General features: G+C 53.7%; 115 protein-coding genes, 2 tRNA genes and 1 pseudogene (2 of these 118 only partly in view). 37 read left to right on the plus strand and 81 right to left on the minus strand.

Features of this window, described 5'->3' with window-relative positions; genetic code table 11:
* From F3J38_RS08185 to aroL, 5 genes are all read right to left on the minus strand, one after another.
* Positions 1-453: the 5' end (the start) of a DUF1177 domain-containing protein gene (locus tag F3J38_RS08185; protein ID WP_167136711.1), read on the minus strand. It extends 480 nt beyond the left edge of the window; only the first 453 of its 933 coding nucleotides appear in the window; the start codon lies at positions 451-453; the stop codon falls past the left edge of the window.
* Positions 454-468: 15 nt separating this feature from the next.
* Positions 469-2028: an OPT/YSL family transporter gene (locus F3J38_RS08190; RefSeq protein WP_167136714.1), complete on the minus strand. Its 1560-nt coding sequence runs from the start codon at positions 2026-2028 to the stop codon at positions 469-471.
* 169 nt (positions 2029-2197) lie between these two features.
* Positions 2198-2950, minus strand: a complete 753-nt coding sequence (locus tag F3J38_RS08195; RefSeq protein WP_167136717.1) for an IclR family transcriptional regulator — start codon at positions 2948-2950, stop codon at positions 2198-2200.
* A gap of 286 nt (positions 2951-3236) precedes the next feature.
* Positions 3237-3428 (minus strand): YaiA family protein, encoded by a 192-nt coding sequence (locus F3J38_RS08200; RefSeq protein WP_167136719.1) that lies wholly within the window; start codon positions 3426-3428, stop codon positions 3237-3239.
* A gap of 111 nt (positions 3429-3539) precedes the next feature.
* Entirely contained in the window at positions 3540-4064 is a 525-nt protein-coding gene (gene aroL / locus F3J38_RS08205; protein WP_167136722.1) for a shikimate kinase AroL, read from the minus strand.
* A 286-nt stretch (positions 4065-4350) separates the two neighbouring features.
* Between aroL and F3J38_RS08210 the strand changes: the two genes are divergently transcribed.
* Positions 4351-5052 carry a DUF2076 domain-containing protein gene (locus F3J38_RS08210; RefSeq protein ID WP_167136725.1) on the plus strand — a complete coding sequence of 234 codons (702 nt, stop codon included), beginning with the start codon at positions 4351-4353 and terminating at the stop codon, positions 5050-5052.
* On the opposite strand, the gene F3J38_RS08215 is transcribed toward F3J38_RS08210, so the two are convergent.
* The gene (locus F3J38_RS08215) at positions 5053-5496 is read right to left on the minus strand and encodes a YaiI/YqxD family protein (RefSeq protein ID WP_167136728.1); all 444 of its coding nucleotides are present in this window, start codon (positions 5494-5496) and stop codon (positions 5053-5055) included.
* A gap of 143 nt (positions 5497-5639) precedes the next feature.
* Here F3J38_RS08215 and proC point away from each other — a divergent pair, with 143 nt between their 5' ends.
* Positions 5640-6452 carry a pyrroline-5-carboxylate reductase gene (gene proC, locus F3J38_RS08220; protein WP_167136731.1) on the plus strand — a complete coding sequence of 271 codons (813 nt, stop codon included), beginning with the start codon at positions 5640-5642 and terminating at the stop codon, positions 6450-6452.
* 123 nt (positions 6453-6575) lie between these two features.
* On the opposite strand, the gene F3J38_RS08225 is transcribed toward proC, so the two are convergent.
* The 4 genes from F3J38_RS08225 to F3J38_RS08240 form a co-directional block, all read right to left on the minus strand.
* Positions 6576-8102, minus strand: coding sequence for an FAD-dependent oxidoreductase (locus F3J38_RS08225; protein ID WP_167136734.1), 1527 nt, complete (start codon positions 8100-8102; stop codon positions 6576-6578).
* A 1013-nt stretch (positions 8103-9115) separates the two neighbouring features.
* The gene (locus F3J38_RS08230) at positions 9116-9418 is read right to left on the minus strand and encodes a PsiF family protein (RefSeq protein ID WP_167137137.1); all 303 of its coding nucleotides are present in this window, start codon (positions 9416-9418) and stop codon (positions 9116-9118) included.
* Between the two features lie 140 nt (positions 9419-9558).
* On the minus strand, positions 9559-9813 hold the full coding sequence (gene iraP / locus F3J38_RS08235) for an anti-adapter protein IraP (protein ID WP_167136736.1): 255 nt from the start codon (positions 9811-9813) through the stop codon (positions 9559-9561).
* Between the two features lie 212 nt (positions 9814-10025).
* Positions 10026-10166, minus strand: coding sequence for a hypothetical protein (locus F3J38_RS08240; protein ID WP_167136740.1), 141 nt, complete (start codon positions 10164-10166; stop codon positions 10026-10028).
* 253 nt (positions 10167-10419) lie between these two features.
* On the opposite strand from F3J38_RS08240, the gene F3J38_RS08245 reads away from it, so the two are divergent.
* Positions 10420-13500, plus strand: coding sequence for a beta-galactosidase (locus tag F3J38_RS08245; RefSeq protein ID WP_167136743.1), 3081 nt, complete (start codon positions 10420-10422; stop codon positions 13498-13500).
* On the opposite strand, the gene F3J38_RS08250 is transcribed toward F3J38_RS08245, so the two are convergent.
* Positions 13439-14746 carry a multidrug efflux MFS transporter gene (locus tag F3J38_RS08250; protein WP_167136746.1) on the minus strand — a complete coding sequence of 436 codons (1308 nt, stop codon included), beginning with the start codon at positions 14744-14746 and terminating at the stop codon, positions 13439-13441. The two genes, F3J38_RS08245 and F3J38_RS08250, sit on opposite strands and share 62 nt — an antisense overlap.
* A 390-nt stretch (positions 14747-15136) precedes the next feature.
* Between F3J38_RS08250 and F3J38_RS08255 the strand changes: the two genes are divergently transcribed.
* Entirely contained in the window at positions 15137-15388 is a 252-nt protein-coding gene (locus F3J38_RS08255; protein WP_167136749.1) for a biofilm development regulator YmgB/AriR family protein, read from the plus strand.
* Between the two features lie 9 nt (positions 15389-15397).
* On the opposite strand, the gene F3J38_RS08260 is transcribed toward F3J38_RS08255, so the two are convergent.
* The 3 genes from F3J38_RS08260 to F3J38_RS08270 form a co-directional block, all read right to left on the minus strand.
* On the minus strand, positions 15398-15715 hold the full coding sequence (locus tag F3J38_RS08260; protein WP_167136752.1) for a hypothetical protein: 318 nt from the start codon (positions 15713-15715) through the stop codon (positions 15398-15400).
* A 173-nt stretch (positions 15716-15888) separates the two neighbouring features.
* Complete coding sequence (locus tag F3J38_RS08265) at positions 15889-16188, minus strand: I78 family peptidase inhibitor (RefSeq protein ID WP_167136755.1); 300 nt, start codon at positions 16186-16188, stop codon at positions 15889-15891.
* A 296-nt stretch (positions 16189-16484) separates the two neighbouring features.
* On the minus strand, positions 16485-19082 hold the full coding sequence (locus tag F3J38_RS08270) for a bifunctional diguanylate cyclase/phosphodiesterase (RefSeq protein WP_167136758.1): 2598 nt from the start codon (positions 19080-19082) through the stop codon (positions 16485-16487).
* 216 nt (positions 19083-19298) lie between these two features.
* Between F3J38_RS08270 and F3J38_RS08275 the strand changes: the two genes are divergently transcribed.
* Positions 19299-19946, plus strand: a complete 648-nt coding sequence (locus F3J38_RS08275) for a CPBP family intramembrane glutamic endopeptidase (RefSeq protein ID WP_167136761.1) — start codon at positions 19299-19301, stop codon at positions 19944-19946.
* 96 nt (positions 19947-20042) lie between these two features.
* A complete protein-coding gene (locus F3J38_RS08280) occupies positions 20043-21059 on the plus strand; it encodes a LacI family DNA-binding transcriptional regulator (protein ID WP_167136764.1) in 1017 nt (338 codons plus the stop codon).
* A 74-nt stretch (positions 21060-21133) separates the two neighbouring features.
* Here F3J38_RS08280 and F3J38_RS08285 read toward each other — a convergent pair whose 3' ends face one another.
* The 4 genes from F3J38_RS08285 to F3J38_RS08300 all read right to left on the minus strand — a co-directional run bounded on the left by F3J38_RS08285 (position 21134) and on the right by F3J38_RS08300 (position 24614).
* Positions 21134-22573, minus strand: coding sequence for a glycoside hydrolase family 1 protein (locus tag F3J38_RS08285; protein ID WP_167136767.1), 1440 nt, complete (start codon positions 22571-22573; stop codon positions 21134-21136).
* 12 nt (positions 22574-22585) lie between these two features.
* Entirely contained in the window at positions 22586-22900 is a 315-nt protein-coding gene (locus F3J38_RS08290) for a PTS lactose/cellobiose transporter subunit IIA (RefSeq protein WP_167136770.1), read from the minus strand.
* A 3-nt stretch (positions 22901-22903) separates the two neighbouring features.
* Entirely contained in the window at positions 22904-24217 is a 1314-nt protein-coding gene (locus F3J38_RS08295) for a PTS sugar transporter subunit IIC (protein ID WP_167136773.1), read from the minus strand.
* Positions 24218-24305: 88 nt separating this feature from the next.
* A complete protein-coding gene (locus tag F3J38_RS08300; protein WP_167136776.1) occupies positions 24306-24614 on the minus strand; it encodes a PTS sugar transporter subunit IIB in 309 nt (102 codons plus the stop codon).
* A 250-nt stretch (positions 24615-24864) separates the two neighbouring features.
* On the opposite strand from F3J38_RS08300, the gene F3J38_RS08305 reads away from it, so the two are divergent.
* Positions 24865-25236 (plus strand): hypothetical protein, encoded by a 372-nt coding sequence (locus F3J38_RS08305; RefSeq protein ID WP_167136778.1) that lies wholly within the window; start codon positions 24865-24867, stop codon positions 25234-25236.
* 396 nt (positions 25237-25632) lie between these two features.
* Here F3J38_RS08305 and F3J38_RS08310 read toward each other — a convergent pair whose 3' ends face one another.
* A complete protein-coding gene (locus F3J38_RS08310; RefSeq protein WP_167136781.1) occupies positions 25633-25800 on the minus strand; it encodes a hypothetical protein in 168 nt (55 codons plus the stop codon).
* A gap of 213 nt (positions 25801-26013) precedes the next feature.
* Here F3J38_RS08310 and F3J38_RS08315 point away from each other — a divergent pair, with 213 nt between their 5' ends.
* A complete protein-coding gene (locus F3J38_RS08315) occupies positions 26014-26184 on the plus strand; it encodes a hypothetical protein (RefSeq protein ID WP_007887091.1) in 171 nt (56 codons plus the stop codon).
* 111 nt (positions 26185-26295) lie between these two features.
* Positions 26296-26529, plus strand: a complete 234-nt coding sequence (locus F3J38_RS08320; protein ID WP_167136784.1) for a hypothetical protein — start codon at positions 26296-26298, stop codon at positions 26527-26529.
* Between the two features lie 114 nt (positions 26530-26643).
* Here the strand turns inward: F3J38_RS08320 and yniD are convergent, their stop codons facing one another.
* From yniD to F3J38_RS08345, 6 genes are all read right to left on the minus strand, one after another.
* Positions 26644-26751, minus strand: a complete 108-nt coding sequence (gene yniD / locus F3J38_RS28085) for a small membrane protein YniD (RefSeq protein WP_021507251.1) — start codon at positions 26749-26751, stop codon at positions 26644-26646.
* Between the two features lie 78 nt (positions 26752-26829).
* Positions 26830-27258, minus strand: coding sequence for an OsmC family protein (locus tag F3J38_RS08325; RefSeq protein WP_038648715.1), 429 nt, complete (start codon positions 27256-27258; stop codon positions 26830-26832).
* A gap of 67 nt (positions 27259-27325) precedes the next feature.
* Entirely contained in the window at positions 27326-28516 is a 1191-nt protein-coding gene (gene lldD, locus F3J38_RS08330; protein WP_167136787.1) for an FMN-dependent L-lactate dehydrogenase LldD, read from the minus strand.
* Positions 28516-29301 (minus strand): transcriptional regulator LldR, encoded by a 786-nt coding sequence (lldR, locus tag F3J38_RS08335; RefSeq protein WP_167136790.1) that lies wholly within the window; start codon positions 29299-29301, stop codon positions 28516-28518. Before lldR ends, lldD begins: the two co-directional genes overlap by 1 nt.
* Positions 29298-30947, minus strand: coding sequence for an L-lactate permease (gene lldP, locus F3J38_RS08340; protein WP_167136793.1), 1650 nt, complete (start codon positions 30945-30947; stop codon positions 29298-29300). The genes lldR and lldP overlap by 4 nt, the downstream gene beginning before the upstream one ends.
* 225 nt (positions 30948-31172) lie before the next feature.
* Positions 31173-32345 carry a cyanate transporter gene (locus F3J38_RS08345; RefSeq protein ID WP_167136796.1) on the minus strand — a complete coding sequence of 391 codons (1173 nt, stop codon included), beginning with the start codon at positions 32343-32345 and terminating at the stop codon, positions 31173-31175.
* Between the two features lie 87 nt (positions 32346-32432).
* On the opposite strand from F3J38_RS08345, the gene F3J38_RS08350 reads away from it, so the two are divergent.
* Both F3J38_RS08350 and F3J38_RS08355 read left to right on the plus strand, forming a co-directional pair.
* Positions 32433-33293, plus strand: a complete 861-nt coding sequence (locus F3J38_RS08350; RefSeq protein WP_167136799.1) for a LysR family transcriptional regulator — start codon at positions 32433-32435, stop codon at positions 33291-33293.
* An 89-nt stretch (positions 33294-33382) separates the two neighbouring features.
* Positions 33383-34750: an amidohydrolase family protein gene (locus F3J38_RS08355; protein ID WP_167136802.1), complete on the plus strand. Its 1368-nt coding sequence runs from the start codon at positions 33383-33385 to the stop codon at positions 34748-34750.
* 76 nt (positions 34751-34826) lie between these two features.
* On the opposite strand, the gene F3J38_RS08360 is transcribed toward F3J38_RS08355, so the two are convergent.
* Complete coding sequence (locus F3J38_RS08360; RefSeq protein ID WP_038648725.1) at positions 34827-35024, minus strand: hypothetical protein; 198 nt, start codon at positions 35022-35024, stop codon at positions 34827-34829.
* A 388-nt stretch (positions 35025-35412) separates the two neighbouring features.
* Between F3J38_RS08360 and dbpA the strand changes: the two genes are divergently transcribed.
* From dbpA to F3J38_RS08375, 3 genes are all read left to right on the plus strand, one after another.
* Positions 35413-36792, plus strand: a complete 1380-nt coding sequence (gene dbpA / locus F3J38_RS08365; protein ID WP_167136804.1) for an ATP-dependent RNA helicase DbpA — start codon at positions 35413-35415, stop codon at positions 36790-36792.
* A 126-nt stretch (positions 36793-36918) separates the two neighbouring features.
* Positions 36919-37881, plus strand: a complete 963-nt coding sequence (locus tag F3J38_RS08370; RefSeq protein ID WP_167137141.1) for a chemotaxis protein — start codon at positions 36919-36921, stop codon at positions 37879-37881.
* 307 nt (positions 37882-38188) lie between these two features.
* On the plus strand, positions 38189-39745 hold the full coding sequence (locus F3J38_RS08375) for a methyl-accepting chemotaxis protein (protein ID WP_167136807.1): 1557 nt from the start codon (positions 38189-38191) through the stop codon (positions 39743-39745).
* Between the two features lie 104 nt (positions 39746-39849).
* Here F3J38_RS08375 and F3J38_RS08380 read toward each other — a convergent pair whose 3' ends face one another.
* The gene (locus F3J38_RS08380) at positions 39850-41139 is read right to left on the minus strand and encodes an HAAAP family serine/threonine permease (protein WP_167136810.1); all 1290 of its coding nucleotides are present in this window, start codon (positions 41137-41139) and stop codon (positions 39850-39852) included.
* 498 nt (positions 41140-41637) lie between these two features.
* A complete protein-coding gene (locus F3J38_RS08385; protein WP_240155918.1) occupies positions 41638-42438 on the minus strand; it encodes a glycosyltransferase family 2 protein in 801 nt (266 codons plus the stop codon).
* Positions 42439-43561: 1123 nt separating this feature from the next.
* Between F3J38_RS08385 and F3J38_RS28315 the strand changes: the two genes are divergently transcribed.
* On the plus strand, positions 43562-45463 hold the full coding sequence (locus tag F3J38_RS28315) for a flagellin N-terminal helical domain-containing protein (protein WP_167136813.1): 1902 nt from the start codon (positions 43562-43564) through the stop codon (positions 45461-45463).
* A 1-nt stretch (position 45464) separates the two neighbouring features.
* On the opposite strand, the gene F3J38_RS08395 is transcribed toward F3J38_RS28315, so the two are convergent.
* The gene (locus F3J38_RS08395; RefSeq protein ID WP_167136816.1) at positions 45465-46355 is read right to left on the minus strand and encodes a LysR family transcriptional regulator; all 891 of its coding nucleotides are present in this window, start codon (positions 46353-46355) and stop codon (positions 45465-45467) included.
* A gap of 102 nt (positions 46356-46457) precedes the next feature.
* Between F3J38_RS08395 and F3J38_RS08400 the strand changes: the two genes are divergently transcribed.
* Complete coding sequence (locus F3J38_RS08400; protein ID WP_167136818.1) at positions 46458-47876, plus strand: aldehyde dehydrogenase family protein; 1419 nt, start codon at positions 46458-46460, stop codon at positions 47874-47876.
* A gap of 765 nt (positions 47877-48641) precedes the next feature.
* Here F3J38_RS08400 and F3J38_RS08405 read toward each other — a convergent pair.
* The 15 genes from F3J38_RS08405 to F3J38_RS08475 form a co-directional block, all read right to left on the minus strand.
* A complete protein-coding gene (locus F3J38_RS08405) occupies positions 48642-49832 on the minus strand; it encodes a cytochrome c biogenesis protein/redoxin (RefSeq protein WP_167136821.1) in 1191 nt (396 codons plus the stop codon).
* 9 nt (positions 49833-49841) lie between these two features.
* Positions 49842-50594 (minus strand): alpha/beta fold hydrolase, encoded by a 753-nt coding sequence (locus tag F3J38_RS08410; RefSeq protein WP_167136824.1) that lies wholly within the window; start codon positions 50592-50594, stop codon positions 49842-49844.
* 137 nt (positions 50595-50731) lie between these two features.
* Positions 50732-52042 (minus strand): ATP-binding protein, encoded by a 1311-nt coding sequence (locus F3J38_RS08415; protein WP_167136826.1) that lies wholly within the window; start codon positions 52040-52042, stop codon positions 50732-50734.
* Positions 52039-52779 (minus strand): response regulator, encoded by a 741-nt coding sequence (locus F3J38_RS08420; protein ID WP_167136829.1) that lies wholly within the window; start codon positions 52777-52779, stop codon positions 52039-52041. The genes F3J38_RS08415 and F3J38_RS08420 overlap by 4 nt, the downstream gene beginning before the upstream one ends.
* Positions 52780-52847: 68 nt before the next feature.
* Positions 52848-53843 carry an alpha/beta fold hydrolase gene (locus tag F3J38_RS08425; protein ID WP_167136832.1) on the minus strand — a complete coding sequence of 332 codons (996 nt, stop codon included), beginning with the start codon at positions 53841-53843 and terminating at the stop codon, positions 52848-52850.
* 18 nt (positions 53844-53861) lie between these two features.
* The gene (locus F3J38_RS08430; RefSeq protein ID WP_167136835.1) at positions 53862-54323 is read right to left on the minus strand and encodes a DUF6130 family protein; all 462 of its coding nucleotides are present in this window, start codon (positions 54321-54323) and stop codon (positions 53862-53864) included.
* Between the two features lie 177 nt (positions 54324-54500).
* Positions 54501-54905 carry a type II toxin-antitoxin system YafO family toxin gene (locus F3J38_RS08435; RefSeq protein ID WP_167136838.1) on the minus strand — a complete coding sequence of 135 codons (405 nt, stop codon included), beginning with the start codon at positions 54903-54905 and terminating at the stop codon, positions 54501-54503.
* Positions 54902-55195, minus strand: coding sequence for a type I toxin-antitoxin system antitoxin YafN (yafN, locus tag F3J38_RS08440; RefSeq protein WP_167136841.1), 294 nt, complete (start codon positions 55193-55195; stop codon positions 54902-54904). The genes F3J38_RS08435 and yafN overlap by 4 nt, the downstream gene beginning before the upstream one ends.
* A gap of 126 nt (positions 55196-55321) precedes the next feature.
* The gene (gene fucP / locus F3J38_RS08445; RefSeq protein WP_167136844.1) at positions 55322-56548 is read right to left on the minus strand and encodes an L-fucose:H+ symporter permease; all 1227 of its coding nucleotides are present in this window, start codon (positions 56546-56548) and stop codon (positions 55322-55324) included.
* A gap of 40 nt (positions 56549-56588) precedes the next feature.
* Entirely contained in the window at positions 56589-56939 is a 351-nt protein-coding gene (locus tag F3J38_RS08450) for an L-rhamnose mutarotase (protein WP_167136846.1), read from the minus strand.
* Positions 56936-57712 (minus strand): L-fucose dehydrogenase, encoded by a 777-nt coding sequence (locus tag F3J38_RS08455; protein WP_167136849.1) that lies wholly within the window; start codon positions 57710-57712, stop codon positions 56936-56938. Before F3J38_RS08455 ends, F3J38_RS08450 begins: the two co-directional genes overlap by 4 nt.
* On the minus strand, positions 57690-58547 hold the full coding sequence (locus F3J38_RS08460) for an amidohydrolase family protein (protein ID WP_167136852.1): 858 nt from the start codon (positions 58545-58547) through the stop codon (positions 57690-57692). Before F3J38_RS08460 ends, F3J38_RS08455 begins: the two co-directional genes overlap by 23 nt.
* Positions 58548-58549: 2 nt before the next feature.
* A complete protein-coding gene (locus F3J38_RS08465) occupies positions 58550-59836 on the minus strand; it encodes an L-fuconate dehydratase (protein ID WP_167136855.1) in 1287 nt (428 codons plus the stop codon).
* Positions 59833-60681 (minus strand): fumarylacetoacetate hydrolase family protein, encoded by an 849-nt coding sequence (locus F3J38_RS08470; RefSeq protein WP_167136858.1) that lies wholly within the window; start codon positions 60679-60681, stop codon positions 59833-59835. The genes F3J38_RS08465 and F3J38_RS08470 overlap by 4 nt, the downstream gene beginning before the upstream one ends.
* 14 nt (positions 60682-60695) lie before the next feature.
* Positions 60696-61436, minus strand: coding sequence for an SDR family oxidoreductase (locus F3J38_RS08475; RefSeq protein ID WP_167136861.1), 741 nt, complete (start codon positions 61434-61436; stop codon positions 60696-60698).
* Positions 61437-61631: 195 nt separating this feature from the next.
* Between F3J38_RS08475 and F3J38_RS08480 the strand changes: the two genes are divergently transcribed.
* Positions 61632-62384, plus strand: coding sequence for a FadR/GntR family transcriptional regulator (locus tag F3J38_RS08480; RefSeq protein ID WP_167136864.1), 753 nt, complete (start codon positions 61632-61634; stop codon positions 62382-62384).
* A gap of 114 nt (positions 62385-62498) precedes the next feature.
* Here F3J38_RS08480 and F3J38_RS08485 read toward each other — a convergent pair whose 3' ends face one another.
* From F3J38_RS08485 to proB, 11 genes and pseudogenes are all read right to left on the minus strand, one after another.
* Positions 62499-62855, minus strand: a complete 357-nt coding sequence (locus F3J38_RS08485) for a putative T6SS immunity periplasmic lipoprotein (RefSeq protein ID WP_167136866.1) — start codon at positions 62853-62855, stop codon at positions 62499-62501.
* A 2-nt stretch (positions 62856-62857) separates the two neighbouring features.
* A pseudogene (locus F3J38_RS28355) lies at positions 62858-63400 on the minus strand (type IV secretion protein Rhs).
* Positions 63401-63900: 500 nt separating this feature from the next.
* Positions 63901-63976, minus strand: a tRNA-Thr gene (locus tag F3J38_RS08495).
* Between the two features lie 217 nt (positions 63977-64193).
* A complete protein-coding gene (locus tag F3J38_RS08500) occupies positions 64194-65939 on the minus strand; it encodes a putative phage tail protein (protein ID WP_167137144.1) in 1746 nt (581 codons plus the stop codon).
* 201 nt (positions 65940-66140) lie between these two features.
* Positions 66141-66434, minus strand: coding sequence for a hypothetical protein (locus F3J38_RS08505; protein WP_167136869.1), 294 nt, complete (start codon positions 66432-66434; stop codon positions 66141-66143).
* Positions 66431-66775: a DUF7940 domain-containing protein gene (locus F3J38_RS08510; RefSeq protein WP_205298193.1), complete on the minus strand. Its 345-nt coding sequence runs from the start codon at positions 66773-66775 to the stop codon at positions 66431-66433. Before F3J38_RS08510 ends, F3J38_RS08505 begins: the two co-directional genes overlap by 4 nt.
* Before the next feature lie 2 nt (positions 66776-66777).
* Positions 66778-67245, minus strand: coding sequence for a glycoside hydrolase family protein (locus F3J38_RS08515; protein ID WP_084936970.1), 468 nt, complete (start codon positions 67243-67245; stop codon positions 66778-66780).
* Between the two features lie 174 nt (positions 67246-67419).
* Positions 67420-67698 carry a transcriptional antitermination N peptide gene (locus F3J38_RS08520; RefSeq protein ID WP_167136875.1) on the minus strand — a complete coding sequence of 93 codons (279 nt, stop codon included), beginning with the start codon at positions 67696-67698 and terminating at the stop codon, positions 67420-67422.
* A gap of 413 nt (positions 67699-68111) precedes the next feature.
* Positions 68112-68843 (minus strand): S24 family peptidase, encoded by a 732-nt coding sequence (locus tag F3J38_RS08525; protein ID WP_167136877.1) that lies wholly within the window; start codon positions 68841-68843, stop codon positions 68112-68114.
* A 353-nt stretch (positions 68844-69196) separates the two neighbouring features.
* The gene (gene proA / locus F3J38_RS08530) at positions 69197-70450 is read right to left on the minus strand and encodes a glutamate-5-semialdehyde dehydrogenase (protein WP_167136880.1); all 1254 of its coding nucleotides are present in this window, start codon (positions 70448-70450) and stop codon (positions 69197-69199) included.
* Positions 70451-70460: 10 nt separating this feature from the next.
* Positions 70461-71564 carry a glutamate 5-kinase gene (gene proB / locus F3J38_RS08535; protein ID WP_167136883.1) on the minus strand — a complete coding sequence of 368 codons (1104 nt, stop codon included), beginning with the start codon at positions 71562-71564 and terminating at the stop codon, positions 70461-70463.
* Positions 71565-71811: 247 nt separating this feature from the next.
* Here proB and ompC point away from each other — a divergent pair, with 247 nt between their 5' ends.
* Positions 71812-72927: a porin OmpC gene (gene ompC, locus F3J38_RS08540; protein WP_167136886.1), complete on the plus strand. Its 1116-nt coding sequence runs from the start codon at positions 71812-71814 to the stop codon at positions 72925-72927.
* A 111-nt stretch (positions 72928-73038) separates the two neighbouring features.
* Here the strand turns inward: ompC and crl are convergent, their stop codons facing one another.
* From crl to gpt, 3 genes are all read right to left on the minus strand, one after another.
* Positions 73039-73440: a sigma factor-binding protein Crl gene (crl, locus tag F3J38_RS08545; protein ID WP_167136889.1), complete on the minus strand. Its 402-nt coding sequence runs from the start codon at positions 73438-73440 to the stop codon at positions 73039-73041.
* Between the two features lie 109 nt (positions 73441-73549).
* Complete coding sequence (gene frsA, locus F3J38_RS08550; RefSeq protein ID WP_167136892.1) at positions 73550-74797, minus strand: esterase FrsA; 1248 nt, start codon at positions 74795-74797, stop codon at positions 73550-73552.
* 121 nt (positions 74798-74918) lie between these two features.
* A complete protein-coding gene (gene gpt / locus F3J38_RS08555; protein ID WP_007887137.1) occupies positions 74919-75377 on the minus strand; it encodes a xanthine phosphoribosyltransferase in 459 nt (152 codons plus the stop codon).
* A 254-nt stretch (positions 75378-75631) separates the two neighbouring features.
* Here gpt and pepD point away from each other — a divergent pair, with 254 nt between their 5' ends.
* The 4 genes from pepD (at position 75632) to F3J38_RS08575 (ending at position 80983) form a co-directional block, all read left to right on the plus strand.
* Complete coding sequence (gene pepD, locus F3J38_RS08560) at positions 75632-77092, plus strand: beta-Ala-His dipeptidase (protein WP_167136895.1); 1461 nt, start codon at positions 75632-75634, stop codon at positions 77090-77092.
* 292 nt (positions 77093-77384) lie between these two features.
* Positions 77385-78890: a sugar ABC transporter ATP-binding protein gene (locus F3J38_RS08565; RefSeq protein ID WP_167136898.1), complete on the plus strand. Its 1506-nt coding sequence runs from the start codon at positions 77385-77387 to the stop codon at positions 78888-78890.
* Positions 78887-79885: an ABC transporter permease gene (locus tag F3J38_RS08570; protein WP_038648770.1), complete on the plus strand. Its 999-nt coding sequence runs from the start codon at positions 78887-78889 to the stop codon at positions 79883-79885. Before F3J38_RS08565 ends, F3J38_RS08570 begins: the two co-directional genes overlap by 4 nt.
* A 27-nt stretch (positions 79886-79912) precedes the next feature.
* The gene (locus tag F3J38_RS08575) at positions 79913-80983 is read left to right on the plus strand and encodes a sugar ABC transporter substrate-binding protein (RefSeq protein ID WP_167136901.1); all 1071 of its coding nucleotides are present in this window, start codon (positions 79913-79915) and stop codon (positions 80981-80983) included.
* 49 nt (positions 80984-81032) lie between these two features.
* Here F3J38_RS08575 and dinB read toward each other — a convergent pair whose 3' ends face one another.
* Positions 81033-82088: a DNA polymerase IV gene (dinB, locus tag F3J38_RS08580; RefSeq protein WP_167136904.1), complete on the minus strand. Its 1056-nt coding sequence runs from the start codon at positions 82086-82088 to the stop codon at positions 81033-81035.
* Between the two features lie 243 nt (positions 82089-82331).
* On the opposite strand from dinB, the gene dpaA reads away from it, so the two are divergent.
* On the plus strand, positions 82332-83075 hold the full coding sequence (gene dpaA, locus F3J38_RS08585; protein ID WP_167136907.1) for a peptidoglycan meso-diaminopimelic acid protein amidase: 744 nt from the start codon (positions 82332-82334) through the stop codon (positions 83073-83075).
* Here the strand turns inward: dpaA and F3J38_RS08590 are convergent.
* Complete coding sequence (locus tag F3J38_RS08590) at positions 83046-83813, minus strand: class II glutamine amidotransferase (protein WP_167136910.1); 768 nt, start codon at positions 83811-83813, stop codon at positions 83046-83048. The two genes, dpaA and F3J38_RS08590, sit on opposite strands and share 30 nt — an antisense overlap.
* A gap of 50 nt (positions 83814-83863) precedes the next feature.
* Positions 83864-84442, minus strand: coding sequence for a D-sedoheptulose 7-phosphate isomerase (gene lpcA, locus F3J38_RS08595; RefSeq protein ID WP_167136913.1), 579 nt, complete (start codon positions 84440-84442; stop codon positions 83864-83866).
* Positions 84443-84685: 243 nt separating this feature from the next.
* On the opposite strand from lpcA, the gene fadE reads away from it, so the two are divergent.
* Positions 84686-87130, plus strand: a complete 2445-nt coding sequence (fadE, locus tag F3J38_RS08600) for an acyl-CoA dehydrogenase FadE (protein ID WP_167136916.1) — start codon at positions 84686-84688, stop codon at positions 87128-87130.
* A 124-nt stretch (positions 87131-87254) separates the two neighbouring features.
* Here the strand turns inward: fadE and mtnK are convergent, their stop codons facing one another.
* On the minus strand, positions 87255-88454 hold the full coding sequence (gene mtnK, locus F3J38_RS08605) for an S-methyl-5-thioribose kinase (protein ID WP_167136919.1): 1200 nt from the start codon (positions 88452-88454) through the stop codon (positions 87255-87257).
* Positions 88455-88559: 105 nt separating this feature from the next.
* On the opposite strand from mtnK, the gene mtnA reads away from it, so the two are divergent.
* Positions 88560-89579 carry an S-methyl-5-thioribose-1-phosphate isomerase gene (mtnA, locus tag F3J38_RS08610; RefSeq protein WP_167136922.1) on the plus strand — a complete coding sequence of 340 codons (1020 nt, stop codon included), beginning with the start codon at positions 88560-88562 and terminating at the stop codon, positions 89577-89579.
* A 91-nt stretch (positions 89580-89670) separates the two neighbouring features.
* Here the strand turns inward: mtnA and F3J38_RS08615 are convergent, their stop codons facing one another.
* Genes F3J38_RS08615 through F3J38_RS08625 form a run of 3 tightly spaced genes read right to left on the minus strand, consistent with a single transcriptional unit; the run spans position 89671 to position 91509 of the window.
* Positions 89671-90213 (minus strand): 1,2-dihydroxy-3-keto-5-methylthiopentene dioxygenase, encoded by a 543-nt coding sequence (locus tag F3J38_RS08615; RefSeq protein ID WP_167136925.1) that lies wholly within the window; start codon positions 90211-90213, stop codon positions 89671-89673.
* Between the two features lies 1 nt (position 90214).
* Positions 90215-90898, minus strand: coding sequence for an acireductone synthase (mtnC, locus tag F3J38_RS08620; protein WP_167136928.1), 684 nt, complete (start codon positions 90896-90898; stop codon positions 90215-90217).
* Entirely contained in the window at positions 90895-91509 is a 615-nt protein-coding gene (locus F3J38_RS08625) for a methylthioribulose 1-phosphate dehydratase (RefSeq protein WP_167136930.1), read from the minus strand. Before F3J38_RS08625 ends, mtnC begins: the two co-directional genes overlap by 4 nt.
* Positions 91510-91640: 131 nt before the next feature.
* On the opposite strand from F3J38_RS08625, the gene F3J38_RS08630 reads away from it, so the two are divergent.
* From F3J38_RS08630 to F3J38_RS08645, 4 genes are all read left to right on the plus strand, one after another.
* Positions 91641-92801, plus strand: a complete 1161-nt coding sequence (locus F3J38_RS08630; RefSeq protein ID WP_167136934.1) for a pyridoxal phosphate-dependent aminotransferase — start codon at positions 91641-91643, stop codon at positions 92799-92801.
* Positions 92789-93559, plus strand: coding sequence for an amidohydrolase (locus F3J38_RS08635; protein WP_167136937.1), 771 nt, complete (start codon positions 92789-92791; stop codon positions 93557-93559). Before F3J38_RS08630 ends, F3J38_RS08635 begins: the two co-directional genes overlap by 13 nt.
* 116 nt (positions 93560-93675) lie before the next feature.
* Positions 93676-93987 (plus strand): type II toxin-antitoxin system HigB family toxin, encoded by a 312-nt coding sequence (locus F3J38_RS08640; RefSeq protein ID WP_167137146.1) that lies wholly within the window; start codon positions 93676-93678, stop codon positions 93985-93987.
* Positions 93984-94400 (plus strand): helix-turn-helix domain-containing protein, encoded by a 417-nt coding sequence (locus tag F3J38_RS08645; protein ID WP_167136940.1) that lies wholly within the window; start codon positions 93984-93986, stop codon positions 94398-94400. The genes F3J38_RS08640 and F3J38_RS08645 overlap by 4 nt, the downstream gene beginning before the upstream one ends.
* A gap of 43 nt (positions 94401-94443) precedes the next feature.
* On the opposite strand, the gene katG is transcribed toward F3J38_RS08645, so the two are convergent.
* The 10 genes from katG to hpxU all read right to left on the minus strand — a co-directional run bounded on the left by katG (position 94444) and on the right by hpxU (position 104146).
* A complete protein-coding gene (gene katG / locus F3J38_RS08650; protein WP_167136943.1) occupies positions 94444-96642 on the minus strand; it encodes a catalase/peroxidase HPI in 2199 nt (732 codons plus the stop codon).
* Between the two features lie 296 nt (positions 96643-96938).
* Positions 96939-97274: a hydroxyisourate hydrolase gene (uraH, locus tag F3J38_RS08655; protein WP_167136946.1), complete on the minus strand. Its 336-nt coding sequence runs from the start codon at positions 97272-97274 to the stop codon at positions 96939-96941.
* On the minus strand, positions 97271-97765 hold the full coding sequence (gene uraD / locus F3J38_RS08660) for a 2-oxo-4-hydroxy-4-carboxy-5-ureidoimidazoline decarboxylase (RefSeq protein WP_167136949.1): 495 nt from the start codon (positions 97763-97765) through the stop codon (positions 97271-97273). The genes uraH and uraD overlap by 4 nt, the downstream gene beginning before the upstream one ends.
* Positions 97766-97777: 12 nt before the next feature.
* Positions 97778-99037 carry an allantoate amidohydrolase gene (hpxK, locus tag F3J38_RS08665; RefSeq protein ID WP_205298150.1) on the minus strand — a complete coding sequence of 420 codons (1260 nt, stop codon included), beginning with the start codon at positions 99035-99037 and terminating at the stop codon, positions 97778-97780.
* Positions 99034-100269, minus strand: a complete 1236-nt coding sequence (locus tag F3J38_RS08670; protein ID WP_167136955.1) for a pyridoxal-phosphate-dependent aminotransferase family protein — start codon at positions 100267-100269, stop codon at positions 99034-99036. Before F3J38_RS08670 ends, hpxK begins: the two co-directional genes overlap by 4 nt.
* A gap of 20 nt (positions 100270-100289) precedes the next feature.
* Positions 100290-101021, minus strand: a complete 732-nt coding sequence (locus tag F3J38_RS08675; RefSeq protein ID WP_167136957.1) for an amino acid ABC transporter ATP-binding protein — start codon at positions 101019-101021, stop codon at positions 100290-100292.
* Positions 101002-101658 carry an amino acid ABC transporter permease gene (locus F3J38_RS08680; protein WP_167136960.1) on the minus strand — a complete coding sequence of 219 codons (657 nt, stop codon included), beginning with the start codon at positions 101656-101658 and terminating at the stop codon, positions 101002-101004. The genes F3J38_RS08675 and F3J38_RS08680 overlap by 20 nt, the downstream gene beginning before the upstream one ends.
* Positions 101655-102323 carry an amino acid ABC transporter permease gene (locus tag F3J38_RS08685; protein WP_167136963.1) on the minus strand — a complete coding sequence of 223 codons (669 nt, stop codon included), beginning with the start codon at positions 102321-102323 and terminating at the stop codon, positions 101655-101657. The genes F3J38_RS08680 and F3J38_RS08685 overlap by 4 nt, the downstream gene beginning before the upstream one ends.
* Before the next feature lie 4 nt (positions 102324-102327).
* Complete coding sequence (locus F3J38_RS08690; protein WP_167136966.1) at positions 102328-103113, minus strand: transporter substrate-binding domain-containing protein; 786 nt, start codon at positions 103111-103113, stop codon at positions 102328-102330.
* A gap of 193 nt (positions 103114-103306) precedes the next feature.
* Complete coding sequence (hpxU, locus tag F3J38_RS08695; RefSeq protein ID WP_167137149.1) at positions 103307-104146, minus strand: MurR/RpiR family transcriptional regulator HpxU; 840 nt, start codon at positions 104144-104146, stop codon at positions 103307-103309.
* A 161-nt stretch (positions 104147-104307) separates the two neighbouring features.
* On the opposite strand from hpxU, the gene F3J38_RS08700 reads away from it, so the two are divergent.
* From F3J38_RS08700 to hpxZ, 4 genes are read left to right on the plus strand one after another with little or no spacing between them, the layout of a single operon-like run.
* Positions 104308-105894 carry a gamma-glutamyltransferase family protein gene (locus F3J38_RS08700; protein ID WP_167136968.1) on the plus strand — a complete coding sequence of 529 codons (1587 nt, stop codon included), beginning with the start codon at positions 104308-104310 and terminating at the stop codon, positions 105892-105894.
* Between the two features lie 11 nt (positions 105895-105905).
* Positions 105906-106091 (plus strand): oxalurate catabolism protein HpxX, encoded by a 186-nt coding sequence (hpxX, locus tag F3J38_RS08705; protein WP_167136971.1) that lies wholly within the window; start codon positions 105906-105908, stop codon positions 106089-106091.
* Positions 106088-107485: an AtzE family amidohydrolase gene (locus F3J38_RS08710; RefSeq protein WP_167136973.1), complete on the plus strand. Its 1398-nt coding sequence runs from the start codon at positions 106088-106090 to the stop codon at positions 107483-107485. The genes hpxX and F3J38_RS08710 overlap by 4 nt, the downstream gene beginning before the upstream one ends.
* A gap of 1 nt (position 107486) precedes the next feature.
* Positions 107487-107870 (plus strand): oxalurate catabolism protein HpxZ, encoded by a 384-nt coding sequence (hpxZ, locus tag F3J38_RS08715; protein WP_167136977.1) that lies wholly within the window; start codon positions 107487-107489, stop codon positions 107868-107870.
* A 76-nt stretch (positions 107871-107946) separates the two neighbouring features.
* Here the strand turns inward: hpxZ and puuE are convergent, their stop codons facing one another.
* The 3 genes from puuE to F3J38_RS08730 are packed head-to-tail and all read right to left on the minus strand — an operon-like array spanning position 107947 to position 110391.
* Positions 107947-108906, minus strand: a complete 960-nt coding sequence (gene puuE, locus F3J38_RS08720; protein ID WP_167136980.1) for an allantoinase PuuE — start codon at positions 108904-108906, stop codon at positions 107947-107949.
* 34 nt (positions 108907-108940) lie between these two features.
* Complete coding sequence (gene hpxA / locus F3J38_RS08725; RefSeq protein WP_167136983.1) at positions 108941-109672, minus strand: allantoin racemase; 732 nt, start codon at positions 109670-109672, stop codon at positions 108941-108943.
* Positions 109669-110391, minus strand: a complete 723-nt coding sequence (locus tag F3J38_RS08730; protein WP_167136985.1) for a GntR family transcriptional regulator — start codon at positions 110389-110391, stop codon at positions 109669-109671. The genes hpxA and F3J38_RS08730 overlap by 4 nt, the downstream gene beginning before the upstream one ends.
* 145 nt (positions 110392-110536) lie before the next feature.
* Between F3J38_RS08730 and F3J38_RS08735 the strand changes: the two genes are divergently transcribed.
* On the plus strand, positions 110537-112018 hold the full coding sequence (locus tag F3J38_RS08735; RefSeq protein WP_167136988.1) for an NCS1 family nucleobase:cation symporter-1: 1482 nt from the start codon (positions 110537-110539) through the stop codon (positions 112016-112018).
* Positions 112019-112114: 96 nt separating this feature from the next.
* On the opposite strand, the gene F3J38_RS08740 is transcribed toward F3J38_RS08735, so the two are convergent.
* Positions 112115-112191, minus strand: a tRNA-Asp gene (locus F3J38_RS08740).
* Positions 112192-112325: 134 nt separating this feature from the next.
* Positions 112326-113057 carry a DNA polymerase III subunit epsilon gene (dnaQ, locus tag F3J38_RS08745; RefSeq protein WP_167136991.1) on the minus strand — a complete coding sequence of 244 codons (732 nt, stop codon included), beginning with the start codon at positions 113055-113057 and terminating at the stop codon, positions 112326-112328.
* A 53-nt stretch (positions 113058-113110) separates the two neighbouring features.
* Here dnaQ and rnhA point away from each other — a divergent pair, with 53 nt between their 5' ends.
* Positions 113111-113578 (plus strand): ribonuclease HI, encoded by a 468-nt coding sequence (gene rnhA / locus F3J38_RS08750; RefSeq protein ID WP_167136994.1) that lies wholly within the window; start codon positions 113111-113113, stop codon positions 113576-113578.
* Here rnhA and F3J38_RS08755 read toward each other — a convergent pair.
* A complete protein-coding gene (locus F3J38_RS08755; RefSeq protein ID WP_167136997.1) occupies positions 113563-114297 on the minus strand; it encodes a class I SAM-dependent methyltransferase in 735 nt (244 codons plus the stop codon). The two genes, rnhA and F3J38_RS08755, sit on opposite strands and share 16 nt — an antisense overlap.
* A 40-nt stretch (positions 114298-114337) precedes the next feature.
* Between F3J38_RS08755 and gloB the strand changes: the two genes are divergently transcribed.
* Complete coding sequence (gene gloB / locus F3J38_RS08760; RefSeq protein ID WP_167137000.1) at positions 114338-115093, plus strand: hydroxyacylglutathione hydrolase; 756 nt, start codon at positions 114338-114340, stop codon at positions 115091-115093.
* Between the two features lie 71 nt (positions 115094-115164).
* Positions 115165-115343: the beginning of a murein transglycosylase D gene (mltD, locus tag F3J38_RS08765; RefSeq protein WP_167137003.1), read on the plus strand. The gene runs 1192 nt beyond the window's last position; the window shows 179 of its 1371 coding nt (coding positions 1-179); it begins with the start codon at positions 115165-115167; its stop codon lies off the right edge, out of view.

The following is a 115343-nucleotide window of genomic DNA, read 5'->3' on the forward strand; positions in this document are numbered from 1 at the left end:
GTTGTCATTCATGGTGATGTCATCGCAAGGCGAATCCATGAAATCCACCGGCTCATGCGGACGCGTTGGTGCATCCGGGCAGATGTGTGTAGTGATAATCACGTCACCCGCCAGCACATCGCCTTTGGTCTGCATCTGTGCCAGCTTCAGCGCACTGCTCACCGCCGCCACTGCGCCATCTGCATCCGACACCATACCGATACGCGTTGGACGCGCACCGATGCCGCCTAAACGGCCCACAATACCTAACGTCGGCGCAGTACCGCCTTTGCTCTTGCCCTGCGCACCAGGAATATCAATGCGCACGAAATCGGTACGCCCTTTAGGACCGGTCACACGTTTGAAACTGGCGGTCACGCCTGGGTAGTGGGCAAAAAGATCCACCACCTGCTGCCCATCGACGTAGGCGCTGTCGAGTAACTCAAAAACCTGCAGTGTCTGCTGTAAACTCATATTGAATTCCCTGGGTTATTTCTTGGTGCTACTGGCAAAAAGAGAATGGAAGAAGCTGTACAGCGCGTCGCCCGCAATAAACCCTGCGGCCATCACCTCCATCGGTGAACGTCCACGCTCGCCCCACACTCGAATGATCAGGATACGCAGCGCGATCCCCACCATCACCGCCCAACCTGCTGCGGCGTTGTTGATTAACAAACCGGTCGCCAGCAATACGCCTAACTGACGCTTCGGCCCACCGATAAACTGAATAATCGCCCCCGGAATCGCCCACATCAGCAAGCTTCCGGCAATGCCTGGCTCGGCACCGGCCTGAATGGTTTTGGCGTAAACGCGTGCCACTGGTGGCAGCAGGTTTTCGGCGAAGAACAGGTTGTGTGCGTACCACACCACTGGAATACAGATCATAAAGGCGATCATCGCGGCGATTAACTGGATACGGCGGCCCCACAGCTCTTGCTGCAGATCGGCACCGTTACCGCGCAGGATAAAGCCGGCTTTCAGGTCGTAGCCCATATCGGCAAAGGCCGGTCCCGTTGCAGCGGTGAAGCCACACAACAGGCAGAGCGCCAGCGGCGGGAAGCCGAGCAGAATACCGAGGATCAGGGTAATAAGCGCCACGGCAAAGGCTGGGAACCAGCCTGAGTGCATCGCGGCGATGCCGACAATTAATTCATGCACGAAGGCAGCAAACGCGGCATAGACGATAAACAGCACCAGCATCGGCAAACCCATCTGACTCCACAGACCGCCCGCCAGCGCCAGCAGTGTAGAGATAATGATGTAGCCAACGGTGCCGAATCCGAGTGAACGCTTCACTTCGCTATCACTGCGGCTGACATTCAGCTGATCGTTGCGACGGCTGACAATCACTTGCACCACCTGAATCAGCGCGACTAATCCTGCGCCGACCATCATGCCGTGTGGAATATAGAGTGCATTGATATCAATACCCGCAACCGGTTGCGCATAGGCGCGCAGCAGGAAGCCAATGCCGAGCATACTCAGCGCCCAGATATTGCCAATAAAAGCCGTACCGAAGGCAGACATTGGAATCTTGAGCATTGAGCCAGCGATGCCGCCGACAATACCCACCACCAGCAACCACGCCTGACGGCCGCCTTTATCGCCGGCTTTGATCGCTTCCGCGGCTGCCACACCCGGTGGCCACGCATTGCTGGCCGGGAACACGCGGGTATCGAACAGGCGGTATAGCAGATAGGCATCCAGCAGCATCGCCGCACTGACACCGACAAACAGCGGCAGTACCAGCTGCGGTTCACCCAGCGCCCACGGCACGGCAATCGGCATCAGCAGACTGTTCGCCGCACCAAAGGTGGCAGAAGAGATGGCGGTTTGCGCAAGGTTCTGTACTTCGATGGAGCGATAACGACGGAACCATTGCAGAGGAATGCGCGCCAGCAACATGGCAAACAGCGCACCGATAATGGAGGTATTGGGTGTCACCCCAATGGTGGTAATAAGCTGAACTCCGATGATGGCACCCGCTACGGACAGCAGAACCAGCATTAAGCCCACGCCAAAACTCTTTATTGGATTATGTTGACGCATATTATCCCCGTATTTTCACCCTGTAGAAAACGCGAATACGTTTCATGCCCGACACGCGGGACATCAACGCTTTTAATAAATCGTTCCCTGATTTCTGAAATAGGCAGGTCCGAAGACCTGCTATTTCCCTGGTGTGGCGCGAATAAACGCCTTTAAATCGAAAATAAGGTTATGCGCCGTATTTTTCGGCCATCAATGCAGCCGTTGCGCGCAGTTCGCTGAGCAGCGCGTCCGGATAACCCGGGGCCGCTTCTTGCGAGAGAAACGAGAGACACAGTGCGGCACTTTCGCCGCGATGTTTATTGGTGACCGCCACCGCCAGTGAGCTGATGCCCGGCAACGTCTCATTGCGTGCCAGTGCCCAGCCCTGCTGGCGAATCACCGCTAATTCTTTACAGAGTGCATCAATGTTCAGCGGCGAGTTTGCGGATGCGGCTTGCCAGTTGTCGGCAAAACGCGCGCGCACTTCGTCATCACTCAACTGTGCCAGCAGCACGCGTCCGGTTGAAGTACCGGAGAGGGAAACGCGCGTACCTGGCGGCGTCACCAGCTGGGTGAAAAAACGTCCGTGATACATGCGCATCACCAGCACATCGGCGTTATCCAGCACCGAGATATATCCCATGCATCCGCTACTGGCGGCGAGGCGCGCCATCGGCGCGGAAGCGCTATCCACCAGCGGCGTAGACAGATAATGCCCTGCAACAGAGAGCAGCACTCGACCCACCTGGAAGCAGCGACTCTCGGGATCACGCTCAAGTAAACCTTCACTTTCCATGGTCGCCAGTAGTCGAGAAACGGTACTTTTCGGCAAGCCCAGCGCTTCAACCACCTCGGTAAATGTGAGACCGGGATGGCCCTGTGTGACGCCAAAACGCTGGAATAGCTTGAGCACAGCGGCAGCATTTTCGAGTGTGGTCATGATGGTAGTTTCACTATGTGGAACCAAGTTCCTATATCAATACCCCGAAAGTAAATCGCGACGTTTATGGGGTCAAGCGCAAATTTCAACCGGGACAAAAAAGCGACGATTTCAGGCAGCATAAAATAAGGTGCAAACAGAAAACGTAGTGACGTTATCAGGCAGGATACAAATGTTTCAGCGTGGGATATAACTTTATTGCCGCTTGTTAGCTTTTTCGCGGGAGTTGAAAATTTCTACTTACTCACGGTAAGTCATTAAACACTGGCGTCCCTGCCAGCCGTCGTTACGCTTTATCGGCATCTTCGTAACGTTCTTTCGCATCCTGCGCTTCAGCTTGCGTTTTATGTTCGCTGATTAAGGAATCTGGTTTTGGGTGGTCAGAACGCAATTCATACCATGTCACGGTATTTCCCGCCGGGCCTTTTTCGACGGCAACAATGCGCGCTTCACGCGGATAAGGTGGTCTGGTTGGCATAGATTTCCCTCTTATGTCAGGTTTCCACACAGACAGCGGCGATCCCCCTGTCTTTACTTCAGTATAGACAATGCGAGATCGCGAGAAAAAAGAGGGATAAATCTGAGGGGATTAGCTGGCGCGCGCAAGCGAGAGTGATTGCAGAATTTGATCAACAACCTGTTCAGGTGTTTGCATGGCGTTCACTTCATGATGGGCGGACTGCCGATAGAGGTGCGCGCGCTCACGCAGGATATCCCCCATCTCTTCAGCGATGGGCCGGCCTGTTAGTGTCGGACGCTGTGCCGCTTCAGGTTGACGTTCCAGACGATCGGCCAGCACCACCGAGGGTGCGTTCAACCAGATCACCTGACCGTGATCGCGCATAAAATGACGATTGGCTTCGGCCAGCACCATACCACCGCCGGTCGCAATCACCGTTGCAGGCGCGGTTACCTTGTGCAGAGAATCTGATTCTCGCGCGCGGAAGCTATCCCATCCTTCAGAGGCGACAATTTCTGCCACTGAGCGTTGAGTCGAGAGTTGCAAGTAGTGATCGGTATCGCTGAAGGCATAGCCAAGCGCTTGCGACAACGCCTGGCCGATAGTGGTTTTACCGCAACCGCGTGCGCCGATCAGATAGATGGGTAATGACATCCGGGCTCATCCTCCGCCGTATTTATGCCGCACGGGCAACATCATCAGGTCAATATTGCGTCGCATGATACCTGGATTTTATTTTATCAGCCACCCGCGAAGCACGATTTACGCGTGATTCCTGTCAGAATTTTATTATCTAAATGATTTTAAATGAAAAAATGATGCATGATCTGTGCATCAATCCATTTGTAAGCGCAGGCAACATTTCCTTACCAGGACATTGATTTACTTTCTGTCACGTTGCCCACATATAAGGGGGTACGAATCACTGGAGGTTCACACCATGCAGAATGAAGAGCAACAATTAATCGACAACCTGTTTAGTCGACTGAAACAGGCCGAAACCCAAAGCGGATCGCGTGATGCAGGCGCAGAGCAGTTAATCAAACAGCATTTACAAAACCAGCCGGGCGCGCCTTATTACATGTCGCAGGCTATCCTGATTCAGGAAGCCGCGCTGAAAAAACTGAATGCACAGGTCGCCGATCTGGAAAATCGCTTGACTCAGGCACAACAGCAGCAAGCTCCGCAGCAGAGCAGCGGCGGTTTCCTGTCAAGCTTGTTTGGCGGCGGCTCACGCCCTGCGGCCCCCCAGCAGCCACAGCAACCGGCATGGAATAGCGCACCGCAGCAACCTCAACAGCAGTATGCGCCACCACAGCAGCAGTATGCAGCCCCGCCTGCACGCGGAACGGGCTTCCTTGGCGGCGCATTGCAGACAGCCGTGGGCGTAGCTGGCGGTGTGGTGATGGCGGATATGCTTACCAGTATGTTCCATCATTCACAGCCGGAAGAGATTGTGAACATCATCAATGAACCGGCACTGCCGCAGGTGGATAACAGCCTCGACACCTTTAACGGCAATGACAGCAACAACGCCTTCCTGAACGATAACGCCAGCTGGGACAACAACAGCTTCGCGGATAACAATGACTTCAGCGATTTTGGTGGTGGTGACTACGATGACGATGACAGCTTTGTCTGATCAGCGTTGACGTAACCACTTATCCAGTTCGTTAGCAAACAGTTGGCGGTCGCGTTGGTTCAGCGCCGATGGGCCGCCACTCTGTACCCCACTCGCCCGCATCGTTTCCATAAAATCACGCATGGTTAAGCGCTGACGAATCGTATCCGGCGAGTAGCGTTCTCCGCGCGGATTCAAGGCCGCCGCCCCCTTTTCCAGCACTTCAGCCGCCAACGGAATGTCACCGGTAATCACCAACTCCCCCGGCTGCACGCGTTTAACAATTTCATTGTCAGCCACATCAAAACCTGCCGCGACCTGCAGCGTCTTCAACCAAGGTGAAGGCGGCACGCGCAACGGTTGGTTGGCGACAAAGGTCACGGTGATCCTGGCGCGTTCCGCAGCACGGTAGAGCACCTCTTTGATGACATTGGGGCAGGCATCAGCATCAACCCAAATTGACATGTTGTTTCCTTTTTTAAGGGGAATGGCTGGCGATCTTGCCCGCTTACGCCAGAATGGCAAATGTTATTTGCGCGGCTTGTTATTCATCACAGCTGACGTAAGCTAACCCGCACGTAAGAATGAATCACTTAAAGGATAGAGCGATGCTGGAGAAGAAAATCGGGTTTATCGGCTGCGGTAATATGGCCAAAGCCATCATCAGCGGACTGGTTAACAGTGGACGGATTGCCCCCGCCAATATCTGGGTTTTTGACCGTAAACCGGCAACTAACCAGGCGATGGCGCAGCAATATGGCGTGACGGCAGCAGAGAGCGCAGAGAGCCTGGCACATGAAGCCGATATTCTGTTCGGCGCGGTAAAACCCAATGTGATTCTTAATGTCTTGGACGGGCTTGCCAGCCACTTGAAAAAGGATGCGCTGGTCGTGTCGATTGCGGCAGGCGTGACTCTGGATTCGCTGGCGGCGGTTTTGGGCCACGATCGCAAAATCATCCGCGTGATGCCAAACACGCCTTCGCTGGTGAATGAGGGCATGACCTCCGTGACACCCAACGCGCTGGTGGGTTCGCACGAAGTTGATGAGGTGGTGGGGATTTTCGAAAGTTTCGGTAAGGCTGCCGTTGTCAGTGAATATCTGATCCATGCCGTGGTCGGCGTCAGTGGTTCAGCACCGGCCTATGTGTTTATGTTTATCGAAGCCATGGCCGATGCCGCGGTACTGGGCGGGATGCCACGCGCGCAGGCTTATCAATTTGCGGCGCAGGCAGTAAAAGGCTCAGCACAGATGGTGTTGGAGACCGGTAAGCATCCGGGTGAGTTGAAAGATATGGTTTGCTCACCTGGCGGCACCACCATTGAAGCAGTGAAAGTGTTGGAAGAGCAAGGCTTCCGCGCGGCAGTCATCAACGCTATGCAACAATGCATGGCGAAGTCAGAGGCGTTGAGCAAGCAGTAATCGCCTGCAATGTTAATAAGGTGCGCCTGAATGCGCACCTTATCAAACCCTACGCGGCCATTGTCGGGTTAACTATCTGGCAGCCGACCAACATGAGGCCTAAATGGCGAGCCTGTTGAGCGCTTACCCTTGATATGCCTCGAACAATGCCATTCCCTGCTCTAGGGTCATCGGGTGCTGCATCGCTTCCACCAGCGCCGCCGTCAGCGTGTACATGCCTGCGGAACACACTGCCGCGATCATCCCCTGCCGACAGTAAAACGCGATAAAGCGTTTATCCTGCAACGATCCGAGCAGATGATAATCATCCCACTCTTCCGCATGGCCCAAATACTCGTAGCGCGTGCCGTAATGTGCCGTCCAGAAGAACGGCACGCGGTCATACATAACGCCTTTTCCAAGCATATTTAGGGCTGCAATCCGCCCTTGCTGATGCGCCACTCGATAGTGCTCAATACGTTGCGGCCCGCGTGGCGTAAGGTAGGTCGCGATATCACCCGCCACCCAGATATTGTCTGCAACACGCAATTGCCCATCGACTAACAGACTGCCGTCATCCTGCAGTGTTAAATCATGAATGAAATCTGTGGCGGGCACGACGCCAGTACCAAACAGCACCAAGCTGGTCGCGATTTTTTTACCGTTTTTCAACCTTACTGCACTGACGTGGCTCTCCCCCTCCAGCGCTTCAGGCTCCCCTTCAACAAACTTAACGCCATTACTGCGGTGCAGTTCGTAAAAGTAGCGGCCAATCTCTTCACCAAACTGCTTCAAAAAAGGCAGCGGCTGGCGAGCCATGACAGTGACGTCAACATCCCGATTACGCAATGCTCCGGCCATCTCCATACCAATAAAGCTATTGCCGATAATCACAATATGCTGGGTGTCATCCACCTGTTTTAACAGTGCATCCGCCTGATTAAGCGAACGCAACAGATGCACACCTTGCAAATCTTTACCGGGAATATCGAGCGGCTGGGGCATGCTGCCGCTGGCAATCAGCAGTTGATCAAATTCTATTTGCTGACCACCTTGTAACACCAGTGTCTTCTCGTGCGCTTTAAGCTGCGCCACCTCACCCTGAATGCGTTCTACTGCACCTAACACATCTGATTTCAACAGTTTCGGCACATCCTCAATCGCCATCTTTCCTGAAGGTACAAATTTACTTAGCGCTGTGCGGTCATAAGGTGCGGCGGCCTCCCGTTCCACCATCACTATCCGCCCGCTAAAACCTTCATCCCGCAGTGTCCAAATCGCCGCGCTACCTGCTGCGCCAGAACCGAGGATGACACATACCGGTGATTCACCTTGTGTAACTGAGGCGCTGGCGGGCGACATCGCCTGAGGATTGACCCACACCTTCCCCTCTTCAATACGTACCGGATAACGCTTCAGATTGGCGAGGGCCAGTGGCTCACACATCTTGCCATCGCGCAGTTGAAATACCGCTTTGTGCCAAGGACAAACGATTTTATCGCCGCAGATGGCTCCCTGATCCAGCGGCGCTCCTGCATGAGGGCACTTCGCCTGTAACGCTTGCACCCTTTCGCCATCGCGCACCAACACCATATCGATATCACCTACGGTGAATTTGGTGGGTTTACGCTGCGCTAGCGACTTGAGTTGCACGACAGATTGATAGCTCACGGTTTGCCTCCTGCGTTGTTGTTGGATTAATGACGCTAAACCCCTACAAACAGTAAGTGTGGCAAAGCATGAGGATTTCGCTGAGAAAACAAAGCGTAACGGTAGTTGAATCTGGATTTATCAGTTTGATATCGCGAAAGTTGATGGCGCTTTTTATTTGATAAAAAAGTGCTCCTACTGAGAGGAACCCTCGATGACATGAGGTCTAAGGCTCAGTGCATTTGACTTAAGCTCGAGTTCGGGGAGCTTTCATTTTGGACGAGTCAACGCCTTTTCCTATGCTCGAATAGGTGCGGACCACAACACCTTTGCTGCTGCCGGGCCGTCTTCGTGGTGCCTTAGGCTACAGAGTCGTGCCGGACGGACTGTTCGGGTAAGGCTGCCATTTCTTTTTTGCGCGATTGAGCATGTTGGTGCGGGCCGCAGCACCTCTGCTGCTACCGGGCCGTCCTCGCGCCGCTGCGCGGTGCCCTCGGCTGCAACGTCGTGCCGGCCGGAACGTTCGGGTACGGCCGTCCTGGCCTACCCGAACTGCCTGTCGCATCCCTGCGCCTGGCTCCTGGCACAACGTCTCCGCCTCAGCGCTGCGAATAGCCCTTGCAGCATCAGAGGCGCTGTGACCTCAAACACTGTGCCCTTTGTAGCAGTAAAAGCGCTATCGCCTAAGCCATCGCGTCCTTTCCCGCAGCGTAAACAGATGTTAGCAAGCAGGCTGGGGCCGCTCAGGGGATGGCATTTCGCAGCGCTGAACGGAATGAGGAGGCCAGGAGAGCCAGCATGGATGCTGGCGAAAGGTGCAGCCGGGACAGGGAAAGTCCCGTCTGCACCGGTCCGTCAGGCTGACGAGTGAAGTGAAGGTACCGCGTCAGCGGCGCGAGGACAGCCAGCCCCTGAGCGGCACCAGACTGCGTTTTCACTGCATGCTTAACTGACCAAGCTGCATTATCAGCACATGCATAACTAACCAGACTACGATTTCACAACATGCTTAACTGACCAGCATCGGGTCTAAATTAGCTTTTCTTCAGACAAGAACTCATATAAGTCTTACGTGCATCACCGCTGAGTTTTTTATCCCCCGCTTCGGTGTTGCAGGTTTTCATCTTCATTTGCTGCGGCGTCATGCTGCCCATTTTGCTATCTTTTTTCAAACAGTCGCTCATAAAGGATTTACGTGCATCCCCTTTTAAATCCTGCGAGGAAGCATGCTGATTACATACGGTCATTTTATTTTGCTGCGCAGTTTTTTCTGCCGCGCCTGCGCTGCCCGCCAATAGCAGGCCTGCTGCCATTATTGCCAAAAGACACGATTTCATTGTCGGATTCTCCATAGCATCATTGCCCATTAATGATGGCAGGAAATAAGCAAAGCAGAAAAAAATATATTTGCCCACGGCCTTCGCGCGGCAGGCTCACTGGCTGCGACACGAGTGGCGAATAGCCAATGAGAGCAAAATTAAATGCGGGGGTGATTCAGCAGTTTTTCGACGTAATTGCGCAGTAAGGTGGTATCGGGCGTTTCCGCGGCAGGTGCCAGGGGTGGCATGGCCGACGTGATACCCGCAGCAATCTCGTTAAATTGTTCGGGTTCCAGTTTGCGTAACATCGCTGTCAGCACAATTTCTAATGCCTCAACCTGGACCACTAATTCTTTCGATTCTTCTTCTTTCTCAGCCAGCTTAAGCAGAAGTTCCGCAATAAGGTTTTTCATGCGACAGGCTCAATAAGCGATGGAAAACAGACGTTAGCACCGGGGAGGTTAAAACAACAGGGAATTTTAACGGTTTTGGGAAAATAAACGACAAGCGTAGCGTAAAAAAAGAAACGTAATTTCAATATCTAACAGCGAAACGTTTCACAGGATAACCAGCGGTATTTCCGAAACGTTTCGCTCGCCTTTAACTCATTAATAGCTGGTGCTCATTAATGCGGTCCCATAAAACCGCGTCCCGGACCACCACCGTGGCCGCCCCAACCGCCTCCGCCGCCTGGCGGTGGGAAGATACAACCGCTCAGGGCGGTAACCAATGCTACGACAGCAGCAAGTTTAACAATACGGACCATAATTACCTCAGAATGGTGAAATCGAGCTGAGTGTATGAGGCGCCATCCGGCACGACAATACAGAATTCTCCGCAACCTGCCGCTATTCATCTCTGCTCACCATGCTTAACAATTTACTGGCACTACTCCTGCGAAAAAACCACACAGGCATCATGATAATGACCAAAAAATCGTCCACTCATCGTCACTGGCTACTTTACAGCGCGCGAGAAAACCCTCAATGTGAGCGCATTACAATTAATGAGATCTTACCATGACCCTACCGACCCTCTCTTTGAGTGATATTCTCGCCCGACGCGACTGGGAAAACCCAGTGGTGACGAGCCTTAACCGACTGGATGCGCACCCACCGTTTGCCAGTTGGCGTGATGAAAGCAGTGCACACGCTGATGCGTCTTCCTCGTCTCTCCAGTCGCTAAATGGGCAGTGGTGCTTTAGCTATTTCAACCAACCCGAGGCCGTGCCGCAAAGTTGGCTGCTGCAAGATTTACCGGGTTCGCATTCGCTGCCAGTGCCTGCCAATTGGCAATTGCACGGCTACGATGCCCCGATTTACACCAATGTGCAGTACCCTATCCCCGTTAATCCGCCATTTGTGCCCAAAGAGAACCCCACTGGATGTTACTCGCTCACATTTAATGTAAATAGCGATTGGCTGGCGCAAGGTCAGACTCGCATCATCTTTGATGGCGTCAATTCCGCCTTCTTCCTGTGGTGCAACGGCCAGTGGATTGGCTATTCGCAGGACAGCCGTCTGCCTGCCGAGTTCGATCTCACACCGGCATTGCAGCACGGGCAGAATCGACTGGCCGTGATGGTGTTGCGCTGGAGTGATGGCAGCTATTTAGAAGACCAGGATATGTGGCGGATGAGTGGCATATTCCGAGATGTAACCTTGCTGCACAAACCGCAGACCCAGTTAGCCGATGTACAGATCGAAACGGTGCTCAGCCCAGAATATATTCGTGGCGATCTGCGCGTTAACGTGAAAATTCATGCAGGTGAACGTTCGCTGGAACAGTGCCGGGTACGTGTGAGTCTGTGGCAGGCTGAAAGCTGTATCGGCAGCGTGGAGCAGACGCCAGGTAGCGCCATCGTTGACGAACGCGGGCACTATCCCGAACGTGCTCTGCTGGTGTTGCCGGTAGAGAATCCTCAACTCTGGAGTGCCGAGACCCCACATCTCTACCGCGTAGTGGTCTCGCTGCTAGAAAGCAACGGTGAGATGATCGAGGCTGAAGCCTATGACGTCGGTTTTCGTCGCGTCAGCATTGAGAATGGCCAGCTGTGTGTGAACGGCAAAGCGTTACTGATTCGTGGCGTCAATCGCCACGAGCACCACCCGGAAAATGGCCAGGTGGTGGATGAAGCCAGTATGCGCCGCGATATTGAGCTGATGAAACGCCACAATTTTAATGCGGTACGCTGCGCGCATTACCCCAACCATCCGTTGTGGTATCGACTGTGCGACCAGTACGGCTTGTACGTGGTTGACGAGGCCAATATTGAAACTCATGGGATGCAACCGATGAACCGCCTGTCGGCCGACCCGCGCTGGTTCGCCGCCTACAGCGAGCGTGTGACCCGCATGGTGCAACGCGATCGCAACCATGCCTGCATCATTATCTGGTCACTCGGCAACGAATCCGGTCACGGTAGCACGCACAATGCACTCTATCAGTGGGTAAAGAGCAGTGATGCAACGCGCCCTGTTCAATATGAAGGTGGTGGTGCGAATACGGCCGCCACCGACATTGTTTGCCCGATGTATGCACGTGTCGATCAAGATCAACCCTTCCCCGCCGTTCCGAAGTGGTCGCTAAAAAAATGGATTGGCCTGCCAGGCGAAAACCGCCCGCTGATTTTGTGTGAATACGCCCACGCCATGGGCAACAGCTTCGGTGGTTTCGCCAAATACTGGCAAGCCTTCCGCCAGTTTCCGCGCTTGCAGGGTGGGTTTGTCTGGGACTGGGTCGATCAAAGCCTGACGCGCTATGACGAACATGGCCAGCCGTGGCAAGCCTACGGCGGCGACTATGGTGATACGCCCAACGATCGCCAATTCTGCATGAACGGCTTGGTCTTTGCCGACCGCTCACCGCATCCTGCCCTGTTTGAAGCTCAGCGTGCGCAGCAGTTTTTCCAGTTCCAGCGTGATACAAACCATGCTTTCCGCTTTAGCGTCTCCAGCGAGTACCTGTTCCGCCGAACAGATAATGAAGTCTTGCGCTGGTCGATTGAGCAAGAAGGGATCGTCATCGACAGCGGTGAACTACCGCTCAACCTCGCCCCGCAGGAAACGCAACACGTCGATATTCCGCAACCCGCGCATTTGCAAGGCAATGCCTGGCTCAATCTGTCCGTGTATCAGATCGCAGCGACATCTTGGTCAGAAGCAGACGCGCGTGTCGCCTGGGACCAGTGGCAGTTGCCTGCGGCACTCGTAGCACGTAGCGGTGAGGTCAGCGTCACCGCACCAGAGTTGATCGCCAATCACAATCTGGTTGCCGTGGTATTACCTCAGCAGCGCTGGCACTTCTCACGCCGCACAGGGGAATTGGTGCAGTGGTGGGTGAATGATGAAGAGACGATGCTGACGCCGCTGCAGGAGTGCTTTATCCGTGCCCCGATCGATAATGATATCGGTACTAGCGAGGCTGCCAATGTCGATCCTAATGCGTGGGTGGAGCGCTGGAAACGTGCCGGATATGATCAGTTAGAAGCAGAGCTGGTCGATATGCAGGTAGATAGCCTGAAACACAGCGTACTGATTGAAACCCTGCATCACTGGCAGGCCAATGGTCAGCTGATTTTCACCAGCCATAAGCGTTACCAAATCAGCGGTTGCGGTGAGATGTCGGTGAGCGTGGAAGTGGAACAGGCACCAGGTCTGCCCTCACCTGCGCGTATCGGTTTGCGTTGCCAGCTGAAGCAAACGCCACAGCAGGTCAGTTGGTTGGGACTGGGTCCGCATGAAAACTACCCGGATCGCCAGCAGGCGGCACAATTCTCACGTTGGCAACAACCACTAGCAGCACTCAGCACTGCCTATGTCTTCCCTGGCGAAAATGGTTTGCGCTGCGGTACACGCCAGCTCGACAGCGGCAGTTGGCAGGTGAGAGGCGACTTCGCCTTCTCACTCAGCCGTTATAGCCTTGAACAGCTCCGCGAGACCTCACATCGACACCTGCTACAGCCAGAAGCCGGATGCTGGCTGCATCTTGATGGCTTCCACATGGGCGTGGGTGGCGACGACTCCTGGAGCCCGAGCGTCAGCCCGGAGTTTTTGCTTTCTCAGCAGCGCTGGCACTACGCGCTGAAGTTGCGTCAGTAGCGGATTTTGCCGCCTGATCACGCGGAGTGACAGGGGATTCTAGCGTGGTTTTCGGGCGGCGATAGAAGCGGCGCAACAGCAGTACGTTCAGCAACACCACCAGTGCGGTGGCGAAGAATACCCAGCGATAACCGGTTGCGGCGGATACCGCCGCACCGAGCAGGGGGCCAGCCACGTTGCCAAGATACATAAACGATTGGTTATAACCAAAGATACGGCCTGTCACGTTATCTCGCGAGTGACGGACCAGCAGTGTCTGTACCGCGGGCATCATCGCGCCATCGGCAAACCCGAGCAGGAAGCGCAGCACACCGAGCTGCGTGGCGCTGGTGACAAAGGACATCGCCATCAGCAACAGCAGTGAAAACAGCATCGTCCCGATCAAAATACGCTGTGTCCCAATGCGGTCACCCAGCTTGCCCAAACGTGGTGCGGAGATTAGCGCCGACACGCCCGGTAGCGCGGCAATCACCCCACTCAGAAAGGCAATATTTTGTGCATCCGGTGCCAGCTCGCGCACAAACAGGGTCAGAATCGGGTTCACCGAGCCATTACACATCTGGATCACCATGGTGGTGACAAACAGACACATCATCAGACGAGGATTATCGAGGCTGCGGAAAACCTCACGGCCACTCATTTTGTCCTGTTTACTCACCGGTGTATAACCGGTCTCTTTAATCAGGAACAGGGTGACGAGGAAGCTCACCATCAGCAGCACGGCAGTCACAATAAACACCATGCGCAGGCCAAGCCAGTCGGCGAGTAGCCCACCAATCATCGGCCCGAGAATCACGCCACCAATCTGCCCAGTAGAGACACAGCTCAATGCCCAGCCACTACGATCGCGCGGGACCTGTGCCGCCACCAGCGCCATGGCATTAGGAATGTAACCGGAGGTCAGCCCCATCAACGCACGCAATAGCAGCAGTTGCCAAGCCTGAGTCACAAACGCTTGCAACAAAATCACTGCCCCCATACCAAATGAGGCACGCAGCAGCATTAACTTACGGCCTTTGCGGTCAGCTAAGCTGCCCCAGAGCGGCGCCACAGCAGCAGAAACAATGAAGGTGACACTGAAGGTCAGTCCCGACCAGATACTCAGTGCATTGCCGCCGTGGATGCCCAGTTCTTCAACATACAGCGGCAGGAAGGGGATGATCTGACTGATAGCCAATCCGGTAAAGAAACAGCCAAACCAGACGGATATCAGGTTGACCTTCCAGGACTCGATGGAGCGTAGCATGAGCGTGTACGTCAGAAAAAATGAAATGAGGGTTCAGTCTAACAACCTCATAACATCGCTGGACGGCAAAACATGGCATAGGGGTAAAAACGCAGTTTTCCGCTGCCGAGCGTGATTCTGCTCACAGCAAATAGTGTAAGGGATACGATTTGTAGTGTCTTTATGTGCTGTAACAATCAACTCCGCAAGATAAGCGCATCGCCAAGGCACGCCAACGTGAAAAAATATGTCTACCCGTTACTGACAATATTCGACGCCGCATCTATGTTTAAAAAATCACCGGCTATCGCTGGCGAGGCGCTGCCCGTCCTGGACAGTTCCCATGCTTAACCATAATTTCCCAATGCTGCCGACAGGCGGCGGGTTTTGTTGTCTCTGCGGAGGTCAGCCATGAGAACCCATCCAAATAGCGCCAGTCGGGCGATCACCGACTACTTTAATAGCCCTGCCTGGCATGCGCCGCATGAAAGCGACCTGCTGGCAGCGATCATGCGCGAACTGATGGATGACGGCCAGCCCGCCACCAGCAAAGCGATTATTACCCGAGTGATCGCTAAGCTGGAGTTTGAAGGGGATGAGCAGCGGCTACAGAGTTATCGCAATCTGTTGGCACAGCTGCTGGAGTCCGGCACCCAGAAGTAACGGCGCAGGTTATTTCACCGCACGCAAGGTGTCAGCTTCGCTCACGCTGGCTTTACCGCTCTGGCGCTGATATAGGCATAATTCACGCCCGACTTGATTCTTCATGTGTTTCTGCGGATAGCGTCCTTCCAGCAGCAGCACATCGTAGCCCACGCTATCGTCATATTGAATGGGTTTTCCCACGACGCGCACTGACTTTAAACCGCTGGCTTTCAGGCACGCCTGCTGCCTGTTGTGATCGTTTTCTTGCCACGCAGCCTCGCTTGACGCATGCGCCAGTGGGCTCAAAAGCAAGCTAATAAGCAGGAAGGTATTGGCGTTTCTCATCTTCGCTCCTCAATCAATCGTGCACCGATCGATAGAAAAAAAAATTCCCGCCGAGGCGGGAAGAAACAAGACGAGCATTGCATATTCGAGAGTGACGAGGAAATCTCCGTAATGCGCAGCTATCCTCGCCCGGCGCCATGACAGCCCGATGACAATGCGATGTCTGTTTAAATTTATCCGCAGTAAACCTTGGAGATTTTACCACTCTGGTCGGCCATAAAATTCAGACGACGCAAATTGAAGTCCATTGTCACGGCACCGTTCCACGGAATCGCGCGCACCGGGACGTCAAAGCGTTTGTTATCAAGGCTGGTGAGGGGCTGACCAATAGTATTTTGATACTGCGATGCGCCGCATTGGTCGGTTTCTGGATCATGGCTAACGGCTGCGGTGCTGTCAGATTGGGTGGCAGATTGGCAGGCAGTCAGCGCAAACAGAGCCGTCGCCACCAACACTTTTCCATAATGGGTCACAAGTTTCTCCTCCTGGATGAATAAACAACATGTTCCTGAGAGTCGTCAAGGTTGCCCATGATGAGGAAAAATTGCCAGCAGATTGGTCGAATAAATGCGATTTATGGCGCGATCTTCCTCTCACTTTCCCGCATTAACCGCACTCAGTGTCTAAATCTCTCCCCCTCAGCCGCTACAATTACCTAAGATTTTTCTGAGGTGATAATCATGGAACTCGCAATTTTTATTGGTTTTGCCATCCTGATGACTGTGATTGCGGTCCAGGTGCGTTAAACCCGGTTAGCGGCACAAGACCGCTACTCCGTCACCACTGGTGTATGCTCTTCCAGTCGGGCGTTAAACGCTTCCAGTGGCATCGGTCTGCCAAGGAAATAGCCCTGCCCTTCTTCGCACGAAAGAGCTTTTAACTCGACCAGTTGTGCTTCAGTCTCGATACCCTCAGCCGTGATGGTGAGTGCAAAGGCGCGTGCCAGCCCAACAATACCCGCAACAACCGATTGTGCCTGTTTTGATTCAGGAAACTCTTTCATCCATGAGCGATCAATCTTCAGTCCGTTGAACGGGAAGGTTTTCAGATAGCCCAATGCGGCATAACCGGTGCCGAAATCATCCACCGTCAGTCTCACGCCCAATGCACGCAGGCCCTGCATGATTTCCAGCGCACGGTCGGGGTTTTCAAAGGTGACGTTTTCAGTGATCTCCAGCTCCAGCCGGGTGGCGGGTAAACCACTCTCTGTCAGCGCATGAGCGACGCGATCGACCAAATCGTTATTGCGGAATTCCGTGGGTGAAATGTTAACGGAAACGTAGCGCTGCTCGCCCCAGTGACACGCGTCCTGGCACGCCCGCATCAGCACCCAGTCGCTAATGCCCGAAATCAAACCGTTCTCTTCGGCCAGCGGAATAAAGCGGTCGGGCGTGATCCATTTGCCATCCGCCAGTGGCCAGCGAATCAAGGCTTCTGCCCCCGCTAACTCACCTGTTTGCAATTGATAGCGTGGTTGATAGTGCAGCATAAAAGTATTGTTGAGCAGAGCCTGTTCTATCGCCTGCACCAGTTCACGTTTTGACTCCAGATGATTGGCCATATCATTGGAGTACCAAACCCAGCGCGCACGTCCAGCACTGCGCGCCTGGCCCAAGGCAATATCTGCCAACCGCAACAGTGCTTCAGGCTGGGTGGCGTCTTGCGGTGCACAAACAATCCCCATACTGGCCGTCAAACTCAACTGGTGTGAGCCACTGACAATGGGTTGATGCACTACGCGTTGCAGCGCCCGACAGCGATACTCCACCGCAGCGCGCGTACTTTCTCGTAGCAACAAAATAAACTCATCCCCGCCAAGACGGGCTGCCAGTTCATTAGGGCCAATCAGATTTTTTAGCCGCTGGGAAATTTCATTCAACACCAAGTCGCCGACGGTATGACCCCAGGTATCATTGATGGGCTTGAACTGATCGAGATCGAAACTGATCACAAATAGCGGGTCGTCCTCGCTCGCCTTTTCAAGATGCGTAGTGAGAAACTCTTGTAACTGGATGCGGTTGGCTAAGCCCGTCAGCATGTCGTGACGTGATAAAAATTGAATGCGCGCTTCAGCATCAACTTCATGGGTAATGTCTGAAACCGTGCCACGAAAGCCGGTGCGCAACCCATTGCGGCGAATCGTTTTCGCGATTAACTCACCAATGCGACGTTCGCCGTTAGCCGCCATGAACTGGCAACGCAACGGCGCATGTTGAATTTCATCACCTTGACGCAGTAACCATGCCACCAGCGAATGGCTAGGATGGCTCAAAAGATGATCAAGCGGGCGCCCGATCCAGCCCTTCACATCATGCCCCGTCATCGCGGCAAAACGTGAGGAGAGATAGCAGAGACGCCCCTGATCGTCGACTTCCCAAATCCAGTCCGAGGCCGCTTCTGCCAGGTCGCGGAAACGCTCTTCGCTGTTTGCCAGCTCGCGCTGGCTGATCGCCAGCATTTCAAAGCGGCGGTCAGAAATCACCGCATTGTGCAACGCATGGCGAATGACTCGACGCGTCACCCACGCCACGGCCAGTGCGGTAAAGAGCAACAATGGCATCATTAACCAGATCACGCCAAAACCGGGATTTTTCGCTTGCCAGCGCAAGACCAGCGGTTCGCCCTGAATCACCGGTTCAACCAAGCGTGGCTCATCCAGTGCATCATCCAAGCCATTCGCCACGCGCGGTGCAATCACATTGAGAGATTTGCCAAGCAGCTGCAACTTGCCCGGCGTTAAAATATTGACGAAAACCATCACCGAAGAGGGGCCGGGAATGGTCGGCAAATCTGGCACTTTGCCGGGGGTAATTGGTGCCGCCACCACCATGGCAGGCTGTTCATTGATCATGACATTGCGGGTAATGCCTTGGTCAGACTGCTTACGCGCCGAAGCCAGTAGGATTGCCGTTTGTCCGCCTAACCAACTCTCCAGTGAAGCCTCTGACAATTTACCGTTGATGACCGCATAACGTGTTTTGCCAGCGCCATCGATCACAAACACACCGTCGTAGTGATACTCTTTGTAGAGGCTGGGACCAAAATTTTCCTCATCCCATGCCCAGATTTTGTTTACCGTCAGATGCAGGTTTTTCCAGCCTTCACCCCAGTTTGCATAATCGCGCACATCAATGATCATCTGGTCTTGTTGCTGCCTCCACGCACCATGCATCAGATTGATGTCCTGCTGCATCGAATCGCTGTTTTGTCGATGGGCAATCACCAGCACCATCACAACCGAAAGCAGCAGCACGCCAAACAGCAGCGAGGTTAGCGTGCGCAAACTGCGCCGTGTGACTCGCACCGTGTGCGCTTCCATATTAGCCCTGGCAGGCAAAGTGGCGTGTCGGTGATACTCAGAATTCATGCATTATGCTCGCAAAACAGAGGCAGCAAAAAAGAGGACCGGCTGCGTGATAGTCACGCCCGGGCCCTGTAATGGTTTTTTCGATTATCGGCGGAGGCGGCCACAGATTTAGTCCCTGCGGCGGAATATTTGAGCAATGCAATTCTCCGCTGGGCAATCTCGACAGCGATCATCGGCATTGCTACTATGCGTTTTCCTCTGCCCATTGAGCCGACTATGGACACCCAATCCGACAAAGTGACGTTGACGCTGTTCTACGCTGCGAGCTTTGTGGTGTATTACATCGTGACCATGCTGATTACGCTGTTCCCTAACTATGGGGCGCTGCGTAATAACGGTTTGCTGGTGCCCGTGCTCTGCCTGTTCGAATTCGCGGTGATTTATCCGCTGTACCGTTTTTACTGCCAACGTCGGACGGATATTCCGTTAGGCTATTTACGTCCCGGCCAGGCATTGCTGTTTGTCGCGGCTCTGGTCGCGTTGATGGTAGCTCAAACCCAATTCCTTCAGCCTGAAGGCTGGTTGATAGCGCAAAGCCAGCAAGGCCGCAGTTCGATGTTGATTCTGTTACTGACGGCCGTATTACTGGCACCGGTATTTGAAGAAGTACTGTTTCGCGGTTTTCTCCTGCAGGGCTTTCTGCTGTGGGCGCCAAAGAGTCGCTTTGCCTGCATGTTACTCACCTCACTGCTGTTTGCCGCCATGCACACCCAATATGTGCATTGGGAAACCATCGTGGCGTTGACCCTGTTCTCGCTTCTGCTGTGCTACGCGCGTTTACGCAGTAAAAGCCTCGCACTGCCTATTTTCCTGCACACCTTAAATAACCTGATCGCCATTCTGCCGGCGTGGTTTTACGCCTGATCCCGCTCACTGTTTCTTCACGTTCTCATCAATTTTTTTAGCCATTTCAGGTAGTATCGCGGTTTACGCGTTATGGATTGATGGTCGGGAAAGTCGATGATTACCATGTTGGATGTGGCCCGTAAGGCCGGAGTCTCCAAAGCGACTGTGTCACGCGTGTTGGCGGGCAATCGCTATGTCAGCAAAACCACACAGCAGAAAGTCTTTCAGGCCATTGAGGAGACCGGCTATCGGCCTAATTTGCTCGCGCGCAGCCTGGCGACGCAGAAATCACAGAATATTGGCCTGATTGTCACACACTCTCTGTTCAATGGCCCCTACTTCAGCGAGCTGTTGTATCAAACCGCAACATTGACCAACAATTATGGCCGCCAGTTGATCCTGGCCGATGGTAAAACCTCCGCGGACGATGAACGCGCCGCGATTGAGTTTCTGCTCGATCTACGCTGTGATGCCATCATTATCTATCCGCGTTTTCTTGATACTGATGCGCTGGAAGCCATTATTGAGCAGCATGAGGTGCCCATTATGGTGGTCAATCGACAGCTGCAACGCCATGCCGATCATTGCGTATGGGCGACCCATCAGCAAAACACCGTTGATGCCGTCAGCTATCTCATTGAGCGCGGCCATCACGACATCGCCTTTATCACCGGTTTGGCGGGTTCCCCCACTGCTGCCGCACGTCTGGCGGGCTATCAACAGGCACTCACCCAGCACGGGCTGAAGGTAAATCCGGATCTTGTCATACAGGGCGCGTGGACACCGAACAGCGGTCAGCAGGCGGCACAGCGGCTACTGGAAAGCGGCACGCCTTTCAGCGCAATGATGGCGAGTAATGATGATATGGCGATTGGTGCGGCACTGGCCCTGAATGCAGCCGGAAAACGGCTGCCGCAAGATGTGTCGCTGATGGGGTTTGACGATATCCGCATGGCCGAATTTTTTCTGCCACCGCTGACGACCGTGCATGTCCCGGTTGCGGAGATGATCCAGCACACGCTGGCGCAACTGGTGGCAATGCTGGAAGGAGAAGAGATTGCAGCACTACCGCCCTTCAGCGGCAGGCTGATTGAACGTGCGTCTGTGGCGGATGGCCCGTTTAAATCCTGATATGGATTTCCCTTTGCGCCCTCTAAGACGCAACAATGGGCGGCCTGAAGGTCGCCCCTGCCATTGCCTACGGTTTAATACTCGACTTGAGCCGCTAACGTTGCGCCATTACTGCGGATCAGCTGTTGATACCAGAAGAAACTTTTCTTGCGATAGCGCGCCAGATCCTTCAGATCATGCTCGTCGCGATTCACGTAAATGAAGCCATAGCGCTTGCTGATCCCCTGATGCGTGCTCACCAAATCGATCGCTGACCACGGGCAATAGCCAAACAGCTCAACGCCATCGGCAATTGCCAACTGCAGTTGCGCAATGTGTTCACGCAAATAGGCGATGCGATAATCGTCGTAGACTTTATTGCCTGCTTCCAGGGTGTCGAATGCGCCTAGACCGTTTTCGGTCACAATCAACGGTAGCGCATAGCGTGCATAGATCTGCCGCGCCGTAATGCGAAAGCCCACCGGATCGATATACCAGCCAAACTGGTTCTGTTTGAGATGCGGGTTGTTACAGCCGACGTACACCGATGTGTCGATGCCCGCCATCTGCTGATCGGCGCGCTGTTTGCTATTGAGTTCACCGCCTGCCGACTCTGGCATATCCGCGCTCACGGTGGCCGAGGCGTAATAGTTGAAGGCGATAAAGTCAGGCTGACCGGCAGCAATGATCGCCATGTCATCGGCTTCGATGGAAGGCAGCCAACCGCGCTGTTGTAGAAATGCCCACACCACATGGTTATAGCGACCGTGCACCGCCAGATCGAGATAGAGCCAGTTACGGATGGCTGAGAAGTTATCCGCCGCCAGCACATCTTCCGGCCGCGAACTGGCCGCGTAGATGCAGGAGATATTCGGTGCCGGCCCAATTTTCGCCTGGGGCAAGCACTGATGGCAGGCAATCATCGCTTTGGCTTGCGCCAGCATCATATGGTGATTTTGCTGATACAGCGTCTTTTGCGGATCAACGGTGCCCGGTGGCAAGGTGCCAATCACCTCCCCTTTCAGGATCATCATGTTCTGTTCGTTGATGGTCAGCCAGTATTTGACCTTGTTGCCAAACTGCTCAAAACAGGTGATGGCAAAGCGCTCAAACGCGGCCACCGTGCGACGATTGGACCAGCCGCCCTCTTGTTGTAGCGCCCACGGCAAATCAAAGTGGTAGAGCGTCACCAGCGGTTCAATGCCGTGGCGGCAAATCTCATCAATCAGTTGCTGGTAAAAAGCCACACCTGCGGCATTTAATTCACCATCACCTTCAGGATAGAGGCGACTCCAGGCAATCGAGAAGCGATAGGTCTTTAATCCCAACTCCGCCAGCAGCGCGATATCTTCCTTAAAACGATGGTAATGATCGCTGGTCACGGTGAAATCAGTAATGCCTTCATGGAACTGGGCTTTATCAATTACCGATGGCCCTTTGCCATCTTCATTCCACGCTCCTTCGACTTGGTAGGCTGAAGTGGATGCGCCCCAGAGAAAACCGTCAGGAAACGCGCCCAATGTTGGATGTTGCATGTTTACCTCCTGTTAACGTGCGGCCAATTCGCGCCGCAACTGGATAATCTCCTCGGCCAGCTCACGACACAGCATGGCGTTCATTAAATGATCCTGCGCGTGCACCATGATCAGGTTCACCGGGATCTTGCCGCAGCCTTCATCAGCGCCAATCAATGCCGTCTGAATGCGATGAGCAGCCTTGGCGGCAGCCGTCGCATCAGTCAACATCGCGTCGGCTCGCGCCCAATCTTGATGGCGTGCCGCCCGCAGCGCCTCCATCGAACAGGATCGTGCTTCCCCCGCTTGAATGATCAATTCCATTACCGTGCTTTCATCAATTTCCATCGATTACTCCTTTAAGGGTTGTGCGGATGCGGCTTGTTCCAGCTCTTGTTGCAATAGCTGGCGCTCGTACATTTTGAAAAACGGGTAGTAGATCAGGGTTGCGATGGCGACCAGCACAGCGATCAACACGATCACCCGCCAGTCCCAGCCCGTCGACCAGGCGGCACCAATCGGTGCTGGTGTCGTCCACGGGGCGAGGGATACCACGTGATTGATTAGGTTGGTTTTGGTCGCGGTCCAGGCAATGACCGCATTGACCAACGGCGCGCAGATAAACGGGATAAAGAGAATTGGGTTCATGACCACTGGCGAGCCAAAAATCACCGGCTCGTTGATGTTGAACATGCTTGGCACAATGCTGAGTTTTCCGATGGAACGCAGATGCGCTGACTGACTGCGCAGATAGAGCAGCACCAGCCCCATGGTAGAACCTGAACCGCCAATCACGATAAAGAACTGCCAGAATGGCTCGATAAACACGTGGGTGACCGGTTCCCCCGCATTGAGCGCCTGCTGGTTAAGCCCGAGGTTGGTGAGCCAGAACGCCTGTAAAATCCCGCCCACAATCACCGCACCATGGATGCCAGCAAACCACAGCATATGACACAACAAAACCGCCACCAGCACCGCAGGCAGCGAGTCGGAGGCAGAGATAATCGGGGCAAATATCGCCATGATCGCCTGTGGCAGGAGCATGCCAAACTGAGCCTGCACCCACAGGCTCAGTGGGAACAGCGTGATGAAAATGGCGATAATGGGAATCAGCAGATCAAATGACTGGCGGATTTTCGGCGGCACCTGCTCCGGCAGTTTAAAACCGATATTGTGCTTCTGCAGGAAATGCATCAGCTCCGTGGCAAACAGCGCCACCAGTATCGCGGTGAAAATGCCCTCTCCACCCAGCGATCCCACCGGGAGCGTTTTGCCACTTTGCGGGGCTGCGACCACCAGAAATGCCATCAATGACAAGCTCGCCGCCATAAAACCGTTCATCTTGTAGCTGTTGGCGAGGTTGTAGGCGATAGCACTGGCGATGTAGAGGGCCATAATGCCCATGGTCATGTTATACGGCATCATGATCTGCTCTTCATGTGCCTGCACCATGCCGAGCCACCACTGCGCAAAAGCCCACGAGCTGTCAGCGGAAAACGGAGGATGCGCAAACAGCAGCATAAAAGAGCCAACGATCAGGAACGGCATTGAAGCAATAAAACCATCGCGAATGGCAATCACATGACGCTGGCTGGAGAGACGCCCTGCGAGTGGGCTGATACGGTTTTCAATCACACCAAATAAGGATTCGCTTATGCTGCTCATACGTGAGCTCCTTGCAACAGGCAAATAGAGAATAAGCCTGTGCGATGAGTCACAGGCGATGACTATTATTTTTTGTATGAGTCTGGGATCAGGTGTGAATCAGTTTTAGTGAATCATTTAATATTTTATCGCCATTCATCATGCCGTAATCCATGCTATTTATAACGGATATCGGCTTATTTAACTGCTGCGCCAGCGGTTGAAAGTCAGCGAGTTTGTATTTGATTTGTGGCCCTAACAGGCAGCAATCATAGTGGGCAATTTCATCATTAAACTCTTCAATACCAACGGCTTTTATTTCAACTTCGATACCCTGAACTTTGGCGGCTTTTTCCATTTTCTGCACCACCATGCTGGTGGACATCCCGGCGGCACAGCACAGTAAAATTTTTGGCATTGTTCGTTCCTCCATGTGGGGTTTAATTAACGAATACACACAGCAAAGATTTTCTGCAACCGGTTTCAGATTTGGTTACAGGAACTGTGAGAAATATCAAAACTCAGGGCAGTGAAAATAAATCGGCAAAAAATAATACAGCTGAGGGATTATAAGATTGCAGAGGGTTGAAGGTGTCTCGCGGCACTTGGGCTCATGCGGGTTCGTTAAGCATCTGGTGATAACGTAGTCTGGTGCCGCTCTGGGGCTAATGGTACAGGTGATAACGCAGTCTGGTGCCGTTCAGGGGCTGATGGTACAGGTGATAACGCAGTCTGGTGTCGCTCTGGGGCTAATGGTACAGGTGATAACGCAGTCTGGTGCCGCTCTGGGGCTAATGGTACAGGTGATAACGCAGTCTGGTGCCGCTCAGGGGATGGCGGTCCTCGCGCCGCTGACGCGGTACCTTCACTTCACTCGTCCGCCTGACGGACCGGCGCAGACGGGACTTTCCCTGTCCCGGCTGCACCTTTCGCCAGCATCCATGCTGGCTCTCCTGGCTTCCTCATTCCGTTCAGCGCTGCGAAATGCCATCCCCAGAGCGGCACCAGCCTGCTTGCTAACATCCGTGTACGCTGTTTGAAAGGGCTCGCTGCTTCAGGCAATAGTGCTTTTACTGCCACAAAGAGCACCGTGTCTCAGACCACATCGCCTTTGCTTCTGCAAAGGGCACAATGTCTGAGGCCACAGCGCCTCTGATGCTGCAAGGGCTATTCGCAGCGCTGAGGCGGAGACGTTGTGCCAGGAGCCAGGCGCAGGGATGCGACAGGCAGTTCGGGTAGGCCAGGACGGCCGTACCCGAACGTTCCGGCCGGCACGACGTTGCAGACGAAGGCACCGCGCAGCGGCGCGAGGACGGCCCGGCAGCAGCAGAGGTGCTGCGGCCCGCACCAACATGCTCAATCGCGCAAAAAGAAGTGGCAGCCTTACTCGACTTTTACCTATCTCACCTCACACCACCATGACAGCGAGCTGATGGTTACGCTTTCTCTGCCTCAAAATGGGTTTTGAACTGCTCGTAGATGGAAATCATATTAGAGGCATCACCCTGCAGCGGGCTCAATTTGCCTGCGCGTACCAGTTCAATGACCAGTTGCAGTGCGGCTTGTTTGGGGCTGCTGGCTGGGTGGGCAATTTCGTTCGACATCGGTCATTCACTCATCATTTTTGTCAGGGCCGCACAGTTTAGCTCAGATCGTGCTGCTGTTGTGCGCCCGTCTGGTTATAATCTCCTCGCTCAAACCAAAAAGCCGCTCAAGGAGATAATTGACTCCCGTTGCGTTTGGCTATACTGGATTAAAAAAAGGAACGAACAGCCACCGATTCCGTACTATCAGGAACGTGTTAAAGGAGTCCAATCATGCTGATTGGTTTTGTGTTGTTAGTGAGCGCGTGTGGACACGATGCCTGTGACGCCCTGCCGGTGTCAGAACGCATCTACCCAACCAAAGTCGCCTGTGAGCAAATGGCCGACCGTATCCATAAAGTTCGACCTAATGTGGTCCTGCTTTGTGGTGAAGTGCACCGTTAATTCGGTGCCATTTTTATTACAACTGTACAAAAATAAGCCAAACGGCATTGCAAGATTGGCGCATAGCGTCCAAAATATAAGCTGCTTTACACTATTACCGTTGTGAATCCCATGAAGAATACTCGCCCCCGTCGTCCAAACGGACGCTGGGTTTATTACATTTTGTATGATGGCATTCTCTGGCCCTGCCCGGTGCGGTGGGAGTGGGAAAGCGGCTTCGGCGGCTGGTTGCCATTCTACTATTCGCCCACGTTTGAGTTTGTGGCGGGGGATCCACGCAAGGCCTATCGCATTGCGCGCAGCAGTGTGCGTAATGTACGTCAGCAGGACAACGAATACGCGTGATGGATTAACCCAACTGCCACGGTAGCCAGGATGCGGTGAGCAGGTAATGCACCCCTTCCAGTACCAATATCACCATCACTAGCACACCAAGCTTATGGCGACACACCCAGTCCTTCATCCCCATATCATCGCAGCCCAGCGAATCAGCATCAGCGCACCACAAATGCACAGCAGCACCACAATCATTTTCCAATGTTTTGTCGCAGCCAGTTTTTTTGCCACGCATCCTCCAGACGGTAGAAAGCAACGATGCGCCCTCAGGCGCATCGCTATTCTATCGCTGGTAACGCTTAAGGGCGATTAATTATTCAGCGTATAGTCCAGGCTAATCTCAGCATTCAGCACTTGAGAGACCGGACAGCCCGCTTTAGCCTTCTGAATAATCTCATCAAACTTGGCACTATCAATGCCTGGCAGTGCAATGGTGCTGGTTAATGCGATTTTGGTAATGGCAAAACCTTCACCCTTCTTATCCAGCGACACATCGGCAGTGGTATCGATGCTTTTCGGCGGATGCCCAGCCTGACCCAGCATCAGCGACAACGCCATCGAGAAGCAGGCCGCATGCGCTGCGCCAATCAACTCTTCCGGGTTGGTGCCCTTTTCCCCTTCAAAGCGCGTATTGAAGCCATATGGCTGGTTATTCAACACGCCACTTTCGGTACTTACCGTACCTTTACCTTTGATGTCGCCTTCCCAGTGGGCCGATCCTTTCTTATGAATGGTCATGTCATTCCTCCTGTTAGTCAGACAGGAGATCAGTATAGACATCACCTCTCATTTTGCTTGCTGCGCCTCAGCTCACTGCACGCGATCGAGCCGGATGCAACCCCGCTTCGCCAAGCAGCGCATTCGCCTGCACCAGCGAGTCTTGGGTAATCTCAGCAATGGTTTTTGCCCCGGTCAGCGTCATCGCCACCTTCATCTCTTTTTCGATCAAATTCAGCAAATTCTCAACGCCACGCTGCCCATGAGTGGCGAGTGCATAAATAAAGGCGCGTCCAAGCAGCACAGTATCCGCACCGAGAGCAATCATACGCACCACATCCAGCCCATTACGGATACCGCTGTCGGCCAGAATGGTAATATCACCTTTCACCGCATCGGCAATCGCCGGTAACGCGCGGGCTGACGACAACACGCCATCCAGCTGGCGTCCGCCGTGGTTGGACACCACAATACCGTCAGCACCAAAGCGCACCGCATCACGCGCATCTTCCGGGTCGAGGATGCCTTTGATCACCATGGGACCGTCCCAGAACTCGCGAATCCACTCCAGATCTTTCCATGAAATGGAAGGATCAAAGTTATTGGCCAACCAGCCGATGTAATCTTCCAGTCCGGTCGGTTTACCCAGATAAGCGGAGATATTGCCAAGATCGTGTGGGCGTCCGTGCAACCCGACATCCCATGCCCATTGTGGATGGGTGACCGCCTGCCAGTAGCGGCGCATAGCGGCATTGGGACCGCTCATGCCTGAGTGAGCATCGCGATAGCGCGCACCCGGCGTGGGCATATCAACGGTAAATACCAGTGTGGAACAGCCTGCGGCTTTGGCGCGCTCCAGCGCATTGCGCATAAAGCCACGATCGCGCAACACATACAGCTGGAACCACATCGGGCGATTAATCGCGGGGGCCACCTCTTCAATCGGGCAGAGTGACACGGTAGAAAGTGTGAACGGAATGCCTTTCAACGCCGCAGCACGTGCCGCCTGCACCTCGCCACGACGCGCGTACATACCGCACAACCCCACCGGCGCGAGCGCTACCGGCATCGATAGTGTTTCATTGAACAGCTTGGTTTCCAGACTGAGATCGGACATGTTTTTCAGCACGCGCTGGCGCAACGCCACGTCCGAAAGGTCTGACACATTGCGCTTGAGCGTGTGCTCCGCATAGGCGCCACCATCAAGATAGTGAAACAAGAACGGAGGCAGGATACGTTGCGCCGCGGCGCGGTAGTCACTGGCAGCAGAGATGATCATCAGTTGTTTTCCTTACGATTATCCAGAGACTCGCCCGGCAGACGGGTGATACGCGCCTGCCGCGCTTCATCTTCATGGAGCGATTTCAAAGTGGTATGCACGAAGCCGAGGTGATCCATCGCCGCCTGGCGTGCCGCTTCGGCATCACCCGCCATCACTGCATCAAACATCGCCTGATGCTGTTCATTAAGACGATTAAAAATAACTGGCTGGGTATACATGCGCTGGCGGCTGTGGAGCACCGATGATTGCAGGAGATCGAAGAAGCCGCGCATGGTTTGCAGCAGTACGACATTGTGAGAGGCTTCGGCGATAGCGAGGTGGAAACGTAAATCGGCCTGCGCAGCGAGGTCGGGATCGTCACAGTCGTGCATCTTTAACAGCGCATCAAACGCCAGACGCAGCTTCTCCTTGTCCGATTCGGTAGCACGCAGCGCTGCATGCCAGGCGGTACTGGCCTCAATGGCGTGGCGCGCCTCCAGAATATCCCAGCGATAATCCGGGTCATCGGCTAACAGCTGACGAATCGGCTCAACGATCCGCTGTTCCGACCAAGGCTCCGGCGGTTCACACAGCCAGGTACCGCCGCCGCGCTTACTCATCAACACGCCGCTACTGATCAACTGCTGGATGGCCTCACGCAATGACGAGCGCGAGACCCCAAACTCAGCCGCCAACTGACGCTCAGCAGGCAAGCGCATACCCGGCTCCAATTGGTGTTCATCAATCCAGGCGCGCAAGCGCGCCCGTAACGTCTCCGCTAAACGCGGCGTGTTTTCGGTCATGGAATCATCCAGGTTAAAACATAAGCCTGAAGCGTGGTGATCACGCCTACCATGCAGGTGAAAATCAGGCTGTGTTTGACGGTAAAGCGGAACAGATCCGACTCCTTGCCCACCAGCCCCACAGCGGCACAGGCAATAGCAATCGACTGCGGCGAAATCATCTTACCGGTCACGCCCCCCGTGGTGTTGGCGGCCACCAGCAGGACGTCTGACACACCGATCTGCTGTGCGGTAGTGGCCTGTAAAGCAGCAAACAGCGCATTGGAAGAGGTATCAGACCCGGTAAGGAATACGCCAAGCCAGCCGAGGAACGGCGAGAAGAAGGTAAAGGCATTACCGGTATGCGCCAACGCCAAGGCCAATGTCGCTGACAAGCCGGAGTAATTTGAAATAAAGGCGAACGCCAGCACCATACCGATCGAGTAAATCGGCAGTGCCAACTCTTTCAGCGTCTCACCAAATGTCTGAATCGCAGCCGCAGGTTTCATGCGCAGCCAAATCACCGACAGCACCGCAGCCACCAGAATCGCCGTGCCGGTCGCGGAGAGCACATCGAATTTGAATACCGCCGCATACGGCGTCGCGGCACTAACCACCGGTGGCATACGCGCGACCAACTCATGCAACAGTGGCACTGGCACGCTGAACACCCAGTCATACATTGCGCCACCTTTGGCAAACAGCGCTTTGAACGGCGGGATACTCCATAAGGTCACGGTGGCGGTGAGGAACAGGAACGGCATCCATGCACGCACAATCTGGCCCAGCGTGTAGCGCTTGTTCGTTTGTGTGGGATCAACGGCGGTTTTCTCATCGAAGCGGAAAATACGCACGGGCTTCCAGCGACGCAGGAACAACGTCAGGCAGATGAGAGAGGCCAGTGACGAGATGATATCCGGCAGTTCAGGGCCGAGGAAGTTGGAGCTGAGGAATTGGGCGATAGCAAAGGAGCCGCCCGCCACGATCACCGCTGGCCACGTCTCTTTGATGCCGCGCCAGCCATCCATAATCGCCATGATCCAGAACAGCACAATAATGGTGAGGAACGGCAATTGACGCCCGGCCATTTGGCCAATCTGGAAGCTGTCGAGTCCGGTGACTTGCCCGGCGACAATAATGGGGATCCCCATCGCACCGAAGGCCACCGGTGCGGTGTTGACGATCAAGCACAAGCCAGCGGCATACAGCGGATTGAAGCCCAATCCCACCAGCAGTGCCGCAGTGATCGCCACGGGTGCACCAAAGCCCGCAGCCCCTTCAAGAAATGCGCCGAAGGAGAAACCGACAATCAGCATCTGTAAACGCTGGTCTGGCGTGATAGAGAGGATCGAGGCACGAATGATGTCAAACTGCCCGGTTTTCACCGAGATTTTATAGACAAATACCGCCGCGACGATGATCCAGGCAATCGGCCACAGGCCATATAAGAAGCCATAAACCACAGACGCCAACGCCTGACCCAATGGCATGCCATACAAAAATAGCGCCACCAGCAGCGCAATCACCACCGTGGCCGTACCCGCCTGATAGCCTTTCAGTTTGAGCTTAATCAGCGCGAAGAAGAAGAACACTATCGGGATCACCGCCACCAGGCTGGAGAGCCACAGATTGTTGAGAGGATCGTAGTTTTGTTGCCACACCGGCATGCCGTTATCTCCAGAGGTTACCAGATGAATACGGCGCAACGGCAATGCAGGTTTGCGCCGCAGTTCTTGCCCTTCTGCTCACTAAAATTGGTAGGACCAAAATGCAGTGCGGGGCTTTCTGGCTCCAGATAGTTAATGCATTGTTAACCTAAAGCAACGAAGTGGGTGTGCTTTTTTGTGTTATGTGACGATAAGGCAACATTTAAAACCTTTTGGTAGGACCAATTAATCCACTGTCCAACCAAAAGCCCGATGATAACTGTGGGGATGGAAACGCAGATTTAACAGGATCAACCCAATCGTCACCGCGCTTTGCATTATCCATACGCTGGTAAAACTGTGGGTGAATGCCTGCAACTGTCCGGCGATAAAGGGCATGCAACCGGCAATAATAAAGCCGACACCTTGCATAAACGCCACCAGGCGCGCACCGGCTTGCGGATGCGGTAGATGATCCAGTGCCAGCACCATCGCCAGCGGAAATGCCGCGCCCAAGCCAAATCCGGCAATCGCTGCCCACAACCAGGGTGCCAGCAGCGGCGCAAGCAGGAAACCGCTCATGCCCACCAACTGACAAACCAGACTGATCATTAACTGGGGTCGGCGGTCCGCCTTACGCGCCAGCAGCGGCATCAGTAGAGCACCCGCCACCTGACACAAGATCATCACGCCTAACAGCGAACCACCCGCCTGCGCCGTCCAACCCAAACGATGATAGGCATCCGGCAACCAGGCCACGCAGGTGGCATATCCTCCATTCACCAAACCAAAACTCAGCGCTAACGACCAGGCACGCGGTTTGCGCCACAGCGCCGGGAGCTCAATCCTCTCGGCGTGATGAGTGGCAGGCAGGCGCACCACCAGCCAGAGCACAATCGCTATTAACACCGGTAGCGCCCAACCCGTTAACGCCACTGACCAGCCAAAATGCACACTCAACCAGGGTGAGAGCGCCGCACCTAAACCGCCACCGCCCATCAACGCCCCCGCCCATAAACCGGTCATTGGCGCACTTCGCTGGGCAAAGCGTTGGCGGATCACCCCCGGCATCGCCATCTGCACTACCCCGACCCCGAGCCCGGCAAACAGCGCACTGACCACCAACCATTGGCCGTCGTGGATCACTCCGCGAGCGGCCAGTGCCAGCAGCAAGAGTGTCAGCCCGGCAATCAGCAGACGTTGCAGCGGCACGCGCTGCATCAGCGATGCGCTCAAGAGCGCCACCGCGCCCATCATCACCATCGGAACAGCAGGCAACAGCGAGGCGGCCAGTGAAGAGAGGCCCATGGTCTGACGCAGTTGCCCGAGCAGTGGGCTCACGGAAGTGAGTAACGGACGCATATTCAGCCCGGCCAGCACCAATGCGGCGAGCGTCAGTCCGTTGGAATGTCGGTTCATACACAATCCTGCAGTGAAAAGGTTGTCAGGATCGCAGCAGTCGGTACTATTTGGAAATGAAATAACACCATAGCGACCAGTGGAAAAATGAATCGTCAGCCGATGTTTACCCCGCAGCAGCTCCTGAGTTTTGTCGCCGTATGCGAAACCGCGAGTTTTACCCGCGCCGCCGAACGTGTGCATTTGTCGCAATCCACCGTCAGTCAGCAAGTCAGGCGGCTGGAAGAGATGATTGGCAAAGCGTTGCTGGAGCGCACCTCGCATCAGGTGGTGTTAACCGAAGAGGGAGAAAAACTGCTCGGCTATGCGCGGCGCATCATCGCACTCAATGGTGAAGCGCACGATGTGCTGAGTGATAAATGGCGCGACGGGGTACTGCGCTTGGGGGTGCCCGAAGATTTTGCCGCCCCCACCGCAGGCTTGCTGGCCCAGTTCAGTCGTGAGCATCCACAGTTACGCCTCGATGTCATGAGCGGTATGTATGTTGATTTGCACCGCGCCTGGCAGCGTGAAGAGCTGGATATCATGCTGATTAAGCAACCGGGCGGTGAACGCCCGCTCGCTTCCCGCCCGGAGCCGCTGCTGTGGCTGGATAGCGCCGAGCACCCCTGCTTTGAGCAGACGCCAGTGCCGTTGGTGGTGTTTCCCCAACTGGGGCTGTACCGCGAAGAGATGTGCCAGACGCTGGATACGTTGGGACGCAGTTGGCGTATCAGCTATAGCAGCGCCAGTTTGGTGGCACTCGCCAGCGCCAGCGCCGCCGGATTGGGCTTGACGTTATTACCTGCCAGTTGCCGTCTGCCGGGTCATCGCGTGTTGGATGCATCCGATGGCCTGCCACCCATCAGCCATTTTGAACTGGCGCTATTTTGCCGCTCACCCCAGGATGAACTGCAACAGGCACTGGCTGCCGCTTTGGTAGAATTTTGCCATTTGAAATGGCAGTGATTTTTCCACTGTTAAGCAGTGGAAAATATCGCAGCGCGGCGGCGCGCGTTTTGCCAGATTAACGTTTTCACTGTTGACTGGAGCCTCTGATGCACCTCACTTCTCCCAGCCGTCGCGATTTTATCAGCCAAGGCGTGCGCCTCACCGCCGCCGGTAGCCTGTTGGCTGCCGGGATGAGCGCAGCCGCACAACCCGTTTCAACCTCCGCGCCGCAGTTGCAGACGCCACCTCCACGCGCCGCCCACTACCAGTTGCTCAATGTACGCCTCGAAGAAGGCTTTGAGCATGAAGGTAACGAGGTGATCGCCACGCGCACTGCGCTGTACGACATCACCATTAAAGACGGTAAGTTCGCCGCCATTGATGTCGCGGGCAAGGCGCGCAACGCCGACATCCCACAGTGGAATGCCAACGGCGCATTACTTCTCCCCCGTACACGTGACATGCATATTCACCTGGATAAGACATTCTACAGCGGTCCCTGGGAAGCGCCCCGACCGCGCCAGGGCAAAACCATCATGGATATGATTGCGCGTGAGCAGGTGCTGATCCCACAACTGCTGCCCACTTCACAAGCACGTGCCGAAGCCTTGATTGGCCTGCTGCACAGCAAGGGCACCACCGAAGCGCGCAGCCACTGCAATATCGACCCGGTGAGCGGCCTGAAAAGCCTCGAACACCTGAAGCTGGCGCTGGCCAATCACCCTGAATTCCCCTGTGAGATCGTCGCTTTTCCGCAGCACGGTCTTCTGCACTCGAAGGTCGATGGACTGATGCGGGAAGCGATGCAGATGGGTGTGCAGTATGTGGGCGGCCTGGACCCTACGAATGTGGATGGCGCTATGCAAGCCTCGCTGGATGCCATGTTCCAGATTGCGCTGGATTTCAATCGCGGCGTTGATATTCACCTGCATGAAACCGCACCGTCAGGCGTGGCAGCCATTCAATATATGGTAGACACCATTGGCAAAAACCCTCAGTTGAAAGGCAAAGTGACGTTGAGCCATGGTTTTGCGCTAGGTACGCTGGAGGGCAAAGCTTTGGATCAGATGATTGCGGGCATGGCCGAGCAGCAGATGAGTGTCGCCTCCACCATTCCAATTGGCAAACTCACCATGCCGCTGCCGCAACTGCAGGCAGCAGGTATCACAGTGATGACGGGAACCGATAGCGTGATTGACCACTGGTCGCCATTTGGCACCGGTAGCATGCTGGAGAAAGCCAACCTGTATGCGCAACTCTATCGCGGTTCCGATGAGTTTGGGCTGAGCCGTGCGCTGCATATCGCCACTGGCGGCATTCTGCCGTTATCGAATCAAGGCGAACGCCAGTGGCCGAAGGTGCAGGATGACGCCAGCATGATGCTGGTTGACGCAAGCTGCTCCGCTGAAGCCGTGGCCCGCATCTCACCGGTCACGGCCACCTTCCACAGTGGGACGCCGGTGTTCAGCATTTGAGATCAAAAAAGCCTCCGCGAGGAGGCTTTATGAACGAAAAACATGGGCGGCACGCGCCCCATGCGTGTTGCTGGATTTACGATAACATCTGAATTGCCAGCGCATATAAGCGCTGGTTTTCATCGTCACTAACAGGCTCTTCTTCCGCGTAACAGGCAATCATGGAACTGACTTTATCTGATGATAAAGTTTCTCCATGCAGATGCAGCGTTAACACGGCGCGGCCGACGATTTTCAGAATGTCTTCGTTCTGTCCCTGGACATAAAGACTCAAACTGGACCTCTGAATATATTATTGTTTGCCAAATGGCGTGCTAAATATAAAGCATAGCGGTGGGTGATTTTAATCGGAATTTTACCCATCTTAAGTGACACATAAGCGTAACATGGACAAAATTCCGCAAAAATGACGCTATATAGTCTGTTTATCAACGCTAATTACACCTTATCGTTAAAGAAAGCGTTTTCTCCATAGATAAGTCAATTTTGTCACCACCAGAAATTAGTTAAAATTTAACATCTATTTTCGTATAAAAAAAAGGCAACCAGTCATAATGCTAACTGTTTTCTTTACGTTATCAGTTTCGCAATGGGCATTGCCCCTGACGGCCCTTTCTGCCAGACTGACCGCCGCAATCCTGACCGTTATCTGAGACATTCCCGTGACCGCTTTTTCTACCCTGACGCAACTCCCTGCCAGCCAGCTCGACAACCTGCGCGAGATGGGTTTCGACGCCATGACGCCGATTCAGGCCGCTTCCCTGCCCGCCATTCTCGAAGGGCGCGACGTGCGTGCGCAGGCGAAAACCGGCAGCGGCAAGACCGCCGCCTTTGGTATCGGCTTGCTGCAACGCATCGATATCAGCAACTTCCAGACTCAGGCGCTGGTGCTCTGCCCGACACGCGAATTGGCCGATCAGGTCAGTAACGTGCTGCGCCAACTGGCACGATTTACCCGCAACATCAAAATCTTGACGCTATGCGGCGGCCAACCTATGAGTGCGCAGCGTGATTCGCTGGTGCATGCACCACATATTGTGGTCGGCACGCCGGGCCGTATTCTGGATCATCTCAAGCGCGACAATCTCGACCTTGGCCAGTTGCAAACCCTGGTGCTGGATGAAGCCGACCGTATGCTGGAGATGGGTTTCCGTGACGATATGGAGGCCATCATTGGCTTTACGCCGGAAGCACGCCAGACACTGCTGTTCTCCGCAACCTGGCCAGACACCATTGCCAGCCTGAGCCAGCGTTTTCAACGTGATGCCTTGGCGGTCGCCACGGAAGATAAAGCTGAACTGCCTGCGATTGAGCAACAGTTTATTGAAGCCAGCGCTCATGAGCGCGGCAATTTGTTAAGCGCGCTACTCAGCCAGCAGCAGCCCACCTCCTGTGTGGTGTTCTGTAACACCAAACGTGAGTGTGATGATGTCGCCGCGGCGTTGAACGATCGTCAAATCAGTGCGCTGGCACTGCATGGCGATCTGGAACAGCGCGATCGTGAACGTGTCCTAATCCGCTTCGCCAATGGCAGCATCCGTGTGCTGATTGCCACTGATGTCGCCGCGCGTGGCCTGGATATCAAATCGCTGGCTTTAGTGGTGAATTTCCAGTTGGCATGGGATCCAGAAGTGCACATTCACCGCATTGGCCGTACCGGTCGTGCTGGCGAGAAAGGCATGGCCGTGAGCTTCGTCGCACCCGATGAAATGGCGCGCGCCAATGCTCTTGAAGAGTATTTGAGTCAGAAACTGAACTGGGTGCCATCCTCAACTTTAAAAGGTAAATCAGCGCAACCCCTGCCTGCCACCATGATGACGCTGTGCATTGATGGCGGTCGTAAAGCCAAGATCCGTCCTGGCGATATTTTGGGGGCATTGACCGGTGAAGCGGGTTTCAGTGGCGATCAAATTGGGAAAATCGATCTGACACAAACCCATGCTTATGTGGCAATCAATGCAGCACAGGCGAAGAAGGCGCTGATCAAGCTGAAAGAAGGCAAGATCAAAGGCAAAAGCGTACGTGCCATCCTGCTGAAGTAACGGTTCCTGCGCGAGGGCGTTCGCTCTCGCGCTAAAATTTCTGCCCTCCCCCTTCATTTTTTCTCTCCGCTGCCGATAAGTTAATCATTGCCCCTTTACCCCGCCCAGATTCCGCTTGAGGCCATGATGGATAATTTTCAGAAAGAGATCGATGAACGCGCCAACCTTGCGCTTTCCAATAAATTCGAACTGCTGCTATTCCGCTTGGGCTCCGATCAGCTGAAAGGCAAATCTGAGTTGTACGGTATCAACGTCTTCAAACTGCGTGAAATCGTACCGATGCCGACCATTACACGTGCAGCGGGAATGCAGTCACCGCTGCTTGGTATGGCCAGCATCCGTGGGCAGTTTATTCCTGTCATCGATCTGCCTGCGGTCACCGGCTGCAAACCAGAGACGGGCCTGAACCTGCTGCTGGTCACGGAATATGCGCGCAGTACACAAGCGTTTGCGGTGGAGTCGGTTGAAAACATCGTGCGACTCGACTGGAACCAGGTTCACACCGCTGAAGCCGGTATCGGCAGCCGCAATATCACCAGTATTGCCTGCCTTGATAGCGATGGTGAAAGCAACAACCTGGCGCTGGTGCTCGACGTGGAACAGATTCTATATGACATCATCCCTTCGGTACGCGGCGTTGAACCGAGCGAAGAAACAGCAAAAGATTTCAACCTGAAGCTAGGCCAGGTGGCGATTGTGGCGGAAGACTCAAAAGTGGCGCGTCAGCTTTTGGAGCAGGGGCTGAAAAGCATGGGCATTCCTGCCATCATGCACAACACCGGCCTGGAAGCGTGGATTAAAATCAACGATATGCAGAAAGAAGCCGCCGCCGCAGGCGAGTCTATTCACGATAAAATCGCGCTGGTACTCACCGATCTGGAAATGCCGGAAATGGATGGCTTTACCCTGACGCGCAACATCAAACGCGATGAAGCCTTGCGCAAAATTCCGGTGGTCATCCACTCATCGCTCTCAGGTAGCGCCAACGAGGATCATGTCCGCAAAGTGGGTGCTGATGGCTACGTCGCTAAATTTGAGATTAATGAGCTGTCGAGCGTGATTCAAAACGTGTTGGCGAAAAAACGTTAATTCTTCCTCATATTTTGAATGCACAGAAAGGCGCGATTATCGCGCCTTTTTTGCCTTCTGCCTGCGGCCTTCTCGCTAAATAAATCGTACCAACAATTAATGATGTTAACGATTTTGTGACGCACATCTAAAAAATTAAAGTTAAAACATTAACAACCGATAACTGAAGCGCTGAAACCCGCGCTGCCATACCAGATCAATCACGCCGGGAAAGCATTTTTATCTTATAAAACATCAACCTGATGCAGGCAGCACGCCTGCTTTTCCGTCTTGAAAACAACACTATTTGGCATTACGGGGAGAACCAATGTTGAGCTTTAAGAATATGAAAGTAGGCGTCCGTTTGGGCATTGCCTTTGCACTGGTCGTGGCACTGCTGGGCGTGGTCGGAGTGACATCGATCATGAAAATCAACAACATCAAAAATGGCATCACCTCCATTGTGGAAGATCGCTACGTCAAAGTGCGACTCGGTTTTGACGTGCGTGATGGCGTAAACGACCAGATCAAGTACCTGCGCGGCATGGTGATCGACACCCTCCGCCCGGAATATAATGTTCAACGCTTCAAGCAGTTAGATGAAGCCACGGAACGTACCAATAGCGCGATGAAAAAGATTGAGGCGATTCAGGTTACCGAAGTGGGTAAAAAGAAAATCGCCGGTTTGCTGGCCGCTAGCCAACTCTTTGAACAACAAAAGAATGAAGTGCTGGATCTGGTGCGCGCAGGCAAGCTGGAAGACGCCAGTACTTTTGTATTGAAGAAAATCACCAGTACACAGAATACCTACCTCGACAGCGCGGTCGCTTTCGCCAACTCTCAATCTGACCAGTTACGCAAAGAGGGGGCAGGCATTATTGATGACGGCTCAACCGCCATCGAAATCACACTGATCTTCTCCGCGATTGCCATTGCCGCCTCGGTGCTGCTCGGCTTTATGCTGACACGCTCCATCGTTCGCCCACTGAATGAAGCGGTCGAAATTGCGGAGAAAGTGGCCGCAGGCGATCTTAGCTCGCACATTGAAGTGAGTGGCAAAGACGAAACCGCCGTACTGATGCAAGCGCTGCAGGCAATGAACGATAACCTGCTGACCATCGTGTCCAATGTGCGTGCCGGTTCCGATACCATCGCCGTCGCTTCAAATCAGATCTCCAGCGGCAACATCGATCTCTCTTCACGCACCGAGCAGCAGGCCAGCTCGTTGGAAGAGACGGCCTCTGCCATGGAGCAAATGACCGCCACCGTGAAGCACAACGCGGAGAATGCGCGTGAAGCCAATCAGCTGGTCGCGTCCACATCCTCTGTTGCTAAAGAGGGCGGCGCCGTGATGGAGCAGGTGATCGAGAAGATGGAGGCCATCACCCTCTCCTCCAAAAAGATTGTCGATATCATCAGCGTGATCGATTCGATTGCCTTCCAGACCAACATCCTGTCACTGAACGCTGCGGTAGAAGCGGCTCGTGCGGGAGAACAAGGTCGTGGGTTTGCAGTCGTTGCCACCGAAGTCCGTAATCTGGCACAGCGCTCGGCCTCTGCAGCGAAAGAGATCAAAGTGTTGATCGAGGACTCAGTAGCGAAGGTGGATGAAGGTAGCCGCTTAGTCACGCATGCCGGTTCAACCATTGGTGAGGTAGTGAATAGCGTGAAGAGCGTGGCGGATATTATGAGTGAAATCACCATTGCCAGCAGCGAGCAGAGCAGCGGGATTAGCGAGATTAATCTGGCCATTACCCAAATGGAAGCCGTCACTCAGCAGAATGCCGCACTGGTACAGGAAGCTTCAGCAGCTTCGCAGGCATTGCAGGAACAGGCGGATCGTCTGGCGCAGTCGATGAGTGTTTTCAAGACCGCGGCAGTGTAATTCCAGACCACTTTTAGACGTAGCGGTGCGATTTATCACGCATCCTGAAGCCGTTAAGCAGCTTCAAATACACGCGATCACTCGCACCGCTAAAAACAACGTGCTCAGCTCACCAGCGAATACGCAATCGACGAAATCGCTAACAAACCGACAATCACCACGAAGACGTTGCTGATCTTACCGCTGTACTGACGCATTGCCGGGACTTTCTGGATGGCATACATCGGCATCAAGAACAGAATCATCGCGATAATTGGCCCACCGAGCGTTTCGATCATACCGAGAATGCTTGGGTTCCAGGTCGCCACCAGCCAGGTGGTCAGCAACATAAAGAGGGTTGTCAGGCGATTCAAACGCTGCGGCGTCACACTTTTGCCACGGCTACGCAGTGACTTCACCACAAGACCGTTGAAACCTTCACGTGCGCCAAGGTAGTGGCCGAGGAACGATTTAGTGATCGCCACCATCGCGATAATGGGCCCCATCCAGGCAATCATCGGCACATCAAAGTGGTTTGCCAGATAAGACAAAATCGTGATGTTTTGATCTTTTGCCGCCTGTAAATCGGCTGGTGACAGGCTTAACACGCAGCTGAAAACAAAGAACATCACCGTCACGACCATCATCAAGTGCGCACAGGCAAGAATGCGCGAGCACTTCTGCTCCGCACCGGCACCATACTCATCACGCTTGGCGACCGCGAAAGAAGAGATGATCGGCGAGTGGTTGAAAGAAAACACCATGACGGGAATCGCCAGCCACAGCGTCATCCAGATGCCGCTGCCGCTGGTTGCATGATTAAAGGAGAGGGTTTCCAATGCCGCGCCATGCCAGTGTGGCACCAGGTAAGCTGCCAGCAACATCAGCACGGCGACAAAGGGGAACACCAGCACGCTCATCGCTTTAACAATCATCTGCTCGCCAAAGCGTACCACGGTCATCATGCCAACGATCAGTATCAGCGAGAGTACGGCTCGCGGCGGCGAGACCATACCGAGTTGATGCACGATAAAGCTATCTACGGTATTGGTGATGGCGACACTATACATCAGCAGGATTGGGAAGATGGCGAAGAAATAGAGCAAGGTGATGATCTTGCCAGCCCCGACACCAAAATGTTCCTCAACCACTTCCGTAATATCTTCACCCGGATTCTTACCGGAGAGCACGAATCGTGTCAGCGCACGGTGCGCGTAGTAGGTCATGGGGAATGCGAGGATCGCCATAATAATCAGTGGAATTAATCCGCCCGCACCCGCATTGATGGGCAGGAACAATACGCCTGCACCAATCGCAGTTCCGTACAGACCCAGCATCCACACGGTATCACTCTTACGCCAGCCTTTTGCGCTGACCTCAACCGTGCTTTGAGCAACGGTTTGTGAGTTGTCCATCTGTCTCTCCAGAATTTAAAGCTTTATCAAAATGCAGCCGGAACGACAGCTGCTAAACATGCCATTAGCGCGAACGGGCACATGCTACCCGTTTTTGTCCGGTTAAGGTTGCTTCAACGCAAGACATGCATCACAAAGGCGATAAAAATGCGCATTATGGTGATTTTATCATCAAAAACGCACAAAACATGCACGCAAACGTTTGCATGGGGCGCTATTTGACCTGAGACGGGGAAAGAGTGCAAGTGAGGGAAAGCAGGCGTGCACAGAAAGGTGAAACTCCCCCGGCCACTCATCTCTGGCGCAGCAATCGCTCCACTCTTTCCTTAAGGAATAACAGCAGCAGACAATTACAGAGATGAATCCCGGGGGAATTTCAAATCAAAATACGGGTGTTCGATAGAGTACATAACAAATAACTACGCTGTGACAGCATGACAATTCATCGCTGATGATTTCATCTCCCTCGCAAATGCCATGGTGCAGGAGACATTGCATTTACGATCGGACTATCCAGCGCCAAAACGCGTTGACTGAGGCCTTGAAAGAATAATCAAGGACGTTACCATGATTTTTATAAAGCGCAGAATCACATAACGCCATGGGGGACGGTTTTCCCACCTTCACTTTGCGGAGGGGAGCTTTACGTATGAACAGGGAATCGGCCGCATTCTTATCGCGGTCGGCACCTCCTGTCGCAATCAGAAAATGGCTAACAGAGCTAAAGAACCTCAGGTTAAAGAGCAGTGCCCCACTCATGGAGACGCCTTCCATAAAACGCAGATTCAAATCATTCAGAATCTGACGGCGGTAACATTTGTTGTGCAGATAAAGAATATTATCGCTCATTTCCAGTTCCCCCAGGATGTAGGGGATATCCTCATTGCTGAACAGACCCGCTTTTGAGATGTGGCCGATACGATAATCGGTGAAGTTGCCCACCATCAAATCAACGGATTCTGCTGGCCACGACTCCAGATTGTTTTTGAAAATCATCAAGAAGTTATCTTTCAAACAGTCATCAGCCTCAAGGAAGAGGACAAATTCCCCACGCGCCTGCTCTAGACCACAATTTCGCGCTGCACTGATACTGGCATTGGGGCTATTCATCACCGTCACCTGCGGATGATGAGCAAAAGAGGCTAAGATCTTCGCCGATGAATCTGTACTGCCATCATTCACCACCAGCACTTCATAATTGCGATACGTCTGATTCAGCACGCTGAGTAATGTACGCTTTATGGTTTTCTTGGCGTTATAAACAGGAATGATAATAGAAAAAAGTGGTTTTTCATTCATGATTAACTCTCTTGGCTGTTTGTAGTTTTATCATTGTTAAATTGCCATCACGACCTGGGGTTTCCGAACATCTTCATGATTCTCGTTTATCAATTTCTTTCGCATCGCTTAACATTGGCATTACGTATATTTAGGAGTTTCCTCATCAATTTAAATAGGCCTTTTAATACCAGGTTCATCTCAATTAAAATGAGATTTTCGCTATGAATTTAATGCTATTTATTTATTCTCTTTCTAAATATACCGCTAAGCTACCGCCCTTGGCTTACAGCTACCAATGAACTGAGCGCATGACGCCCTTAAAAATAGGTTAAGCAAAACCGCCTGCTCTCCAACGAGAACAGTTGAATATCAATCAGTTAAAATATTCATCCATACCGTCAGCACAAAGACCAACGCCGATACGCTGTATTTGTGCATAACAGGATGTGGGACATGCCGAGCGGGGTTGAAAGGCTCATCTTTAAATGAGCCTTTCAACGAACGTCACGACATCACGACTTTTGCTGTGTGCCCTGCCCTTTATTGCCTCGGTACGTTTTTCACCTTCCGAGAGGGCAAGTGGCGTTAATCCAGCACGGCTCTCGCAGCCATGCTGCAATGGGCATTGAGCCCTAAAATTCAAAATATTTTCCAATATTCTTACCATGCGCCGTTTTCAGGTCAATCTTCTTCAGGCCCAAATAAAAGAGATACAGCGGGATATTCTCGTGAGGTATCTGGAAAATATTAGCCACGATGAATGGAAAAATTAAAAATTGTTAAGACTAATACCCATTGGTTCTCAGGAATAATCAGATAAAATCATCACAATCCAATCAACTTTAGTTAACCCTATGTTATTTAAGACTTCAGCTTTATTCCTCTCGTTATTCAAACTGAAAACCACCTTAAGTTAATATCGGACCTACTATATTTAGTAGTTCTTAGATTTTTCACCCACAAAAATTTAACAACCCCACCCAATTCAAAACAAAGATGGAATCAAACGCAACTTATCAGAATAAAACCCTAAAAATTTAAGCGAAGCGCAGCCAGAAAAGACTCCCTGACTCAAATAGGATCTAAAGAATAAAATGACCTGCCGATAATGCTTACAGTGCATTTTTCTGTGAGACCAGGAATGATCAGCCTTCAAACCAACGTATCTGCGATGATCGCGACAAAACAGTCGAATAAAAATGGCTCAGCATTGAGCGTAGCGATCGAGCGCCTGTCATCCGGTATGCGCATCAACAGTGCGCGTGATGACGCGGCAGGCCAGGCTATTTCTAATCGCTTCACCAGTCAGCAAAATGGTTTGGCTCAGGCACAGCGTAATACTGGCGATGGGTTGTCACTGGTTGACTCTGCTGGCAGCGCGTTAGATGAGGTCAATAACCGCCTGCAACGCATTCGTCAGCTCACCGTACAAGGGTTGAATGGCACCTACTCCCAAGAGGATACCGATTCCATTCAGGCCGAAATCAACCTGAACCTTAAAGAAATCAATCGTCTGAACAGCACCTCGAATTTCAATGGAATTAAATTGCTGGATGGCAGTGCCGGCCGCGTGGGTATTCAGGTTGGAGCGAATGATAACCAGAAGATTGGCGTTAATTTATCGACAGGTTTTAGTGTTGATGCGCTGGGCCTCGAAGACTTTGTGATCAGTGGCATCAGCGGCAATGTAACGGCGGTCCCCAGCCTTAAAGGGCTAGCGCTCAATATGTCGCTCAGCAGTTCAGCGATTACGGTTAGCTATCCATCTGATACCAATTCCCCCCAACTCGTACAGAGTCCTAACGGCCAACAATTCATTCAAAGCACGGATAACAACGGTAAACCTTCGTACTATGTTGCCAGTGTCAACGCCCTGTGGGATACCGCATCAGCGACCGGTACAGTATCCATCGCCAAAAGTACAACAGTGCCGCTTTATAGCGAGGTTGAGACGGTTGCCGCTCGCACCATCACGGCTGTTAATTATCAGGACAACAGCGGAATAGCCTTGAGCAACACGCCAGCGCCTACTCTGACTATTGATAATGGGCAGTATTATATTAAGCAGGACGATATCTATTATCCTGCCACGCTTAGCTTCGGTTCGACCGGTGCCGTCACAGCAAAAATGACCACCGACCCCTCGATAGATGAAGATGATTTTACGACGCTGCCTACTGCGGTGACGGCCACGCCTCCCATCGCAACCAGCACCGCGACGCTGAGTTTCATTGATGGAAACAATAATGCGGTAGCCACCAGTGATGCGCGCTTACTGAAAACCAACACAAACCAGTACGTTATGGAAGTGGATAACGGCGGTGGAAACTATCAGTATTATAACGCCACCGTAACCGCAACTTCAGACGGCAGCCAAAATAGCCTTGAGATCAAAGCGACAAGCGCGACCAGTATTAACAGTTTCACTACGGTTAATAGCGTTAGCGGTACCTCAATCATCACGCTAAATCCCACCAACGTTGATGTGCGTTACACCGACGCGGCGGGAGTCCGCAGCAATGACGTGCTCCGCCTGGACAGTGATGGCAATTACTACATGGGCGTATCCAACGGGAAAGAGAGCAAGACAGCGACCTTTGTGACGGAAGATAGCGCGCCAAACACCATGATGGTGAAGACCTTAAAAGGCGTTGGCGATGTGCAGATCTACTATATTGCGAATGTGTCATCGGTGACCGATACCTCGACCAACCAAACCACCACCACCGTGGCAGAAGTCGGTGACGAGATTCGTTTAAAACACCCTGATGATCCCTTGGCGACGTTAGATCGTGCCATTGCTCGGGTTGATAGCCAGCGCGGCGAGTTAGGCGCGACGGCAAATCGGTTAAGCTCGGCACAAAACCTGCAAAGCACGGGGGCAACCAACCTGGCCACTGCGCGTTCGCGCATCGAAGACGCCGACTATGCCGCTGAGGTTTCAGCCCTGTCGCGAGCGCAAATCGTGCAGCAAGCGGGTTCTTCAGTCTTAGCAAAAGCCAACCTTGAACCGCAACAAGTCCTCACCCTGCTACAGGGCTAAATCATCGCAGGTTACGCACAAATGCCGTCAGCGCGTTAAGCGCAGGCGGCACCAACCGATGGCCGGGATAATAGAGGCAAAGCGCCCCCAGATTGACATGCCAGTCCGGCAGTAATCGCACTAACCTACCCTCCTGCACATCTGCGGCGATATGTTGTTCCGACAAACAGGCAATCCCCAATCCGGCCACCGCCGCTTTGTGGATTGAGGCTAAATCGCTCGCCGCAAATCGGGGTTCACCCTGCAATTTGTAAGATTGCTGCTGATCGGTCAGCTCCCAGCGATAAAGACTGCCGTCGGACATGCGCATACATAAGGTTGCGTGTTCGCTGAGTTGTTCTGGCTCAATGGGCGCCTGGACACGATCCAGATAATCCGGCGCAGCGACCACAATCATCCGCAAGTCCGGCGTCAATTTGACCGCAATCATATCGGCGGGAATGTCTTCCGCCAGACGTATCCCGGCATCAAATCCCTCGGCCACAATATCCACCCGCTCTCTCTGACTGCAGATATCCACACGGATGCGCGGATAACGCTGCAAAAAGGGGATGAGCACTGACTCGTACCAAAGCGAACAGCTCTCCGGCGGTACATTGAGACGCAGAATGCCGGCCGGGTCGTTAGGCTCGCTGCTCACCTCCTCCGATGCGCTACGGATCATTTCCAACGCTGGCGCGATCTTCTGCGTAAAGCGGCGCCCCGCATCCGTCAGCGCGACACTGCGCGTGGTGCGGTTGAACAGACGTACGCCCAGACGTTTCTCCAACGCGGCCACGGCGTTTGTGACAGCAGAGGGAGACATTTCCAGCTCGCTGGCAGCGCCTTTAAAGGTTCCACGCCGTGCCACAGCCAGCATGATTTCCAGTTCTGTAATACCCGTTCGGCTCATTGATTATTCCGTTAAACGTAATACCCCTTGCAGGGTTTAGCGGATTATTCCCGCGTACAGGACATGATAATTTTCCTGCCTATTCACCTCAGGAGCAGAGTCATGCACGTTATCGAACACCTCTATATTAATGGCGGTTTTGTTACCCCTCTGGGCGACGAGTGGCTGGAGATTATCAAACCTGCCGATGGCAGCGTCATTGGTAAAGCGCGTCTGGCAAATGAACAAGATGCCGATCGTGCGATTGCCGCCGCTCATGCAGCCTTTCCCGCTTTTTCTCGCACCTCGGTGACAGAGCGTATCACGCTGCTGGAGCAGATGTATGAGGCCGTAAAACGCTGTGAAACGGATCTGCACGCCGCCATCCTTGAAGAGTATGGCGCACCCTCTTCACGATCGCAGTGGATGGCAAGCTACCCAGCAGACGTCATTCTCCAGGTGATCGAGGAACTGAAAAAGTACCCATTTACCCAGCAAGCTGGGCGCGCCAGCGTCCAGATGTTACCCCTCGGCGTCGCCGGGCTGATTACCCCGTGGAACAGCAACGCCGGCTTTATTTGCCATAAGCTGGCCACCGCGCTGGCAGCAGGTTGCACAACGGTGATCAAGCCCAGCGAGTTTAGCCTGTTACAGACTGAGGTGATCACTCAGGCACTGCATCGCGCCGGATTGCCTGACGGCCTGTTCAATATCATCACCGGTCGCGGCGCTCAGGTCGGTGATGCAATTAGCCGCAGCCCGCAGGTGGCAAAAATTTCCTTCACCGGATCAACCACCACTGGCAAAGCCATCTTGCGCACCGCTGCCGAAACCTTCAAACGCGTCACGCTGGAGCTTGGCGGCAAATCACCGACGTTAATATTGCCGGATGCCGATGCCATTACCGCAGCAAAACTCGCGGTGCAGGCGGGATTTATTAATAGCGGACAAGCCTGCATTGCCGGCACGCGTATTTTGGTGCCTGAAGCCCGTAAAGCGGAGTTCGAACGTGCTTTGACCGCAGAAGTCGAGGCGCAACATTCCGGCGATCCCGCCGATGCCAGCACCACCATTGGCCCGATGGTTAATGAGAAACAGTGGCAACGCGTGCAGCACTTTATCGCCCTCGGCGAACAGGAAGGTGCTCGCGTATTGACTGGGGGCCTGGGCCGCCCGGAGGGATTAAGCCGTGGCTGGTATATCAAGCCCACGCTGTTTAGCGATGTCACCCAGCAGATGCAGATAGCCCGCGAGGAGATCTTTGGTCCGGTGCTCAGCATCATCAGTTATCGGGACGAAGCCGAAGCGATTGCGATTGCCAACGACACCGAATATGGCCTGTCCGCACTGGTGATCGGCGCAGATGAGCAGCATGCGCGTGCTGTGGGTGAACAAATCCTGGCGGGCCGTGTGATGATCAATACACTGGCACATGAGCCCCGAGCCCCATTTGGTGGCTTTGGTCACTCTGGCATTGGCCGGGAAATGGGACCATGGGGCATCAGCGCCTTTCTGGAGCCACGCGCGGTGACAGTGGCCTGAGTTAAAAACATGGCCTGTCGTGTGTGCTTCAGGTGATAACGCAGTCTGCGTCAGTTAATCATGTGGTGATAATACAGTCTGATGCCACTCAGGGGCTCGTGGTACAGGTGATAACGCAGTCTGGTGCCGCTCTGGGGCTGGCTGTCCTCGCGCCGCTGACGCGGTGCCTTCACTTCACTCGTCAGCCTGACGGACCGGTGCAGACGGGACTTTCCCTGTCCCGGCTGCACCTTTCGCCAGCATCCATGCTGGCTCTCCTGGCTTCCTCATTTCGTTCAGCGCTGCGAAATACCAGCCCCAGAGCGGCCCCAGCCTGCTTGCTAACATCTGTTTACGCTGTTGGAAAGGGCTCGATGGTGAAGACTTTAGCGCTTTTACTGCCACAAAGAGCAGCGTGTCTGAGACCATATCGCCTTTGCTTCTGCAAAGGGCACAGTGTCTGAGGCCACAGCGCCTCTGATGCTGCAGGGCTATTCGCAGCGCTGAGGCGGAGACGTTGTGCCAGGAGCCAGTCGCAGGGATGCGACAGGCAGTTCGGGTAGGCCATGGATGGCCGTACCCGAACGATCCGACCGGCACGACGTTGCAGCCGAGGGCACCGCGAAGCGGCGCGAGGACGGCCCGGCAGCAGCAGAGACGCTGCGGCCCATACCCAAGCCCCAAAAACCCCAAAAAAAAGCTGCCATTATCATAAATGGCAGCCTCTATGGATTTGGATTTTAACTGACAAACATGACGCCCAGAATGCACCCCTGATTCGCCAGCTTAAGCCCGTGCCTCTTTCAACAGCTGCTGAATCACCTGTTCCTGCTCGTCATAATTGCCTTCACCAAACGCGGTGTAACGCAACTGACCATGCGCATCGAAAATATAATGTGCGGGCCAGTATTGATTACCAAAGCGATTCCAGATGCTGTAATTATTGTCCGCGACCACGGTGTAAGGCAGTTGCCACTGTTTGATGGCGCGGTTCACCGCTTTCTCATCCCGTTCCCACGGATACTCCGGGGTGTGAACACCGACCACCACTAAACCTTCAGATTGATACTTATTGGCCCAATCACGTACATGCGGCAAGGTGTGCTGACAGTTAATACAGTCGTAGGTCCAGAAATCCACCAGCACCACTTTGCCTTTTAACGTCTCAGGCGTCACCGGTGAACCGTTCAGCCATGCCGTACCCCCATCCAGAGAGGGCAGATCGCTGCGCGTTTTTGGCATCACGACAGGTTCGAGGCGAGGTGTTGTTGTGGGCTGTGGCGCCCATTCACTAAGACGTTGTTCAAGATGCTGCGCAAACGCAGGGCCACTCTGCAACTGACCTTGTGTCCCGCTGGCAATCAACGCGACCGCAGCCAGCATGAAGCCTCCCGCCACCTGGCGCAAACGCGTGGTAAAAGCCAAACCCGGCCGTAATCGTGTGACTAATCCCCTTCCAGCTACGTACAGCAACGCCAACATCAGTGCTGCACCACTGCCATAGGCTGCCAGCAAAAGGCCAACCGAGACAGTATCTTTACCCACCACGGCCAGGCTGAGAATCGCACCCAGCACCGGCCCCGCACAGGGTGACCACAACATACCGGTCGCCAACCCCGCCAAAAATGCTGCCGTTAAACCGCGACGGCGATTGCTGGCATTATTGATGCGATTGCCCAACGCCACAAAGGGTTGGGTAACATGCTGAGCAATACGCTTTGACAGCAATGTCAGCGCCGTTACCGCCAAAAAAGCCAACGCGATCCAACGTCCAGCCGCCGTAACACTGGCAACCCAATGGCTGGCTACTGTCACCAGCAGTGCGACGGAGGTGAACATCATCACCATGCCGCTCAACAGTGCCAGCAACTGCCCTTTTTGACCGCGCACGCTGGCAAATACAAATGGAATTACAGGCAAGGTACAAGGACTGAGTAACGTCAACATGCCTGCAAAGAAAGCAATAGTGAAAGACATACGGCCTCCTTAATGGGCATTAACCGCAGCGGTGATTACACGTACCACGCTATCCGGCTGGCTCAACATCGACACATGACTCGCCGCGACTTCGCTCACTTGCGCATGGATTTTTTTCGCCATCGCCCGCTCTAGATCGGGGTTGATCATGCGATCCTGGCTGCTGACCAAATACCAACTCGGCTTTTCCACCCAGGCTGCTTGCGTCACTTTGTCGCCAAAGGCGGCGGCACGGATGGGACCTTGCGTTACGGCGAGCAGCCGTTGCTGAGCGGGCTTAACATCTGGTGCGAAGTCTTGTGCCACCGCCGCCGGCGGTAATGTCAGGAATCCATCCGGGGTCTTGGTGATCCTCGCGCTGCCAGCCGGTGCCGGATAACTATCTGCCAGCTCAGCCGTGGATTGACCCTTATCAGGCGCAAAGGCGGCGATATAAACCAGCGCTTTGACCTTTTTGTCATGACCAGCTTCGGTGATCACCGTTCCCCCCCAAGAGTGACCGACCAGCACCACATCGCCATGTGCCTGAGCAATGGCACGTTGCGTGGCGGCGACATCATCTTGCAGGGAGGTGAGCGGCAGCTGTACAGCAATCACTTCATCATGTTTGGCCTGCAGCTGTGAGATAACACGATTCCAGCTACTGCCATCGGCAAATGCGCCGTGGACCAGCACAACCGAGTGCAGACTTTCAGCCTGCGCGAAAGGGGCAACTGAGAGTGCCAGCAGCGTGGCGGAAAAGAGGTGAGACAAAGTTTTCATAGGAACCTCGTGACAGTGGTTAAAAGGCTGCGTGCTTTAGCAGTGCGCTCATTTAACCAGGCTGATGTGTTCACGAAGTGTCTGATACCGCTCGTTTTGTCAGTCTGTATGTGTACGGGCGGCGCAGATACATAAGGCTACAAATCGGTTTGCTGCAGAGTGATGTGCGCGTCGAGCCCGCCTTCCGCCCGATTGGATAAATGCAGCGTGCCAGACATCTGACTCACCAACTGCGTGGCGATCGCCAAACCCAACCCGGTGCCGCCGGTGTGACGATTACGCGAACTCTCGACACGATAGAAAGGTTCCAGCACCGCCTGCAGTTCCGCTTCAGGAATGCCTGGGCCGTTATCCACTACGTGAATCTCTACCCGATCCCCTTGCGGCGCGCTCAACTCAACGCCCGCTTCGCTACCAAACTTCAGCGCATTATCAATCAGATTGGTCATGATGCGACGCAGCGCCTGTGGCCTGACGGCAAAAGTGTCTCTGCCATGACAGGAGGTGAAAGTCACGGCTTTACCAATGTCCTGATAGTCGCAGGCAATACTGTCGAGAAACGCATTCAGACTGACGACCTGCCGCGCCTCCTCCAGCACTTCCGATGAGCGTGCATAGGCAATGCCTTCTCGTACTAAGCGGCTCATATTATCGAGATCGCCCAGTAACTTATCGCGTAGCTCTGGCTGTTCTGACATCTCCACGCGCAGTTTCATGCGGGTAATCGGCGTTTGCAGATCGTGGGAGATCGCCGCCAGAATCTGGGCTCGCTCTTTGAGATAATCCTGGATGCGCGTCTGCATCGCATTGAACGCACGTGCCGCCTGCTGCACTTCATCTGGACCACTTTCTGGCATCAGTTGTGCAGTGTTGGAAGCCGGCTTTAAGCCCTCGACAGCCTGAGTAAAACGCATAAAGGGTCGCACGACCTGACGCACCGCCAGCCAGGCGCAACAGAGCAATAACAGCAGTTGGCCAACCAATACCACCGGTAGCCAGCGCGCAATGGCGGGCATACGCGGCCAGAGATCGAGCGTCAACGGCGCGCCATCGTGTAACGTTAAATGCACCTGAATATGCTCACGCGGGCCAGGAATGGCGTGAATACTCATTTGATAGCGTCCGCCCAGGCTCTCCTGTAATGAACGGACGGCATCCCGCGCACGCCAGCTACTGGGATAAGGGCCAGGCAAACCTTTTGATAATTCGTAGCGATAGTTACCGCGCTCCAGTTTTGCCAGCCAACCGGGGCGCTCTGCCGCGGGTAAACGATCAAGAATCGCGACACTGGTCGCCACATCATATTCGAGATTGCCGAGCATCACGGTTTTGGCACTGCTCATGCGCTCGATCATCAAGCTGACTAAGGTGGTGGCATTCGCCAGCAACAAACCACCCAGTACGATAATCAGCAGGCGCGCCAGTAACGATCGCGGCCACAGCTTCATTCATGCGCCTCTTTAATGATCACCGGTGCAGCCAGCACATAGCCTTCGCTGCGCACCGTTTTCAGGTAGGCGGGCTCACGCGCATCATCTCGCAGGCGCTGGCGTAAGCGGCTGACCAGCAGATCAATGGATCGCTCGAACAGCTCAGCATCGCGCCCCTGAGTCAGATTCAGCAGTTGGTCTCGGTTCAATACCCGCTGTGGGTGATCGAGAAACACGCGCAGCAGGCGGTATTCAGCCCCACTCAATGCCACGATTACCCCTTCTTGATCAATGAGATGTCGTGCTGAGGTATCTAATTGCCAGTCACCAAAAGCGATAATGCGACCGACCTCAGTAATTTGCAGATTAGGCGGCAAGGCGCGGGTGCGACGCAGAATGGCTTTGATGCGCGCCAGCAGTTCGCGGGCGACAAAGGGTTTAATCAGGTAATCATCCGCGCCCATCTCCAGGCCGAGAATGCGGTCAGTATCCTCGCTGCGGGCGGTGAGCATCAGAATCGGCAGGTTTCGCTGGGTATCACTACGTAGCTGGCGGCACAGCGTCAGGCCATCATCGCCTGGCATCATGATATCGAGGATCACCAAGTCGATAGCATTCGCCGCTAACATGGCGCGCATTTCACGGCCATTGGCGGCGCCCGTGGCACGATAGCCTGACTTGATCAGGTAATCGGTAATCAGTTCACGGATATCCCGGTCATCATCGACGACCAGGATGTGATCAATGTGCTCCAAAACAACCTCCTGTTTTCAACCTACGCAAAAAAGACCGGCATCATTGAGCCGGTCCTAAAAAAGCGTTTTTACAGCGCAGCGGCATCGACCACTGCTTTAACAAATTCCTGCGGATCTTCCGCTGGCGGGTTATGCCCAATATTGCCGGTAAAAGTACGATGCTCATATTTGCCACTGAACTTGGCGCGATACGCTTGAGGTGCCGGGTGTGGCGCACCGTTGTTATCCCCTTCAATGGTAATCGTTGGCACGCTAATTACCGGTAATGTGGCTAACTTTTTCTCATAAGCATCATACTTTTGCTCGCCTTTTTCCAGGCCAAGGCGCCAGCGATAGTTGCTGATGGTCACCGCCACCTGATCCGGATTATCCAGTGCTTTAGCGCTCACGTTGAACGTGGCATCACTAAATTTCCAGCCCGGCGAGGCTTGCTGCCAAATCAGTTTGGCAAAATCATGGGTGTTTTTCGCGTAGCCCTGCTCGCCACGCTCTGTGGCAAAGTAGAATTGATACCACCATTGCAGCTCAGCCTGCGGTGGTAAGGCCTTTTTACCCACATCCTGACTGCTGATCAGATAGCCACTCACCGACACCAGCGACTTGACGCGCTCCGGCCACAACGCGGCGACAATATCCGCCGTGCGCGCACCCCAGTCAAAGCCACCGAATACCGCCTGTTTGATGCCTAGCGCATCCATCAGCGCCACGGTATCGGCGGCCAATGCTGAAGGCTGGCCGTTACGCGGGGTTTTATCGGAGAGGAAACGCGTACTGCCATATCCGCGCAGATAAGGCACGATGACACGATAGCCCTTAGCCGCCAACTGCGGTGCAACGTTGGCATAGCTTTGGATGTCATACGGCCAGCCATGCAGCAGAATAATGGCCTGCCCATCGCGAGGGCCAATATCGACGTAACCGACATTCAGCACGCCCGCTTTCACTTGATGGAGGGTGTTAAAGGCAGCTGCGTAATCCGCTTCGGTTGAAGTAGCAGCAAAAGCAGTGGTTGTGGCGGTTAACACCAGCGCAGCCAGCAGAGATTGACGGAAGATATTTTTCATGATGTTTTCCTCAAATAATCAATGATGTGCAGCTTGCGCAGGCACGATAAAGTTAATGGTTTTACTTTCGATAGGCTTGTGCGTTGGATCGGCGAGGATAATCGTCACCTTGTGCGGCCCTGCGGGCAGTCCAACCAAAATAATCGGTTCACCGCTGGTATCCGCCCAATGCCACGGGTTGTTATCAACGATCACGTGAATATGGCCGATGCGAGGTGTCACCTTCAGCGCCTCGGGGCCGAAAACCGGCTCAATGCGCAGGTTTTCAGCGCGATATTGAATGAACACCGCCCCCTTGCGCAGCGGACCCGCTAACGGCGCGTCAACAATCAATTTTGCTGGTGGCTGTGGATTTTCCAGTGGGGCAACAGCGGCAGGCCCCAAGACTTCTGCGGCACTTAAATCCCCCAGACGCTCTGCCCACGCACAGGTGGCGGATGCGCCCATCAGTAACGATGAAATCAGCACTCTGGTGAACATGGTGTTGTCTCCTCAGACAGGGTTGATGTGTATAGAAGACCACGCCAATGTATAGGCGATGTTTGCAGAACAACGGGTTATGCAACGGGATGTATGTGTGTAGCGGGGAGATACAGTGAGATACAAAAAGGTGACAAGAATGAGAATGACACAGGAGAATGAGTGTTTTTATCTCAATTAATATTTCATCCTGAACGCTTCAGCCATCATGCCAATCTTGTGCATGTTATTGTTGTTACGTGCCATTTTATGTGCTTCCGGCTTTAGGATGATGATCAACAGATAGGCACTCATATCGATTGCGCCCTGGCAATAGACGAGATGAGCTTGATCGCTGGTTCGCTTAAATTGACGTAAAAAATGAGGAAAGGGGAAATGGCTATCGGCAAGGTGGATGTGAGCCACGCATTCTTGTTTGACTAGAGGGTAGGTACGGTCATCATCATAGGGTGCATCCCGACCAAAAGTATCTGGCAACACACCATCCTGTTTATAGGAACGAAAATCTTCTGATAAATCATCAAGCTCTTGGTGGCTCAACTGCTCTCTAATGATTGATGATTTGAATATCCTTATGCTCATTCCTTGAACTCAGTGAGATCCTTGTCGTCGAGGTCGTGAAGTAGTCTCTGCCCATCTTCAGCAATGGTGCGTAAACGTTCAGCCGTAGGTCTAAAGCGCGCTGTGGTATGTAAACGGCCTTGCTTCTCTTCTAATAGATCAATCAACTCCTCAAAAACCTTAGCGCTGACCATGTACCCAGCAGGTCGATTGTTTGAAAGTACGGCAACCGGCTCATCGATAAAATACTTGGCAGGGTTTTTTCTCAACTCTGTGATGTTAATTGATTTTTCTGCAAGAATGCGTTCCATTTTTCACTCCTGATACATGAGAAAGTACATCTTAATGTACTCATTAATATACATCAAAAGTAATATTAAAAAAGTTGCCCAAGAGACATCTCAGGCAACTCAAACTGAGAGAGGAAAAGGAGAAGTTTACTGACTCTTACGCTGGCTTAGCGCATAAAACAGCACCACCGCAAAGCAAACCAGTGGCAGGCCATATGCCAGTGCGGTGCTGGAGGTATCCGAAATGCGCCCCATGAACCACGGCATGATCGCCCCGCCCACAATCGCCATAATCATAAAGGAGCTGGCTTGCTTGGTGGCCGGCCCCAGGTTCTTCACACCCATGGCAAAAATGGTGGGAAACATCGTCGACATAAAGAAGAAGATGGCCACCAAGGCGATGACTGAAATATCGCCCATGCCCAGCATCACCACCGCGCAAAGCACAATATTAATCAGCGCATAGGCTGCCAGAATTAATGCCGGTGAAATGCGGCCCATTAGCCAGGTAGAGAAGAATCGTCCCAGCATGAAACACACCATGCCCACCGACAACATATATGCCGCACTCTGATTGGTTACACCCTGCCAGTGCTCGGTTGTGTAGTTAATAAAGAAGGCACCGACACCCACCTGCGCGGCCACATAAAAGAATTGCGCGATAACACCGCCGACAAAATGTTTATGCTGCCATAACGTTTGACCAGAATGTCTTGGGCTCACCTCTTCAGCTTCGCGAATATCCGGCAATGCCGTGCGTTTAAATAGCAGTGCGATGCCGATGACCACACAGGCAATAACCACATAGGTGATTTTAACGGTACTTTGCGCCTCATCTGCGCTGGCATGGCTGAAAAAAAGCGTGCCGCCGATCATCGGTCCCACAAATTGGCCGAGACCGTTAAAAGATTGCGCCAGATTCAGGCGTCGCTCAGCCCCTCGAGCGTCACCCAGGACCGTGGCATAAGGATTGGCAGCCGTTTCCAGACACCCTAATCCGCATGCCAGCACAAACAACGCAAACAAAAACATCATGAAATTATTGACCATAGCTGCTGGCACAAACAATAAAGCGCCAATCGCATACAGTGCCAACCCGGCCAAAATTCCGGCTTTATATCCATGTCGACTCATAAAATAGCCAGCAGGCATGGCAACCAAAAAATAAGCACCAAAATAGGCACCTTGTAATAACCCTGACTGCGCTTTCGTCACGTGCAGCGTTTCCTGAAAATGCTTATTTAGGACATCCAACAGGCCATAAGACACGCCCCACATAAAAAACAGCGTGGTGATGAGCATAAATGCCCAACGCAGGCTAATAGCGCCCCCGACACCGACATTATTCGGCGTCCCGACTTGTTCTGTAGACATGGTTATATCCTCGTAGCGTACTGTAGGTAAGAGTTGTTATTTATTGGTCGTGCAAAGAGAATATTCGCTCCATCGCCACCCATTTTTCGCCTGCGGGTGTCCAGGGTGTAGGTTGTTGAAATTGCCACATCAACGCCTCCCAGCGTTGAATATTGGGATCACGCAGCGAAGCCTCGGCAAATTTCGCTGCATCAAACTGTTGATTCACCTCCATCACCATAAAGAGACGGTTACCCAGACGATAAATCTCCATGTTCACTACACCGTGGTGACGCAGATGCGTGGCGACTTCCGGCCATATCTGCTGATGTAGCCGCTGGTATTCCGCGATTTTTTCCGGCGAATCGACAAAGTCCAACGCCAGATAATGAAACTGCGTAGCGCCGCTCATGACAGCGCCCGATCAAGATGAAGATAGCCACCATCCACACTCAGCCATTCGCCCGTCGTATGGGATGCCCGCGCAGACAGCAAGAACACCACGGTGTTCGCGATCTCTTCGGGTGTGGTCATTCGTTGGCCGAGCGGAATGCGTTGGGTGATGTTGTTAAGTGCCTGCTCAGGCTCCTGAAAAGTGGCAATCCAGCGTTCATAAAGGGGCGTCATCACTTCGGCAGGCACCACTGCATTAACCCGGACTCCACTCGCCCGCAGCGAAACCGCCCATTCCCGCGTCAGCGAGAGAATCGCGCCTTTTGCGGCACAATATCCACTGGTGCCCCCCTGCCCGCTCAGCGCCGTTTTTGAGGCGATATTCACGATGGCCCCTCGGCTGCTTTCTAACGCCTGTTGGCAGAAGTGTGTCATCTGATAATAGTGAATCAGGTTTTTTTCTAGAGAGGCGACAAAAGCCGAACGTCCCGCCTCTAATCCCACACCATCATTCACACCCGCGTTATTCACCAAACCATCAATGCGGCCAAATTGTTGCAGTACTGTCTCTACCGCGTGCCGACAATTCTCTTCATCACACAGATCGACAATCACCGTTTCGGCTTTAGGCTGCCGTTGGCGTAAGCTTGATAACCAGATTTCGTCGGGTTGAGCATTAGTGACCATCACCGGAATAGCACCTTCTTCGGCCAGTAAAGATGAAATGGCCGCACCGATGCCCGATCCGCCACCTGTCACGATGATGACTTTATCCTGTAAAAACAGATTCATGTTTTTCTCCCAAAAGCTGATAGACCTGCGCAGCGGTATTTCCCCAGATGTTGGCCTGTTCATCCGGTGACAACATTTCAATGGCCTGATGGGTAAGTTGAGCGACCTCGTGATACTCCGCAGCCAGCAGGCAAACCGGCCAGTCAGAACCAAACATCAGGCGTTGTGGGCCAAATCGCGCAAGCGCTTCCTCAATAAAAGGGCGCAGTTGCTCGGCTTGCCACTGCCCCTGTGGCACTTCTGTCACCAAACCTGATAGCTTGCACACCACGTGCGGCATCGCCGCCAACTCGGCAATCTGCGCCCCCCAAGCTTGAGCGCCCTGGCTGATATCCGGCTTGCCCAGATGATCAAGTACCAGCCAGTGGTGATCATGCTGTGCCGCAAACGCGGTTAAGGCAGGCAGATGGCGCCAGGTCACCAGCATGTCCCAGACATAGTGCTGTTGCTGTAACAGAGCGATTCCGGCTGACACCGAGGGTTGTTGCAGCCAGGCGGCGGGATCGCGCTCATCCTGCACCTGGTGGCGAAACCCTCGCAGCAGCGGATGTTGCACGGCGTTCAACCGCGCAGGGAGATCGCTGGCCGTGATATCGATCCATCCGACGACCGCATGCTCCCCTTCAGATTCCGTTGCCCATTGCAGCAATTGTGTTGTTTCTTCATCGCACTGCCGCGCCTGTACAGTGATCGATCCCTGTAATTGCTGTCTGTCCAGCAAAAGGGACAGATCCTCGGGAAGATAATCGCGCTGCAATCTCCCCATTTCGCTGCTCATCCAGGGATAATCTTTTGCGCGATAGCGCCATAAATGCTGATGTGCATCGATTCGCACCCTTAAACTCCTTGCGCGCGATAGCGATATTTATCCAGCGAGGCGGGGAACATCTCGATGGAAAACCCCGGAGCCTTTGGCGGCAGATACGCGGCTCCGCGGATCTCACAAGGGTGCAGGAAGTGTTCATGTAAGTGATCGACATACTCAATCACCCTGCCTTCATGGGTACCCGCAATACAGACGAAATCAATCATCGAAAGATGCTGAACGTATTCACACAGTCCAACGCCTCCAGCATGTGGACATACCGGTAATTGGTATTTAGCCGCCATCAGCATCACCGCCAGCACTTCATTGACACCGCCTAAACGACAGGCATCGATCTGCACGACATCGATCGCTTCGCGCATGATGAACTGCTTGAAAACAATGCGGTTCTGACACATCTCACCGGTTGCCACCTTAATGGGCGCAACGCCCTGACGAATCTTGCGATGCCCTTCCACATCATCGGGACTGGTCGGTTCCTCGATAAACCAAGGCTTAGCAAATGCCAGTTGCTGTACCCAATTTACCGCATCCTTCACCTCCCACACCTGGTTGGCATCAATCATCAAATGACGATCCGGCCCCAGGACTTCTCGTGCGATCCTGACGCGACGTTTGTCATCCTCCAGATCACGCCCGACTTTCAGCTTGATATGCGAGAACCCCGCATCGACAGCCTGCTGACAGAGTCGACGCAGCTTTTCATCGTCATAGCCTAGCCAGCCAGCTGAAGTGGTGTAGCACGGATAACCTTCCTGTTCTAACTGCTGAATACGTTGTGCTTTACCCTCGGCTTGGGCAGTCAGTAACGCCAGTGCTTCGTCAGGCGTGATGCAGTCAGTGAGGTAGCGGAAGTCGATACAACGCACCAATTCCTCTGGCGACATATCCGCCACCAGCCGCCACAGCGGTTTTTCCTGCGATTTTGCCCACAAATCCCAAATCGCATTCACCACCGCCCCCGTGGCGAGATGGATGGCGCCTTTGTCTGGCCCGATCCAGCGCAATTGGCTATCACTGGTGATGTCACGCCAGAATTGCCCCATATCAGCAGTGATAGTTTCCAGTTGGCGACCCACGATCAAATGCTCCAGCGCACGGATAGCGGCACAGCAGATTTCATTGCCGCGACCGATGGTGAACGTCAAACCGTGACCGCTGATCGCGGCATTATCCGTCTCAATAATCACATAAGCAGCGGAGTAGTCAGGATCGGGGTTCATCGCATCCGATCCATCCAAATGCGCTGAGGTAGGAAAACGAATGTCTTCAACTCGCATAGCCGTCAGTTTGGTCATTGTGCTGAGCCCTCGGTGATTTGACGCTGCTCACCCAAGCCAGCAATGCCCAAGGTGATCGTTTGTCCTGGCCGCAAATAAACCGGAGGTTTTTGTCCCATCCCTACGCCCGGTGGCGTGCCGGTGGAGATCACATCTCCGGGTTGCAGGCTCATAAACTGGCTGAGGTAGCTAATAATGTGAGCGACAGAAAAAATCATGGTGCGGGTGTTACCGTTTTGATAACGCTTGCCATCGACTTCGAGCCATAAATCCAACTGCTGCGGATCCGCAATTTCATCCGCCGTGACTAGCCAGGGACCGATAGGGCCAAAAGTGTCACACCCTTTGCCTTTGTCCCACGTGCCGCCTCGTTCAATTTGATATTCTCGCTCGGAGACGTCGTTAACCACGCAGTAGCCTGCAACATGAGAAAGCGCATCCTCTTCACGGATGTAGCTACCGCCTTTGCCGATCACCACACCCAGTTCAACTTCCCAATCGGTTTTCACTGAACCTCGAGGAATGCGCACGGCATCATTGGGTCCCACTACTGCGCTGGTCCATTTGCTAAAGACCACCGGCTCTTTGGGTATGTCGGCACCGGTTTCTGCGGCGTGGTCGGCGTAGTTCAGGCCAATACAGATAAATTTGCCAATGTGCCCCACGCAAGCGCCAATACGAGGTTGTCCGGATATTTTTGGCAGCTCGTGAACGGCCAAATGACGTAACTTGTCTAGCGAGGCAGGCAATAATTGATCCCCTGCGATGTCATCGATGTATTGCGACAAATCACGCAGTTGCCCCTGCTCATCAACCATCGCCGGACGTTCTTTACCCACTTCACCCACGCGAACTAATTTCATTTACGACTCCTTAGTTAATTGCTCCAACCGCCATCAATAACCTGTGCTGTGCCGGTGGTGTAGTTGCTGGCATCAGAGGCAAGATAAGCGGCGAGATAAGCGATCTCTTCTGCCGTGCCGATGCGTCCAATCGGTTGGCGTGCGACAAAAGCCGCATAGACCTCATCTACGCTTTTGCCTTCGGCTTTTGCCTGGGTGGCAATACGCTGGCGCAGCGAGGGCGAATCCACCGTGCCAGGGCAGATCGCATTGCAACGAATGCCGTCGGCAATAAAATCGGCTGCAACGGAACGCGTCAAGCCAATCACCGCCGCTTTGGTGGCGCTGTAAGCAAACCGATTCGCCACCCCTTTCACGCTGGAGGCCACGGAAGACATATTGATAATGGAACCTTTTTTCTGAGCGAGCATGCCGGGCAAAAACGCCTGGATCATGTGAAACATCGCGCTGACATTGAGGTCGAGCGCGAACTGCCACTCCTGCTCAGTGCAAGCCAGTAGATTGCCGCTGTGTACCACACCTGCACAGTTAAACAAGACATCCACCGGCCCCAGTTCTTCCACCGCTGCGCGAATGGCCTCTCGGTCAGTGACATCCAGCCGATAAGGCGTGACGTTCTGCAGATCCTGTAAGGCCGTGATATTGATATCGCTCCCCACGACACTCGCCCCCTGCTCGGCAAAATAGCGTGCGCTGGCAAGACCAATTCCTTGCCCGGCAGCGGTGATCAACACACGTTTTCCGTGTAAATTCATTGCATCCTCTCTGGTATAAAGATCTAATGGTCAGGCCATTAAAAGCGAAGTTTTTAGCGTTCTTTCCTAACAATTAGCGCTGGTCACTTCATCGCTGGCGTATTACTTTTTATTGACAAACACGTAACACTGACAAGTTTGTTGATGTTTTTTTGTGCATCGGGTCACTTAATTTATTCAACAGGTAGCTGTAACATGCCCATAAAAAAGATGGAAAACCCAAGGCTTTACAGACAGATAGCCGACCAGTTAATTAAATTGATCGATAACAACGAATTTCCACCGGGCAGTCGCCTGCCTGCCGAGCGTGATTTGGCTGAACAACTACAGGTTAGCCGAGCGTCGGTACGAGAGGCACTGATTGCGCTCGAAGTGATTGGTCTAGTCGATGTGAAAGTGGGTAATGGCGTGATTGTAAAGGCGCGCTCGGGTTCACAAGAGCCAGTGATGGTGCAGGCCGGCCGAGATCAATGGAACGAACCTGATGATGAGTTAGGTATCAAGCTGGACTTTTCCACTGAGCTACCGCCATTTTCACTGTTGCAGGCGCGTCGGCTGATTGAGCCAGAAGCCGCTGCCCTAGCCGCGATTCATGCCAGCCAGCAAGAACTGGAGCATATTCGCGAAGCCTATCAGCAGAACTGCGCTGACAACCTTGCCCAATCGCGCACCCATCCCGGCGACCGTTTGTTCCATATTCGTATCGCGCAGGCCAGCGGCAACCCTGCCTACGGTTTTATCATTGGTCACCTGCTGGGTCACCGCTATGGCAGCATGTTTAAAATGCTGCAGGCCCATTACACCCCAAGTGATATGCCAGATGTGTCGGAGCATGAGCACCTTGCGATTTTAACAGCGCTTGAAAAGCGGGATGCCAAAGCGGCGCGGGCAGCGATGAAAGCCCACATTGATCGCGTGATCGCGACGTTTGAACGGGTACAGGAGTAGGAAAGGAAAAACTAATATGCGCATCCGTGTTCCGGCGATGAACGGTAACCAACTTAAAGCCTTGCTTAATTAACTACATGCTTTGAAGTGAAACATAGGGGGCAGAATACCCCCTTATTCTTTAGGATACGAAAATTCAGCAACGACTAAATGTGATACTGACTTATCAGATTGGACGTCATACGCGAAGTTATACCGCTTTCCAGATGCAAACTTAAATCCAAATACAGGAAGACACTCCCCCTTCGGTACATAAACTGGCTTGTCATCGAAAATTTTGTAAAGAGAGTTGCTAGTATCGCTGTTGATTTGGATAGCAGTGATCCGTTCCTGTGGCTCCAGTGGTGACATCACACAAACCTGATTATCTTTGATTAATGCCGTTGTAGATTCTCGCCCCACCATTCGATCACCATGCCCGGGGCATCCAGTTAAGAGAAATACGCCCCCGAGCAGCATTATGTTTTTCATATCTAACGCCCCTTCCCTGTTACGATTTTCTGGTAAAGCGATGGGATATCCTGCAACATATCTACTCCCCTGTACATTCCCATGCGCCCTGGTCTTTGATAGTAAGACCACTTATTGATCCCATAAACCAGCAGCAACCAGTAATCAGCCAAAATAGAGGCTTGCTGTTCAAGAGAATAGTCAGTGAGCTTTTCTTTATCCAGTCTATAGGTATATTAAGCAGCCCAGCTAAATGCGCCCCGCATTCTCACCCACTGTCCGTGTTGATGTTGCCACACATGCCCCAGTTCATGGATGAAAATATATTTATCTTCGACGAAAACCGAGTTTGCAGAAAAGTCTTCCTTATACATCGGCTTTCTGTACCATAACTCCCCATTGGGAGTCATCGCATAGTTTCTTTTTTGTAGGCCGAATGGTAAATAGCTGTCGCAATGAATCCAGACACGGCTATAGACTATCGAATCACCGAACACCCTGCGAGCCATTGCAATCTCACCTGACGTCACCCGGCGTAATGTTCCTTCCTCTGCCTGTGCACTCATAAACCCTCCTCCTTGTATGATTTATCTACATCGTAAATTCATAAGTCGAAATAGTCTATACGCGAACATTAGCCATTAATTAAACAAAGTGACGTTGCATCTTGGCTTTTGACATAATATCACCTCAGCTGAATCTGCCAGAGCTCAACGTACAGCAGAGAAGCATTACAATGAAAGTTACAATGATGTAGATATTACCAACATTACGCCTGTTTATTCTCTGCAACGTCATCTCGACGTGTAACTTCATTGAGCGACCGAATCGCTAAGGGTTCGAGTGATATGTTTAGAGAGTCCAGCAACTCTTTCAGCTTCAAGGGATGGGATAATTTCTAATGCTGTTCGGGCTTAAGCCTGGTAATTACCCGCCAGAATGTTGTGCAATACTTGAACCGATACAACGCAAAGGTGTTGATCAGTGCTAACAGCCGTTAGAACATAAATTTTAAACCGTCAGATAAATAAGCTAAATAATGATTTTTTACGGGGTTTTCTATTAATGGTGCCGGAAATAGGAATCGAACCTACGACCTTCGCGTTACGAGTGCGCTGCTCTACCAACTGAGCTATACCGGCATGAGGGTGGGAACTGCGAGGAAATACCTTAGGAAAATCGGCCAGATGAGTCAAGATTGTGCCGATGGGATGGAAATGGAAATCGCATTCACTGATAAAACGGTGTGATTTAACAGCAAATTTATTTTACCTAAACTTCATAAAGTTAGATGGCTGAATCGGTGCTGTTTAGCGGAATAAAAAGGGCGAGGCCTGCGCCTCGCCAAAGGTACTGGCCTCAATCGTAATAGGGAAGTTTACGATCTACACCGTTGATATTGACCAGCACAAAACCTGTCGGCGCGGCGGCATTGGTGGGCGTGCCGGCGGCGGAAGCTAACGTCAACACGCCCTTCTCATTCGCACCAATCCCTGCCAGGCCATTATGCATACCGAAACGCGCTGCCGGTTTGTAAGGTCCCAGTGTGGTGGTATCGGTCACCACCGAAAAATCAGACTGGAACAGTGAGCAAGAGCCGGTATCGAAGCGCGTTGGGCCGGTGCACTTCAGGTTCAGCATGGTATCGCCACTGTTGGCTTTCAGCTTCACCCACACCACGGCATACGTGGTGCCCACACGGTTGTAACGGATATCCAGGATTGCGGGCTGCCCCATATGAAAGGCATCTGCCCACACGGTTTCGAGCCGTTGCAGGTTGATCCAGGTTTTGCCGCTACTGGCGACGTTGACCGGTGTCCCGGCCGTTCCCGTTGGCTGGGTGGCATCGGCCTTGCCAATAAACTCCATCACCCACTGCTGGTTGGCATTGGGGAAGAACAGCTGACCAAGGCGATACCAGTTATCGGTTGAGGTGTTATTGGTGACTTTATAGCCGCTGTAGTAACCGGCCCGTAACGAACCCGTGAGGAAACTCCCGAAACTTTCGTCGCGACGATAGCCATATTCGAAGGTCGAGAGCCATTTACCCGCCACCAAGTCATTCGACACTTTACTGCCAGACTGCACGTTGATTTGTCGCATCGTTACGCGGGCATTATTGAGGTTGAAAGGATTAAGACAATCCTCAACGTTGAGCGTATCAATGGTCCAGCCACCATCTGAGAGATCGCCCGGATTGCGCGTGTGTTCAATCCATACGTTGCGCAAAATACCCTGAGTACAACGTGGGATATACAGCGTGGCATCGCCATAGCCGGTCTGGAAGTTACAGTTACAGATCTCTATCGCCGTGGAGTGGTCCCAAGCACCATTTGGCGAGTTAGACCAGCCTACGTCAAACACGCGTGCATAGGTGTAGAGGGTATAAATCTGGTCAAATTTGGTGTCGAGGGTATCCAGCAGCTTAATCACCGTACCGCCATTATTCTGCGCGCGGAAACAGTAGATATTGACAGTGGTGCCTTCGATACAGGTATTTTCGAAGAACGGCTGTACGTTGCTGCACATCGCAGCGGTGATGGTGCCTTTGTTGGTGGTGATATCGGCGGATGCCTGACCGTTCCACGCAATGCCGCGAATCGAGGTACGGCGCGCCTTCACCTTAAATACCGGGTTAGCGCTCTTGTCCGAGATAATCGTGGTACGAGGCAGCGAGCCCAGCTCAACGTCGTCACCCTGCAGGCCAAAGAAGGCGTTGTCAGTTGCACTAATGTCGATAGGGCTGATTAAAAATTTACCGCCAGGAAAACGAATCGGCAGATCTTTGATGTTAGCACTGTAATTTTGCGTCCAGGTCAGCATCCGATTGACGGCGTCGGTGTCATTCGCATAACCATCCCCTTTCGCACCAAAGTGGTAGACGTTGATATCGGAAGGATCGTTAATTACGCGTTTCCAGTAGAAACCGTTCCCTACCGCTAAGGTACCGCCGTCATCAGTGGCAGTGGTGGTGCCAATAAAACCGGTAAAATCCCCGCCGCCATGGAAGGTGGAGTCCGCGTTGTAGCGGCGTAAAAACGCCAAATCGCCGTTTTTGGTGGGTGTAGTGGTACGCAGTTCAGCATAAGAGTTAACTTCGATCATCATAGCCTCCTCGGCCTTTTCAGGTTTGCAAGATAAGTGAGGGAACAGCCTTAGTGCGCCGCTTGGCCGCAGTGCTGATCCCAGAGATCGTTGTGATTGTTGATGGCGCGCACGGTTCGAATGTCCATGCGTTCGGCGTCATTGCCGTGGGTATAAATCGGGGAAAACAGAGTGCACGCAGAGTCGATAACGACGGGGGGATTAGGGTTGGTTGTATTTCGAGTGCTGCAACTTGTCACGAGCAGCATCGTCATCAAGGTTAAGGTTGCTGGTTTCCACACGTTTGGCCTCCTCGCGTAGCTGTTGCTGCTGCTGATTGACCGCCACTGCCTGCGCCGCGGTTTTTTCAGCGTTTTCAACATCGCTTTTGGATTTTTGCTGCACCTTGCCGATCTTTTTGCCGCCAAAATAGCTGGCGACAAGCGCCGCGATCACACCAGCCAGTGCAGCCAGCCAGTGCCAACTGCCGCCGAGTAGCGTGGTAAGAAAAGTCATGGTTTCTCCTCCAGCGTTTTACGTTGATCGATGAGGTTTTTCTGGCGGACAAACTGCGCGAGCACGCCCATCGCCACCATAAAGGCGCCAATTAACCCCAGATAGTTGTGAGGCAAAATGTCTTTGACGTCTTGAGGGAGTGCGTTCCAGGCATCCAGTGCCGATGAAGGGAAAGATTGCGCCCAGGCGCTAAGCATCGAACCTAAGGATGCCAGCCATACTGACCAGGTTTTGAACAGCAGCCGCGCATGCTTCACAAATTCCAGGGTGGTAAAGCGTTGAAGTAACAGCAATACGATGACCGCCGTGAGCACAGCGACAAGGAAAACCATCCATTTCATGTTCATAACAGCCCCCGATAGATGTCGTAGGTGCCGCTGCGCATCACTTCAGCATGACGCCGGGCACGGCCTGGTGTCTGGCGTGCCCATAAGCTATCGAGCATCGCGTTGGCTGCCCCATTGAAATCGCCTTGGGTAATCGCCGTTAACATGCCGCGGAACAGTGCTAGCCCATCCACGCCCAACTGGTACGCCATGCTGATCAGCACATCACAACGCGGCTCACTGCATTTGCTCAGCGCTTGCTGCACTAACGCACGCTGGTTCATTTCCAGCACTTTGTTTTCAACGATGCACTGCTTCCATACATCCCCCACCCGTCGCGGGACCTGGAAGATATAGTTGCTGAGTGACGCGCCTTTTGGCCCAATGCGGATACCGCCTGCTACTGTGGGAAAGCCCTGCGTATCAAGGTAGGGCGCCTCACGATAACCCTCTTCAAAATTCAAAATGGCAATAATCTGGCTCATAGCAAGTCCTCTTCGACGGGCACAGCGACTTGAAAGCGCTGTGCAAAAACATAAATCTCACTGATCTTTTGCTGGTTGAAGCGCAACGCTAACAAAGCGGAACGCTCAAGAAGTGCTAAACAGTGAGCAATATTCAGGTGTTCCGTTTAAAGCTGGGGAAATGACGCCAAGGATTTAGCGCACGGCATAGAGATGAACATGGGGCAAACAGCAGTTATCAAAGCTCGCACTCTCGGATGGCGTCCGCGCTGGGGCCATCACCGCATTGTCAGCGCGCGAGTGTGTCTGGCGCTGACAGATGCGTTCAGCGGTGCGCATCGTGACACAATCGGGATCGAGACCTAGCGCGCTGTCGATACTGCGTTTTAGACGGCTGAGAGGCTGACGGCGTCGGTGACGTCGAGTGCGCGCATTGCCGCTGAAGACTGACTTGCCATACTGGATAATCGCCATAACTCCTCCTGTAAATGAGTCTTTGGCGATGGGGTGGCGGGCACGGCGTTTCGGCTGAAGCCGAAGCGTCCGTTTATCCGCTGATAACACTCGTCATCAACTCACCCGGCGGCAATCGCGGCCAGGTAAAAGCAGAGGAGAATGAAATCAGACGAGAACTGACGACGCTGCAAAGTGCGTATCCACCCCATCCCAAAGTTCACTGACTTTGGTTGGTAGGTATCGCGCTTGTGCAGCGCCTCAATTGTTTAAGAGCGGGCTCATCCGAGAGCAGTGATGTCGTCCTTCCATGCTCAAATTATTAACAGGTTCTAATGCATTGGCAAACACCAACAGTTAATTTTTTATTTACCATCAGTTAAATTTATGATTTCAGCTGGATTATTTTTTTGCCTGCCAATGGCAAGATGTGATCAACCTAAAATCTGGTAATCGCGCGCCTGACTCATAATGACGCGCGCAACCACCTGCAGCGAAGCGGCTTCATCCTTTGTCAGATACCAGGTCTCATACCGCTTGTTGTCCGAGATCACCGCGACCTTCTTATGCTGCAGCTGCAACCGTTTGAGATAGAGCTGATCGTCCAGCGTAAACAGGTAGATACCGTCACCATCGAAGCGCTGTACGCTGATATCCACAAACAACTGGTCGCGTGGGGCAAACGTCCCCGCCATTGAATCATTGTTCAGCGCGATCAGCCGGATGTTCTCTGCTGTTCTGCCGTTAAACAGCACACGGGCTTCATCCAGCCCAAACTCAATTGCCTGAATCGTCTCGACCAGATCATCGCGCGCAGCGATGCCTTGGGCGCTACGCTGCCCAATATCCAGACTCTCGACGCGAAACATATGTTTTGGGTCTATGAGCGGGGATGCTTCAATCACGACATGCGGTTTTTCCATGCCGAACTGCAGCCATTCCACACGCACATCCAGTAACTGGCTGAGCGCCAGCAAGTTGCTATCATCTGGAATGGATTGTGCGTTAAACCATTTCCAGACCCCCGGTGTTGAGATCCTGCATCCCCTTTGCTGCAGTGCTTGTGCAACCTGTTTGTTCCGTCCGTGTCCGACAATTCCCGCGCTGTCACACGCGGCAATCAGCCTGGCAGTAAAAGCTTGTCTCGTACTCTCTTTTTTAACCATCAGTTAATAATCTGCCATCAGTAAAAGACTGAATGTTATTTTCGTTTTTGCTACCAGTTCATTTTATATTACCGTCAGTTTACTACCCAACCGCTTTTATCAATGAAGCTGGATAATCATTATCCCCTATGGCGTGATGGAAACCAGTATTGAATGCCCTACGGCTTGTTCTAATAGGGGTTTTCAGGATTGTCCTGCGGCGCTAAGACCAGCACCTAAAGGAAAAAATGGGCGAAAAGACGCTTAGATGCCATAAATGACAAAAATAAATCAAAAAGCTCTGGGAATAGCTGGATCGAAAGCAAAAAAAATGGGCACCTTTTAGGGTGCCCATTGTTGTGCAGAAGCGAAAATCAGCCGCGAAGCGTGTCGTCGCCCCAGCCAATCCACTTATAGGTGGTGAGTGCTTCCAGCCCCATCGGGCCGCGCGCATGCAGTTTTTGTGTGCTGACCGCCACTTCGGCGCCAAGACCAAACTGGCCACCATCGGTGAAACGCGTACTGGCATTCACATAGACCGCCGAGGAATCCACCTGATTAACGAAGCGGTTGGCATTGCCAATGCTGCGCGTCAGGATGCCATCAGAGTGCTGCGTGCCGTGTTCACGAATGTGGGCAACGGCTTCGTCGAGATCCGTCACCAGTTTGACGTTGAGATCGTTTGCCAACCACTCATCGTCATAATCTTCCGCTTTCACCGCCACTACGCTAGCTGGGCCAGCCTGCAGAAGCCCCAGCACGTTTTCATCCGCGTGGAGCGGAATGTTCTCCTGCGCCATACGTTGCAGGAATGCAGGAATAAAGCGTTCAGCCTGATCGCGGTGGATCAGCAGCGTTTCCAGCGAATTACAGGCACTGGGGCGCTGTTTTTTCGCATTAACGATGACGTCCAGCGCAGGTTCAGTCTCCATGGTCTCATCAAGATAGAGATGACACACGCCAATGCCGCCGGTGATCACCGGAATGGTTGAATTCTCACGACACAGCTTGTGTAAGCCAGCACCACCCCGTGGGATTAACATATCGACGTAGCGATCGAGTTTCAGTAATTGATTGACCAGTTCACGATCCGGATTCTCAATCGCCTGCACCGCACCCGCCGGTAATCCGTGCTGCATGAGCGCATTTTGAATCACGCGTACCGTTGCCGCATTGGTGCGATACGTCTCTTTACCACCGCGTAAAATGGCTGCGTTACCGGTTTTCAGGCACAGAGATGCCACGTCAACTGTGACATTGGGGCGCGCTTCATAAATCACGCCAATCACGCCAAGCGGCACACGGCGGCGCTCAATGCGCAGGCCGCTATCGAGCATGCCACCGTCAATCAATTGACCGACGGGATCGGCAAGACGGCATACCTGACGCACATCGTCGGCAATGCCCTTCAAACGCTGCGGGTTGAGCGTTAAGCGATCGAGTAACGCTGCACTCATGCCATTCTGGCGCGCATCAGCCAGGTCCTGCTCATTCGCCGCCAGGATATCAGCGCTTTCCGCTTCCAGACGATCGGCGATGGTCAGCAACACCTGATTTTTTTGTTCAGTGGAGAGTTCCGCCAGTTTGTACGACGCTGCACGCGCCGCCTTACCCATTTCTTCTAACATCTTCTGCTCCTTAACTGACGATCATATCGTCGCGATGCACGGCAACGGGGCCATACTCGTAACCCAAGATATCGCTGATTTCCTGACTGTGATGGCCAGCAATCATGCGCATCGCATCGCTGTTGTAGCGCGTGACGCCGTGGGCGATATCGCGTCCTTGCAGGTTACGGATGCGGATCACTTCACCGCGAGAGAAGTTGCCCTGCACGTCACGTACGCCTTTTGGCAACAATGAACTCCCACGCTCCAGCACCGCCGCCAGCGCGCCATCATCGATAGTGATTTCACCTGCAGGAGGTGCGCCAAAGATCCAGCGTTTACGATTTTCCAGCGGCGACTGTTGCGCATGGAAACGTGTTCCCACCGGCTTGCCATACAGCACGTCACTGATCACATCCGGACGGCTCCCCGCCGCGATGATGACATCAATACCCGCACGGCAGGCGACATCCGCCGCTTGCAGCTTGGTCGCCATACCGCCGGTGCCAAGGCCCGACACACTGCCACCCGCCAGGGTACGCAGCGCATCATCAATCTGATGCACATCGCTAATCAGTTCGGCTTCTGGATTGGTACGCGGATCGGCAGTGAACAGGCCCTGCTGATCGGTCAGCAGCAGCAACTTATCTGCACCGCCCAGCATTGCGGCGAGCGCCGAGAGGTTGTCGTTATCACCGACTTTAATTTCAGCCGTGGCAACCGCATCGTTCTCGTTAATCACCGGCACAATATGGTTGTCGAGCAGTGCACGCAGCATGTCGCGTGCGTAAAGGAAGCGTTCACGGTCTTCCATATCGGCGCGCGTCAGCAGCATTTGCCCGATATGAATGCCGTAGATAGAGAACAGTTGTTCCCATAGTTGAATCAAACGACTCTGCCCCACCGCAGCCAGCAGCTGCTTTGAGGCGATGGTAGGCGGCAGTTCGGGGTAACCCAGGTGTTCGCGTCCAGCGGCAATCGCGCCAGAGGTCACGATAACAATACGGTGGCCCGCCGCATGCAACTGTGCACACTGACGAACCAGCTCCACCATGTGCGCCCGGTTCAGCCGACGTGAACCGCCGGTGAGGACGCTGGTACCCAACTTGACCACAAGGGTCTGACTGCCACTCATGTTTTTCCTACCATTTAAGAAAAAAAATTCTGCGAAGGGACGTTTTATCAGGAGTCAGCGAGGAAGCCAACCACGGCAAGGGGAAAAGCACAAAAATCCCCTGACAATGCGCTAGACCAAAAGTTCGCGATTAACAAGAAATCAGAAAAAATGTCATAAAACTTTCATCACCAAACGGTAAAACGTCCCGTGTTTTACAAACCCTTTCAAGGGTACAACAAATTTTACTCATTGGGATTGATAGCAAATGAAGAAGAGCACACTGGCATTAGTCGTATCTGCGTTGGCACTGACCTCCGCTGCACACGCCGCAGAAGTTTATAACAAAGACGGTAACAAACTGGACTTCTACGGTCGCGTAAAAGCTGAGCATTATTTCAGCGACGCTGACTCCAACAACGGTGACAAATCTTACGTTCGTATCGGTTTCAAAGGTCAGACTCAGATCAACGATCTGATGACCGGCTACGGCCAGTGGGAATATCAGTACAACGTCAACAACTCTGAAGGTTCTGACGCTAACTCAGGCAACAAAACCCGTCTGGGCTTTGCCGGTCTGAAATTCGGTCAATACGGTTCATTCGACTACGGTCGTAACTACGGCGTACTGTACGACGTAGAAGCATGGACTGACGTATTCCCTGAGTTCGGTGGTGACGGTACTGCACGTTCTGATAACTTCATGACTCAGCGTACCACTGGTGTGGCAACTTACCGCAACAGCAACTTCTTTGGTCTGGTTGATGGCCTGCGCTTCGCGCTGCAATACCAGGGCAAAAACGATGATAAAACCGCTAACGCCCGTGGCACCGCCACTGACGGTACTCGCCAGAACGGCGACGGTTACGGCGCATCTCTGGGCTACACCATTGGTGATACCGGCATCAGCCTGATGTCAGCTATTACCTCTTCTAACACCACCCTGGCGCAGAAAAACCGCGTTTACGGCGGCGGCGATAAAGCAGATTCATGGGGTGCTGGCCTGAAGTATGACGCGAACAGCGTTTACCTGGCGGCTATCTATACCGAAACCCGCAACATGACTCCGTTCAGCGGCACCTATCAGGGTGCTTCAATTTCTGGTGCAGCTAACAAAGCACAGAACATTGAATTGGTTGCTCAGTATCAGTTCGACTTCGGCCTGCGTCCGTCCATCGGTTACGTGCAGACCAAAGGTAAAGACATGGAAAACGGTATCGGCGACGCAGATCTGGTTAAATACATCGACGTTGGCGCGACTTACTACTTCAACAAAAACATGTCTACCTTCGTTGATTACAAAATCAACCAGCTGGATGACAACAACAAGCTGAACATCAACAACGACGACATCGTTGCTGTTGGTCTGACTTACCAGTTCTAAGTCGTTAGCTTTACCCTCCTTGTGTCTATAAAAAAAGAGCCGGCTCATCACCGGCTCTTTCTTTTATCCGTTCACAGGGCAGCCTGAAGCACGCACCCGATAGATTCACGTTCACGCACTAAGTTTAACCGGCTCTTCTTTGAATCCCTCGGCGGGCTTGAGATCCAATTTCTGGTCCTTCAGAACAGCTTTCAGGCGTTCGTGGAAGTTTCGCAACGTACTCTCCACCTTTTCATTATTCTCTTTGCCTTTTATCGCTGCCACACCCCAGTCACCCTCTTTATCAAACAGACCAAAGTGGTATTCGTAGGTGAAGTGGTCCTCATGTGCTTCCAGCGTCATCCACCAGCCCCAGAACTCACGACTCTCTGGTGCCGGTTTAACATTGACGCAAGCTGCCAGACAGTCGAAGAAGAAACGGGTCTCTTCACATTTCCCTTCACGGATGTACGGCCCCAATTCGGTGAAGCGCTTAAGCAGGCGACTACGGGGATGACCACTCGGTAACGTCATGCTAATTCTCCCTCAAATAAACCGTAAAATGTCTTTCGTTACGCTTAGGTCGTACGCAACGCAAACTTTCCCGGATATAAGTAGTAGCAGAGAGTGGGAATTTCGCCAGTCAGACACCCAATTGTTTTGCTAGCCAGTCACAAATTTGATTCAACGCCTTCTCAAAACTGGCGAAAACCGGCTTAACGGGAATCGCCAAAACCTTGCCTTGCGCGGAAGAGTTGGCAATCAGCTGCGCTTCCTCTTCAGGGCTAAATAAATCATTCGGCCAGTAAGCCGCCAGCATCGGCGTCGGCGTTCGTCGCCCCAATAAGCCCTGCACTTTCAAAGAATACCGATTGAGTTCAATGCGCAAATTACTGTCAGAGGCAGAAACCATCCCCAAACGACTCGCCAGCATGTCCATGTACATATCCGGCAGTTTCTGCTGGCGCTCCGTATCCACAAAGACGTTGTGCACCATTGCCCCTAACGTAGCCACCGCACGCAGACGGGGAACTTCAAGATAGGCAAGCCGCGTCGCGACGTTGGCACCAAACCGATACCCAAACACTGCGACTCGCGTATGGTCAATCCAGGGAACGTTACTCAGCTCACGCAGCACCTGTTGGTGAAGCTGGCTGGTGTCCTGGTTCAGCGTCCATTTACTGCTGAACCCAACAGAAGGCATATCCAAGGTGAGCATGGCAATACCGCGCGGTGCGAGATAATCGTGGAACAGGCGGTAGTGATCGCTTTGTAATGAATCCAGGCCACCGCAGAGCAGCACAGTAGGATATGGCGCTTCAGCCTGTGCGGGCATATGAAGAAAACCCGTTACCGGGCTGCCGCCGCTGATCTGGAAGGTGAGCGATTTCAGCTCACCGGGCAGACGCTGTGTGGCTTCTTCATAAGCGCGATTTGCCAGAACCTGCGCCTGATCGGCCAGATCGTCACCCTTGATATAAGGGTAAGCGGCGATGCTGTAAAGATTTGACGCGTGCAACCACTGCTGGCCCGCCTCGTCATGATTCTCATTCTGCATCGCCAGCTGTTGCCACACCGCAGCCTGCTTTGACCACTCGTAGTTCCAGTTGCCACCGCGATAGCCAATCACCGTGTCCAGTTGATTCTCATCGGTGTGCTCATACTCGCAGATGGCGATGCGTGCCAGCACTTCGCTGATCTCCTGCGGCGTCAGGCCACGCCAGGTCCACAGCAGTTTATTGAGCATACGATACCAGCAGCGTTGGGTATCGCCCTCAAGGGCGTTGTGCACCTGCATCGTATGGTGATGCTGGCGATGCACCAGTGAGGAGGTTTCTGGGTGTTTAAAGCGGGGCTTAAAAAGCTCTTCGCTGAGGTTTTTATCCGACATCTTAGACGTTCTCCCGCGATAGTCGCATAGATGCCTAAGAGTGTACTGCACCCACATGTTGGGTGCGAGGCGTAGAATGCACAACGCCCGGCATAACCGGGCGTTGTTTGCGTTGCATCAATCAGCTTTTGACGATTGGCGGGATGTAAACCACGCCCATGTCCCACGGCTGTTCGATCCAAGTATTCTGCGGAATATCGACAATGTAGTCGTCCACCAGCGCACGGCCAGCCGGCTTCGCGAAGATAGTGCAGAAACGCGCTTTAGGATACATATCGCGGATCGCCTGCGCGGTGCCGCCAGTATCAACCAGGTCATCAATCACGATGAAGCCTTCACCATCGCCTTCGGCACGCTTCAACACTTTCATTTCGCGCTGATGATCGTGGTCGTAGCTTGAGATGCACACGGTGTCGACATAGCGAATACCCAGTTCACGCGCCAGCAGCGATGCCGGAACCAGACCACCGCGGCTCACCGCGATGATACCTTTCCACTGTTCCACAGGAAGCAGGCGCTGGGCCAGTTTACGGGCATGGATCTGCAACATGTCCCAGGTGACGACGTATTTTTCGCTCATAAAAGAAATCCCGACCAACAATGTTGGTTTAAAAATAGGCAAGGGGGAAAAGGTTGCGCGAGATTATAAGGATCTGACGCGTTAAAAACCAGCATCTGTCGCATTGGATGCAGGATTTTAGCGCACCTGAGTACGCACCCGGTGAAAAACAGTGATATTCTCAGCCCCATCACGTCAGATGTGCTGACGGCGATCTTTCACTGGAACCCGGCGTGCGAGCGGTATGTCCGCCGCGCTGACACAGGAGACGCATTGTGTCTGAATTGTCGCAACTTTCCCCCCAACCGCTGTGGGATATTTTCGCTAAAATCTGCTCCATCCCACACCCTTCCTATCATGAAGAGGCGCTGGCTGAGCACGTGGTTAGCTGGGCCAAAGAGCAAGGCTTTTGGGTTGAGCGCGATCAGGTCGGCAATATCCTGATTCGTAAACCTGCCACCGCGGGCATGGAAAAACGTACCCCTGTCGCACTGCAGGCGCACCTCGACATGGTGCCGCAAAAGAACAACGACACGGTCCACGACTTCACTAAAGATCCTATCCAACCTTACGTTGATGGCGAGTGGGTTAAAGCGCGTGGTACCACGTTGGGCGCCGACAACGGTATTGGCATGGCTTCTGCGCTGGCAGTGCTGGCCGACAACAGCCTGACCCACGGCCCGCTGGAAGTGCTGCTGACCATGACCGAAGAATCGGGCATGGATGGCGCATTTGGTCTTCAGCCAAACTGGCTGCAGGCCGATATCCTGATCAACACCGACTCTGAAGAAGAGGGTGAGATCTACATGGGTTGCGCGGGCGGTATTGATTTCATTACCACCCTGCCATTAAGCCGCGAAGCGGTTCCTGCGGGCTTTGAAACCCTGAAGCTGACGCTGAAGGGCCTGAAAGGCGGCCACTCCGGTGCCGACATTCATCATGGTCTGGGCAACGCCAACAAGCTGCTGGCGCGCTTCTTCGCGGTCTACGCGCAGGAACTGGATGTGCGTCTGATTGAATTCACCGGCGGCACCCTGCGTAACGCGATTCCACGCGAAGCTTTTGCCACGCTGGCGATCGACAGCCACAAAGTGGATGCACTGAAATCGGCTGCGGCCCATTTCCAGGCCACGCTGCTGAACGAGCTGGGCATTAAAGAGAAGAACATTGCGTTAACCACCGAGCCGCTGGCACATCAGGGCCAGGCGCTGAGCACGGACAGCCGCGATCGCTTCATCAACCTGCTGAACAGCACGCCGAATGGCGTGATTCGTAACTCTGATGTGGCAAAAGGTGTAGTAGAGACCTCGCTGAACGTCGGCGTGGTGACGATGGATCAGGACAATGCCGAAATCATCTGCCTGATTCGTTCACTGATCGACACCGGCAAAGATTGGGTGGTGGAAACCCTGACTTCACTGGGCCAGTTGGCTGGCGCGAAAACCGCACCTAAAGGTGGCTACCCAGGCTGGCAGCCCGATGCCGATTCGCCAGTGATGGCGCTGACGCGTAAAACCTATGAAGCGCTGTTTGGCAAAACGCCAAACATTCAGGTGATTCACGCCGGTCTGGAGTGTGGTCTGTTCAAGAAGCCGTATCCAAACATGGATATGGTGTCGATTGGGCCAACCATTACCGGTCCACACTCACCGGATGAGCAGGTGCACATTGAGAGCGTCGGTCTGTACTGGAAGCTGCTGACTGCGCTGCTGACTGTGGTGCCAGAGAAGGCATAAGCCTTCTTCTTTGCTGTGAGAAACCAGGCTTCGGCCTGGTTTTTTTATGCCGTTATGTGGCCGGGTGCGACTTTTAGGTTGCTCGCGCCACCCAGCATATTCCTCTACAAACCAACCTTATAACCTCCTGATTTAACCATACCTTTACCTCCCTCCAGTTTTAGCCGCCGTTACACCCAGATGTCTGGATGGCTAATAAGATTTCGTGCTAGCTTATGCCCTTTCATTTGTTGCTCAGCGTTATTGGTTCAGAAAAAATGCAGCCCACTCTCTTTATTAAAGGCCCGGCTCAATGAGTGCGATCAACCGCCTGGAGATGCGTAATATCTCTATCGCTTTTGGCGGTTTTGCCGCACTGACCCAGGTGGACTTTCTCACCGAGGGCGGTTCAGTGCATGCGCTCACGGGCGCAAATGGCGCAGGAAAATCCACGCTGATGGCGGTGCTGTCGGGCGCTCACAGCCATTACAGTGGCGAAATTTTGTTGGATAATGCGCCGGTTTCGATTCGTTCACCGCGCGATGCCAAAAAGCTCGGTATTCATCTGGTGCAGCAGGAAGTGGATGTGGCACTGGTCCCGCAACTCAGCGTGGCGGAAAACATTCTGCTCGATCAGCTCGCAGAACCCGGCCATGTCTATAGCTGGCGTGAAATCCGCCGCCAGGCACGCGCCCTGCTTAACCAACTCGAAGTGAATATTGACGTTAATCGTTTGGTCGAGCGCTGCTCGCTGGCAGAGAAGCAGCAAATCCTGCTGGCGCGCGCCCTCTCCCATCACTGCCGCTTTCTGATTCTGGATGAACCCACTGCGCCGCTGGACCAGCACGAAAGCGAGCGCCTGTTTACCGTGGTGCGCCGTCTACAAAATAACGGCATTGGCGTGGTGTTTATTTCCCATCGTATCCATGAGTTGAAAGCGATATGCGATCGTTTAACCGTGCTGCGCGATGGTCGGCTGATTGAAAGCTCCCCCATGGCGGCACTCAGTGGCGAGCAAATCGTCGAAAAAATGCTCGGACATCAGCTCACCGATGTCTATCCACCCCGTCGGGAACGGAGCGAGCAACCTTTGCTGTTATCGGTGGAAGGCCTGCACGATGAGCAATTGTTGGCTGATATTTCACTGCATCTGCGCAAAGGCGAAATCCTCGGTATTGCTGGATTAGCCGGCGCGGGAAAAACCGAGCTGTGCAAAGCACTGTTTGGTGCCAGTAAAAGCCGCGTTGAAAAAGGTGAATTGCATGGCAAGCCCTGGCGCCCACGTTCACCCCATGACTCCGTCGAAAACCGCATGGCGCTGGTGCCTGAAGAACGCCGCAAAGAAGGCATCTTTATTGATGAATCCGTGGCCATGAACCTCAGTGTCAGCGCTGATAACAGCTTTTCACGCTGGAGTCTGTTTGGACACCGTCAGGCGTGGCGCTGGGCAGAAGCGGTGATTCAGCGCCTCAACGTGCGTACCACTGGTCCCGCCCAAATGCTGCGCCGTTTATCGGGGGGTAACCAGCAGAAAGTGGCGATCGGCAAATGGCTGCGCAACAACGCCGACGTATTGATTTTTGATGAGCCGACCAAAGGCGTGGATATCAAAGCCAAAACTGACCTCTTCAGTTTAATCGATGGCTTAGCACGCGAAGGCAAAGGCATCATTTACGCCTCTGGCGAGTTTTCCGAGTTAGTCGGCTTATGTGACCGTATTTGTGTGCTCTGGGATGGGCGCATTGTGGCAGAAATGGAAGGTCGTGAGGCCACAGAAGAGATGCTATTGCTTTATTCCACCGGAGGAACCCCTGCGTGAGCAGCAAAGAACTATCCCTGAACCCGCAGCCTTCTCTGCGTCATAAATTATTCGATTTCCTCTACAAGTGGGGCATGTTGCTGACCGTAGTGATCCTGATCGCCGGGTTTGGTCTCGCTTCGGACAGCTTCCTTGAACCCACCAACATCATCAACATCCTGCGCTCGATTGCCATCGTCACGGTGATTGCCATTGGTGTGTCGATTTCGCTGACCATCGGCGGCTTCGATTTGTCGGTGGGTTCCACGGCTTCGCTGGCCAATGCCTTGGTAATTTCCCTGTTTGTCTGGCACGGTTTTGGCACCACCGAAGCGATCATCATCACGCTGTTGCTGTGCACCTTGGTTGGGCTGCTCAACAGCTTCCTGATCGTCATTCTGCGCATTCCCGACATGCTGGCGACGCTGGCGACGCTGTTTGTCATTCAGGGCGTGGCGATGACCTACAGCTTCGGCGGTTCGATTACTGAAAATATGGTGATGCCGAGCGGCGATATGGCGGAAGGCACCATTCCAGCGGCGTTTGGCCTGCTGGGTCAGGTGCCGACTATTGTGATCATCATGCTGGTGGTGACGATCGTCGCGCAGTTGGCCCTGTCTCTGACCAAACATGGGCGTCGCATGTACGCGCTCGGCGGTAATCCTGAAGCCGCGCGCCTCTCTGGCATTCGCACTACGCGCTATCGCGTACTGGCCTATGTGTTGGCTTCACTGCTGGCTGGTTTAGGCGGCATTTTACTGGCATCGCGTATTGGCTCTTCGCAGGTCAATGCCGGCAGTGGTTATTTAATGGATGCCGTTGCCGCAGCCTGGATTGGCTTCTCACTGGCCGGTTCCGGCAAACCTAACGCGCTCGGTACGCTGGTGGGCGCAGTGATCCTCGGTGTACTGCAGAACGGGCTGGTGATGCTGTCCGTGCCCTATTACGCCATGGATATTATCAAAGGCCTGGTGCTGGCTCTGGCCCTGGCGATTACCTACATTCAGCGCCGTTAAGGCGCGTTTACTGAGAAAGAACGCATAATGAAAAAAATTACCCTTTCGCTGCTGGCATTAAGCCTGCTGAACGCCAGTGCAGCTTTCGCTGACACCGTGACACCCGTACCCGCCGCCATCGCCAATCACCAAGGTCCGGTACGCATTGCTATCATCCGTAACCTGGGTTCAGACGATAACACCACCCAGTTTATTGCTGGTGCTATTCAACAAGGCCGCCAGTTAGGTTTTAAAGTCAGCACCTTCCTGAGTAACGGCGATGATGCGCGTTTCCAGGACTTTGTTAACCAAGCGATTAGCCAGAAATACGACGGCATTATTCTCTCGCACGGTAAAGACCCTTACTCCACCGCGTTAGTGCAACGTATTGTGGCTGCCGGCATCAAACTGTCGGTCTTTGATACCCCAGTGAATACGCCAGTCAATGGCGTCACCGTGACCGCGCAGGATGATGCTTCGCTGGCACAGGCGTCACTGGGCCAGTTAATCAGTGATTTCCATGGCAAAGCCAATATCATCAAACTGTGGGTAGCAGGCTTCCCACCACAGGAACGTCGTCAGGTGGTGTACGAGAAGCTGCTAAAAGAGAATCCAGGCATTCATCAGCTGGAATCGATTGGCGCCGTCTCTACTGATGTGCAAGGCGACACCGCTAACAAAGTTGGCGCAATTTTGGCGAAATATCCAAAAGGTCAGATCGATGCTATCTGGGCATCATGGGATGCCTTCAGCCAGGGCGCGTATAAAGCCTTGCAGGAGAATGGTCGTACTGAAATCAAGCTTTACAGTATTGACGTATCCAACCAAGACCTGCAGCTGATGCATGAGAAGAACAGCCCATGGGTGCAGACCGTTGCGGTTGATCCTAAAACCATCGGCGCAGTGAATATGCGTTTAGTGGCGAACAAAATCGCCGGTGAAGCCACTCCGGCGAGCTACGAATTTAAGGCGGCTTCGATTTCGCAGCAGTTGCTGAATAGCCAGCAAGGTGCGATTAACGTGACCTCCCTGAACAAGATCATCCCAGGTTGGGGTGTGAACAATGATTTCGTCGCCCCTTGGTTTGCTACGCTGGAAGCGAAATACGGCAAGAAGTGATTTAATCACTGACCTCTTGAACATGGCGACTTTAACGTCGCCATGTTTATTACCAACCCAATACCAACTGCCTTTCCAGCTGTGGGTCAACCATGGTGACGTGCAATCCCACCAGCCTGACACCGCGCCCTGCTCGCCGTTCATCCCAAGCCTGGCGTGCCACTGCAATCATGTCATCCTTATTTAATACCGGCCAGACATGCTCTTGGGTCGTCTGCTGAAAATCATTAAACTTCAACTTCACACCCTGGCGGGCAATCTGTTTATCCGGACGAATATTTGTCAGCCGGCGATCTAATTCGGCATAGAGGAAATCGATGATCTCCAGGCACTGCTCCCAGCTGTGAATGTCTTCAACCAATGTCCGTTCAACACCCAGCGATTTACGCTCGCGTTCCACCACCACATCACGATCGTCAATGCCGTTGCTGCGCTCCCACAGCACGCGGCCAAACTTACCAAAACGTTTGAGCAGCAGCGCTAAATCTGCTTTTTGCACATCGGCACAGGTCCGCAGCCCCATATCTTCCAGCTTTTTGGTGGCGACTTTACCCACCCCAGGGATCTTGCTTAAAGGCAGCGTCAGCAAAAAGTCAGGCATCATTTGCGGGGTAATCACATATTGCCCATTAGGTTTATTCAGATCGGAGGCGATCTTGGCGAGGAATTTGATTGGCGCAATGCCAGCTGAAGCCGTTAACCCGGTTTCGCGCAGGATGTCAGCGCGAATGGCCTGCGCCATTAGCGTGGCCGAGCCCTGACAATGCTCACTGTCTGTCACATCCAGATAGGCTTCATCCAGCGATAAGGGTTCAATCAGTGCGGTATAGCGCGAGAAGATATCGCGAATCTGCCGTGATGCTTCTTTATAAGCATCGAAACGACCAGGTAGCAACTTAAGATGCGGGCAAAGCTTCAGCGCCATCGCGGTGGGCATCGCACTGCGTACGCCAAATTTACGCGCCGGATAATTAGCGGTGCTGATCACGCCACGCTGGACGCGGCTGCCACCAATAGCGATGGGGATATCACGTAATGAAGGATCGTCGCGCATTTCAACCGCTGCGAAAAAGCAGTCCATATCGACATGAATGATTTTGCGCATACGCCCTCCGAATACTGGATAAGTATACAGCAGTAAAAAATATCGGCAATCATTGTTGTGCGAGGCATTAAAGTTTACAAAATTCTGGTCGTAATCCCTTTAGGAATGCACCATTTTTACGGACACTGTCTTGATTAAACCTCAGACAATGTTAATGTTGCGCTGCGGTAGCGGATATTTCCGATAATGCAATACCAAGACGCTTTGCGTCATCGTCTCTCTTCACTTCAAGGTACACACAGAATGGGCAGAATCGCATTGTTGCTTGCGATGATTCTTATGCCGGTCCTTAGCTGGGCAATTTCGCCAGAGCCTTCACAGCCGTCGGCTCCGGTGAGCAAAGAGTTAAAGAAACAATTACTGGGTACACCCGTTTTCATTCAGATCTTCAAGGAAGAGCGTACGCTGGAACTGTACGGAAAAATCGGTAATGAATATCGTCTGCTGGACAGCTATCGCATTTGTAATTTCTCTGGTGGTTTAGGGCCTAAACGTCGCCAGGGTGATTTCAAAAGTCCGGAAGGCTTTTATAACGTTAAGTTGAACCAGCTCAAACCCGATAGCCGTTTCTACCGCGCAATTAATACCGGATTCCCGAATCAATACGATCGTGATAAAGGCTATGACGGTAACTATTTGATGATTCACGGTGATTGCGTGTCGATTGGCTGCTATGCCATGACCAATGCGTCGATGGATGAGATCTTCACTTATGTGAACGCCGCGCTGCGCAACGGTCAGCAGGATGTGCAGATTAATATCTATCCGTTCCATATGACGGATAGCAATATGCAGCGCCACCGCTACTCAACCTACATCAACTTCTGGCGTGAACTGCAGCCGGGCTACGCGTATTTTGAGAAGTACCATGTGCCGCCAACGGTCAACGTGACGACCACAGGACAGTATGCGGTCAACAGCACGCCGGTGATTTCAACACCGGAGGCTGCTTCCAAGTCATTCCTGGCGCTCACCCAGGCAAAATAATGCCCACTCGCCTGGCACTATCCGGTGCCAGGTTTCATTGCCCGTCAGCGGCTGCGTCGCAATCACAGTGACCACATCTTTTGGCGTGGTTTGCTGCAAGAAATCAATTTCCACATCCTGATCGAGTAAGGTCGCCTTACCGAACGGCGCACGCCGGGTAATCCAATACAGATTGGTTGAGCAATATGCCATCAGATAGCGACCATCCGACAAGAGCATGTTGAACACACCTTTCTGACGCAACTCGCCCGCTAATTCAGCAATGTAACGGAACACCGCAGGCCAGTTACCTGGCGTACGTGGGTAGCGCTCAGCCAGCTTGTGCAAAATCCAGCAGAATGCCTTTTCGCTATCGGTTTCGCCTACCGGACGAAAATGGCCGGTATCAAGCTGGCGATAACCTTTCAACTGCCCATTGTGCGCGTAGGTCCAGTTGCGTCCCCATAGCTCTCGCGTGAACGGGTGGGTATTTTCCAGCGACACCTCGCCACGATTCGCCTGGCGAATGTGCGCCACGACCGAATGTGATTTGATCGGGTACTCTTGCACCAAACGCGCAATTGGTGAGTTGTAGCTTGGCTGCGGATCTTTGAAGGTACGGCATCCTTTTCCTTCATAGAAGGTGATGCCCCAGCCATCTTTGTGCGGCCCGGTTCCGCCGCCACGCTGCACCAGACCGGTAAAACTGAAACAGATGTCCGTAGGGACATTGGCGCTCATCCCGAGCAATTCGCACATAGCAACCGCCTTAAGTCAGAACCTCCCGCAGTGGCGGGAGGAACACGTCATTACTTAACCATCTCTTTTTCGACCAGCAGCATCAGGATGTGAATCACTTTGATATGAATCTCCTGGATGCGGTCCGCGTAACCGAAGTGTGGCACGCGAATTTCGATGTCTGCGCTGCCAGCCATCTTGCCGCCATCTTTGCCGGTCAATGTGATCACTTTCATGCCCTTAGCACGCGCCGCTTCGACCGCTTTAATGATGTTAGCGGAGTTGCCGGAGGTTGACAGGCCCAACAGCACATCGCCTTCACGGCCTACCGCTTCTATATAGCGTGAGAAAACATAGTCGTAGCCAAAATCGTTGCTGACGCAGGAGAGATGGCTGACATCAGAGATGGCAATAGCCGGATAGCCAGGACGATTTTCACGGTAGCGTCCAGTCAGCTCTTCAGCAAAGTGCATGGCATCACAATGGGAGCCGCCGTTGCCACAGGAGAGCACTTTGCCGCCTGCTTTGAAGCTGTCAGCCAGCAACACGGCTGCGCGCTGAATCGCGTGAATGTTCGCTTCATCACTCAGGAACTTATTGAGCGTATCGGCTGCTTCGTTAAGTTCTGAGCGAATAATGTCCTGATACATAGGGATGTCCTTTAGAGGAAAGATTGACCCTGCAAGTTTAACGGAATGGGGCAAAGCCGCAAAGCGCCTGCATAGCGTAAAACGCGATGAGAATGTCCCGTTTCGCCTAATGCTCTCCACCTCGGCGTGATTTTGTGAGTTCCGTTGTAATTGCGATGTAAACAGATTGCTAAATGTCGCGCACTACTCTAAACCTTACCTTATAACAGGTCAGACCTCTTACTACTTACGGAGCGGTTCATTATGTTGCTTGCCTCGATTGTCGCGACGCTGATTTTAATTAGCGCCCTCTTTTACCATCAAGTTTCGCTGCGCTTGAGCAGCGTGGTACTGCTGCTGTGGACAGCCGCTTTTGCTGCTGCGGGTTTGTGGACACCTTGGTTGCTGCTGCCCTTGGCAATCATTCTGTTGCCCTTCAATCTGCCCGCCATGCGTCGCAGCATGTTCTCTAAACCTGCACTGCACAGCTTCCAGAAAGTGATGCCACCCATGTCACGTACCGAAAAAGAAGCCATTGATGCCGGTACAACCTGGTGGGAAGGCGATCTGTTTCGCGGCAAACCGGACTGGCAGAAGCTGCATAACTACCCACAGCCGCGCTTGACGGAAGAAGAGCAAGCCTTCCTTGAAGGTCCAGTGGAAGAAGCCTGTCGTATGGCGAACGATTTCCAAATCACGCATGAACTGGCCGATCTGCCGCCAGAGCTGTGGGCGTATCTGAAGCAGCATCGCTTCTTCGCCATGATCATCAAAAAAGAATATGGCGGCCTCGAATTCTCTGCTTATGCACAAGCGCGCGTACTGCAAAAACTGGCAGGTGTGTCCGGTATTCTGGCGATCACCGTGGGTGTGCCTAACTCTCTCGGCCCAGGCGAACTGTTGCAGCATTACGGCACTGATGAGCAGAAAGATCACTATTTACCGCGTCTGGCACGCGGCGATGAAATTCCATGCTTTGCGCTAACCAGCCCGGAAGCGGGTTCTGATGCGGGTGCGATTCCGGATACTGGCGTAGTGTGCATGGGCGAATGGCAGGGTCAGCAGGTGCTGGGTATGCGCCTGACATGGAACAAGCGTTACATCACGCTGGCACCGATTGCCACCGTGCTGGGCCTGGCATTTAAACTCTCCGATCCCGATCACTTGCTGGGTGATACCGAAGAGCTGGGCATTACCTGTGCCTTGATCCCGACGCAAACGCCGGGTGTGGAAATTGGCCATCGCCACTTCCCGCTTAACGTACCGTTCCAGAACGGTCCGACTCGCGGCAAAGATATCTTCGTGCCAATTGATTTCATCATCGGTGGCCCGGCCATGGCCGGTCAGGGCTGGCGTATGCTGGTTGAATGTCTTTCAGTGGGACGCGGCATCACCTTGCCTTCCAACTCGACAGGCAGCCTGAAGAGCATTGCACTGGCAACCGGTGCTTATGCGCATATCCGCCGTCAGTTCAAAGTCTCTATCGGTAAGATGGAGGGGATCGAAGAGCCGCTGGCGCGTATTGCCGGTAACGCTTACGTGATGGATGCCGCCGCCACGCTGATCACCAGCGGCATTATGCTGGGTGAAAAGCCAGCGGTGCTGTCGGCCATCGTGAAGTATCACTGCACCCATCGCGGCCAGCGCGCGATTATCGATGCGATGGATATTGCTGGCGGTAAAGGCATCATGCTCGGTGAAAACAACTTCCTTGCGCGTGCTTACCAGGGCGCGCCGATTGCGATTACCGTGGAAGGCGCCAACATTCTGACACGCAGCATGATCATCTTTGGCCAGGGCGCGATTCGCTGCCATCCGTGGGTACTGGAAGAGATGAACGCCGCGGCGAAAAACGATTTAGTGGCCTTTGACCGTGCGCTGTTCAGCCACATTGGCCATGTCGGCAGCAACAAAGTGCGCAGCCTGTGGCTCGGTATCACCGGCGGTCGCACCAGCGCGTCCCCGACGCGTGACGTGACGCGCCGCTACTATCAGCAGCTGAACCGTCTGAGCGCCAACCTCGCGCTGCTATCAGATGTTTCCATGGCAGTGCTGGGCGGCAGCCTGAAACGTCGTGAGCGCATCTCAGCCCGTCTGGGTGATGTGCTGAGCCAGATGTACCTCGCCTCTGCCACGCTGAAACGTTATGACGATGAGGGCCGTAACGAAGCCGATCTGCCACTGGTGCACTGGGGCGTGCAGGATGCGCTGCATCAAGCCGAAGTGGCGATGGATGACTTGCTGCGTAACTTCCCAAATCGCCTTGTGGCGGGTGCGCTACGCATGGTGATCTTCGCCGGTGGCAGACACTGCCCTGCACCGTCTGACAAACTGGATCATAAGCTGGCGAAGCTGCTGCAACTGCCCTCAGCGACACGTACACGTCTGGGCCGTGGCATGTATTTAACGCCAAGCGAGCACAATCCAGCTGGCCAACTGGAGCAGGCTTTACAGGATGTGATGGCAGCGGAAGTGATTCATGAACGCCTATGCCAGCAGCAGAAAAAACATCTGTCGTTTACGCGTCTGGATGCGCTGGCGCAGCGTGCGCTGAAAGAGGGCTGGATTGATGAGAGTGAAGCGAAGGTCCTGACCCGAGCAGAAGCCAGCCGTCTGAAAGCCATTAACGTGGATGAGTTTGCGCCAGAGGCGCTGGCCGCACCGAAACCGCAGGAAAAGGGGACCACGCGCCCCAGTGAAGCGGCGTAAGACTAAAAAAGCCTCCAGTTGGAGGCTTTTTTATAGTGCCTTGCGTCATTTATCCCGCATGCACAGCGTGTTTTCGTTGCCATCGCGCGCAGTGAACTGCGCGGCGACAAGGTCGAAGTGCGACTTAACCCGCCTGGCGAATACGCGCGATCAGCGCATCCACATCCGCAATATGATCTGCTGCCAGAATCAGTGTACGGCCCAACGTGATGCAACTGCGAATACATTCCGTCCGCATCGTATCATCGGCGATCTGTTTGAAGTCGGCCACGTGCGACATGCCCACGGTGCGACGAATAAGCTCCGTTCCGCAATAACCAATGGTGTCGCTCCACACTTTACGCAGGAAGGCTTCTGCATAGCCCGGATAGGCCAGCGCCACATCGGAAGTCTTGGCATGAGCCAGTTCCAGGAAGCGACTGGAGAACTGCGACCAGACTTCGTGCGCATCACTCAGACGACGCTCGCGCCCTTCCGCCGCTTCACGCGGTGCCAGCAAGCCAGGCAGGCAGCAGTAGTTAATCAGCAGGTTGCCCATTGCGCTCCCCACATCGAAGCCTATTGGACCAAAATAGCCAAACTCCGCATCGATCACTTTTAGGCTACCATCGGCCACAAAGATAGAACCGCTGTGCACATCCCCGTGCAGTAACGCTTCGGCATCCGCAAAGAAACGATGCTTCAGCCCGGCCACGGCGATTTTCAGTGCATCGTCAGTGCGCAGGCTGACCACCAGCGATTCCAGCGCTGCTGGATACTTGTTGCGTTCATGATCGGTAAAGGGATCGTTGAAGAACAGATCTTCGGTGATCTCGCACATTTCCGGGTTAATGAAACGCGCCACTTCCGCCTTTTTCTTGTGCGGATGGAGATAGAAATCGGAGGTATGGAACAACGTTTGTGCCAGATATTCACCGAGCTGACGACCCGCTTCAGGGTAGTAAGCCCCTTTCACCAATTCGCCACGCCAGATACGGTGGCTGGAGAGGTCTTCCATTACCATCACCGCTAAATCGGCATCGTAATGGGTGACGTTAACCGTGTGCTCTGGGCAGTGTTTATAGTGTTCCACCAGCGTTTGTGCTTCAAGACGCGCTCGATCCAGCGTTAACGGCCAGGATTCTCCCACGCAACGCACATAGGGTAGAGCTTGTTTCACGACCACACGGCTGCGGCCTTGGTTATCGAAAATCTTAAACACCAGGTTGAGATTGCCATCGCCGATCTCTTCTGCGCTGACCAGCGCTGACGGATCGTCCACACCGCCAAATTTTTTAGCATATTCCACAGCATCAGCAGCGGTGAAGGTACGGTATTGCGACATTGCCTGTTCCTCGACATTCGATAGTAATAAGCCGTTTGGACGTCTATACATCCGTCAAGCATGTTGGCACAATAGCCGCTATTAACGCAACAGGGATTTCACACCATGCAAACACTTCGTACCACCAGTCTTGAGGTCCGCGACAATCAACTGTGGATCCTTGACCAACAAGCACTGCCTCAACAACAAAATTGGCTGCCTGCGCACACTGTGGCCCAGTTGGTTGATCACATCCATGCACTGCGCGTGCGCGGTGCCCCTTTGATCGGCCTCTCTGCCAGTTTGCTGCTGGCCCTGCTGGGCGAACAAGGTGTAGCACGCAGCGCATTAGCCGAAGCGCTGGAAGTATTACGTGCGGCACGCCCTACGGCGGTCAACCTGATGAACAATCTGGATCGCATGAAGATTGCGCTGGCAGAAAGCGATCACGTCACCGCATTAAGTGCTGAGGCACTGCGTCTGGTGGCGGAAGATAAGCTTCTCTGTGACAACATTGCCCGCGCAGGGAGTGCACTGGTTAAGCCAGGCAGCCAATTGCTGACGCACTGCAACACGGGGGGGCTCGCCACTGCAGGTGTCGGCACCGCACTGGGGGTGATCGCCCATGCCCATCAGCAAGGTTTAGTCAGCAATGTCTGGGTGGATGAAACCCGCCCGCTGTTACAGGGGGGTCGTTTGACCGCATGGGAGCTGGGCGAACTGAATATCCCGTATCAGCTGATTACTGATTCCATGGCCGCCAGCTTAATGGCGCGAGGTGTCGTGGATGCCATCTGGGTCGGCGCAGACCGCATTGCCGCCAACGGCGACGTGGCGAACAAAATCGGCACCTACAGCCTGGCAGTGCTGGCACACTATCACGGCATTCCATTCTACGTGGCCGCACCGCACACCACGCTGGATCGTCTCTGCCCGAACGGCGATGCCATTCCGATTGAGCAGCGTGCTGCCAGCGAAGTCACCGGCGTGTCGGGGAGTTTTGGTAGCGTGCAGTGGGCACCGGAAAACGCCGCCGTGTACAATCCGGCGTTTGATGTTACGCCCGCAGATCTGATTAGCGGATGGGTGCTAGATACCGGCGTGGTGACGCCTGAGCAGGTAAAGGAAGGCATTTTCCAGCCTTAAGGTGCCTACCGAAACATAAGGTCGCCATGAATGGCGACCCTACATTGATCAGTGCGATTTTCGTAGGGTGCGCATTTAAGCGCACAGTTCGTCACGCCAGACGAGGATAAGCATCCGCGATGTTGTCGCCGGTGAAGTTGGCTATCCAGCCTTCTTGGTTATCGAAAATACGAATCGCCGTGAAGTGCGGCTCAGAACCCATATCAAACCAGTGCGCGGTGCCCTCTGGCACGGAAATCAGGTCATTCTTCTCGCACAGAATCTGGTACACCTCATTGCCAATATGCAGGCAGAACAGGCCAGATCCTTCAACGAAGAAACGCACTTCATCCTCGCTGTGGGTATGTTCATTCAGGAACTTCTCGCGCAGCACCTGCTTATTGGGATTGTCAGCACGCATGCTCAGCACATCCCAGCTCTGATAACCCTTCTCGGCCACCAAACGGTCAATCGCGTGTTGATAGGCTTTGATGACGGTTTCAGCATCAGGATCTTTACCCAGATCGCGGTCGGCCTCCCAACGTTCAAAACGCACATTCTTGGCATTCAGGCGCTCACGAATCGCTTCCGCATCGGTACTGTGCCACACCGGTTGGCTGGCTTCGGTATCGCTAAAAATGGTCAATGCACTCATGTTAAATTGACTCCGGTTTAATCTGGGAAAAATCATTCACCTGATGATGGCGACTGGCGTTATCCGCCTCGCCACGAATTAACTGCAATGTATGCCAGCCTGCTTCCGCCGCCGCATCAAGTTCCTGATGGATATCCGACAGGAACAACAACGAAGAGGGAGCCAGGCCAATCTGCTCGGCGATATTGCGATAGGACTGCACTTCACGTTTCGCCCCGACGCCCGTATCAAAATAGCCGCTAAACAGCGAGGTTAAATCACCTTCATCGCTGTAGCCAAATAACAGTTTCTGCGCGGCCACCGATCCAGAGGAATAAACATACAGCGCGGTCCCCTGCTGCTGCCAGCGTTCAAAGGCGGGCAGCACATCCGGATAAAGGTGCCCGGTGAACTGACCTTCAACATAACCGGCACGCCAAATCATGCCTTGCAGCGCTTTCAAACCTGGCGACTTGCGATCTTCATCGATATAACCGATCAGAGTGGCGATCACTTCTTCCAGCGTCGCCTCAGGTGCAGCAGATTCTTCACGCACGGCATTCAACGCCGCGATGACCGGCTCCTCCGCCTGATTTTCACGCACAAAAGCGGCTAAATGCTGACGCGCATAAGGGAACAACACCTTGTGCACAAACTGAATATCACTGGTGGTGCCTTCAATATCGGTAACAATTGCGCGAATCATTTGGCCTCCAACAGCCGACGTTGCAGTTCACATTCAAACAGGAATTCCAGCCCTTCCAGATGGCGACGCGCTTCGTTGACGTCTTTACCCCAGCAAGTTAAGCCATGACCGCGCAGCAGGAAGCCGTACTGCAACGGCATATCTGCAGCAAAGGCTTCAATACGCTGCGCCAGTGCATCAATATCCTGGTCATTATCAAACACCGGGATCGCCACGGTGTTGAGATGGGTATCCTGTCCGGCGAGCGTTTTCTGCATCTCGTAGCCACTCAGCAACAACGCGTTACCCTTCTCCACACGCGACAGCACGGTAGAATTCACCGTATGGGTGTGCAGGACCGCGCCCGCTTGCGGGAACAAACGATAAATCAAGGTATGCAACCCGGTTTCCGCTGACGGCTTACGTCCAGAAGGAACAAGGTTGGTGGCAATTTCAACCTGAATAAAGTCATCACGCGTCAAATTGCCTTTATCTTTGCCGGATGCACTCAGCAAGCAATATTCCGCGCCCTGGCGCACCGACATGTTACCGCCGGTGGCAGGTGCCCAGCCTTTGGCGCCGATCCAGTGGCAGGCAGCCACTAAATGTTCCAGTGGGAGAAAATCCGTCATAGTGAAGGTGAGGCTCCGAAGTTGTATTTAGACGTCTAAGCGTCTCGATTGCCAAATATTACCATCCTGTGTAGAGTGGCATCAACACAGGGTTTCTCCGCATCGACATTCGCGCTTAAGGCCACTAAACAATGACGCAGCACAACCTGATTCCCGAGAGCAAATTACCGGCGCTCGGCACCACTATTTTTACACAAATGAGCGCCTTAGCCGCGCAGCACAATGCCATTAACCTGTCACAAGGTTTCCCGGATTTTGACGGCCCGCGCTATCTGCAAGAGCGTCTGGCCTTTCACGTCAGCCAGGGTGCAAACCAATATGCACCGATGATTGGTGCGTTACCACTGCGTGAAGCGATTGTTGATAAAACAGTTGAGCTTTACGGCCATAAACCGGACGTGAACAGCGATATTACCGTGACCGCGGGTGCCACCGAAGCCCTGTATGCCGCCATTACCGCGCTGGTGCGGCCGGGCGACGAAGTGATCTGCTTTGACCCTAGCTATGACAGCTACGCGCCCGCCGTGCAACTGGCCGGAGGCGTGTTAAAACGCATTGCATTACAACCCCCAGGATTCCGCGTGGATTGGGCTGAATTTCGCAGCCTGGTGAGTGCTAAAACGCGTTTAGTGATTCTTAATACGCCGCACAATCCTTCTGCCACCGTGTGGCGTAAAAGCGACTATGCCGAGCTGTGGCAGGCGATTGCTGAGCAAGAAATCTATGTGCTGAGCGACGAAGTGTACGAGCACATCTGCTTTGATGAAGAGGGCCACGCCAGCGTGTTGGCGCATGCCGAGTTACGTCAGCGTGCTATTGCCGTCTCTTCGTTTGGCAAAACCTTCCATATGACCGGATGGAAAGTGGGCTACTGTGTTGCACCAGCCGCGATCAGCGCCGAAATCCGCAAAGTACACCAGTATCTGACCTTCTCAGTGAACACGCCGGCGCAGTTGGCGATTGCCGATATGCTGCGCCAGGAACCAGAACATTATCGCGATTTGCCCACTTTTTATCGTGAACGTCGCGATTGTCTGGTCGAAGCGTTATCTGACAGCCGCTTTAAGGTTTTGCCGTGCGAAGGCACCTACTTTGTGCTGCTGGATTACAGTGCCATTTCCGATCTGGACGACGTCAGTTTCTGCCAGTGGCTGACCAAAGAAGTTGGCGTGGCAGCGATTCCGCTGTCGGTATTCTGTGCCGATCCCTTCCCACACAAATTGATTCGCCTGTGCTTTGCTAAACAGGAAGCTACGCTGATCGCCGCTGCGGAGCGCTTATGTCAACTTTGAAGATGACCGTTTTGCAGGAAACCTTGAGCTGGATGGACGGCGAAGCCAACCTGCACCACTTTGATGGTGTGTTAAAAGGCATTGAGGGTCGCGACCTGATTCTGTTACCTGAAATGTTCACCACAGGCTTTGCCATGGAAGCCGCAGAGAGTTCGCTGCCGCAGCAACAGGTCATTAAGTGGCTACACGGCCATGCGAAAACCAGCAATGCGCTGGTCGGTGGCAGCGCAGCCATCCAGACCGAAAAAGGTGCTGTGAACCGTTTTCTGCTGGTTGAGCCAAATGGCACGGTGCATCAATATGACAAACGCCATCTGTTCCGCATGGCGAATGAGCATCAGCACTATGTCGCGGGTGATACGCGCGAAGTCTTCACCTGGCGCGGCTGGCGCATTCTGCCGCAAATTTGCTATGACCTGCGTTTCCCGGTGTTCTCCCGCAATCACAACGATTACGATCTGGCGCTTTATGTTGCCAACTGGCCTGCACCACGTGCGCTGCACTGGCAGTCACTGCTGATGGCCCGCGCGATTGAAAATCAGGCGTATGTCGCCGGTTGTAACCGTGTCGGCAGCGATGGTAACAGCCATCAATACAGCGGAGACAGCCGGATTATTTCGCCGCTGGGTGAAATTCTGGCGGCGGCCGAACCTTTTGCCCGAGCCCGACTGGATGCGGAGTTGTCACTGGATGATCTGCAAGCCTACCGCGAACGCTTCCCAGCGTGGCGCGATGCCGATGGGTATACGCTGAATTAAGCTTTCTGCCGCGTCTCTCTGATGCGGCTTTCTCTCTTTTTATTTTCTGTTTCCACATTGGAAACATTGCTTTCATCGGCTACAATGTTTCCATGTTGGAACATGTCGAGGGAATGATGCACGTTATTTCAAGGAAGATGTTTGCCGAAGCTACACTGCGTTTTCCCAATGATGCAGCAGCACTGGACGCGACATACCGCACTTTACATGGCAGGGATTATGCCGATCCTGAGGCGCTTAAAGATTTCTTTCCAAGCCTGGACCGTATGAAGTATCGGGAGAAATGGTGGGTAATCAATGTTGGCGGTAACAATCTCAGGTTGATGTTTTTCGCCGACTTTATCGCAGGTCGCATTTTCATCAAGCACATTAGTACTCATGCTGAATACGACAAGTTAGTTAAGTTCTATCGGGAGAACAAAGAATGATCGCCGAAGCTATTCAGGCCTCAGATAACCTGATTAAAGCCGTCCCCCTGCTTGGCGGTAGTCAATCGAAAGCAGATTATGAGCAGGCGCTGGAGTTGGTTGAGTATTTGATTGAGCATCAACCCTCTCATCCACTGATTGAAATGCTGGCCGATAAAGTCGCGAATTACGAAGAGAATGCGCCGGAATTTGCTGCCTTCAACGCGCGAATTAAGACCCTGCCAGGCGGAGTTGCGCTGCTACGTGTTTTGATGGATCAACACGATTTGAACCAGTCTTCTTTCGCTCAGGAAATTGGTCAGCGTTCTTATGTTAGCCGTATTTTGAAAGGTGAACGTAAGCTCACGGATAAACATAAAGCGGCACTGGCAAAACGTTTTAACCTGCCATTTGAAGCCTTTCGTGAAGATTAAACAGAAAAAGCCGCAGCATATAAGCGCTGCGGCTTTCGTTTAATTACAGCTCGAAACGATCCAGATTCATCACCTTGGTCCATGCGGCCACGAAGTCATTGACGAACTTCTGTTTGGCATCGCTGCTGGCGTAAACTTCAGCCAGTGCGCGCAGGATGGCATTAGAACCAAACACCAGATCGGCGCGGGTGGCACTGTACTTCACTTCACCGCTGGCACGGTCGCGGCCTTCAAACAACTCGGCACTCTCATCCGTAGCGCGCCATGCAGTGCGCATATCCAGCAAATTAACGAAGAAGTCATTGCTGAGTACGCCGACACGATCGGTGAACACGCCATGATGGCTGCCATCGAAGTTGGTGCCCAGCACGCGCAGACCACCCAGCAGCACGGTTAATTCCGGTGCGCTCAGCGTCAGTTGCTGTGCTTTATCCAGCAACAAGGTTTCGGTGGATGAGCCACCTGCGATGCGGCGATAGTTACGGAAACCATCTGCCAGCGGTTGCAGCACATCGAACGACTCAACCTCAGTTTGGTCCTGACGCGCATCGACGCGGCCAGCAGTAAAGGGAACCTGCACCGCAACACCTGCAGCAGCGGCAGCCAACTCAATACCCACGCTACCGGCCAGCACAATCACATCCGCCAATGACGCTTTACCTGACTCCTGCTGAATTTTCTGCAGGGTTGGCAGCACATCATTAATTACGCTGGCATTGACCGCCCAACCGTTTTGCGGCGCCAGTGCCAGACGCGCACCGTTGGCACCGCCACGTTTGTCACCCCCTCGGAAAGTGGAAGCAGATGCCCAGGCAGCAGAAACCAGTTGGCTAGCACTTAAACCTGAAGCCGCAATCTTCGCTTTCAAATCGGTGATGTCATCAGCGGTGGGCTGGTGCGTTGCAGCCGGTAATGGATCCTGCCAAATCAGATCTTCTTTCGGCACTTCTGGACCGATGTAACGCGCTTTTGGCCCCATATCGCGGTGGGTCAGTTTGAACCAGGCACGGGCAAAGGCTTCATTGAACGCCTGCGGATCGTTGAGGAAGCGGCGGGAGATCTTGCCGAACTCCTCGTCAAAACGCAGCGTCAGGTCGGTGACCAGCATGGTTGGCTTGCGCTTTTTCTCGGGATCGAATGGGTCTGGAATGATCGCTTCCGCATCCACGGCTTCGAACTGGATCGCGCCCGCCGGGCTGTGGGTTTGCACCCATTCGTATTTGAACAGGTTCTCAAAGAAGTAGTTGCTCCACTGGGTTGGCGTCTGCGTCCATACCACTTCAAGACCTGACGTGATGGCATCGGCACCTGAACCGCTGCCGTAGCTGCTGTTCCAGCCGAGGCCCTGCGCTTCCAGCGGTGAAGCTTCCGGATCAACGCCGACATGGCTGGCCGCTGCCGCTCCGTGGGTTTTACCCAGCGTGTGGCCACCAGCAATCAGCGCAACGATCTCTTCATCGTTCATGCCCATATTGCCAAAAGTGGCACGAATCGCAGGGGCCGCTGATTTTGGATCACCGCTGGCTTCCGGGCCTTCTGGGTTGACGTAAATCAGGCCCATCTCGGTGGCACCGACCGGCGCATTGGCCAGGCTCTCTGGATGGCGATGCGCCAGCCACTCTTTCTCGTTACCCCAATCCACATCCATATCCGGTTCCCACACATCTTCACGTCCGGCACCAAAGCCGAAGGTGCGGAAACCGGCGTTTTCCAGCGAGACGTTACCCGCCAGAATGTAGAGATCGGCCCAGGAAATTTTCTGACCGTATTTTTGCTTCACCGGCCACAGCAGGCGACGTGCTTTATCGAGGCTGACGTTGTCTGGCCACGAGTTGAGCGGCGCAAAACGCTGCTGACCACGGCCTGAACCCCCGCGTCCATCTACGGTGCGATAAGTACCGGCACTGTGCCATGCCATGCGAATGAACAGCCCAATATAGCTGCCCCAGTCGGCTGGCCACCAGGATTGAGAATCGGTGAGGATGGCGCGAATATCGGCTTTCAGCGCCGAGTAATCCAGCTTGTTGAACTCGTCGCGATAATTGAAGTTTTCACTGAGGGGATTAGAACGGTTGGAGTGCTGGTTTAACAGATCGACACGCAGCATGTTAGGCCACCAGTCGCGGTTGGATGTCCCGCTACCGGCACCGCGTGCCAGAACACTTTTCTCTTCCGACGCCCCGTGATGAAAGGGGCACTTACCTGACGCTGCTGCATTATCGTTATTGTCGTGCGTGCTCATTTTTCGGCTCCGTTTGCTTCACATTGTCCGGTAAAGATAACCGTACATTGTGAAAGAATATATTTGGATGAACCGAAGGTTTTGATAGTTACTGTCTTTCAAGCGCAGCGTGTGACATGACGCACAGAAAGTAGGGGTTTACCGCCAGCTGCGCATAAATCCGTCATTCAGACAGGTGACATTTGCAGCCAGGTACGCATCAATGCGTCACTGAGACAGGCGCTGTTTGCGGCCAGGTACGCATCAATACGTACCCTACAGTCGTAGGGTCGCCATTTATGGCGACCGTTACATAATCAACTGCCGCGATAGGTTGACCACGACCAGGGTGAAATCAAAAACGGCAGATGGTAGTGGCTGCCCGCTGCGCCAATCACAAAATCAATTTGCGCGCTGACATAGAGTGCATCGCGCCCATCAGCAGCAAAGTAGTCACCAATCTCGGCAGTGAGTCGGTAATGGCCCGGCGCTAAAGGCTCTGGCGTCAGATCTTTAAGACGGCCATCGCTGTCAGTTTCACCTTCCGCAATCGGCAACCAGCCTTCCGGGCTATTCTGTTCCAGCGAAATCGCCACCCCTATGGCCGGTTTACCCAGCGCGGTATCCAGAATGTGCGTGGTAATGGTGCTCATACGATGCTCTCCTTTAACCGTAACAAGGTGATTTCCCTAAGCTGTGCCAGCGCTTCCTGTTGTTCTGCCTCTGCATCATTGTTGAGTCTGCGCTGCAATTCCGCCAGCATCTCCTCGCCACTGCGTCCTTTAGCACGAATCAAAAATACTCGACCAAAGCGCTGCTCATAGGATTGATTGCCTGCCAGCATGGCAAATTGCAGTGCGCCGTCGGCTTGCTGCATGGCCGACTGCTCATTGCGCGACAGCGTCGCCTCTTTGCCGGCGCCCTGTACCCGCTCACCAATGCGTGGATGGGCACTCAGCGCTTGCTCCAGTTCTCCACCTTGCCACTGTTGAGCAAGACTCGCGGCCGCGCTATACAGATCGGTCAGATTGTCAAAAGGGCGTGCGGTCACCACCGCGTGTTGCCAGGCAGGAATCGCGACGCAATGCGCTATCGCTGCCAGTGCCTCGACGGCAGAGGCCTGATTGAAACGGACGAGATCCATACTGTCATTCCCTTAATCACGCGCCAAATCGCACACCGCTTGCACATAAGCCTGCACGCCCTGTGCCACATCCGCAGCCTGTACCGATTCAGCCGGGTGATGACTGATGCCACGATGATTACGCACGAACAGCATGCCCACCGGCCAACGTTCTGCTATGGCAATCGCATCGTGGCCCGCGCCGCTTGGTAGCGACAGACTGCGCCCTTGCACGGTTTCGACTGCATGACTCAACGCCTGCTGTAAACGTGCGTCACAAGCTGTGGCGGCAATGCGGTAGTACTCGTTGGAGGTAAATGTCAGGCCACGACGTCTCGCTATCGCTTCAGCCTGGTTTAACAGCAAAGATTGCAGACGCTCCAGCGGTTCATCCTGTGGACCCCGCACATCCAGCGACAGCTGCACTTCACCAGGGATAACGTTGACCGCCCCCGGCAAACAACTCAAGGTGCCAACAGTCGCCACCAGCTGTGGCCCTTGTTCACGTGTGGTCTGTTCGACAAACACCATCCACTCCGCTGCCGCTGCCAGCGCATCTTGACGATGCGTCATCGGCACCGTACCTGCATGCCCCGCTTCACCAACAAAACAGCAGTTCAAGCGACGCGCACCGTTGATCGCGGTGACCACGCCCAGCGCCAGATCTTCCTGCTCAAGACACGGGCCTTGTTCAATATGCAGCTCAAGATAGGCGGCAATGTCGTTGACGTCGCGTGCGGCTTGCATGATCTTTGCGCCATCCAGACCAACGTCCTGCATGGCTTCCGCAACCGTCGTGCCGCTACCATCGGGATGCGTCAGCCAACTCTCTGGCCATGTGCCGGTAATCCCCCGACTGCCCAACAGCGTAATCCCGAAGCGCGTGCCTTCTTCATCACCAAAGCCGACGATCTCAATAGCCAGTGGCAGACGCTGTTGACGTTCATGCAGCCATTGCACTGTCTCTATCGCACTCAGCACACCCAGCATACCGTCGTAGCGTCCGGCATTGCGTACGGTATCGAGGTGCGATCCCAGCAGCAAGGCTTTAGCACCGGGCTCTGCTGACTCATAACGACCACAGATATTGCCTACCGCATCCTGCCAGGTGGTCATGCCCGCGGCCTGCATCCACTCAGCGACGCGGGCGTTAGCCCGTAATTGCTCGGGAGACAGGTAAACTCGCGTCAAACCCTCTTCGTTTTCACTGATTTCAGCGAGGGCATCGCAGCGCGCCATGACGCGGGCGGCGGCGGATTGCGCCTCGCTGGCGGTCATCAGGCTATTACTCATGCGTGGCTCCCGTAATGATCCCATGCCGCCTGCATGGCCGCGCCTTGTGTCGAACGGAAGCCAACATGGTTTAACACCGCTTCCAGCGCGCTCAGGGTTTGCATCACGCAATCTTTGCGTGCGTTGTAGCCCATGGTACCGATACGCCACACTTTGCCATGCAGCGGACCAAAGGAGGTGCCGATCTCAATACCAAAATCTTCCAGCACCAATTTGCGTACCTGATCGCCATTCACGCCCTGCGGGATCACCACGCCAAGCACGTTGTTCATCTTATGCTTCAGGTCACCAAAGGTTTCGAGGCCCATGCCCTGAATGCCTTTCAGCATCGCCTCACCGTGCAACTTATGACGTGCAATGCCGTTATCCAGCCCTTCTTGCATCATCAAACGCGCGCACTCACGCGCACCAAACAGCGCGGTAGTGGCTTCGGTATGATGGTTCAGACGCTCCGGCCCCCAGTAATCCATGATCATGCCGAGATCGAAATAGTTGGAGTAGATCATCTCGTCATCGCCATCCTGATGATCCGCAGTACGAATGCCCTCTTCCACACACTTACGTTTGCGGATCACCGCTTCCATCTGTGGGCTGAGGGTGATCGGTGAAGTACCTGAAGGTCCACCCAAGCATTTCTGCATCCCGGCGGAAACGGCATCCAGTCCCCAGGCATCGGTTTCCAGCGCGTTACCGCCCAGTGAAGCGGTGGCATCGGTATAGAACAACACGCCATATTTCTGGCAGATAGCACCAAGTTGCTCCAGCGGCTGCAGCATGGTGGTGGAGGTATCGCCCTGCACCGTCAGCAGCAGGCGTGGCTGCACTTTTTTGATCGCGTCTTCAATTTGGTCAGGGGTGAATACTTCGCCCCACGGCACTTCAATGGTATGCACTTCGGCGCGACAGCGGCGGGCGATTTCACACAGCAGATGACCAAAGCGGCCAAACACCGGCACCAGCACTTTGTCGCCCGGACGGATAGCCGAGAGCAGAATCGCTTCGATACCGGCGCGCGAGGTGCCGTCAATCAACATGGTCCAGCGGTTTTCGGTACGAAATACACCACGATACAGCGCCATCACTTCATTCATGTAGTGCGTCATTGCCGGATCGTACTGCCCCAGCAGTTGGCTCGACATGGCGCGCAGGACACGCGGATCGGCGTTGATAGGACCGGGCCCCATCAGCAGGCGTTGTGGTGGATTAATTTGCGAAAACTGACTGATATCCATGTGCTATTCCTTTTAAAGACTTAAAGACGGACGGTGGAGATAAACTGTTTAAGCTCAGCGGTCTGCGGATTGGCAAACAGCGTTTTGCTGTCTCCCTGCTCCCAGACGCGGCCCTGATGCATAAACACCACGCGATCACCCACATCACGGGCGAAGTTCATTTCATGGGTAACGAGGATCAAGGTCATGCCCTCGGCAGCCAGCTGTTCCAGCACCTTCAGCACCTCACCCACCAGCTCAGGATCGAGCGCTGAGGTGATCTCGTCACAGAGTAATACTTTCGGCTGCATTGCCAACGCACGGGCAATCGCCACACGCTGCTGTTGACCACCGGATAAATTGGCTGGGTAGTAATTGATGCGTTCGCCCAGCCCAACCTTTTCCAGCATCTGCGTGGCCAGTTCGCGACATTCGGCTTCGCTTTTCTTCAGTACCCGGCGCGGCGCCAGCATCACGTTCTCCAGCGCAGTCATGTGCGGGAACAGGTTGAAGTTCTGGAACACCATGCCCACCGAGCGGCTGATTTCACGTGCCTGCGATTCACGGTCAGTGATCGTCATACCGCCGAGTTTGATGCTGCCTTCCTGGTAGCCTTCCAGTCCGTTCATGCAACGCAGCAAGGTACTTTTGCCCGAGCCGCTGCGGCCGATGATCGAAATCACCTCGCCGTTGTCGATATCCAGATCGACACCTTTCAGAACGTGGTTGTCGCCGTAGAACTTCTGGACCTGATTAATGGTGATGAGCGGCATTGAATTTTTTCTCCAGGTACTGGCTGTAACGCGACAGCGGATAACACATCAGGAAGTAACCCAGCGCCACCAGGCCAAATACCTTGAAAGGCTGATAAGTCACGTTATTCAAAATGGTGCCGGCCTTGGTCAGTTCGACGAAGCCGATAATTGATGCCAGCGCAGTCCCTTTGATCACCTGCACGGCAAAACCTACGGTGGGCGCGATGGCGATACGAATCGCTTGCGGCGCCACCACACGAAACAGCGTTTGACCAAAACTCAGGCCAAGGCAACGCGAAGCTTCCCACTGGCCTTTAGGCAAGGCGCGAATACTGCCATGCCAGATATCCACCAAAAATGCACTGGTGTAGAGCGTTAACGCCAGTGAAGCCGCGGTCCAGGGCGCCACATCAATGCCGAATAAACCCACACCGAAGAAGGCCAGAAACAGCTGCATTAACAACGGTGTGCCTTGAAACAGTTCGGTGTAGCAGCGAATCAGGCGCGTCAGCCAAGGGCGTTTCAGCAGGCGCAGAAACAGCAGCGGTAAGGTCACCAGCGTGCCGCCGAAAAAAGCCACCAGCGACAGCAAAATCGTCCAGCGCGCCGCCAGCAGCAGGTTGCGCAGGATGTCCCAGTCAGTAAAGGTTGTCATGCGGGCTGCGCTCCAAACCATTTACGCCCCAGCGCCAGCAGCAGCTGTCGCATGGCAATCGACAACGCCAAATAGATCAACGTGGTCACCAGATAGACTTCAAAACTCAAAAATGTACGCGACTGAATCAAGTTAGCAGCGAAGGTCAGCTCTTCGTACGACACCTGAGACACCACCGATGAACCCAGCATCACAATGATGCACTGGCTCACCAGCGCCGGATAAATACGTTGCAGCGACGGCGGCAGTACCACGCGGATAAAGGTCTGAGCGCGGGTCAACCCCAGTACACGGCCCGCTTCCCACTGCCCCTTCGGCGTCACCTGAATCCCGGCACGGATAATTTCAGTGCTATAGGCGCCAAGGTTAATCAACATCGCCAGCAGCGCTGCTTCGCCCGCCGTCAGTTTCAGACCAAGATTGGGCAAACCAAAGACGATAAAAAACAGCTGTACCACAAATGGCGTATTTCGGATCAGCTCGACATAAACGCCCCAGATGCGACTCGCCCAGCTCGGTTTGCCACTGCGCAGTGCCGCGCCGAGGATACCCAAGCTCACACCGCCCACCGTGGCGAGAACCGTTATCTGAATCGTGACCCACAGCCCTGCCAGTAACTCTGGCCAGTGCGGCCAGAGATCTGCAAAATTGAGTTGCCCAATCATTGCGTTATGCGCCGAGGTTGGCTGGCAGTGGGGCTTTCAGCCACTCTTCTGACAGCTTGTTCAGCGTACCGTCTTTGATGCCCTGCTCAATCAACGCATTCACTTTGTCTTTCAGCGCCGGTTCATCTTTCTTCAGACCGATAAAGCACGGTGAATCTTTCAGCATAAATTGCGGCACCGGTGCTTTTTCAGCGTTCTGGCGCGCAATGGCAGCCACCACGAGGTTACCGGTTGCGACATACTGAACCTGACCAGAAAGATAGGCCGACAGCGTGGTGTTGTTATCTTCATAACGTTTCACCTGCGCATCCTTCGGTGCAATGTCGCTCAGCACCATGTCTTCCACCGCACCACGCGTCACACCGATGGATTTACCGCTTAACGCGGCCGCATCTTTCAAGGTTTCGCCTTTCGGGCCAAACACACCAAGGAAGAACGGTGCATAGGCGCGAGTGAAATCGATCACTTTTTCACGCTCAGCGTTTTTGCCCATGCTGGAGATCACCAGATCCACTTTATCGGTTTGCAGATACGGCACGCGGTTGGCACTGGAGACAGGGACCAGCTGCAACTTCAGTTTCATCTCCTTTGCCAGGTACTTGGCCATGTCGATGTCATAGCCCTGCGGCTGCAAATCCGTGCCAACTGAACCAAACGGCGGAAAATCCTGCGGCACCGCAACACGGATAACACCACGCTTCTGAATATCCTGCAGTTGGTCGGCCATCGCGCTACCAATCTGTGCCATCAGCAATGCTGCGCCTGCTACTGCCAGTAAAACTTTTTTCATTATGCACCCCGGTGAGTTTTCGTGAAACAAAAGATTCTTGATTAATTGATTTGCAACTAATGTGCCAACCAAAGTGCCAGGGAGTTGATGCACGTGAAAATGGATAACCGCAGAGGTTTTAACAGATAAAACGGGCCAGATGCCCGTTAATAGTGACGATCAAAAAAAGTGCAAAGCACCAAAATGGTGCCCACTATCGGTGTTCTAACTCATCAAGATGCTGATAAAGATCGGCGATTTGGTGAATACGCTGACGCCCTTGCGTCAACATTTCATGCAGCAGCGCGTTGGCCAGCAAGTTGATCAGGCTCATCGCAGATGCATAGCTATCAAAGGCGGAGACGCTGTCCAGCGGTGCACATAACTGCCACTGCGCCAAGGTGATAATTCCCTGCGCCTGCGGCTCACACAGCGCCAGTACCGGGATGCTGCTCTGCTGCAACTGCTGCATGAGTGGGCGGATAATACGTGGGCGCCGACGAAAGGCCATCACCACCACCATATCTTCTGGTGTGATATCCACCAGCTCTTCCCCCAGCGTCTGACCGGGCTGGGGCAGCACGTAGACCTGTGGGCGCGCTTGCATCAGCTGCTGACGTAAGTGCAGCGCCACGGGATAAGCGTTACGCATACCAATGATAAAGACCCGTTTAGCACTACCCAGCGCCTGGATGACTTCGCCAAATTGCTGTGGATCAATGCTATTCACCCACTGTGTCAGATTCGCCATTTCCTGCTTGTAGTGGCGTGACAACAAGGTGTTGCCTTGTACTGCGTCGCGATTATCCGTCAGCGGCATGCCGCTCTGGCGCAGCACCCGCAGTTCATCACGCATATCTTTGTATTTTTCATAGCCCAGACGCTTAAACAGGCGGCTCACCGTCGCTTTTGAAACCCCGCTCAGCCTCGCCAGCTCTGCGCTGTTATAGCTGATCAGATCATCAAAATGGTCAAACACAAAGTCGGCAATGCGCTGCTCTTGCGGCGACAGTTGCGGATAGTGACTGCGTAGTCGTTCATCAAGCTGTTTCATCATCGGTCCTGTAACTTTCGTTTCATCACAAGCTAGCACAAATCGATCCAGATTGATGCTGCACCCAAAACTGGAACAGCTCTTGCTTGAGTCACTGCACGGATTTGTCGCTGCGCAATTTATTACGCAGCAACAAAAGAATTAATCATGAAGAGTTCACTATGATACAGAGCAACATGGCCCCGTTGGGCATGGCCGTCACCCCACATCATCTCGCCAGTGAGAGCGCACTGGCCGTGCTACGCGAAGGCGGTAATGCCATTGAAGCCATGGTCGCGGCCGCGGCCACTATCGCGGTGGTCTATCCGCACATGAACGGGTTGGGTGGAGATGGTTTTTGGCTGGTGGTACCGCCACAGGGTGATCCTGTCGCTATCGACGCCAGCGGCGCAGCCGGTTCGCTGGCGCACCTTGATTTCTATCATGGTGAGCGTCACATTCCGCATCGCGGCCCTAAGGCGGCGTTGACCGTGGCAGGGACAGTGAGCGGCTGGCAAGAAGCGCTAACCCTGGCTGAAGAGCTTGGCTCAGCCCCTTTGCCGTTAGCTCGTTTACTGCGCGATGCCATTCGCTATGCTGCCGATGGTATTCCTGTCACCGCCTCACAAGCCGCTGCGACCGCCGCTAAACAAGCCGAATTGCAGCATCAGCCGGGATTCGCCGCAACATTCCTGCCAGACGGCAATGTCCCTGTCGCGGGGAGCCGTTTTACCCAGCCAGCCCTCGCCAATACACTCAGTGTGCTGAGTGAACAAGGATTAGAGAGCTTCTATCGTGGCGAGTTGGCGCATCATCTGGCGCGAGAAATGAGCGCGCTGGGTATGCCCGTGACGCTGGAAGATCTACAAAAACAGCAAGCGCGCCGCTGCACGCCTCTGCACCTGGCACACAGTGAAGGCGACATCTGGAATATGACGCCTCCCACACAAGGGCTGGTGTCACTGGCGATCCTTGGCATCACCGACCGGCTAAACATGGCGGAAGCGGATGAAGCGCAAACGGTACATCGCATCGTCGAAGCCACTAAAAAAGCCTTCGCACTGCGCGATAAGCACATCACTGATCCACGCCACATCGACTTCAATGTGCAGGATCTGCTGAATGAAGAACACCTGTCTACACTCGCGGCCCAAGTGGATGACCAGCAAGCCGCCTCATGGGGCACAGGACGCGGCCCTGGCGACACCGTGTGGATGGGCGTGATGGACAGCAGTGGCCTGGCCGTTTCCTTTATCCAGAGCATCTATCACGAATTTGGCAGCGGTGTGGTGCTGCCGGGCACCGGTATCACCTGGCAGAACCGCGGGGCAGCATTTAGCCTGCAGCCGGGCCATCTTCTGGCACTGGAACCGGGCAAACAACCTTTCCATACCCTTAATCCTGCTGCCGCTCGCCTGAAAGATGGCCGCACCATGGTGTATGGCTCGATGGGCGGCGATGGCCAGCCACAAACTCAGGCCGCCATTTTTACTCGACATGTTATTCAGGGGCAGCCACTACAGCAGGCCGTTAGCGCACCGCGCTGGTTGCTGGGCCGCACCTGGGGACAATCCTCTGATTCGCTCAAACTGGAATCCCGCATCGCGCCGGAGACAGTGCAGCAGTTACGTCAACTCGGCCATGAGGTGGAGTTGCTCCCCGATTACAGTGAAGTGGTCGGCCACGCCGGCGCCATCATCAGACACAACAACGGCATGCTGGAAGGCGCGTTCGATCCACGTAGCAACGGCAGTGCTGCCGGTTTTTAGAGGAGATATCAATGAACACTCAACCCGATTGGGCTGCGTATATCGCCCAGATGGAACAGATTTTATCTCTGGAGCTGGATGCCACACGTCGTGCCGAGCTGATGACGCAGTTTACTCGCATCGCCACCATCGCTGAGCCATTGATGTCATTCCCGCTCGACGATCGGCTAGAAATGGCAGGAGTCTTCCATCCATGAAACTCGCCTCGCTATCGATCAAAGCGTTAAACCTGGCGCTGAATAAGGGTGAAATCTCTGCCCGCGATGTGGCAGAACAGACGTTAAAGCAGATTGAGCACGCTAATCCAGCGATCAACGCATGGACGGAAGTCACTGGCTTGCGTATGTTGCATGAAGCCGATCAAATTGATCAACAACGCCTGCGCGGAGAGGCGTTACCCGCACTGGCGGGCATACCCTACGCAGTCAAAAATCTGTTCGATGTGGCCGGACACGCGACGTTAGCGGGTGCCCGCCTGTTCAGCAATCGCCCCGTTGCATCAGAGGATGCGTGGGCGGTGAGTCAGCTCCGTCAATCTGGCGCACTGCTCTCCGGCATGCTCAATATGGATGCTTATGCTTACGGTTTTACCACTGAAAATACGCATTACGGTGCAACCCGTAATCCTCGTGATTTGACGCGCGTCGCAGGGGGATCGTCGGGAGGTTCGGCGGCTGCCGTCGCGGCGGGGCTGGTGCATTTCTCACTGGGCACGGATACTAACGGCTCCATCCGTGTTCCCGCTTCGCTGTGTGGCATCTTTGGACTGAAACCGACCTTTGGTCGTTTGTCGCGCAGTGGTAGCCATCCTTTTGTTGCCAGCCTCGATCATATCGGCCCGTTCGCGCGATCGGTGGAAGATTTAAGCCTGGTGTATGACGCACTGCAAGGTCGTGATGCCCAAGATGCCTTCCAGTCCGCACAACCCTTAGCCCCCGTCAGTGATGAATTATCCCAAGGCACTGAAGGCCTTCGCAGTGCGGTGCTGGGTGGCTTCTTCTCGACATGGTGCAGCGATGAAGCACGCGCAGCCGTCGCGACTGTGGCAAAAGCGCTGAATGCCCATGAAGAAGTCACCTTACCCAATGCAGAAATTGCCCGCTCTGCCGCCTTCATCATGACCGCAGCAGAAGGTGGAAATCACTATCTGCCTGCCCTGCGCGATAGGCCAGATCAGTTTGAACCCAACTCGCGCGAGCGTTTACTGGCAGGCGCGATGCTGCCCTCCGCTTGGTATGTGCAGGCACAACGCTTCCGTCGCCACTTTCAGCAACAGGTACTCCCGCTGTTTGAACAGTTTGATGTGCTGATCGCACCCGCGACGCCTTGCACCGCAACCACCATCGGACAAGAGATGATGCGTATCAACGGGCAGGATTTACCCACACGCGCCAGTATGGGCATGCTGACACAACCGATTTCGTTCTTGGGCTTGCCGGTATGCACCGTTCCCCTGCAAACGGCCAATGGGTTGCCGATTGGCCTGCAATTGATCGCGGCGCCCTTTAAAGAACATTTGGCGTTGCGCGCTGCCTGGGCATTGCAGCAGCAGGGAATTACACTGCCGCAAACCACGTTAATGGATGCTTAAAATGACACCTGAACATATTGACCGCCCGGCGATACTCGCTGAAGTGACCACTGCGTTTTACCGTTACGAGCAGGCACTGATCAGTAATGATGTGGCGGTGCTGGATGAGCTGTTCTGGCATGACGATCGCACGGTGCGCTTAGGTGCCGGTGAAAATCTTTATGGCATCGATGAGATTCGCGCCTTTCGTGCCGCACGTCCTTCGAAGGGGCTGGATCGAACGTTGCGCAACACCGTGATCACCACCTTTGGTGATGATTATGCCGTGTGCAGCACCGAGTTCACCCGCGATGGCGTAGAAAAAATAGGTCGCCAGCAGCAAACCTGGGTGAGATTACCCTGTGGTTGGCGCATTGTGGCCGCGCAGGTGAGTTTGATGAGCTAATGGCTTGTAGGGTCAGCATTTATGCTGACCTGTACTGTCAGGTGCGCATCAATGCGCACCCTACAAACAGAGGTGTTTACGCATTGGGTGCTGGGTGGTTCTCCATCCAGTGCTCAGCTATCTGCTGGCGCGTACAGATCCACACATTTTCATGCTGCTGAATGTGATCAAGGAAACGCTGCAGGGCACGGAACTTTCCCGGACGCCCGAGCAAACGACAATGCATGCCAATCGACATCATTTTCGGCGAGGTGTCGCCCTCTTCATACAACACGTCAAAGGTATCGCGCAGATAGACAAAGAACTGCTCAGCGGTATTGAAGCCCTGCGGTGAGGCAAAACGCATGTCATTACACTCCAGCGTGTAGGGAATGATCAAATGCGGCTTCACCGTCCCATCCTGACAGGTCACCTGAGTCCAGAAGGGTAAATCATCGCCGTAGTAATCGCTGTCGTAACTAAAGCCGCCCTGCTCTACCACCAAACGGCGAGTATTCGGACTGTCTCGGCCGGTGTACCAGCCGGTGGGTGCTTTACCAAAAAGATCGCGCAGCACATCGACAGCTTGCTGCATATGTTGACGCTCTGTTTTGGCATCCATCGACTGGTAATGGATCCAGCGCCAACCATGGCTCACCACATCGTACTCCGCCGCTTTGATTGCCTCGACGATTTCAGGATGACGTGCCAGCGCCATCGCGACGCCAAACACCGTTAAGGGTAATCCACGCTTTTGGAATTCGTTGTGGATACGCCAGAACCCCGCGCGTGAACCGTACTCATACAGCGAATCCATCGACATATGGCGATCGGCATAGCTGGCTGCACCAATAATATCGGACAGGAACTGCTCAGAACCGGCATCGCCGTGCAGCACGTTATTTTCCGCGCCCTCTTCATAGTTCAAAACAAACTGCACCGCGACTTTGGCTTTACCCGGCCACTGTGCATGAGGTGGCTGATTCGCATAACCAATCAGGTCACGTGGATAGTTTTTGTTGAAGCTGTACTCTTTCTTTTCAGATACATCACTCATTCTGCAAATTCCTTAGTCAGTCCTCAACCAGCCCTTAGTTTAGGTGCTGAAATGCACCGCTGAGCGGTTTTTCAATCGGATAATCCAAATCACCATGCTTACTGGTGCCAAACCCGAGTGCCACCAGCGACTCCACCATTTTGACTGCCGCACTGACACCATCAATCACCGGTAAGCCCAGCTCTTTGGTGAGTTCCTGCGCCAGTGAAGCCATACCGCCACAGCCCAGCACAATCGCACCGCTGCCATCTTCTCGTTTCGCCTGTATACAGCGCTGGCGCACTTTTTCTTGCGCCACACCACTGCCATCTTCCAGAGCCAATACCGGTAAATCGATGGCATGCAGCGCGGCGCAATGATGGGTAAATCCATATTGCTGCAGTAAATGACGCGCGATCACCAGGGTTCGCGGCAAGGTAGTGACGATGGAGAAGCGCGTGGCCACCAAGGTCGCTGTGTGCATCGCTGCTTCGGCAATGCCGATCACCGGGCCGCTCGCCAGTTCACGCGCAGCCAGCAGCCCCGGATCGCCAAAACAGGCAATCACATGACCGCTTACGCCCTGAGCTTTTCCGAGTTTGACCTGTTCAAGCACGCCTACCGCCGCAATCGCCTCATCAAAGTGACCTTCAATAGAGGGCACGCCATGGCTGGGGCATACCGCCAAAATCTCAGTGCCTGCTGCGGCCACGGCACGGGCAGCAGTGCCGATGGTTTCCGTCATCGCCACGCTGGTATTAGGGTTGATCACCTGAATCAACGTCATGATGCGGTTCCTTTATGACCGGAAAATAACCGGGAGAAGTCCGGCAGCATTTCACCACTGCGCTCAAAGTGCAGGCTGGTCACGATGTGTTCAAAGTGATGCTGCAAAGCATGAGTGAGTGCGGGGAGATCTTTTTGCCGCAGCAACGCCACTAGCCGATCATGATGATCACAACGGCAACCGCGCTGCCACGGAGCACCATAGGCCGCAATCACCAACGACGAACGTTGCGTCAGTCGCGTCACCATGTCGGTCAGCACTTGATTGCCAGAAATGGCCTGCAACTGAATATGAAAAGCGGCAGATAAACGAATGGCGGCAGCACCGTCGTGTTGTTCGTGAGCCTGCTGCTCTTCTTCTATTAAGGCACTCAGCGCAGCAAGATGCGGAGGTTGAAGGTGAGTGAGAACGGCAGGCAGGTTAGCGCACTCCAACAAACTGCGCGTGGCAAAGATATCACGCGCCTCCTCTACACCCGGCGTTGCCACTTGTGCACCACGTCTGGGCGACAGCGTGATCATTTGCACCGCAGCGAGGCGTTGCAACACTTTACGAATGCCCGTTCGGCTGACGCCAAATACCTCTGACAATGCCTCTTCCGGCAATTTGCTGCCCGGCGGCAGCTGATGTTCAACAATCGCGTTTAGCAACGCTTGATAGATGGGTTCGTCGCGATCATTCAGATCGGCAGCCGTTTTCTGGCCTGTTTCACTCTTCATTACCTGCTCCGGCAAGTGACTGTGCTTCGCACATCGTATACGTGAAATTAATTTTTTGTATACAGGAAATCAATTCTGGCCTGGATCCTGCAATACCGTTTCACGCAGTGATTATTTTTCCCATGTTGTTAGAGGAGCAGGTTTCATGCCAAATCATTCTGAAGTGACCTCTGGGGCCAGTGCCCATTACAGCCCACGCCTGTGCAACGAGGATCTGGCACCCACACGTGATCAGAACTGGTCGTGGTACAACATCTTTTCTTTTTGGATGTCCGATGTGCACAGCATGGGCGGCTATGTCGTCGCCGCCAGTTTCTTTACGTTGGGGCTCGCGAGTTGGCAGGTGCTGCTGTGCCTGCTGGTGGGCATTTGTATTGTGCAGCTGTGCGCCAATCTGGTGGCGAAACCCAGCCAGATGGCCGGCGTGCCTTACGCCGTGATTTCACGTCAGGCATTCGGCGTATTTGGCGCCAACATTCCCGCAGTCATTCGCGGGTTAATCGCCTTCGCCTGGTACGGTATTCAAACTTATCTTGCCGCTAACGCTCTGATGCTGGTGCTATTGAAGTTCTTTCCTGCACTGAGCAGTATGACGCAAAGTAGCTGGTTGGGTTTATCGCAGCTCGGCTGGTGTTGTTTCAGCGTGATGTGGTTCCTGCAAGCCATGGTGTTTTGGCACGGCATGAGTGCGATTAAACGCTTCATCGATGTCGCAGGTCCAGCGGTGTATGTGGTGATGGTAGCGCTGGCAGGCTGGATTGTATACAAAACGGGCTTTGATGGTATCTCCTTCACGCTGGCCAGTAAGCAACTGAGTACGGGAGAGCAAACCTGGCAGATGATCACGGCAACGGCACTGGTCGTGTCCTATTTCTCCGGCCCCTTGCTCAACTTTGGTGACTTCTCCCGCTATGGCAAAAGTATGGGTGAGATCCGTCGCGGCAACCGCTGGGGCTTACCCTTTAATTTCCTGCTGTTCTCCATCGTGACGGTGGTGATCGTTTCAGGTACGCAGTCACTGTTTGGCCGCATGATCACCGACCCGATTGAAACCGTGAGCATGGTTGGTAACGATGTCGCCGTGGCAATTGGCCTGCTGACGATGATCATCGCCACCATCGGTATCAATATCGTCGCAAACTTTGTCTCCCCGGCCTTTGATTTCTCTAACTGCTCGCCACAGAAAATCAGTTTCCGTACCGGTGGCATGATCGCGGCTGTGGGTTCGGTGCTGCTGACGCCGTGGAACCTGTTCCAGTCACCCGAGTTAATTCACTACACCCTGGATGTGCTGGGTGCCTTTATCGGGCCACTGTTTGGCATTTTGGTGGCTGACTTCTACCTGATTAAACGCAGCAAAGTCTATGTCGATGATCTGTTCGATGACACGCCGAAAGGCCGTTATTGGTATCGCGGAGGCTTCAATCCCAAAGCGATTGCCGCCCTGCTGCCGTCGGTAGGGATTGGTTTGGTGATCAGCTTTATTCCATCGCTGCATGCCGTTGCCAATTTTAGCTGGTTTATCGGTGTGGCTTTGGGTGCAGGCTGCTATCGCTGGTTGGCACGCGCCGACCGTGAGGTCTCTGCTGTAGCCTATCCAGGGAAAGTGGCGGTACAGAAAGATTAAGCCGCTGGTCGCCATTCATGGCGACCCACTCAGACATTTGGCGCGGACTGGAAAAGCAAAAAGCCGATGCATTTCTGCATCGGCTTCTTTAATGATTGGCGGAACGGACGGGGCTCGAACCCGCGACCCCCTGCGTGACAGGCAGGTATTCTAACCAACTGAACTACCGCTCCGCGCTTTGTTCCCCGTCGAGAACGAGGCGAATATTAATGGCAGCCTCATCCTCCGTCAACGCTTTTTCTATGGGAATGATTCGTTTGCCGTTTTTTTCATCTCACTGCCGCTTTTACAGACAAAATCATCCCTATCAGGCTCGCCACAGGCAGCTGCCGCCCTTTTTCAACACTAAGTCGAGGCGACTTTCATGTGCGATCATTTCTTCATCGCTGGCGCTGACCACGCGCAAACCCGAACTTGGACGCGCAATACGTTGAATATTATCGCCATCCGATTGGCTGCTTTGCTCACTATCCAGTGAAAAGGCCAGCGATGTCTGACCACCGGTCATCATCAGGAAGACTTCTGCCAGAATCTCGGCATCGAGCAAAGCGCCGTGTAGCGTACGTTTGCTGTTATCAATTTCGTAGCGGTTACACAAGGCATCCAAGCTGTTGCGCTTGCCTGGATACATCTTACGCGCCATGGCCAGGCTATCGGTAACCTGACAGAACGTGTCCGTTTTGCCTATGCCACGCTTCAGCATGCCGAACTCGTAGTCCATAAAGCCGATATCGAACGAGGCGTTATGGATCACCAGTTCCGCACCGCGGATATAATCAAGGAATTCATCGGCGATATCAGCAAACATGGGTTTATCGGCGAGAAATTCATCCGCAATACCGTGAACGCCAAACGCTTCCGGGTCCACCAGCCGATCGGGCTTGAGGTACATATGGAAATTATTGCCGGTCAGGCGACGGTTAATCACCTCAACAGCACCGATTTCAATGATGCGATGTCCTTCATAGTGCACACCGATCATGTTCATGCCGGTGGTTTCTGTATCGAGGACGATCTGGCGGTTATTTGCAGTGCTCATAGGACTCGTTTTATGTCAGACTTGGCGTTTTGTCAGAAGGAAGTCTACCAGAGATGCGCAAACAGGTAGAAATATTCACCGATGGATCCTGCCTCGGTAATCCCGGCCCTGGCGGCTACGGCGCCATTTTACGTTATGGTGCGCATGAAAAAGAGTTCAGCACTGGCTATCGCCTCACTACCAACAACCGTATGGAAATGATGGCGGCGATTGTCGCCCTTGAAGCCTTGACTCAGCCTTGTGCCGTAGTGCTCAGCACCGATAGCCAGTATGTGCGCCAGGGCATTACCACCTGGATTCATAACTGGAAAAAACGTGGCTGGAAAACCGCTGATAAAAAGCCAGTGAAAAATGTCGATCTCTGGAAACGGCTCGATCTGGCCCTGAGCACGCACGAAATCCAGTGGGAGTGGGTAAAAGGTCACGCCGGCCACCCGGAAAACGAACGCTGTGACGAACTGGCGCGCAGTGCCGCCGGCAATCCAACGATGGATGATATCGGTTATCAGGTCGAATCCTGATCCTTCACTTCGCGGAACTGACGTGTAGCGTTAACCGTTTGTCGCAGTTGCGCTTTGCTTAGACTTTTCTTCATTTTGGTGGGCGTTAAAGGGAAGGTTCTTTTACGCGCCACCACAATGTTGAGGCACCCCAGCGCAGGCAGATGCGCACTGATGACCTTCCCTCCCTGGCTATGCCATGGCACCACCTGAAAACGGGTGCGATACACCACTTCGTAATTGAGCAAGCTGAGCCAATCAAGCAGTCTCGTCTGGCTGAACATACGTCCACTCCATGGCGCTCGCTTGTGCAAGCCGGGAATACCTTTGCTGATCCCCAACAGGCTAAACGGATTGAAGCCGCTGATAATCATCCAACCGTCATCGATCAATACACGATCCACCTCCCGCAAAACACGGTGCGGGTCCTGGCTCCACGACAAGGTATGTGCCAATAAACAGGCATCGATAGATTTCGCTTCAAAGGGTAATTGCGTGGTGTTGGCGATCACCTGGAGGTCATCGCCCTCAATGCCCACATTCACCTGATGCGATATGGCACACTGGCTGGTATTGATTTCTGCGCTAAGGCTGCCAAGTTTAAGCATATGAAAGCCATACAGCTTTCCAAGGTAAGGCTGTAACTGCTGCGTGAGCGCATCACGAAAATAGTCTCCCCATGGCATATCGCGCCAAGAGCGCGGCGCAGTGAGAATCTGGCGTGTTTTAGCTGGCTTCATGCTCTACCATCATCCTTATTCTACGACCTGAGAGGTGTTTATGAATCTTACCAGCATTCCCGCATTGCAGGATAACTACATCTGGACACTGACAGACGATGATAAAAATTGTCTGATTGTCGATCCCGGAGAAGCCCAACCGGTACTGGATAAAATCAGGGTTAACCACTGGAAACCCGTTGCTATTTTGCTGACCCATCATCATCACGATCACGTTGGCGGGGTCGCAGAATTGCTGCAGCACTACCCTGATATCGAGGTTTTCGGTCCAGCCGAAACTCAGGAAAAAGGGGCCAAACGAATTATCGCTGAAGGGGATGAATTTACGCTGCTTGGGCTAAATTTCCGTGTCATCGCAACACCCGGACACACTTTAGGACATATCTCATATTTCAGTTCACCTTATCTTTTTTGCGGTGATACGATGTTTTCGGGTGGCTGCGGACGTCTCTTTGAGGGCACCGCGGAACAAATGTTCAATTCATTTCAGAAACTTAACCAACTCCCTTCAGATACTCTGATTTGCTGTGCGCATGAGTACACTTTATCCAATATGAAGTTTGCTGCGGCTATTCTGCCCCATGACCCGAAAATTTTGGCAAGGTATCAACAAATTAAGGACTTACGTGCAGAAAATCGCATTACTTTGCCCACAAAACTGGGCTTAGAGCGGGAAATAAATTTATTTCTCCGTACGCAAGATCCTGATTTACAAAAGGCTTTAGGGACTAATGTTGCTTCGTCCCCGTTATGGCAAACATTCGCTGATCTACGCGAGAAGAAAGACCGTTTTTGATATTTCTGGTTGTGTTGTGTGGACCCCTAACGTATAGTTGCTCGTCTTTTAAGCGAACTATTGACACACACATGAAGGCTAAAGCGATCTTACTCGCCTCGGTCTTGCTGGTAGGATGTCAGGCATCAAGGAATGACGCCAATATCCCCGTACAGCATGCACAGAGCCTGTCTTCAGCTGGTCAAGGTGAAAATGGAAAGTACGGAGATCGATTGTTGTCGCCGCGATGGCAGGATGATGGAACAAGCCT

Origin of the sequence: Candidatus Pantoea formicae, from assembly GCF_011752625.1 — a bacterium.
Lineage (GTDB): Bacteria > Pseudomonadota > Gammaproteobacteria > Enterobacterales > Enterobacteriaceae > Pantoea > Pantoea formicae.

Excerpts from the sequence above, each read along its gene's own strand:
- F3J38_RS08245 (WP_167136743.1), top strand. The coding sequence starts at position 10,420 with ATGACCCTACCGACCCTCTCTTTGAGTGATATTCTCGCCCGACGCGAC.
- dnaQ (WP_167136991.1), bottom strand. The coding sequence starts at position 113,057 with ATGAGCACTGCAAATAACCGCCAGATCGTCCTCGATACAGAAACCACC.
- F3J38_RS08515 (WP_084936970.1), bottom strand. The coding sequence starts at position 67,245 with ATGAGCCAGATTATTGCCATTTTGAATTTTGAAGAGGGTTATCGTGAG.
- F3J38_RS08525 (WP_167136877.1), bottom strand. The coding sequence starts at position 68,843 with ATGGTTAAAAAAGAGAGTACGAGACAAGCTTTTACTGCCAGGCTGATT.
- proA (WP_167136880.1), bottom strand. The coding sequence starts at position 70,450 with ATGTTAGAAGAAATGGGTAAGGCGGCGCGTGCAGCGTCGTACAAACTG.
- F3J38_RS08210 (WP_167136725.1), top strand. The coding sequence starts at position 4,351 with ATGCAGAATGAAGAGCAACAATTAATCGACAACCTGTTTAGTCGACTG.
- F3J38_RS08380 (WP_167136810.1), bottom strand. The coding sequence starts at position 41,139 with ATGGACAACTCACAAACCGTTGCTCAAAGCACGGTTGAGGTCAGCGCA.
- F3J38_RS08345 (WP_167136796.1), bottom strand. The coding sequence starts at position 32,345 with ATGAACCGACATTCCAACGGACTGACGCTCGCCGCATTGGTGCTGGCC.
- crl (WP_167136889.1), bottom strand. The coding sequence starts at position 73,440 with ATGACGTTACCGAGTGGTCATCCCCGTAGTCGCCTGCTTAAGCGCTTC.
- mtnA (WP_167136922.1), top strand. The coding sequence starts at position 88,560 with ATGCAAACACTTCGTACCACCAGTCTTGAGGTCCGCGACAATCAACTG.
- F3J38_RS08415 (WP_167136826.1), bottom strand. The coding sequence starts at position 52,042 with ATGAAGCTGTGGCCGCGATCGTTACTGGCGCGCCTGCTGATTATCGTA.
- F3J38_RS08190 (WP_167136714.1), bottom strand. The coding sequence starts at position 2,028 with ATGCGTCAACATAATCCAATAAAGAGTTTTGGCGTGGGCTTAATGCTG.
- F3J38_RS08255 (WP_167136749.1), top strand. The coding sequence starts at position 15,137 with ATGAGAACCCATCCAAATAGCGCCAGTCGGGCGATCACCGACTACTTT.
- F3J38_RS08325 (WP_038648715.1), bottom strand. The coding sequence starts at position 27,258 with ATGACCATTCATAAGAAAGGATCGGCCCACTGGGAAGGCGACATCAAA.
- fucP (WP_167136844.1), bottom strand. The coding sequence starts at position 56,548 with ATGTCTACAGAACAAGTCGGGACGCCGAATAATGTCGGTGTCGGGGGC.
- F3J38_RS08215 (WP_167136728.1), bottom strand. The coding sequence starts at position 5,496 with ATGTCAATTTGGGTTGATGCTGATGCCTGCCCCAATGTCATCAAAGAG.
- hpxZ (WP_167136977.1), top strand. The coding sequence starts at position 107,487 with ATGACACCTGAACATATTGACCGCCCGGCGATACTCGCTGAAGTGACC.
- F3J38_RS08690 (WP_167136966.1), bottom strand. The coding sequence starts at position 103,113 with ATGAAAAAAGTTTTACTGGCAGTAGCAGGCGCAGCATTGCTGATGGCA.
- F3J38_RS08430 (WP_167136835.1), bottom strand. The coding sequence starts at position 54,323 with ATGTTCACCAGAGTGCTGATTTCATCGTTACTGATGGGCGCATCCGCC.
- F3J38_RS08385 (WP_240155918.1), bottom strand. The coding sequence starts at position 42,438 with ATGAATGAAAAACCACTTTTTTCTATTATCATTCCTGTTTATAACGCC.
- F3J38_RS08700 (WP_167136968.1), top strand. The coding sequence starts at position 104,308 with ATGATACAGAGCAACATGGCCCCGTTGGGCATGGCCGTCACCCCACAT.
- F3J38_RS08425 (WP_167136832.1), bottom strand. The coding sequence starts at position 53,843 with ATGAAAAATATCTTCCGTCAATCTCTGCTGGCTGCGCTGGTGTTAACC.
- dpaA (WP_167136907.1), top strand. The coding sequence starts at position 82,332 with ATGGGCAGAATCGCATTGTTGCTTGCGATGATTCTTATGCCGGTCCTT.
- F3J38_RS08730 (WP_167136985.1), bottom strand. The coding sequence starts at position 110,391 with ATGAAGAGTGAAACAGGCCAGAAAACGGCTGCCGATCTGAATGATCGC.
- fadE (WP_167136916.1), top strand. The coding sequence starts at position 84,686 with ATGTTGCTTGCCTCGATTGTCGCGACGCTGATTTTAATTAGCGCCCTC.
- lpcA (WP_167136913.1), bottom strand. The coding sequence starts at position 84,442 with ATGTATCAGGACATTATTCGCTCAGAACTTAACGAAGCAGCCGATACG.
- F3J38_RS08285 (WP_167136767.1), bottom strand. The coding sequence starts at position 22,573 with ATGCAACATCCAACATTGGGCGCGTTTCCTGACGGTTTTCTCTGGGGC.
- hpxA (WP_167136983.1), bottom strand. The coding sequence starts at position 109,672 with ATGACGTTGATTCAGGTGATCAACCCTAATACCAGCGTGGCGATGACG.
- F3J38_RS08240 (WP_167136740.1), bottom strand. The coding sequence starts at position 10,166 with ATGGTCCGTATTGTTAAACTTGCTGCTGTCGTAGCATTGGTTACCGCC.
- F3J38_RS08410 (WP_167136824.1), bottom strand. The coding sequence starts at position 50,594 with ATGAAAACTTTGTCTCACCTCTTTTCCGCCACGCTGCTGGCACTCTCA.
- frsA (WP_167136892.1), bottom strand. The coding sequence starts at position 74,797 with ATGTCGGATAAAAACCTCAGCGAAGAGCTTTTTAAGCCCCGCTTTAAA.
- F3J38_RS08300 (WP_167136776.1), bottom strand. The coding sequence starts at position 24,614 with ATGCCAAAAATTTTACTGTGCTGTGCCGCCGGGATGTCCACCAGCATG.
- F3J38_RS08485 (WP_167136866.1), bottom strand. The coding sequence starts at position 62,855 with ATGAAAAACATAATGCTGCTCGGGGGCGTATTTCTCTTAACTGGATGC.
- ompC (WP_167136886.1), top strand. The coding sequence starts at position 71,812 with ATGAAGAAGAGCACACTGGCATTAGTCGTATCTGCGTTGGCACTGACC.
- F3J38_RS08315 (WP_007887091.1), top strand. The coding sequence starts at position 26,014 with ATGCTGATTGGTTTTGTGTTGTTAGTGAGCGCGTGTGGACACGATGCC.
- puuE (WP_167136980.1), bottom strand. The coding sequence starts at position 108,906 with ATGAGTGATGTATCTGAAAAGAAAGAGTACAGCTTCAACAAAAACTAT.
- F3J38_RS08675 (WP_167136957.1), bottom strand. The coding sequence starts at position 101,021 with ATGCCGCTCATCACCATTAATCAGGTCCAGAAGTTCTACGGCGACAAC.
- F3J38_RS08590 (WP_167136910.1), bottom strand. The coding sequence starts at position 83,813 with ATGTGCGAATTGCTCGGGATGAGCGCCAATGTCCCTACGGACATCTGT.
- F3J38_RS08400 (WP_167136818.1), top strand. The coding sequence starts at position 46,458 with ATGCACGTTATCGAACACCTCTATATTAATGGCGGTTTTGTTACCCCT.
- F3J38_RS08640 (WP_167137146.1), top strand. The coding sequence starts at position 93,676 with ATGCACGTTATTTCAAGGAAGATGTTTGCCGAAGCTACACTGCGTTTT.
- F3J38_RS08405 (WP_167136821.1), bottom strand. The coding sequence starts at position 49,832 with ATGTCTTTCACTATTGCTTTCTTTGCAGGCATGTTGACGTTACTCAGT.
- F3J38_RS08295 (WP_167136773.1), bottom strand. The coding sequence starts at position 24,217 with ATGAGCAGCATAAGCGAATCCTTATTTGGTGTGATTGAAAACCGTATC.
- F3J38_RS08310 (WP_167136781.1), bottom strand. The coding sequence starts at position 25,800 with ATGTCGAACGAAATTGCCCACCCAGCCAGCAGCCCCAAACAAGCCGCA.
- F3J38_RS08455 (WP_167136849.1), bottom strand. The coding sequence starts at position 57,712 with ATGAATCTGTTTTTACAGGATAAAGTCATCATCGTGACAGGTGGCGGA.
- katG (WP_167136943.1), bottom strand. The coding sequence starts at position 96,642 with ATGAGCACGCACGACAATAACGATAATGCAGCAGCGTCAGGTAAGTGC.
- iraP (WP_167136736.1), bottom strand. The coding sequence starts at position 9,813 with ATGAAAAACCTTATTGCGGAACTTCTGCTTAAGCTGGCTGAGAAAGAA.
- F3J38_RS08735 (WP_167136988.1), top strand. The coding sequence starts at position 110,537 with ATGCCAAATCATTCTGAAGTGACCTCTGGGGCCAGTGCCCATTACAGC.
- F3J38_RS08195 (WP_167136717.1), bottom strand. The coding sequence starts at position 2,950 with ATGACCACACTCGAAAATGCTGCCGCTGTGCTCAAGCTATTCCAGCGT.
- F3J38_RS08480 (WP_167136864.1), top strand. The coding sequence starts at position 61,632 with ATGCCCATAAAAAAGATGGAAAACCCAAGGCTTTACAGACAGATAGCC.
- F3J38_RS08575 (WP_167136901.1), top strand. The coding sequence starts at position 79,913 with ATGAAAAAAATTACCCTTTCGCTGCTGGCATTAAGCCTGCTGAACGCC.
- F3J38_RS08625 (WP_167136930.1), bottom strand. The coding sequence starts at position 91,509 with ATGACGGATTTTCTCCCACTGGAACATTTAGTGGCTGCCTGCCACTGG.
- F3J38_RS08290 (WP_167136770.1), bottom strand. The coding sequence starts at position 22,900 with ATGGAAATTGATGAAAGCACGGTAATGGAATTGATCATTCAAGCGGGG.
- F3J38_RS08615 (WP_167136925.1), bottom strand. The coding sequence starts at position 90,213 with ATGAGTGCATTGACCATTTTTAGCGATACCGAAGCCAGCCAACCGGTG.
- F3J38_RS08630 (WP_167136934.1), top strand. The coding sequence starts at position 91,641 with ATGACGCAGCACAACCTGATTCCCGAGAGCAAATTACCGGCGCTCGGC.
- F3J38_RS08200 (WP_167136719.1), bottom strand. The coding sequence starts at position 3,428 with ATGCCAACCAGACCACCTTATCCGCGTGAAGCGCGCATTGTTGCCGTC.
- lldD (WP_167136787.1), bottom strand. The coding sequence starts at position 28,516 with ATGATCATCTCTGCTGCCAGTGACTACCGCGCCGCGGCGCAACGTATC.
- F3J38_RS08475 (WP_167136861.1), bottom strand. The coding sequence starts at position 61,436 with ATGAATTTACACGGAAAACGTGTGTTGATCACCGCTGCCGGGCAAGGA.
- F3J38_RS08505 (WP_167136869.1), bottom strand. The coding sequence starts at position 66,434 with ATGACTTTTCTTACCACGCTACTCGGCGGCAGTTGGCACTGGCTGGCT.
- F3J38_RS08250 (WP_167136746.1), bottom strand. The coding sequence starts at position 14,746 with ATGCTACGCTCCATCGAGTCCTGGAAGGTCAACCTGATATCCGTCTGG.
- F3J38_RS08680 (WP_167136960.1), bottom strand. The coding sequence starts at position 101,658 with ATGACAACCTTTACTGACTGGGACATCCTGCGCAACCTGCTGCTGGCG.
- F3J38_RS08350 (WP_167136799.1), top strand. The coding sequence starts at position 32,433 with ATGAATCGTCAGCCGATGTTTACCCCGCAGCAGCTCCTGAGTTTTGTC.
- lldP (WP_167136793.1), bottom strand. The coding sequence starts at position 30,947 with ATGCCGGTGTGGCAACAAAACTACGATCCTCTCAACAATCTGTGGCTC.
- F3J38_RS08755 (WP_167136997.1), bottom strand. The coding sequence starts at position 114,297 with ATGAAGCCAGCTAAAACACGCCAGATTCTCACTGCGCCGCGCTCTTGG.
- F3J38_RS08635 (WP_167136937.1), top strand. The coding sequence starts at position 92,789 with ATGTCAACTTTGAAGATGACCGTTTTGCAGGAAACCTTGAGCTGGATG.
- F3J38_RS08500 (WP_167137144.1), bottom strand. The coding sequence starts at position 65,939 with ATGATCGAAGTTAACTCTTATGCTGAACTGCGTACCACTACACCCACC.
- mtnC (WP_167136928.1), bottom strand. The coding sequence starts at position 90,898 with ATGATTCGCGCAATTGTTACCGATATTGAAGGCACCACCAGTGATATT.
- F3J38_RS08685 (WP_167136963.1), bottom strand. The coding sequence starts at position 102,323 with ATGATTGGGCAACTCAATTTTGCAGATCTCTGGCCGCACTGGCCAGAG.
- uraH (WP_167136946.1), bottom strand. The coding sequence starts at position 97,274 with ATGAGCACCATTACCACGCACATTCTGGATACCGCGCTGGGTAAACCG.
- mtnK (WP_167136919.1), bottom strand. The coding sequence starts at position 88,454 with ATGTCGCAATACCGTACCTTCACCGCTGCTGATGCTGTGGAATATGCT.
- F3J38_RS08260 (WP_167136752.1), bottom strand. The coding sequence starts at position 15,715 with ATGAGAAACGCCAATACCTTCCTGCTTATTAGCTTGCTTTTGAGCCCA.
- lldR (WP_167136790.1), bottom strand. The coding sequence starts at position 29,301 with ATGACCGAAAACACGCCGCGTTTAGCGGAGACGTTACGGGCGCGCTTG.
- gloB (WP_167137000.1), top strand. The coding sequence starts at position 114,338 with ATGAATCTTACCAGCATTCCCGCATTGCAGGATAACTACATCTGGACA.
- proB (WP_167136883.1), bottom strand. The coding sequence starts at position 71,564 with ATGAGTGGCAGTCAGACCCTTGTGGTCAAGTTGGGTACCAGCGTCCTC.
- F3J38_RS08470 (WP_167136858.1), bottom strand. The coding sequence starts at position 60,681 with ATGAAATTAGTTCGCGTGGGTGAAGTGGGTAAAGAACGTCCGGCGATG.
- F3J38_RS08520 (WP_167136875.1), bottom strand. The coding sequence starts at position 67,698 with ATGGCGATTATCCAGTATGGCAAGTCAGTCTTCAGCGGCAATGCGCGC.
- aroL (WP_167136722.1), bottom strand. The coding sequence starts at position 4,064 with ATGTCATTACCCATCTATCTGATCGGCGCACGCGGTTGCGGTAAAACC.
- F3J38_RS08320 (WP_167136784.1), top strand. The coding sequence starts at position 26,296 with ATGAAGAATACTCGCCCCCGTCGTCCAAACGGACGCTGGGTTTATTAC.
- F3J38_RS08280 (WP_167136764.1), top strand. The coding sequence starts at position 20,043 with ATGATTACCATGTTGGATGTGGCCCGTAAGGCCGGAGTCTCCAAAGCG.
- rnhA (WP_167136994.1), top strand. The coding sequence starts at position 113,111 with ATGCGCAAACAGGTAGAAATATTCACCGATGGATCCTGCCTCGGTAAT.
- F3J38_RS08230 (WP_167137137.1), bottom strand. The coding sequence starts at position 9,418 with ATGAAATCGTGTCTTTTGGCAATAATGGCAGCAGGCCTGCTATTGGCG.
- dinB (WP_167136904.1), bottom strand. The coding sequence starts at position 82,088 with ATGCGCAAAATCATTCATGTCGATATGGACTGCTTTTTCGCAGCGGTT.
- F3J38_RS08710 (WP_167136973.1), top strand. The coding sequence starts at position 106,088 with ATGAAACTCGCCTCGCTATCGATCAAAGCGTTAAACCTGGCGCTGAAT.
- F3J38_RS08355 (WP_167136802.1), top strand. The coding sequence starts at position 33,383 with ATGCACCTCACTTCTCCCAGCCGTCGCGATTTTATCAGCCAAGGCGTG.
- proC (WP_167136731.1), top strand. The coding sequence starts at position 5,640 with ATGCTGGAGAAGAAAATCGGGTTTATCGGCTGCGGTAATATGGCCAAA.
- F3J38_RS08670 (WP_167136955.1), bottom strand. The coding sequence starts at position 100,269 with ATGGATATCAGTCAGTTTTCGCAAATTAATCCACCACAACGCCTGCTG.
- F3J38_RS08465 (WP_167136855.1), bottom strand. The coding sequence starts at position 59,836 with ATGACCAAACTGACGGCTATGCGAGTTGAAGACATTCGTTTTCCTACC.
- gpt (WP_007887137.1), bottom strand. The coding sequence starts at position 75,377 with ATGAGCGAAAAATACGTCGTCACCTGGGACATGTTGCAGATCCATGCC.
- hpxX (WP_167136971.1), top strand. The coding sequence starts at position 105,906 with ATGAACACTCAACCCGATTGGGCTGCGTATATCGCCCAGATGGAACAG.
- uraD (WP_167136949.1), bottom strand. The coding sequence starts at position 97,765 with ATGGATCTCGTCCGTTTCAATCAGGCCTCTGCCGTCGAGGCACTGGCA.
- F3J38_RS08305 (WP_167136778.1), top strand. The coding sequence starts at position 24,865 with ATGGTACAGGTGATAACGCAGTCTGGTGCCGTTCAGGGGCTGATGGTA.
- F3J38_RS08270 (WP_167136758.1), bottom strand. The coding sequence starts at position 19,082 with ATGAATTCTGAGTATCACCGACACGCCACTTTGCCTGCCAGGGCTAAT.
- F3J38_RS08435 (WP_167136838.1), bottom strand. The coding sequence starts at position 54,905 with ATGAGCATAAGGATATTCAAATCATCAATCATTAGAGAGCAGTTGAGC.
- F3J38_RS08275 (WP_167136761.1), top strand. The coding sequence starts at position 19,299 with ATGGACACCCAATCCGACAAAGTGACGTTGACGCTGTTCTACGCTGCG.
- F3J38_RS08370 (WP_167137141.1), top strand. The coding sequence starts at position 36,919 with ATGGATAATTTTCAGAAAGAGATCGATGAACGCGCCAACCTTGCGCTT.
- F3J38_RS08565 (WP_167136898.1), top strand. The coding sequence starts at position 77,385 with ATGAGTGCGATCAACCGCCTGGAGATGCGTAATATCTCTATCGCTTTT.
- F3J38_RS08375 (WP_167136807.1), top strand. The coding sequence starts at position 38,189 with ATGTTGAGCTTTAAGAATATGAAAGTAGGCGTCCGTTTGGGCATTGCC.
- hpxK (WP_205298150.1), bottom strand. The coding sequence starts at position 99,037 with ATGAGTAATAGCCTGATGACCGCCAGCGAGGCGCAATCCGCCGCCGCC.
- hpxU (WP_167137149.1), bottom strand. The coding sequence starts at position 104,146 with ATGAAACAGCTTGATGAACGACTACGCAGTCACTATCCGCAACTGTCG.
- F3J38_RS28315 (WP_167136813.1), top strand. The coding sequence starts at position 43,562 with ATGATCAGCCTTCAAACCAACGTATCTGCGATGATCGCGACAAAACAG.
- F3J38_RS08395 (WP_167136816.1), bottom strand. The coding sequence starts at position 46,355 with ATGAGCCGAACGGGTATTACAGAACTGGAAATCATGCTGGCTGTGGCA.
- F3J38_RS08645 (WP_167136940.1), top strand. The coding sequence starts at position 93,984 with ATGATCGCCGAAGCTATTCAGGCCTCAGATAACCTGATTAAAGCCGTC.
- F3J38_RS08510 (WP_205298193.1), bottom strand. The coding sequence starts at position 66,775 with ATGAAATGGATGGTTTTCCTTGTCGCTGTGCTCACGGCGGTCATCGTA.
- yafN (WP_167136841.1), bottom strand. The coding sequence starts at position 55,195 with ATGGAACGCATTCTTGCAGAAAAATCAATTAACATCACAGAGTTGAGA.
- F3J38_RS08450 (WP_167136846.1), bottom strand. The coding sequence starts at position 56,939 with ATGAGCGGCGCTACGCAGTTTCATTATCTGGCGTTGGACTTTGTCGAT.